Here is a 115,343-nt window from a genome sequence, read left to right on the forward strand (position 1 = left end):
TCCAGCATCATCCCGAACTCATCGACGGCTGCCTCACCGAGACCGGACTGACCCTCACCCCAGACCACCCGAAGGCAGTCCGAAAAGGTCAGTAGCCACCACAACTGGAACCTGAGAGGTGGGGCAGGTCAAGATCACCCGATCGTGCGGCAGACCCCTCCTCAGCACACTGCTGCGCACCTCCGGCGGAGAGTGCCGTGAAAGCGACCGTGAGCAGGAGGCCGAAGCGGCAGAACTCTCCGGAGAGCTGCTTATCCCCTCCGATGCCGCACTCCGCCTCGCTTACTGCAACACTCCAGACGAATGGGTCGCCGAACACTTCGGCGTCAGCCTCAAGTTCACCCAATGGCGCATGACCGCAACAGGTGCTCGCATCCGAGCGATGCGTGCGGCGGCCCGCCGCACAGCCTGACGACGGTAGGTGCGGAAACTCCCGCACGGCTGACTGCACGTGAGTGCGCGAGGATCACTCTGAGGCGTTCTCCGCCCTTCGTCACACCCGCAGCCGCGTCGTTACAACTGCCCCTGAGGTGCTGCTCGATGGGGACCGTCTCGACCAACAGCACCACCCGGGCTGCGAGACCACCGCACTGCCACCGTCCTCGACACGAGCACGCGGGTACAACCCGATACGTTTGCCCGCCCGGAGAGTGCTTCTTCCCGTGCAGCCAACAGGACCCTGGACAAGTCCCATCGTTGCGGGTCAGAAGCACTCCCCGGTTATCTGGTCATGACGTGGAGTGTCAGGCCGGGTGGCTGGGAACGGTCAGCCGGCGGTGCCGACCAGCTTCCAGGGCTCGTGGTCGGCGTCGGCCCCGGTGCCAGGGGCACTGCCCTTGGTCTCCCACTTGGCCTTCCAGACCTTGCCGTTGTACTTGACCGTGGTCTGCTCGATCGGCTGGCCGGCCGGGGAGTAGATCTTGGTCGCGTCCCAGTTCCCGGCACTGCAGCCACCGGCGGGCGGGGTCGCCGCGCCGAGTCCCTTGAGGTTGTCGGTCACCGGCGCGTACGCCGTACCGCCGATCGACAGACTCGTGTTCACCGGACCGGTGATCGGGAGGTAGTAGATGATCGGCAGGTCGAGCGACTTCCCGGCCGGGATGATCTGGCAGTAGTCCAGCGTCGTGCTGATCCGGTGGAGCGTCGCACCGGGCGACAGCTTCCACTGGCCGCCTTGGGCATCGGTCTGCCAGTTGCCGTCCTTGACCAGCCATGACGTCGAGGCCGGAATGTCGAACGACAGCTTCGTGTCCTTGCCACCGCCGAGCGTGCGCCCGGTGTTGTTGGTGATCCGGACGGTCGGCTGCAACGGCCACAGGTTCGCCGTGGAGGTCGGGTAGTTGACCATCTCGACGCTCAGGTTGGCGGTCACCGTCGGCGCGACACCACTGCTGCCGGTACGCAGACTGTTGTCATAGGCGCCGATATTGCCCAGCTTCTCGTTCAGCCGGGTGGTCAGCGTGTACCCCATCCCGCACGGGGTGTCCGGCTGGATGTCCTCCGGGCAGGAGTAGTCGCCGCCGAGCTCCCACATCATCACGCCGCCCGCACCGGTCGACTTGACCAGATCGGTGACCGCGTCGATGCCCTGCTCGTCCTCGGTCGACAGGAACACCTTCTTCTCGGCGTTCCACAGCCACGACGTCTTCGTGGTGTCGTCCCAGTACCGGGTGTACTGGCCGGTGCGCCGGTCGGTGATGTCGGTCTCCGGCCTCAGCCCGACGCTGGGCGCGTAGACCGGCGTGATGTTCTTCTCCAGGTTCTTGGTGTGCCACAGCGGGTTCGTCCCGGAGCCGAGCTCGCTGCCGTTGCTGGTCTCGTCGTGCCAGATGTTGTCGATGCCGAAGGCACCGTCACCACACGGGCGCCTGATGCCCGTACCCGGCTGGCAGCCGCTCGGCTTCTGCGACGTGCCCCACAGGCCGTTCGTACCGCCGGTGACGTTCTGCCAGCCGCGCGTGTAGTAGGGCACACCGATGTTGACGCGCCCGGCCTGCAGCGCGCCGCGCATGTACTTCATCGCCCAACTGGTGTTGAAGTACCCGATCTTCCCGTACTCCGGAGTGGCGTACTGATCGGCCAGTTCCGGGTCCTTTCCGTCGTCGAACAGCGCCGCGTTCGGACCCACGACCTCGTTCCAGGTGCCGTGGTAGTCGTAGGCCATCAGGTTGGTGAAGTCCTGGTAGTCCAGCGCGGTCTGGTTCGCCATCCCGCGGGTCAGGTAGCCGGAGGCCGTCGACGCCGAGGTGAGCAGGTAGTACTTGTTGTCCGCGGCCGAAGCCCGGTTCAGCGAGTCCCGCAGCGTCTTCATCAACGCGGCGTACGTCGTGGGCAGACCCTTGCGGCGCGGGTTCGACACCGCCCAGTCGGTCGGATTGCCGGTGTCCTCGAGGACCGTGGGGTACTCGAAGTCGATGTCGACACCGTCGAACCCGTAGGTCCGCAGGAAGTCCACGACCGAGTTCGAGAACGTGTCGATCCCGCCCTGGTTGACCGAGCCGTCGGCGTTGGTGGTCATCGCGTAGAAGCCACGGGAACCGGCCCAGCCACCGACCGAGATCAGCGTCTTCACCCGCGGGTGCAGGCGTTTGTACTTCGTCAGCAGGTTGAAGTGCCCCTTGTAGGGCAGCGAGGGATCCATCTCGGCGCCGGCCTCGCCGGGCCACTCCTTCTGGGTGGCGTTCGAGTCGACCTTGATCTTGTTGTTCTCCACCGACGCGAACGCGTAGTTGAGGTGGGTCACCTTCGACCACGGGATGTTCTTCACCAGGTAGTGCGGCGTGCCGTCGGCGCCCGTGCGGGCACCGTTGAAGTAGCCCACGACGCGGCGGCCCCGGCCCTGACCGAGCCATTCCCGGCCGTCACTCTGATAGACCTTGCAGTACGGCGTCGCCACGCCAGGGGTGGTCGCCAGACCGTCCGGCCGGCAGTCGCCGGACGCGGCCGGCCGCGAGCCGCCGTCGTCGCCACCGGGGTGCGACTCCATCGGGTCACCGACACCACCGTTGGCACCGAGATCACCGGCACCGCCGTCGCTGCGGCTGCCGTCGGCGTAGCTCGGCACCAGCCAGCCCTCGATGTCACCGGCACCACTCGCCACGGCGGTCTTGACGGCGGTCTTCGCCGTCGTACCGGAGCGGGTCATGGCGAAGTCCTCGATCCCGTCGCCGTTCAGGTCGGCGAAGGTCCCGTAGGTGCCCTGGAAAGGATCGTCGGCGCGGATCACGCCCAGCGACTTCCAGCCGGTGGTGACGCTCCACGGAGCGCCGGTGTTCTGCCAGGCCCGGACCTCACCGGTGGTGTACTCGACCCGGACCGTGTCGGCCTTGTGGTCACCGGTGATGTCGGCGAAGGCGACCTGCGCGCCGCGCGACTCACCCGGAGTGGCGAAGCCCGCGACCTTGTCCCAGCCGCCCGGAGTCGGCATTCCCTTGCCCTTGTTCTGCCAGGCGGTCGAGAAGCTCATCCGGTCCAGCGTGATCAGGTCGTCGCGGCCGTCACCGTCGAGGTCGGTGAAGTACAGCTCCGGCTCGTAGGTGAGGTTGTTCGCGACGATCGTCGCGCTGTCCCAGCTGATCTTGCCGCCACTGCTGGTGTTCCGCGACATCCGCATCGCGGGGATGCCGGTCGGCGAGTCGGCCGGCGGCAGGATCCGGATGTAGTCGTCCTTGCCGTCACCGTCCAGGTCTGCGAAGTAGACCAGCGCGGGGTTGTTCCCGCGGTCGGCCGGGCTGATGTCGCCCAGCGAGACCGCGTCCTTGCGCGGGTCGTCGTTGCGCCAGCCGGTGACCTTGCCGTCCGTACCGACCACCGCGTAGTCGGCCTTGCCGTCGCCGTTCAGGTCGGGGAAATCGATCTTCGAGCCGGTCGCGGCGGCGTCCCGGATCTTGCCGATCGGCTCCCAGACGTACGAGCGGCCGCTGATCATGTGCTGCAGGACCGCGATCCGAGCGCCTTCGCCGAAGGCGTCCGCGATCTTCTGGTAGCCGGCGTCGGTCGGGTAGATCTCGTTGGTGATGTCCTGCGGGGTGACCGAGCCCAGATCGACCAGCACCAGCCGTGCGCCGTCCTTGATCCTGGCGTCGGCGATCGTGCGGAGCGCGCTGTTGTAGGCGTCGATCCGGGCCTGGTACGTCGGGTTCGTCGACGGCGGCAGGGTCCCGAGCAGGACCGTGGTCGTCGGCGAGGCCCGGTAGATCGCGTCCAGGAAGCTCCGCATCTTCCCGGCCGTCGCCGTGCCGTCGGCACCGCCGGCCAGGTCGGCCGTGCCCGCGACCAGGGTCATCATGTTCGGCCTCAGCGTCTGCAGCGCGGGGATCGTCTGGGCCTTGATGTCGTCGATGCCCTTGCCGTCGAACCCCATGTGGTCGGGGTCGCCGCGCTTGCCGTTCTTCAGGTCACCGACGAAGTCCGTGCGCTTGAAGATGAACCCGGCCACCGTGCCACCGACCACCGCAATGGCGGTCAGGCCCTTCAGGATGGTCTTCAGGTAGTCCCGGAAGCCACCGTCGTCGGTGCTGTGCACACCGGCCGTGATCCCGTCGCCGGTCGGCATCACCCGGAGCTCGTCGATCGCCGGGTTGGCGCTGGGTGACGGGCTGGGGCTGGGCGACGGGTCGGTCCCGGCCGCGTTGAGCTGGCCGGACTGGACCGGCCGGTGGTCGGAGTTGCCCTCGGACCGGACCGAGACCGTCGGCTCCAGGTTGGTGTGGGTGCTGACGAAGTAGTCCAGCTCACCGCTGTTCTGGTGGGTCGCCTGACCCGAGCTGTTGATCCGCATGGTCGGCGGGAAGCTGTCCCGGCCCTGGAGGACCCGCGGCTCGACGTTGAAGTCGCCACCGACCGTCGCGTGGTAGGTGACGTGACGCTGGTTCCCGAGGAGCTCGATCTGGTCGTCGATGGCGTCCAGCATCGCCCCGGAGTCACCGCCACCGCCGGACAGGCCGTGCATGGTGAAGTACCACTCGTTGCCGAACCGCGCACCGAGCGCGTTCCGGCCGGCGTCGACCGGGTTGCCGACGACGATCAGCTCGTCGGGCGCCTCGGTCAGGACGAGCGCGTTGTTGACCCGGCCACCGATCCGGCGCGGGTTGGTCGCGTCGTCGTCGGTCTGCAGGAAGTAGACCTCACGGGTCGGGATGGTGTTGCGGTAACCGCTGCCGACGAGCCAGGTATGGTGCAGCACGGTGTACTGATGCCTGTTGCCCTGGCTGTCGGTCGTGGTGAAGGTCTGGCTGGGCTGTGCGGCGCTGTTCTCAGGCGGTTGCGGGCCGACCTCCTGAAGCATCAGGATCGGCGCCTGCAACGCCAGCCGATGGACCGTGTTGGTCCACTTGCTGCCGGTCACTGCCTTGTTGTCGGACCCCTGCATGTTCCAGCTGATCAAGGGCGTGGAGGCCGCAGGGAAATCGGTGGCGGCGGCCGGAACGACAACTGACGCTGTCAGCCCGGCCATCACCGCCACCGCGGCGATTAATCGGCGAAACACGAGTTCCCCGTTTCTCACATCCAACGGATCGGGAACAACCGAAATCGTTGGAAACTGATTGGTCTCCCAACCGTAAGCCGCGATCATTGATGAGGCCCCGTCAACTCGCCGACGGGGCCGCCGTGGTGAGTGTCGGGGACGATTTCGGAGTCCGGGCAGGTTGAGCGCCCGGGAAGTCGGCCGACAGCGGTGGCGTGTCAGGTGGACGCGGATTCACGGCTCCGGCGGGCTCGCTCCGCTCGCGCGGGCGCGGTGTGAACACCGGTGTGTCTGGGCCCTGTTGTGGCCCGGTTGTCTTGTTACCAAATGCGGACAGAGCCGAGTAAACAATGCTCGTCCCGGCGCCATCTCATGGGGTGCAGCGAAACAGCCGATGCGGCCGGCCGCCCTGCGAAAGCAAGGGAAGGCGCCGTGTCCCACAGATCATGGGGGAGCTTTCATCATGACCACGTACCGTGCCCGTCGTACCGCCCGTACCGCCGCTCTGGCCACCGTCACCGCCGCGCTGGCGCTGGGACTGACCGCCTGTGGCGGCGCCGACGGCGGCTCGAAGGCGGCGGGCCGCGGCCACAGCGCGGGGACCGCCCAGAGCCGGTCCGCGTCCGAGGGGGGCGCCAAGGGCAGCGCGGCGCAGGCCAACAGCGGTGGTGACACCAAGGAAGGGGCGTCCTCGGCGACCGCCGCGGGCGGGGTGCGGGAGATGGCGAGCAAGAGCACAACGGCCGGCGCCCGGCAGTGCGGCGGAGACGAGCTGCTGGTCACCGCGGTGCACCGGTTCGCCGGCGAGCAGGGCGACCACCTGCTGCTCACCGCGGTGAACGAGGGCACCAAGCCCTGCTGGGTCACCTCCTACCCGGCCGTGGTACTCAACTGGAACAACGACAACGTCGCGCTGCCGCACTCCAAGAAGGACGCCCCGGGCGGCGACAAGCACATCACGCTCCAGCCCGGAGGCAAGGTGTACAGCGCGGTGAACCTCTTCGCCTACGGTTCCAAGAACCACACGGCGCAGTCACTCGCCTTCGCGCTGCGCGGCGAGGACGGTCGCCCCGGCCCCTTCTACTCCGTCGTCAGCAAGGGGCAGAACCAGAAGTTCACCTGGACCGAGGCCGACGTGCTGAACTGGAACGCCAAGAAGCCGTACGACTTCTGACGGTCCGCCGGCCGATGACGCGTCGCCGCCTTCCCGCACGTCCACGGCCGCGACGCGCAAGGCTCCCGGGCGGCCGACGGACCAGTGACTCGGCGAGATCACCGGAGACCGCCCTGCAAGCCCACACGCTCAACCGGCTCCTGAGGTGCTTCCGCCGGCCGGGCAGGTGTGATCGCCGCGACCGCGCGCGAGCACCTGCCCCGCCTCCTGGCGCCGGAGGGCGAGCGCGCCGAGGAGGTCGGGGGCACCCTCACCATCGACACCACCCCCGAAGGCGCCACCGTCACTGCCGATCTGCCCCTCGTCATCCCCGCGGCCGAGACGCCCCGGAGCTGACCGGCGAAGCCCCTGTGCCGTCGTACGCCATGCCGCCGAGGGCAAGACGGCAGGGTTGTCGCAGACTCCCCCGCGCATGTCGCTTTCTCCCGCCGCGCGCTTCCTACGGTGAAGCCATGGCACCCACACAGCCGGCAGCGGCCGGCGAGAACAGCCCCACCGCGAAAGTGCTGGTCGAGCGGGACGGTCCCGTGCTGCGCGTCGCGCTCAACCGGCCGGAGAAGGCCAACGCCCTGGAGCGGACATGGTCGCCCAGTTGTCGTCCGCCCTGACCCTGCTCTCGGATGATCCCGGGCTGCGCGTCGCGGTCCTCCACGGGCACGGAAAACACTTCACCGGCGGGCTCGATCTCGCGTCCCTGGCCCCACGGCTGGCGACGGGTGACGACAGCATCCTTCCCGAAGAAGGGCGGGACCCCTGGGGTCTGTACCGGGCTCCCGTCGGCAGGCCCGTCGTCACGGCGGTGCACGGACGCTGCTTCACCGCGGGTCTTGAACTCGTCCTCAACAGCGAGATATGCGTCGCCGCCGCGGACACCGTCTTCGGACAGCAGGAGGTGAGCCGGGGCATCGTCGCGCTCGGCGGCGCGACGATCCGGCTGCCCGAGCGGGTCGGCTGGGGCAACGCCATGCGCTACCTCCTCACCGGTGACGAGTTCGACGCCCAGGAGGCCTGGCGCATCGGGCTGGTGCAGGAGGTGGTCCCCGCCGGTGAGCATCTGAACCGGGCCCTGGAACTGGCGCACCGGATCGCGGCCCAGGCCCCGCTCGCGGTGCAGGCCACCCTGGCCGACGCGCGCACCGTTCTGGCCGGGCACGTCGCGAGGTCGGCGGCCGCCCTGCGCGGCGACGTGGGCCCGCGGCTCTTCGCCACGGGCGACGCCGCGGAAGGCGTCGCCTCCTTGATCGAGCGCAGGGCGCCCGTCTTCCGAGGTGCCTGACCGACCCGGGAACACCCCGGGCCGCCGACGGCTCCCGCCCGCGAACGTAAGGAAGCACATGCACGCACTCATCGGTGACCAGCCACGGCACTACCGAAGGCTGGCCCTGACACCCGGTGTCGTCCAGGACTGGGAGGACGGGCTGCGGACCGACCCATCCTCCGAAACGTTCGAGTGGTGGTACTGCGACGCCCATCTCGACGACGGGACCACCCTGACGGTGGAGTTCCACACGAAACCCCCGTTCGTCTCCCCGAAGACACCGCTCACACCCTTCGTCCTGCTCACCGTGACCGGCCCCGACGGGACCCGGACCGACAAGACCTTCACCGGGGAACCCGGCGACTTCTCGGCGTCCGCCGAAGGCTGTGACGTCGTCATCGGCCGCAACACGTTCCGGGGCGGACCGGACGGCTACGCCGTCCATGTCGAGATCGAGAACGTCGAACTGGACCTCCGGCTCACCGCCCGGGTCCCGCCCTGGCGTCCGGCCACCGGGCACGCCTTCTTCGGCCCCGAGGAAGAGCACTACATCGCCTGGCTGCCCATGGTGGCCCGCGGCGACGTGCACGGCCGCCTCGACGTCGGCGGCACGGTGCGCGGTGTGAGGGGCGACGGCTACCACGACCACAACTGGGGCAACATCGCACCGCGCAAGGTGCTGGATCACTGGTACTGGGGGCGGGCTCGGATCGGCGACCACACCGTGGTCACCCTCATGTTCGTGAGCCACGAGCGGTTCGGAAAGGTTCCGCTGCCCGCGGTGCTCGTCGTGGAGGAGAACGAGGTCAAAGTCTCCGCGGTCGGCGCCGACGCGGTGTCGTTCACCGAACGGGACGTCCGTGTCCGCCCCGCGACGCGCGTTCCGGTCGGCTCGCACCTCGAATACCACGTGTCGAACGGGTCCCACCGCTACACCGTGGCCTTCGACCACGAGCAGGACGTGTTCCATCTCGACCTCGGGCAGGCGGGCGCCTACCACCGCTTCCTGGGCGCCGCGTCCTTGCACCGTGCCGGCGCCGACGGCACCCGGACGCTCCGGGCCAGGGCCCTGTGGGAGCTCCTCCACTTCGCGCCCCTGCGGCAGCCGCCCGCGCCCAAGGCCGTCCCGGTCGTCGGCCATCAGGCCTGACCTCGGACGGTACCGTGATCCGCGCCGGACGCCCCACGGCCGTCGCGGACGCGGGATCGGCACCCGCCGTCCAGGTGCGGGACACCGGGGCCGGCGCGAGGAGAGAGGGCATGCCATGCGATTCGGTGTGGTGGCGGTCGACGGATGCTGGGACTCCGGACTGACCTCGGTACTCGACGTCCTGCGGACCGCCCACGCCGCGCGTGAGCGCGTGGATGCCGGGCTTCCCGGCCTGGAGTGCGTACTCCTCACCCCGGGCGGTACCCCGATCACCACGGCAGGCGGACTCCTCGTGGCCGCGGCACGCCCCCTGGAGGACGCGGCCTCGGCGGGAATCGACCTGCTGCTCGTCCCGGCGCTCGGCGCGCAGAGCCCGGCGACCATGGTCGACGCGCTCATGCGCCCCCAGATCCGCGCCGTCCGTTCCGCTCTGCGCCGCTGGACGGCGGACGGCCATCCTGCCGCGGCCGCCTGCACGAGCACCTTCCTGCTCGCCGAGGCCGGACTGCTCGACGGCCGCTCCGCGACGACCACGTGGTGGCTGCGTGACCTGTTCGTCCAGCGCTATCCGAAGGTCACGCTGGACATGGACCGCATGGTGGTGCGGGACGGCGCCGTCGTCACCGCCGGTGCGGCGTTCGCTCATATCGACCTCGCGCTGAGCCTGGTCGCACGGATCAGTCCGCGGCTGGCCTCCGAGACCGCTCGGGCACTGCTGATCGACCAACGGCCCACGCCGAGCGTGGCCGCGTTCACCGACCATCTCCACGGCCAGGACCGGCTGGTGAGCGACTTCGAGGCATGGGCGCGCACGCATCTGCACCAACAGGTCGGGGTGGCCGACGCCGCACTCGCCCTCAAGGTGACCCGCCGCACCCTGGAACGCCACGTGAAGGAAGGGCTGGGGACCACTCCGTACGCCTTCCTGCGCGCCCTGCGCGCGGAGCGGGCGACGCATCTTCGCGCGACGACCTCACTGCCGGCCGAGGACATCGCCCACCGCGTGGGCTACCGGGACGCGGGCAGCGTCCGCAGGCTGCGCACCGGCCGGTGACCCGCGCCCGCTGAGAAGACCTTTCGAGGACGCCGGCACAGGCGCGGACGGTCCCGGCGTCCCGGCGTCCCCGCGCCACGCCCCTCCGCGCGCCGGTGAGCACTGTTTACTCACGTGCTCACCTCGCCGGTGGCCGACCGTGGAACCAGGTTCCGTGAGTCGGCCATGAGCGGTGGCCAGGGCTCCCGGTTCGTGTGACGGCCTCCCGTGGGGACGGGACCGTCGCGCCCAGGTGGCCGTGTCGCCCAGGAAGGAAACTGGGCGACCCGGCCGCCTCGCTCCGCACGAGCTCAACTCAGCTGCCCTGTACGGCAGTACGCCGCATCCGACCGCCGGATGACCTGGCGTCCCGGTCCGGCGGCGCGCGCCCCTCGGCCCACTCCTCCTTGATCCCCCGACCGTGAGGAAAATTCGCAGACATGACCACCACCGCCAGGACATCCTCTGCTCACTCCCGTACATGCCACGCCCGGCCCCACGGAGTGGCGTGCGACGTGGACGCCGCGGCGCGCCACCAGTTGTGGTGGACCGCTCAGCAGTCGGCCGGACGATCCGAGCGTCCGCCCGTCCAGGCGGATCATCTGCGGCAGTGGGCCGGTGTTCTCATCGACGCTCTCCTCGGCTTCGACGACGACATGCTGCGGCTGCCGGGTCCGCAAGCCGACGTGTGGCGGCGGCGGTTGGCCTTCTCCACCCGGCACCGGCTGTCCCCGATCACGGGGAATCTGCCGACCAGGCGATGGCTGGTCCACGCCCGGCAGCGAACGCAGATCCGTCTTGCCCTCCCCACCGACCGGCGCCTGTACCAGCTGTGGGTTCCCCATCTGGTGGACGCCGTCCGCGGCCTCGTCGTGCAGAGCGCCGCGGCGGCCGCGCAGTCGAGACAGTCCGAGGAGGATCCCGGCGTCACGGCCCATCTCCTGAACGCGCGGCACGACCTCCTCCATGCCTGCCAGGACCTGAACCGGCATACCAGGTAGGACCGTTCGCCGGCCCGGCCGCCGTCGGCTCAAGTCTTCGGGTTCAGGGCCTTCTTGAGTTCCGCGCGCGTGGACACGCCGAGTTTCCCGTAGATGTTGTACAGGTGGTTCTCCACGGTCCGGCGGGAGATGGACAGCGCGTCGGCGACTTCCTGTGCCGAGGCGCCCGAGCTGGTCAGGAGTGCGATGTCGCGCTCGCGGGGCGTCAGCGCCGCCGCCGGTTCGGGGGCTGTGGTCAGCAGGGGGGTGCGGGCGCCCTCGCACTGCGCCGCGAGCAGGCTCGTGCGGTTGGCCGCCGCGGTGGCTTTACGGGTCTCGCCGGCGCGCTTCCATCCCGCGGCGGCCGCCGCGGAGGCCTCGGCCGCCAGCAGGACCGCGCCCATCTCCTCGAAGGACCGCGACACGGATTCGAGGGCCTTGGGGTCTTTGCCGGCCAGCTCGCTCACGTAGGCGGCCCGGGCGTGGGTGAAGGGCGAGTCGCTGGTCCGGGCGAGGTGGGTGATCCGCTCCACCACCTGCCGGGGCCCGCCCAGTCGGGCGACATCGGTGAGCAGCGCGGCCTCCGAGCTGACGACTCCCGCGTCCCGGGCCAGCAGGGCCGCCTCGACGAGGACCTCGCGGGCGGCCTCGAGCCGGCCCGCGGCCGCGTGCAGCCAGGCCGTGGCGAGGTCGTCCTCGCCCACGAACAGGCCGACGCGCGGGTACTGGTGTGCCTCGGCCAGTGCCTTCTCGGCGGCGTCGTTGTCGTTGACCTGCGCGGCGGCGGCCGCGAGCCCGCACAGGGCGGGGCGCATGGCGAGGGTCTGTCCGAGCGGGCGGCCGAGTGCGATCGCTTCCGCGTACCAGTGGCGTGCGGAGCGGGGGTGGCCCGCGAGCCATTCGGCGCGGGCGAGTTGCAGTGCCGTCCAGACGTGCGGCACGTGTGCGCGTGCCGCCATGAGTTCGGTGAGGGCGAGGTTGCCGACGGTGCGTGCCTCGTCCAGCCGGCCGGCCTCGGCGAGGGCGAAGACCAGGCCGTTGCGCTGGGCCGCGGGGTGCAGGTAGAGGGCCTGGTCGTGGTGTTTGAGGTGGACGTCGTAGGCGGTCTCGGCGGTCGTGATGGCTTCGGCGGTGCGGCCGGTCATCGTCAGCCCCGGGGACTTGTACATGAGGCTGAGGAGCAGCACGTTGACGTCCGCCGGGTCGTCGGCCTCGTACCCGATCTCGCCCAGGGCGTCGAGGCCGGCCCGGGGGTCGCCGCAGGCGATGCGGATGGTCGCCTCGGCGGAGCGGATGCGGAACTTCGCGGACGGGCTGTGGGCGTGCCGGGCCGCCTGTTCGATCACTTTCAGGGCCTCGGCCTGGTGTCCCTGGACCCAGAACAGGTTCTGCACCCGGGTGAAGGCGACGTCGAGGATCTCGTCCTCGCCCGCCGCCAGTTCCTGGGCCTGTACGAGGACCGCCTCCACCTCGTCGGTGCGGCCGGCCTGCGCGAGGCAGTGGCCGAGGAGCAGCAGGCAGGCGGCGTCCCTCTCCTCCTGCGGTACCGCTTCCAGCAGTTGGACGGCCCGGTCGTAGCTGTGGGTGTCCTGGGCGATGCGGGCGGCGGCGAGCAGTTGTCCGGTCTCGGCGGTGCCGGTGGCCTCGACCTGCCAGGCGACGGAGCGGAAGAAGTCTCCGCGCCGCCGCAGGCCGTGTGCGCTCAGGGCCTGTGCCTGGTTGAGGTAGAGCCGTCGGCGTTTGAAGGCGGGCATGTTGGCCTGGAGCGCTTCGCCGTAGATCGGGTGTGTCAGGTCGATGCGGGTGCGGCGTCTGTCGAGGGACACGTGGGCCAGGTCTTCGGCTTCGAGTTCCAGCAGGGCTTCGTCCCGCTCCGTCTCGGACAGGAGGCTGCCTGGGGTGATGGTGCCGCAGAGGGAGACCGCCTCGAGGAGGGTGCGCGCGGGGGCGGAGAGGGCGGACAGTCTCGTCTCGACCAGTTCGGCCAGGTGCGGTGTGGTCGTCTCCGGCTGTGCGGCGGGCGCCAGTTCCCAGACCTCGCCGTCGTCGTGCATGGTCCGGGCGTCCAGTGCGGCGATGACGAGTTCCCGCAGGAAGAGGGGATTTCCCGCGCTCTTCAGGTATATCTCGTACGAGGTTCTGCGGCTGACGGGCCCGTCGAGCATCGACTCGAGGAGATGGTGGGTTCCCTCCTGGTCGAGGTTCTTGAGATTCACCTGACGGAATCCGGATCCGGTGGTCAGTGACCGGGTGTCCTGGGTTGCCGGTTGGCCGTCGCGTGCGGTCGACAGGAGGAATATCTTTCCGGCGTCAGAAAGGCGTTGGAGAATGATGAGGGAGGACTGGTCGAGCAGGGGAATGTCCTCGACGAGGAAGAGGGTTCCCTTCGTTCTCTTCGTTCTCCCTCCCTCGATTTCCGATGCGATGGCGGTGAACACGCTGGTGACGTCGGCGGCGGTCGTGCCTGCCGGGATGATGTGGGCGAGGGCTCCGAAGGGGACGGCCGAAGCGCCTTGTGTGGCGGTCGCCCGGACGGTGTTCCAGCCCTTCGACGCGCCGGTGTGAAGGCATTCGTCGGCGAGTCTGGACTTTCCTACGCCCTGAGGTCCGTGGATCGAGAAACCCCGCCCGCCGGGGTCGGCCAGTGCCTCGTTGTAAAGGGCCAGTTCGGTGATGCGTCCCACGAGAGGTTGTTGTCCGGCGCCGATTTTTTTCATCCTCGAACGTCCTCGCAGCAATGTGGGGTCCGCCGTCGGGGATTATCCGGTCGAACTCGGATCATTCCCGGACTCTCCATCATACGCGCGGCGTCCGGCGTCGCCCTGGTCCTGCTTTTGGGTCCGGTGGCGGTTCGGCGTCCTGTTTCGGGGTCCGGCCGGGGGTTCAGCCGGTGCAGTTGTGGAAAGGCAGAGGGGGTTTCTCGCGCAGGCGCGTGAGGAGTGCGGGGTCGATGTTCCGGCCGCTGATCACGGCCACCTGTCTGCCGGCGGCCGGGAGGTCGTGCTCGTGGTAAAGGTGTGCCGCCGCGGTGACCGCCGCGGACGGCTCGACGCTCATGTCGGCGTGCCGTGCCAGCAGGGTCACGCTGGAGGCGATCTCGTCCTCGGTGACGGTGACGATGTCGTCGACGAACGCCCGCAGGTGCTCGAAGGCGAGCTGTCCGACGGTGGTCGTGCTCAGTCGGTCGGCCATGGTGCGGCCGACGCGTTCGGCCGGCCAGGACACCCGCCGTCCGCGGTGCAGGCTCTCCTGGGCGTCCGCCGCGAGTTCGGGCTCGACGCCCACCACTTTGATGCCGGGGCGGGTGAGCTTCAGCGCGGCCGCGACCCCTGAGATCAGCCCGCCCGTGCCGACCGGCACCAGCACGGTGGCGACGTCCAGGCCCAGGGCCACGGCCTCCTCGGCGATCTCGAGGCCGATCGTCGCCTGGCCGGCGATGATGTCGAGATCGTCGAAGGGCGGGACGAGCACGTGGCCGTGTTCCTCGGCAAGCCGCTCGGCGAGGAGGGCGCAGTCCCGCGCCGGTGCCAGCCGGACCTCGGCGCCTTGTCCAGTGACGCTGTCGATCGTCGCTTCGGGTGTGGTGGAGGGCAGGACGACCGTGGCCTTCACGCCTTCTTGGCGGGCCGCGTGGGCGAGGGCTCTGCCGTGGTTTCCGCTCGAGCCCACCACGACCCCTCGTGCCCTTTGGGCATCGGGCAGCCGCAGGAGGAAATTGCAGACGCCTCGGATTTTGAACGAGCCGGTGACCTGCAGGTTCTCGGGCTTCAGGAGCAGTGAGCGGTGTCCGCAGGAGGCCCATGGCGCGGCGAGCAGCGGTGTGCGGGCGATGACGGGCTCAAGGCGTTGGCGAGCGGCGTAGATGTCGTTGAACGTCAGGACAGTCATGGCTGGGCCTCGTCCCTCCAGAACGGAAATGACCTTCGGTCGGGCTCGTCCGGGGACCTGGGCCGCGTCCGGCGTCCGGTGGGGGCGCGTGTCCGCACGGCCCGGTGGTGGCCGGTGCGGCCCGGTGGCCGGTGCGGCCCGCTACCGGGCCGAGCGGGCGGCCTGGCCGGCCGTGTCGGTCTGCCGGTGGCCGGCCACGGTGTGGCTCTTGGCGGTGCGCCGCAGCAGGAGGGCGACGACCACGGCGGCCACAAGGGCGGCGACGCCGCCGCTGACCATGGCGAGGTGCATGCCGGAGGCGAAGGCGTCCCGCGCCTGGTCCACCAGCGACAGGTTTCCAGTGCTCTGCCCCACCTGGGCGGCTGCCGCGAGGGAGGAACGGGCGGCGTCCGCGACCGGGGCGGGGACCGCGCCGACGTCGAGGTGGCTGCGGTATCCGGCGCTCAGGACACTGCCCAGCACCGCGATGCCCAGCGCGCCGCCCAGTTCCCGGGACAGGTCGTTGACGGCGGAGCCGACGTTCTGCAGGTGCGACGGCAGCGCGTCCGTGATCGCGGCGGTGGCGGGGGCCATGGCCAGTCCCATCCCCGCGCCCAGCGGCACGAGCCCGCTCACCAGCAGCCAGTACGAGCTGTCGGCGTCCAGCCGTGCCATGACGAACAGGCCGGTGGCGACCAGCAGCAGTCCCACGGTCCAGGGGCCGCGGGCGCCCCTTCGGGCGACGAGACGCGGGCTCAGGCGAGCGCTGGGGATCATCGCCGCGGACATCGGCAGCACGCTCACCGCGGCCACCAGGGCACTGTCACCCCGTACGAGCTGCAGATACTGCATGACGACGAAGATGAATCCGAAGAAGGCGAAGAACTGCAGCGTGATCGACAGCGATCCGGCCGCGAACGGCATCCGCCGGAACAGCCTCGGGTCCAGCAGGGGGTGCGGGTGCCGCAGCTCCCACGCCACGAACACGCCCAGCACCACCAGGCCGGCGGCGATGCCCACCAGGGTGCGCGCGCTCCCCCAGCCGTGCTCCGGCGCCTGGATGACCGAGAAGACCAGCACACCCAGGCCCAGCACGGTCAGGACCGCGCCGACCACGTCGATGCGCCGGCTGTCGGGCTGCGCCGACTCCGGGACGAAGCGGTAGGTGCCGATCAGCGCCACGCCCGCCAGGACGACGTTCAGCCAGAACACCGAGCGCCAGGACCACAGTTCGAGGGCGGCACCGGAGGCCAGCAGGCCCAGGACCGCGCTGGCCCCGGCCACGGCGGCCCAGATGCTGACCGCCCGTGCCTGCTGTGCGCGCGGGAAGGTGCTGGTGATGGTGGACAGCGTCGCGGGCATGATGAAGGCCGCCGCCACGCCCAGCACACCGCGCAGGGCGATCAGGACGACGGGGTCGGTGGTGAACGTGGCGGCCAGGGAGACTCCGGCGAAGGTCGCCAGGCCGCCGAGCAGCGCCTTGCGGCGGCCGAAGCGGTCGCCCAGGGTCGCCGCGAGGAGCAGCAGGGCGGCGAAGACCAGGCTGTAGGCGTCGATGATCCACGACAGCTGGGTCTGGTCGGCGTGGGTGTCGCGGGCGATGCCGGGCAGGGCCACGTTCAGCGAGGCCATCGCCGAGACGACGGTCGCCAGTGCCAGACAGGTCACGAGCAGTACCGCGCCGTGGCGCACGGCGGGCGCCGGGCCGTCGGGATGGTCTGAGGAGGTGAGACCGTTCACGAGAGTTCCTTGGACGAATGATCCGGGACGGATGATCGGCTGGACAATGCCGGATTCGTGGATTCGTGGATTCGTGCTGTTCACCAGCCTGTCCGTAGCTGTCCCGCGGGGAATGAGTAACGCGCACTCAATGCCGCGGAGCCTTGGTGGGCGGGGGCCGTGGAGGAGCCCGGCGGGCGGCGGAAAGTCCGTGGAGGAGCCGGCGGGCGGGGAGCCGGAGGATCTCGGCTCCCGCGCCGTCGCGGCATCGCGGCATCGCGGCGTCGCGGCTCACTACGCCCGGTTCACGGGCTCACGACCGCCCAGTGGCTGACCAGCCCGTCGCCGGCGGCGGCGCCGGCGTCCACGGCCAGGGCGTCCACGATGTGGGTGCCGCGGCCGTGCTCGTCGGCGGGGCGGTCGGCGCCGTACTGGTCCTCGACGGGGCGGGGGCCGCCGTCGGTGACCGAGACCAGGACGGCCTGATCGTCGCAGTGGCCCAGGTTCACCGCGATCGGCGGCTCGGCGTAGTGGACCGCGTTCGTCACGAACTCGGAGACGACCATCAGGACGTCGTCCACGGTCTCCTCGTGGACGCCCCAGGCCCGCATCACCCTGCGTGCGGCGCTGCGCGCGGACGAAGGTGCCTGCGGACCGTGCTCCAGGACCAGTCGCCAATCGCCCGACGTCTCGTCCGCCGACGACGGTCCGGCCGTCGGGGAGGCGAGGAGAGTCTGCGGCGAGTCGGCGGTGATGGTGGGGCACGTCATGGTGATCACGACCTCGGAGAGCTGCTGTGCGACTCTTCCAGGAAACGGCTGTGCGCCCCTTTTCGACTGAGAAAGCGGTACTCAAACCGCGCGGCGACGACGACGGTGGGGCCGGGCTTCTCGCCCTGCGTACGAGCTCGGACCGCGTGCTGACCTGGTTAGGCTTGCCGCGTGATCATGCCGACTCTCACCCCGATGAGGTTCACGCCGAACGAGATCGCCGAGGCCGTCGGCATCTACGCGAGCAACCCCGCGTACTGTCGCGGCTCCGGTGAGTACGACCCCGAGCGCATCGCACCCGAACAGGTCGAAGCCGATCTGCGCGAGGAGGCCGGGGGCGACGGAGGTCATGTCCTGCTCGCCCGGGACACCGAGGGCCGGGCCGTCGGACTGGTCTGTCTGCTGGACCGGCACCCCAAGGACGGGTATCCCTGGATCGGGCTGCTGATGGTGCACGGAGACCGGCGCCGCCGGGGCGTCGGCCGGCTGGTCGTGGCGGCTGTCGAGGAGCGGTTCCGTCGTCAGGGGCGGGACGGTCTGAGGATCGCGGTTCTGGAGAACAACCCCTCGGCCTCGGCCTTTTGGAGTTCACTCGGCTGGCGGGAGATCGACCGCCGCCGCGACATCCAGCTGGGCCGGCCCTGCATCGTGATGCACAAGCCGCTGACCTGAGCCGGGCATGTCGTCAACTCGGCCCGGCTTCCCGGCTCTTCGACGTGCCCCCGCCCCTCAGGGTGACTACCGCTCACCGGCTTGAGCAAGCTCTTGTGCGAGCCTGCTGGCGGCTCGGGTGAGCCGGATGTGGCGGCCATAGGGCTGGAGTACAACACCCCCAAGTGCCGTTTCCAGATCGGCCAGTCGCCGGCACACCGCGAGTGGTGTCATCCTCAGCGCACCGGCGGCCCGCGACAGCGTCCCCTCGCGTTCCAAGACATGCAGTATGGCCCGTTGTTCGTCGCTGACCACGGAAGCCCTCCGGACAGCTCGACGAGAGTGCGGGAGGATCCAGGCGCTGTTTCCGGCGGTTGCGGAGCGGACTGCGGCCGAGCGGCGAGTCTTCGACACCGGCTCATGCCGGCTCTTTGATACCGGCCGCGCCAGGGCACTCTCTTTTCCGGACAGCAGCCTGGCAGGCGGCCCTGTCGCGAGGATGAGTATCCGGTGCTCACCAGCGGACCGGCCGCACCGGCCACCGCGGGTGGCGGACGAGCTCGACAAGACCCGGGGGCTGACACCCTTGCGCGGCTCTACTCGGCGTCGGGGCGTCCCACCTTGCGCAGCAGGTCGGCGAGTTGGCCCTGCTCGCGGGCCGAGAGGCGGTCCAGGTCGTCGGCGATGGCCCGGACGTACGCGGGCATGGTCTCCTCCACCGCCGCGCGCCCGGACTCGGTGAGTTCGACCATGACCACGCGACGGTCATGGGGGGACTTCTCACGGCGGACCAGGCCTTGTTTCTCCAGGTTGGAGATGACGACGGTGAAGTTGTTCGGGCTCTTCAGGTGCTTCTCGGCCAGGCGTCCGGCCGGCAGCGGGCCGACGTAGTAGAGGGTCTCCAGGGCGCCGAACTGGCTTGTCGTGAGCCCGGAGGCGAGCAGGGGGCCGCTGGTGCGCGCCTCCACCGAGGCGGCTGCCCGGATCAGTTTGATGAAGAGGTCCAGCGACCGCTTCTCGCGGGCGCTCCCGTCGTAGTGCGTGGGCATCGCACGCCCCCTCTCCGTCACTCTCCGCGCTCGTGGCCGACCCTACCGGTCTCCGAAGCCATGCCGAAAACTCCCGGCACCGCGCCCCTGCGTGGCCGGCGAGATGAGTAGCACTTGCTCAACCGGGCGGTGGGGACGGCTGCCTAACGTCGGGGCATCCGCATCGGCGGACCTCGAAAGGAGCCTTTTCATGAAGACCGGTTCGTACAACCACAACGAGATCGTCGTGACCGTCGACCTCGACGGCGACAAGAGCCCCGAGCAGGGCTTCAAGGCCGGATCGATGAACCACAACGAGATCGTCTGGACCAACCACAACGAGATCGTCGTCGACGGCGGCGCGCAGGCCTCCGAACCGGCGCCGAAGGACGTCGAGGCGGGCGCGGCGCGTCGTGCCGGGGCGATCGGCGGCAACCACAACGAGATCGTGCTGCACGGCGTCTCGTTCGACGAGGCCGGCGAGTAGCGGGAATGGGCGGCCTCGGAACCGGGACCAGGGGAAGGACTCCGTTCGGGATCGGTGTGCCGGCGGGGGGATTCCCGCCCGTCGCCATGCTGGTGCTCCTCGGCGAGTTCCTCTCCAACGTCGGTTCCGGGGCGACGTTCCCCTATCTGGTCGTCTACCTCAACGACGTCTGCGGCCTGTCCGGCGGTCAGGTCGGAGCGGTTCTCGTGGTCCGCTCGCTGGCCGCCGTGGCCGGGGCCGTGGCGGGAGGCGCGCTCAGTGACCGGTACGGGGCGGCCCGTACGGTCACCGGGGTCGCCGCTGCGGCCGCTGCCGCCGCCGCTGTCATGGCCTGCGTACGCGGGGGCGTCGTGGCGCCCGCGGTGGTGGCGGCCGTCGCCGGTACGGGCGCGGCGACGGCACTCGCGCCGGCGCTGGACGCGCTGCTGGCCCGATCGGTGCCCGAGAGTGCCCGGGAGAAGGCGTTCTCCTGGCGCAACACCGTCGTGACCACCGGGGCGATGCTCGGTGTCGCCGGTGCGGCCGTCGTGCTCGGCGTCTTCGGAGCCGTCGGCGGACTGCGCTGGGTGTACGCGCTCGACGCGGTCTCGTTCGTCGTGCTGGCGGCGCTGGTGGGCCGGGTGGCCGGGCGCCGCCGGAGCATCGAGGCAGGCGCCCGGGCGCACGGCGCGGCCGAGCGCCTCGCGGACCGGCACGGCCCCGGGTCCGGGTCTTCGGATCAGGGTTACGCGGCGGTTGCCCGCGATCCGGCCATGCGCCGGGTGTTCGTCTTCGTGCTGCTGGTGGTGGCGGCCGGGTTCGCCCAGCTTCAGATCGGCCTGCCGGCCGTGTCGGTGCTGACGCACGATGTCGACGGCCTCGGGTGGGTGTTCACCGCGAACATGCTCGTCGTCGCGCTCGTCCAGGTTCCCGCCCAGCGCGTTCTGACGCGGTTTCCCCGGCCGGTCGTCCTCGCGGGAGGAGCGGCCTGCATGGCCGGGGCCTGGGCGATCGTCGCCGTGGACTCGGCGCCGGCCCCAGGTACCGGAAGTCTGCTCGTGGCGGCCGTGCTGTTCGCCCTCGGGGAGATCGCCTACATGCCGGTCGTCACCGCGCTGGTCAACGACCTGGCGCCCCCGGGACTGGCCGGACGCTACAACGGGGCCCACACCCTGGCGTGGACGGGCGGCTTCGCGATCGGTGCGGCGGCCACCGCAACGCTGCTGGGGGCCGGCTCCATACGGCTGTTCTTCGCCGTCTCCGCCGCCGTTCTCGGCGTAACCGCGCTGGGTGCGCTGAGCCTTGCCCGCATTCTCCCCGAAGGAGGCCCCGATGACCGGCCGTGAACACAGTCCCGCCCTGCGGAGGGCCATCGAAGCAGCCGAGTACGCGCTGGAGGCAGGCCGGGCGAAAGAGGCGGAGGAACTGCTGCGCGCCGCGCTCGACGCCGACCCCTCCTCGGCACGCGCCCTGCGTACGGGGCTCTTCGGGGTGCGGGACATCGAGGTACGCGGCATGCTGGCCACCGCCTGGCGGATGCGGGGCAGATACCGGCACGCCGAACTGCTGCTGTCGTCGACGCTCGCCGCGGCGGAGAGCGCCACCGGTCCCTCGTCGCCGACCGTGGCCTGGCTGTGCAACGAATGGGGCGTCCTGGGCAAGTACACCGGGGACTTCGAGGCCGCCAAGAGGCGCTACCTGCGGGCGCTGAAAATCTATGAAGAGGCGTACGGGCCCGATCACGACACCGTGGCCATGGTGTGCCACAACCTCGGCGGGCTCGCCCACGCGCGGGGTGACGCGGAGGGCGGGGAACCGTGGGCGGCCCGCTCGGTGGAGATCCGTACCCGGCTCCACGGGCCGGACCACGTTCTCACGGCCCTCGACGCGGCGGCCTGGGCCGCTCTGCTGGAGGGATGCGGGCGTCTCGACGACGCCGAGCTCCGGCTGCGTCAGGCCCTCGCCGTCTTCCAGGACGTCTTCGGCCCCGACAGTTACGACGTGGCCGTGTCCCTGCACAACCTCGCCGCCATTCATCATCGCCGCGGTGAACTCGACACGGCCGGTTCGTCCTACGCCGACGCCCTGCGCCTCAAGGAACAACTGCTGGGCGCGGACCATCCCGACCTGGCACCGACCCTGGTGAACCTGGCCGCGGTGAAGGCGTCCCAGGGCGACCGCGGCCTCGCCCGGTCGCTGTACGAGCGGGTCGTCGGGCTCTTGCAGCACAGGGTCCACGAGCGGCACCCCACTTTGACCGTGGCCCGGGAGGCGCTCAACAGCCTTGCTGTTCCCGGTGGTTGAGTCCGGTGTGCTTCACCTGGGCGGGCGGAGCGCTGTGGCTCCCGGGCGCCCGGGGCTCCGGTCGTGCCACCGTGATCGACGCGACGGGAATCGCGAGGAGTACACCGGCCACCGCCGCGGTGAGGCCTGCTGCCGTCAGGGTCTTGTGCATGACTTTCCCGTCCTGGAAGGGCTGGTTCACTGCCCTTCCAGGGGACATCCGGCCGGTGCGGTGGCGGCTGAGCAATCGGTACTCAACCTGTCGTTCCCGTCCGTCGTTCCCGTCCGTCGTTCCCGTCCGTCGTTCCCGTGGCGTCCGCACCGCCGTGAGGCGGACAGGCCTCCGCCTAGCGGTAGTTGAGCTCGGCGAGTTCGGTGGCGAGCTTGCCGGGCAGGGGGGTGTGGCCCATCAGGCGCATGGCGGTGTTGCGCAGCATCCGTACGGCGGGGTTGCGTGTGGTGGCGATGCGGGTCATGCGGTCGGTGAAGGCGACGACGCGTTCGGCGACCGGGCGGCGGCGGGCCTCGTAGCCGTCGAGGGCGTCCGTGGCGAAGGCGGTGCCGAGGGCGTAGCCGTCCTGGATGCCGGTGTTCATGCCCTGGCCGCCGGCGGGGCTGTGCACGTGGGCCGCGTCTCCGGCGAGGAAGAGCCGCCGGGCGCGGTAGTGGTCGGCGACGCGGTGGTGGACGCGGAAGCGGGAGGACCAGGCGACGCCGGTGACCGCGGCCTGGCCGGGGGTTCGCTGGTCCAGGAGCCGCTGCACGAGGGCGAGGTCGGGGTGTTCGGGGGCCTGATCGGTGGTGGCGACGATGCGGTAGTGGCCGCCGGGGAGCGGGGCGACGACCAGGAGGCCGGCGGCGCCGAAGGTCAGGGAGACCTCGGCCGGGCCGGGGGCCCAGTCCATGACGACGTCGGCGAGGACGAACGACTCGGCGTACGAGCTTCCGGTGAAGCCGATGCCGGAGGCTTCGCGCACGGTGCTGTGCATGCCGTCCGCGCCGACCGCGTAGGAGGCGCGCAGGGTCTGCCCGGTGCCGGTGGTGAGGGTCACGCCTTCCTCGTCCTGGACGACGGAGGTGACCTGGTGGGGCCGGTGGACGTCGCCGCCCAGGGCGCGCAGCCGGGCGAGCAGGACCGCCTCGGTCTCGTACTGCGGGACCATGAGCGTGTACGGATGCGGGGTGGGGAGCTGGTCGAAGGGGACGGTGAGCAGCCGGCGGGCGCCGTCGCGGACGGCGAACCGGTCGAGCTTGACGCCCCGTCCGATCAGTTCGCCGGAGGCGCCGAGTTCGTCGAGGACCTCGAGGGTCCGGGCGTGCACCACCGCGGCGCGTGAGGTGTTGGCCCCTTCGTCCTGCTGGTCCAGCAGGACGAAGTCGATGCCGGCGAGCGCCAGGGTCACCGCGAGCGCGAGGCCCGTGGGGCCTGCGCCCACGATCGCGACCTCGGTGCGGTCGGGCAGTGCGGGGGCGGGGCTGTTCACGGCGGGCCTCCGGGTGTCGCGCATCAGGTTGCCAACACGTGTTGGCAAACGCTTGTTGACAGAGTGCACGCACCGGCCCTGGAGAGTCAACAGCTGTTGGCCTACAGTCGTGGGCATGACGCAGGACATCGACCACAGCGCCTCGGGCGCCCGACGATCCGACCGCACCCGGGCGGTGATCCTGGACGCCGCCCGCCGCCGCTTCGCCGCGCACGGCTTCGAACGCACCACCATCCGCGCCGTCGCGGCCGACGCCGGCATCGACCCCTCGATGGTCATGCGCTACTACGGCAACAAGGCCCGTCTCTTCGACGCCGCGCTCGACATCGACCTGGACCTCCCCGACCTGTCCGCCGTACCGGCGGCCGACCGCGCCGAAGCGCTGGTCCGGCACTTCCTCCAGCGCTGGGAGCACGACGAGGCCGGCGATGCCCTGCTGCTCCTCCTGCGCTCCGCCGTCACCAACGAACACGCCGCCGAACGGATGCACGCGATCTTCGCGACCCAGGTCGCACCGGCACTCGCCGGGGCCGCCGGGCCCGAGCAGGCCGCACGGGCCGGGCTGGTCTCGGCCCAGCTCCTCGGCCTCGCCCTGACCCGCTACATCCTGCGCATCCCCACCGTCACCCACCTCTCCCCCGAACAGATCGTCGCCACCCTCGCCCCCGCCGTTCAGGCCACCCTGGAAGGCCCCGCAACCGATCGGACCACGGCCCGGGAGGGATGAACGCGGTCGCGTACGAGCCGGAACTCGGCCAGGAGCAGGCCGGGTGCCGGCCGGACGGTGCCGACACGGGTGAAGCCGAGCCGCTCGTACAGACAGACGGCCGGCCGTCTGTCGGCGCCGGTGCTGACCAGCGCCTTTTCGCCGGGGGCCAGTTGAGCCAACAGGTGGTCCAGCAGCTTCCGTGCCAACCCGCGGCGGAACCATTCCGGGTCGACGCAGACGCGGTCGATGTCGATGCCGTCCTCCCCGGCCAGCCGTCGCCAGGCCACGAACGCGGCGATCCGGCCGTCACGCGTGACCATCCCGAGCCAGCGCAACGGCTGCGCCCGCATCTCTTCCAGGGTCTCGGTGAGGGCCGGTATGCCGTCGAAGCCGATCAGGTCGGCCTCCACCGCGTACGAGCGCCGGCCGACCCGGTGCACTTCGACTGCCGTAGGTGTGTCCGTGACGTCCAGTTCGCGCAGGAAGACGCTTCGGTCGACGGCGCGTGCGGCCCGCCGTTCCGTGTGTGCCGCGAGGGCGGTCAGGAAACGCATCACGGTCGTTCTTTCGGGTCGGCGGTCTTTATATCACCGGCAAGAATGCCCCGCCGAAGGCCATAGGGGCTTGAGTAGCGGCCACTCGTCCGTCCACGGTGTCCGTCGGCGGAGTCGGTGTCAGCGGGTGATGTCCACGAAGACCGACCCTCGTTCCTACCCCACCATTGACATCCTCCCGGGCTTAAGGGCCCGGGATTCCAGTCTGCTCCCACTGCGGCGACGCGGTGGGCAGCTCCTGGCGGGTTCCTGTTTCGCTGCGCTGTGCCGGCACGGGTGCCGGTCTTACCTGCGCTCCACAGGCTGATGCCGCCAGTCCGGCGGCCTTGGCAACGTTGGCCGCCGCGTTGACGTCCCGGTCGAGGACGCTCCCGCACCCCGAGCACGTCCACTCCCGGACGTTCAGCAGTTTGGGACCGTCCTTGACGCCACAGGCGGAGCACACCTGGGAGGTCGGCTCGAACCGGCCGATCTTCACCAGGGTGCGTCCGTACCGGACGGCTTTGTACTCCAGCATGCTCACGAACGCCGACCATCCGGCGTCGTGGACAGACTTGGCCAGGCGCGTACGGGCGAGTCCTTTGACACACAGGTCCTCAACGGCGATCGCTTGGTTCTCGCGGATCAGCCGGGTGGAGAGCCGGTGGTGGAACTCGCGGCGCGCGTCGGCGACCCGCGCGTGAGCACGAGCAACCTTCGCCCTGGCCTTGCCCCGGTTGCTGGAGCCCTTCTGCTTGCGGGACAGGTCCCGCTGCATCTTCTTCAGGCGCTTCTCGGCCCGGCGCAAGAAGCGCGGGTTGTCGATCTTCCGGCCGTCGGAGAGGACGGCGAAGTGCCCGAGACCGAGGTCGATGCCGATCTCCGGTGTCGTCTCGGGCAGTACCTCGCAGACGTCCGTCTCTACGACGAAGCTCGCGAAGTACCTGCCCGCCGCGTCCTTGACCACGGTCACCGTGGACGGCGTGGACGGTAATGCGCGGGACCAGCGCACGGGAACGTCGCCGACCTTCGGCAGTCTCAGCTTCCCGCCCGGCGTGATCCGCCACGAGGCGTTGGCGGTGAAACGGATCGACTGCCGGCTGTCCCGCTTCGATTTGAAACGCGGCGCACCCATCTTCGGGCGCTTGCCCTTCAGGCCATCGAAGAAGTTCCGGTAAGCGGTGTCCAGGTCGCGCAGGGACTGCTGAAGTATCACTGCCGAGACCTCGCCGAGCCAGGCCCGTTCCGGCGTCCTCTTTGCGGCAGTGAGGCGCTTGGACAACTCCGCCGAGGTGACGAACCCCAGCCCGGCCTTGCGGGCCTCCTCGCGCACACGCAGTGCGTCGTTGAAGACGACCCGCGCACACCCGAACGCCCTCGCCAACGCCATGCGCTGACCAGCACTCGGATACACGCGGAACGAGTACCGGAGCTGCATGGCAATCAATCTAACATTGCCCTATGTCGCCACGATGGGAACCAACGGGACTCCTTCTCACCTTTTGCTGGACGCGACGGTCCGGCGCGGAGCATTTTTCCGCCGCCCGCGCCGGGCGGAATTCATTGAAGCGTGAGGCTGCCGGGCGGACGTGAGTAATTTCTGCCTATATTCGGGACAGGACGGCCCGGGCCGGGCCGGGAGAGCGGGCGTCTGGCGGCTCCGGTGCCCGCACAGCCTCTGTCCTGACGTGTTTTCAGCCGGGATTCCGTCCGCTACCGCGGCCCCGGGTCCGCCCGAGGCATGGTCAGGCCGCGCAGCAGCTCCTCCACCGCTTGGAGGAGCGGGTCGCCGTCCCTGCCGGCGGAGCGGACGAGGGCGACCTCGACATCGGGCAGCGCGGGCAGTCCCTCGACCGCGGTGCCCGGCTCCACGTTCGCGGGGAGCAGGGCGGTGACGCCGAGGCCCGCCCGTACCGCGGCCTGCACCCCGCCCATGGCGGTGCTCTCGAAGACGATGCGCCAGCGGCGGCCCGCGCTCTCCAGGGCGTCCAGGACCGGTGCCCGCCAGCGGCACGGCTGGGAGAAGAGGACGAGCGGCAGCGGGTCCTGGTCCCTGTCCAGACCGGGTGCCGCGGACCAGGTCAGCGGCAGGCGGGCCGTCCAGCGGGGTGTCTGGGCCAGGTAGAACGGGTCGCACAGGGCCAGTTGGACGCGTCCCTCGGCGAGGGACTGTTTCATCAGCGGGCCGGGACCGGTGACCAGTTCCAGCGTCGCGTCCGGGTACAGGACACTGAAGTCGCCGAGCGCCTCGACCAGGGACGGCGTGACGAAGTCCTCCATCAGCCCGATGCCGCAGTGTCCGGCCACGTCCGGGCCGGCCGCCGCGACGGCCTGGGCCGAGAGGGACAGAATGCGTTCGGCGTAGGGCAGGAACACCTCTCCGGCCTTGGTCAGCGACACGCCCGTCGTGCCGCGATCCAACAGCCGTCGGCCCACCGTACGTTCGAGCCGGCGCAGCTGGCCGCTGAGCGCGGGCTGGCTGTGGCCCAGGGCCGCGGCGGCACGGCTGATGCTTCCGGACCGTACGGAACTCACAAAAGCACGCAGCAGTGCGGTCTCGAGATCGGGGGCCATAACGGCATGCTATGCCCCCTCTGTTCATGGCGAGGGTTCCGTTCCTTTCGGCCCATCGGTAGCGTCGTCATATGCACTACTTTCATGTCGACGTCTTCAGCGGAACGCCATTCAGCGGGAACAGCCTTACCGTATTTCCCGGCGCGGCAGGTCTGACCGGCTCCCAAATGCAGCGGATCACCGAGGAAATGCGGCACTTCGAATCCATCTTCCTGGAACAGGGGGACGGCCGGGACGACGCGTGGCGGGCCCGGGTCTTCGACCTCGCCGAGGAACTGGATTTCGCCGGGCACCCCGTCATCGGGGCGGCGAGCGTCCTGCACGCCCTGGCGGGCGGCGACCGCAGCCGGACCTGGTCGCTGGAGCTGAAGGCGCGCACCGTCGAGGTGGTCACCGAGCAGCGCGGCCCCGGCCGGTACGCGAGCGTCCTCGACCAGGGCGCTCCGCAGTTCCTCGGGCGGCCCGAGCCGGACGACGTGGCCTCCTGGTTCTCCCTGGAGGAGGCGGACCTCCACACGGAACTGCGGCCCGAGATCGTCTCGACGGGACTGCGGTACCTGATCGTGCCCGTACGTCCCGGAGCACTCGCGCGGGCCCGGATCGCCTCCGACATCGGGCGGCGACTGGCCGGGCTCGGAGCGCAGTTCGCCTATCTCCTGGACGCCGACGATCTGGAAGGGCGGCACTGGAACAACGACGGCGTCGTCGAGGACGTGGCCACCGGCAGCGCCGCCGGATGCGTGGCCGCCTACCTGCGCCGACACGGGCGCCTGGAGGACGGCGAACAGCGCACGCTGCGCCAGGGGCAGTACTGCGGCCGCCCCAGCGAGATGACGATCAGCGCCCACGGCGGGACGGAGCACATCACGTCGGTACGGGTCGGCGGAGAGGTCGCCGTCGTCGCCCGCGGGCGCCTCGAAGGGCTCCCCCAGTGACGCGCGGGCCCGCGTACTTCGGCCCGCAGGAGATCCGCGCCGCGGTCGGCTACCCCGACGTCCTGGAACCCGTCGCCGCCGCGCTGCGCGACTACAGCCGCGGCCTCGGCGACTCCCCCGCCGCGGTGTTCGCGCCGGCCGGCCGTGAGGGCGATGTGCACGTGAAGTCGGCGTGGCTGCCGGGGCGGCGGATCTTCACCGTCAAGGTCGCCTCCTGGTTCCTGGAACGCGCCCGCCGCGGCGGGACGCCCGGCAGCGGGGTCATCGCGGTGTTCGACGCCGAGACGGGAGATCTCCGGGCTCTCCTGGAGGACGAACACCACCTCTCCGACGTCCGGACGGCCGCGGCCGGTGCTCTCGCCGCCCGGACCATGGCACGGCGCGACTCCCACGTCCTCGGGGTCATCGGCAGCGGCACCCAGGCCTACCTCCAGACCCTCGCCATCGCCGATGAACTCCCGCTGCGTGACGTACGCGTGTGGGGCCGGCACGCGTCCCGGGTGGAGGACCTCGCCCGGGCGCTGCACGCCAGGCGCCCCGGTCTGCGGGTCGTCGCCGTGGACGGTCCGCGGGCCGCGTGCGAGGGCGCCGACGTCCTGGTGACGGCGACCTCCAGCACCGAACCCCTGGTGCACGCGGCCTGGTTGACGCCCGGAACACACGTCAACGCCGTGGGCGCCGACGATCCGACGAAGGCGGAACTGAGTCCCGAAGCCCTGACGCGGGCGGACCGGATCGTGGTCGACAGCCGCGAACTGACCGCGACACACGGCGACTTGTCGCGACTCCCGACGACGGACCGCCGACACCACGCGGAACTCGGCGAGGTCCTCGCGGGCACGGCGCCCGGACGCGCCGGCGACGACCAGATCACCATCTGCAAACTCGTCGGCCTCGGCGTCCAGGACCTGGCGGCCGCCGAGGTCGTCCTCGACCGGCTGTCCGGGCCTCGCACCCCCGAGGGGACCACTCCCGCTCCCGCGCACGCGCGGGAGGTGCACCACCGGCCGGGCGCCTGAGGGAACGCCACCGGCACGCGGGCGGCAACGGCTCATACGCCGGAGTTCGGCGTGGCCCTGATGGTCGGCGTAGGCGTGGTCGGCCTGCTGCACCTGCTGACGGGCGAGTGACCACAGGGCCCTGGGCCCCAGCCGGGGACAGATCCGCCATCCGCGGCAGGGACCCAGGGCGCGCAGGCCTGCCGCGGCCGTCAGTGGTCGTTGACGAAGCTCACGTAGTACGAGCCGTTACCGCCCTCGCCCTCGAAGTTGAGGCCGATACGCATTCCCTCGTCCGGGTTGTACTGGATGCCGTCACTGGCCCGGCGGGTGGCGCAACTGCCCTTGCCGCCGCGGGCCGTGACCTTGTAGCCCGAGCGGTTTTGGGTGACGTCGTCGACGGTCACCCAGGCCGAGTGGCCGTTCGTAGAGGTGTCGCACACCGAGATGATGTCCCCGTGTTCCTCCACGTAGACCCTGACACCCCTGCCGGAGTACGTGTGGTCCCAGCCGCTGCTGGGCGTTTCGACGGCGCCGGCGGACGGCGCGGTGACCGTGGTCAGCCCGGTCAGGGCGGCGGCACAGAGCAGGGTGGCGGCGGTGCGGCGGCCGAGACGGGCGCGCTTGGCGACGGTGGAGCGTGCGGTGATGTGAGACATGAGCCTTCTCGGATCGGTGGCATGATGAAGTGATCACTCTATGAGCTGCACAACGTCGATAGCCACGAAGGAAGCTGACTCTGCCTCAGCAGGCCCGGCCCGCGAGACGGCGCGGCCGGGAGCCAGGTCCCCGAAGCGCCCCAAGGCCGACCCTTGCCTTTCTGAGCGACCGGCACAGGCAACACCCATGCTCCACCTGCGAATCCAAGGCGTCTCGTGCGGTAGCTCTCTCGACACATAAGCGTAACCATCGCTACCGCCAACCACGGTTCCATTCCCCGAGGCCGGTACCGACGTAGGCCCGGAGGCTGGGTGCCTCCGGGCCGGCGGGTCGGCCGGCGGTGCGGTTGAGGTGGCTGGCGAGGGCAACTGCGCCCGCGTGCACCAGGCCGGTCCGGATCTCCCCGGTCTGCGTGTCCTCGGCAGCCCAGCCGCCGCGAAGCTTGATGGTGCGGTAGCTAGCGATTGGTGTCCATGGGGTCCTCCTCGGTCGGGGCCGCTGTCCTGACGGGCGGCGGGTGGCCTGGCCGACGGCGCTGACGGGCCGCACCCTCGCGGACGGCATGCGCGGCGGTTCGGTGGGAGTGATTCCTTTCGCGCACATCCAGGAGTACGTCGACGACATCGTCACGGTGTCGGAGAGCGAGATCCGGGAGGCCGTGGCCGTCCTGGCGCGCGAGAGCCGTGTCGTAGCGGAGCCCTCGGGCGCCGTGACGACCGCGGCCTTCCTCCACCACCAAGACGATCTGCCTCCCGGCGCGCTGCACGTCGCCGTCGTCAGCGGCGGCAACGTCGACCCAGACCTCCTGTCCCGCCTGCTCGCCCGGTTCGGCCCATCTCACTGACAGGGCCGTGGCGCCGGGGTCGGCGGTCGGCACCGGACGTGCGGGCCTCTAGTCGCGCCCGGCCGCGGCCGGGCGCACCGCGCTGAGCGAGTACAGGACGGGCAGGTAGGTGTCGCTGAAGGGGAACCAGTACAGGCCGTCCGGCCCCTGGGGCAGGATGTGGCGTCCGTCGGTCTCGGTCTCGGTGTGTTCGCCGAGCCGTTCCACGACCAGCCCCGCCGAGGCGGCCGCCGTCACGATCTCGCCGACCGAGTACGGGTGCTGCGTCGCGGCCTGCGGCTCGAGCGGGGCGTCGCCGTGGGCGTACGTGCCCGTCATCGCGTCGTGCTGCGGTGCGCCACCGCCGTAGGGCCAGTCGGCCACGAAGGGGTCGAAGGTGAGCACCGTCTGGAAGACGGGGTGGAGGTCGACGAGCACGAGCCAGCCGCCCGGCCGCAGCGCTCTCGCCGCGCCACCCATCCACGCGTCCAGGTCCGCAACCCAGGGCAGAACTCCGTAGGTCGCGACGACCAGGTCGAACCTCCCGGTCAGGGCATCCGGCAGACGCTGGGAGTCGGCTTCGACGAACTCCGCGGACAGACCGGCGCGCCGGGCCAGCTCCCGTGCCCGCGCGATCGCCTTGGGCGAGAAGTCCACGCCGGTCACGCGCGCGCCCAAGCGTGCCCAGTTCAGCATGATCTAGCGCGGAAACCCCGGGCGTTCACGCCCGGGAGGAAGCGCTTCTTGACACTGCTCTGACGTGCACGGGTGCACGGGTCTGCACTGTTGGCCTCAGCTGGAACGCTTCTGGTTCTCGATGTACTCCTTGATGACGGCGAGGGGCGCGCCTCCGCATGAGGCTGCGAAGTGGGACGGCGACCAGAAGTGCTCACCCCACAGGTACTTGCGTGGCCGGGGAACTCCTGCCGCAGGCGCCGGGCAGAGACGCCCTTGAGGGAGCCTACGAGTCAGGAGATGGCGACCTTGGGGGGTAGTGCACGAGCAGGTGGACGTGATCGCGTTCGCCGTTGAACTCTCGCAGCTCCGCGCCGAAGTCGGTGCACACGTCGCGCATGACCTCTTCGCAGCGCCGAAGGATCTCGTCGGTGAACGGTCCGCGCCGGTACTTGGGGGTGAAGACCAAGTGTGCGTGCAGGGTGTAGACGACGCTACGACCCCTACGGATATCGGAGTTCGACTCCCAGCGCGGTCACATAGGGTATTGCTACGATCACGCCTGTGAAGATCGTGGCGCAGGTCAAGCTCATGCCGGACGCCGCGCAGGCCTCCGCGCTTGAGCGCACCCTGAAAATGGTCAACGACGCCGCGAACTGGGTGTCGGAGGTAGCGTTCGAGCACGGCGTGCCGCGTGAGTACGAGCTGCGCAAGCACACCTACGCCGAACTCAAAACCCGTGGGCTGGGAGCGCAGGCCGCGCAACACGTCATCAAGAAGGTGCGCGACTCGTACACCACGCTGGGGGCCAACATCCGGGCCGGCAACCTCGGCAAGGACGGTTCCAGGCGTCGCCGCAAGGCCGAGTCCAAGCCGATCACGTTCCGGCCCCAGGCCGCGCATCCGTATGACGACCGGTGTTTGAGCTGGCAATACGACCAGCGGACCGTGTCCATCTGGACCGTGGACGGCCGAATCAAGAACATCCGCTTCGCCTGCTCCGCCGACGTGCTCAAGATGCTCCAGACGCACCGGCAGGGCGAATCCGACCTGATCCAGCGCGACGGCGTGTTCTACCTCGTCGCCACCTGCGACGTGCCTGAGGCCGAGCAGTACGAGCCGGACGGCTTCATAGGCGTGGACCTTGGTATCGAGAACATCGCCACCGCCTCCACCGGCTACCTCGCCGCCGGGCGGGGGCTCAACCGGTACCGCAAGCGACAGCTCGCTCTGCGGGCCAAGCTCCAGAAGAAGCGCACCAAGTCTGCCAAGCGGCGGCTCAAGGCCCGTGCCCGCAAAGAGGCGCGGCACGCCGCCAACCAGAACCACATCATCTCCAAGACGATCGTGACCGAGGCTGAACGCACCGGACGCGGACTGTCCCTCGAAGAACTCAAGGGCATCCGCAACCGGGTACGGCTCCGCAAGCCCCAACGGGTCGCACTCCACTCCTGGGCCTTCGCCCAGCTCGCAGACTTCCTCGTCTACAAGGCCAAGCGGGCCGGTGTGCCCCTGGTCTTCATCGATCCCGCGTACACGTCACAGACGTGCGCCCAGTGCGGCCACGTCGACAGACGCAACCGCGTCGACCAGGGGCTTTTCATCTGCCGGGGGTGCGGGATCGTTGCCCACGCCGACCGGAATGCTTCCCACAACATCGCCACCCGTGGCGAGAGCGTGTGGAGTGCGGGGCGTGAGTCACGCGTCCCTGCCACCCCCTAACGGGGTGTCTCGACGGAGGAGTCCACCCCAGCAGCCAGTTGGGCACTACCTCCAAGCCCGGTGCTTCAGCGCCGGGTCAAGTTGACGGTGTCCATCCCGAAGTGGCACTGGAGGTGGAGGAGGTCCTTGCCGGCCACGTCGCCCGCGAGTTCCCGCTCGATCCCGCGCAGTGTCTGCCCGCCGACGAGAAAGGACTCCACGTCGTACGACCGGTCGCCGGGGGCCGTTCCGTGGAACTCGGCGAGGTTGTCCCACAGGGCTTGGTTGGCCACGAGCCCGTCCCCCTCCGCCGCGCCGTCCTCGCGGACCTGGGCGCCGTCGGAATTCTCGTCAGCAGTCATGGAGACCTCCCTTTTTCGGTTACGGTGCACGGTTCGAAAGCGGCGGACACCGCTCGGGTTTCTCCGGTGCGGAGTTCTCATGTATTCGTCTCGGCCTTCTCGTCTCCTCAGGCGGTGACAGCCAGAACGATCTTCCCGGTCGTTCGTCCCTGCTCGCCCAGGCGGTGGGCGTCGGCCACCCGTTCCAGCGGAAGGACCGTGTCGACGTGGACGTCGAGCAGGCCGTCCCCGGCGAGGGAGGCCAGGGACTCCAGATCGGCGCGGTCGGGTTCCACGAGCATGAAGTCGGCCCGCAGACCGTTCTCCACGGCCCACTGGACCGCGTCCGCGTCGGCGCCGTTGAGTGCCACGATCCGGCCCTCGGGCGTCAGGGTGCCCGCCAGTTCCTCGATCTGCCCCGCGACTGTGGCGAGGAGGACGTCCATGTCCGCGGCCTGTGAACTCACGTCCGTGGTCCGGTAGTCGATGACCTCGTCCGCCCCGAGTGCCCTGACGAAGTCGTGTTTGGCGGCGCTCGCGGTGCCGATCACGTACGCGCCGCGGGCCTTGGCGATCTGAACGGCCAGGTGTCCCACGCCGCCGGCCGCGGCGGGGATGAGAACGCGCCGGCCGGCGGCGATCCGGGCCACGGTGACAAGGGCCTGCCAGGCGGTGAGGCCCGCGAGGGGCAGTCCGGCGGCCTGCGCATGGCTCAGGCGGGACGGCTTGAGGGCGAGGTGCCTGGAGGGAGCGGTCACATAGTCCGCGTACGCGCCCGCTTCCGCGGGGAAGCGGGGCATGCCGAACACCTGGTCCCCCGCCCTGAAGCGGGTCACGCCCGCTCCCACGGCCGTCACCACCCCCGAGACGTCCCAGCCGACCGAGAAGGGCGGATCCCCCAGGCCTCCGGCGGTACGCATCTTCCAGTCGACGGGGTTCACCCCGGCGGCCTTCACCTCGACCAGCACCTCTGTGGGGCCCGGTTCCGGCACCTCCGCGTCAACGACCTCCAGGACGTCCGGGCCGCCGAGTCTGTTCTGCATCACTTTGCGCATCATCAAATTTCCTTCAAAATCCTTGGGACCGCCACGTTTCCCGCCGGGAGGCTGGAAGGCCGCGCCAGCACAGGGCCGTTCGCCGGGCATGGTCCGCTTGTCGGCCGACCGGTCTCAGTGCCGGTTCCGCGGCCTGGGCGACCAGGCCTTGCCCCTGCCGGCGGGGCGGGAGGTGGCGCCGGCCCGGGTGAGGAGTCCTTCCACGTCGGTGACGGAGTGGCCGGTGAGTGCGGCGTACTCGAGCGAGGTTCCGGTCCCGAGCCGGTCGGTGGCTTCGTCGAGGGAGGAGACGGCGGTCCGGCGGGTCGCGCCCGACACGGTGAGGAAGGTGTTCTCCAGGCGCTCCGGCTGGATCCAGCCGTGCAGGACGACGCGGCCGTCGGGGCCTTCCAGGATCAGGGTCGGGAAGCCGCGGGCGCCGAGTTCGTGGGTGCGGACCAGGTCGCGTTCGAACTCTGATTCGGCCTCGCCGTTGTCGATCAGACGGCGGTACGACGCCACGTCCAGGCCGAGTTCCACGACCAGCCTCTCCAGGAGTTCGGGGGCGGCGATGTTGCGGCCGTCCAGGAAGAGTTCCTCACGCAGGCGGCGCAGGTAGGTCTCCTCGTGTTCGGGGGCCAGCAGGCGGACGGCGGCGAGCGCGATGCTCGGCGGGTACGAGGAGTCGATGGGGTCGCTGTGCCAGACGGAGGAGTTGATGGGCTGGCCGGAGATCTCGGCGAACTCGTCCCAGTGGTGGGCGACGTCCTCGGGGCGGCGGATGCCGTTGCCCTCGTCGTGGAAGCCCTGCCAGCCGCGCAGGAGTCCGCCGTAGACATGGCGGACGTCGATGAGGTCGCGGTAGCGCTCCGTGAGGGACCGCCAGGCGGGTTCGAGGATCCAGCAGGCCGAGCAGATCGGGTCGGTCACGTAGGTGATGCGCGTGAGGCCCGTCCCGGGACCGGGACGGTCGGCGGCCGCGCCGGGAAGGGCCGCGCTGTCGCCGGGCAGGGCGCAGACACCCGAATCGGGATCGCACACACCTGCGGCGAGGGACTGGTCTGTCTGGCTCATGGTGTCTCCAAGGACGTGTTCGGGCTTGTCGCCGGGGAGGCGGGGACCTGGGCCGTGGCTTGGGCCGGGGGTCGGGTCGGGGCGTGGTGATGGAGGGGGCGGGTGGGTCAGTTTTCGGGGAGGAAGACCTTCTCCATGCCGTCCTGGAGGCCCTTGACGAAGGTCTCGTCGTCGTGCGAGACGGGGCCCTCGGGGTTGAACAGGGCTTCGCCGTGGAGCGGGAGGGTGTCCCACGTGGCGGCCAGCGCGCGGGCCCGGTCCTCGCCGAACAGGTGGGTGACCAGGGCGATGGTGCTGGGGTGGACGGTGGCGGCGCCGCCGGCCGTGAAGATCTTCGCGTCGGGCAGCAGCGACCAGGCGCGGCGGGGCTCGGCGACGTCGGCGCCGAGTTCCCTCAGGCGCCGGCCCAGGACGGCCGCGGCCTGGAAGCGGGTGCCGTCGAGGATCCCGGAGCGGAAGACGACGCCGACTCCGGCGCAGTTGGCGGCGACCCAGCGGCCCTCCTCGTGGTGGGCGCGGATGAAGTCGAGGATCTGCGGGTCGCGGGAGGCGGCGCCGCCGCCGATGCCGCCGGGGATGTAGAGGAGGTCGTAGCGGTCCTGGGGCGAGACCTTCTCGGTCTGCAGCTGGGCGCCCATGTGGGTGGTCACGGTGCCTCCCTCGAAGCTGCCGAGGGTGACCTCCAGGGTCTCCCCCTGCCCGCTGAGGTCGTAGGCGAGGGCCTTGAACAGTTCCCAGGGGGCGAGGAGGTCCTGCTCGCCGGCGTTGGGGAAGGCGAGGAAGAGAACCTTCTTGATGTCGCTCACGGTGTGCTCCTTGTACGGGCTGGTTCGGGTGAGTCACCCCGTTCAACATGCTCATGGTTCATGACTATTCCAGTTGGAAGGAAAAAGTTTTGGAGGATGGTGCCGGCCGTGCCCGCGGAGGCCGGACCGCGCGCCATGAGCCGGCTTCTGCGGCCGCTCCGGCGGGCGTTCAGGCCCGTCGGGACGCGGCCGCGCGGAGTGCGAAAGAGGCACCGCGTCCACCGGATCGTCTGCCCGGTGGATGCGGTGCCGCGGCGCCGGCGTCCCCACGCCGTGCCGCGTATCCGGGGCGCCGCCCGCTCCGGGCGGCGTGCCGAGCCGGCTCGCCGACCGAGCCAAGAACTCGGTGAAGTCTCAGTGGCCGGAGCCCGTCCCGGATCGGTATCCGTTACTCAAGGGCGGGCAGAGGTGGAATGCCCGCGGTCCCGGGCGTCCTGCCGCGCGGTCGCCGTGCGCCCCCGCAACACCTCCCGCACCTGCCCGCATGCGGGCACACCGCCAGGGAGAACCGGCCCGCACAGGAAGAACTCTGCTGCGTCGCCTGCGGCCACACCACGCACGCCGACACAGTCGCAGCCACCAACGGCCTACCGTCCGGGCTGGTCCGTCACCACGCCGACACGGCACAGCGAGAAGCCCCGTTCCGCAGGACGGGGAGGAGTCACGGTTCCTTCCTTCCGGGGGCCGGAGTCGTCCGAGGCCGCCGTCGCCGGCGTCCGGCCGCCCGACGGCTCTCGGGCACGGTGCGTCAGTAGCCGGTGCCGCGCTTGACCTGGGTCCGCTCGGTCCCGTGGGTCGCGCCCTTGGCGTCCAGGGTGCGGCACGCGTCGGCGATGTCCTGGCCCAGGCGGTCGATCTGCTCGCGGCTCATGGTCTCCTTGACCAGGGCGCGCATGATCTTCACCCGCTCCGCGTCGGGCGGGAGCGTGTACGCCGGCACCATCCAGCCCCGCTCGGCGGAGAGCTGCCAGGCGATGTCGGACTCGTCGTAGGCGTGCTCACCGGCGAGGCGGAAGGCGACCAGCGGCAGTTGTTCGAGGTCGCTGCCGATCACTTCGAAGCGGCCGCTGTCGCGCAGGTTGTCCGCCAGCGCGCGGGCGTTCTCCTGCATCATCTTCATGACGTAGGTGTAGCCCTGCCGGCCGAGGCGTACGAAGTTGTAGTACTGCGCGAGCACCATCGACGCGCCGGTGGAGAAGTTCAGGGTGAACGTCGCGTCGGTCTTGCCCAGGTAGTTCTCGTAGAAGACGAGGTCCTTGGCCAGGTCGGACTCCTCACGGAAGACCAGCCAGCCGATGCCGGGGTAGACCAGGCCGTACTTGTGTCCCGAGACGTTGATGGACCGGACCTGTTCGAGCCGGAAGTCCCATTTCGAGTCCGGGTAGAGGAAGGGCCACACGAAGGCGCCGCTGGCGCCGTCGACGTGGATCGGGATGTCGAGGTCCCGCTTCTTGCGGACGTCCCGCAGGAGTTCGTCGATCCCGACGACGTCGTCCTTGTGGCCGGTGAACGTGGTGCCGAGGACGGCGACGACACCGATCGTGTTCTCGTCGAGGCGGGGTTCCACGTCCTGCGGGCCGATCGTGTACTTGCCCTCGGCGAGCGGGACGATCCGCGGCTCGACGTCGAAGTAGCGGCAGAACTTCTCCCATACGACGTGGACGTCTCCCCCGAAGATCAGGTTGGGCCGGTCGGTGGACAGGCCGGCCGCCTGGCGGCGCTCGCGCCACTTCCACTTCAGCGACAGCGCGCCGAGCATGATCGCCTCGGACGAGCCCTGGGTCCGGCAGCCGGCCGTTTTGCCCGGCGCATGGAAGAGGTCGGCGAGCATGCGCACGCAACGCTGCTCGATCTCTGCGGAGATGGGGTACTCCGCGTGGTCGATGAAATTGCGGTGGAGGTTCTCGGCGATCAGCCGTTGCGCCTCCGGTTCCATCCAGGTGGTGACGAACGTGGCGAGGTTGCGCTGCGGGTCGCCCTCCATGGCGAGATCCACGTCCACGAGCCTCATCGCGTCCGTCGCCGACATGCCTTCCTCGGGGAAGGTCTCCGCGGGGGCGGGCTTGGTCAGGAACCGGTTGCCGAAAAGATCCGAATCGTCACGTTTAGTCATAAAATGATTCAAGCAGCGCCGAAGCCCGCTACGGGCGAGAGACACACCCAGAGGGCCACACCCGAAGGAGGGCGACGGCCCTCGCGGTCAGTCGTCGATCGCCCGGTAGACGGCGGTCCAGAAGTCGTTCCACATCGGCAGTCTCTGGTCCCCCGCGTGGGCCCGCTGCATGACGAAGATCGCCGTCATGTCCTCGGCGGGATCGTTGTACCAGGCGGTGCCGTACAGGCCCGGCCATCCGTAGCTCCCGACCGAGGGGCCCAGGTGCGTACGGCGGGTGCGCACCGACATCCCGAAACCCCAGCCCATCGTGTCGAAGTACCCCGGCCAGAACCCGGAGACCGCCTTCTGCGCCGGTGTCAGGTGGTCGCTCGTCATCAGCGTGACCGACGGCCGCGAGAGCACCCGCTCGCCGTGACGGCGGCCGCCCGCGAGCAGAGCCGAGGCGAAGGCGAGGTAGTCCTCGGCGGTCGACACGAGCCCGCCGCCGCCTCCTTCGAACACCGGCGGCCGGCTCCACCGCCCGTCGGGGCCGTCCTCGACCACCCGCTCACCGCCGGGGCCGTCGTCGCGCTCGTACGCCGTCGCCAGTCGGCCGATGCTCTCGCCGCCCACGCTGAAGGCGGTGTCCTTCATGCCGAGCGGACCGCAGATCCGCTCGCGCAAGGCGTCCCCGAACGACATGCCCGTCGCCCGGGCGACGAGCACGCCGGTCACGTCGGCGGCGGTGTCGTACATCCAGCGCTCACCCGGGTGATGGACGAGCGGGAGCGCGCCGAGCCGGCGCACCCATTCGTCCGCCGGCGGCCTGCCGAGTGCGTCCAGCGCGTCCGCGATCGGGACCGTTCCCGGTTCGGCGGGGACCATGCCGGTGCCGAGGGTGTAGGTCAGCAGATCCCGCAGCGTGATCGGGCGTTCCGCCGCAACGGTGTCGTCCAGTGGTCCGTCGGGATCGGCGAGCACGGTCATGTCCGCGAGCTCCGGGAGGAGGTCGTCGACCGGGTCGTCGAGGCGCAGGGTGCGGTCCTCGACGAGCGTCATGGCACACGCGGCGACGACCGGTTTCGTCATCGAGGCCATGCGGCAGATCGTGTCGCCCGCCATCGGCGTCCTCGAGCCCGCGCCCTCGAACGCGAGCGTGCCCGTCGCCTCGATGTGCACCTGGCCGTGCCGGGCGAGGACGACCACCATCCCGGGGACGAAGCCGGCGTCGACGTGACGCTCGGCCAGCTCCCGCACCCGGACCAGCCGTTTCGACGAGAAGCCACCGGCAGTCATCCGTCTCCTCCTCGGCCTCGGCCCCGTCGGCAACGTACACGTCGCGCCCCGGCCTCCGCTCCCGGAGACAAGGGGCCGCGCCGCTTCGTCCGCGGCTTACTTGCTGACGGCGAAGCGCATCAGGGCGTGCTCGTCCCCCTGCTTGATCTTCCCCGTCGTATTGATCACTTCGAGCTTCCAGCCGGTGTCGACCCGCAGCGCCTTCGCCACGGCGCAGCCGTTGTCCTGGCTGAGCAGGCTGGGCCAGATGTCGGCGACCTGCTGCGAACTCCCGCCGGTCGCGTCGTACACCTTGAAACTGATGTTGCGCGCCTTCTCGAAGGCGCTGCCCTTCTTGTACGCGGCGGCGACGAACACGATCGACGTGATGTGGGGCGGGATCCCGGCGAACTCGACGGTCACCGTCTCGTCGTCGCCGCTCCCGTGCCCGGTCTGGTTGTCGCCGCTGTGGACCAACGAGCCGTTGCCCATGGGGTCGAGGGAGTCGAGACCGGCGAGGCGCACCGGTTCGCGGCCCTGCATGGCGATGGCGATCAGGTCCAGGTCGGTGCCCGACTTGCGTCGCAGCTTGCCCAGCACCCCGCCGCTGCTGCCGGCCGTGGGGTCCCAGGACACACCGATGGACAGATGGGTCACTCCGGCCAGGTCCGCGGGGCCGTCTTCCTTGGTCAGCGTGATCATGTCTGGGCCGTTCCTCTCGATCAGGGGTACAACAGGCAGAGTTTGCCCGGACCCTGGTTGGTTCCATAGATGCGGGGTCTTCTTCGCCGGCTTCGGCGGTGAGCGCCGTGCCGTCAGTGGGGTGTGCGGGGTCGTCAGTGGGGTGTGCGGGGTCGCCCGGGGTTTCGGCGTCGCCGGCGTGGTGTCCTCTCGGACGGTGAGGCCGTCCAGGCGGCTCGCCCGTGGCCGTATTCGATCGGTGCGTGACCCGAGGCGAACGGTTCTTTCCGGAGGCATATTCGGCTGGGTGTGCTGCTCTCAGCCTTGCGCGGGCCATGTCATGCCCCTTATAACCGTCCGTGCAGGCATCGGTGGGGATGGCCGGAAATGGCAGATGCCGTCGGCCAGGGGGATCCTCAGCTCCGCCGGGATCAGCAGCAGCGTCCGCCGACCCACGGAGACCCGAGGACATGACCGACAACGCCTTTCGCGATGCCATGACCCGCCTCGCCGTCGACCCGGCCTTCAGGGCCGAACTCGACGGTGACACCGAGGAGGTGGCCCGAAGACTGGGTCTGACACCCGCGCAGGTCGGCGAGCTCCGCGCCCTGCGCGTCGAGTCCGGCACCGTCGGAGGGCCGGCCGCACTCGATCCGCGCCTGTCCAAGTCGTCCCTGTTCTTCGGCAGCGCGGCACACGCACTGGCACACCATGACGCTCCGGATGTCCCCACCGACCATGTGGCGGGGGATTCTGCCTCCGTCGACCACACGCCTGACCAGCCTTTCCCCGTTGCCGGCCACGAGAGCGCCGGCGGCTTCGACGTCTCCGCCACCGGCGCCCAGAGCCTGCTAGGCGGAGGGCTGGGCCAGGGAGCGCCGGCCGATGTGGGCGGCGGATTCGGTGAGTTCGGGGACGGCGGCCTCGGTGGCGGTGACGGCTTCGGTGACGGCGGCCTTGGTGGCGGCGACTTCGGCGGCTTCGGTGACGGTGGTGCCGGATCCGGTGGTGGCTTCGGAGACGGCGGGTTCGGGGACGGCGGCCTTGGTGGCGGTGGTGACTTCGGCGGGTTCGGGGACGGCGGCCTTGGTGGCGGTGGTGACTTCGGCGGCTTCGGTGGCGGCGGGACCGATGGCGGCTTCGGCGGCGGGTTCGGTGACGGCGGCTTGGGCGGCGGCGGTGCCGACGGCGGGTTCGGTGGCCTCGGTGACGGCGGCTTCGGCGGCGGGGACAGCGGCGGCGGTGGCGGCGACGGTGGCTTCGGCGGTGCCGGGTCAGGTGGCGGGTTCGGTGATCTCGGGGGTCACGGCGGTGGCTTCGGTGGCGAAGGCGGCGGCGGGCACTTCGGGCACGGCGGCATCTACGACCGCGGCGAGGACGGCGGTGGCGGCGGGGACAGCGGTGGTGGCGAGGGCGGCGGCGGAGACAGCGGCGGCGGTGGCGGCGGCGGCGGTGGCGGCGGCGGCGGCGACCAGGAGAACACCGGACGACGTCCCGGCGGCGGCGAGGGCGGCGGGAGCGGCGGCGGCGAGGGCGGAGGCGGAGGCGGAGAGGGTGGCGGAGGCGGCGGTGAAGGCGGCGGCGGAACCGGTGACGGTGGCTCCGGCCACGGCGGTTCCGGCGGCGGTGACGGTGGTGGCGGCGAAGAAGGTGGCGGGCACGGTCACGACGGCGGCTCCGGTGGCGGCGGTGAAGGCGGCAGCGGCGGTGGCGGTGGCGGTGGCGGTGATCAGGAGAACACCGGACGCCGGCCCGGCGGGGGCGGTGAGCCCGGTGGCGGTGACGGCAGCGGTGGCGGGGGTGGTGACCAGGAGAACACCGGGCGCCGGCCCGGCGGCGGTGAGCCCGGTGGGGGCGACGGCGGGGGTGGCGAAGGCGGCGGCGGTGGCCGTGCGGGCGTTCTCGGCGGTGCCGAGCGCGTGCGCGGTGGTGTGAGCACCCCCGGCCTCGACGGCGTCTCCACCCACCTCTCCCCCGCCGCGCCCGACACCGACGGCGGCTTCTCCGGCGGAACGTCTCTCAGCGGCTCCGGCGCGGGCTGAACCGGCGCATGCTCTGCCACGCCTGCCGCGTCCACGTGCGGCGCGACTTCCCGTACTGCCTGCGCTGCGGCACCCTGCGCCGCGGCGCGGCACCGACGTCGTACGCCGCGCCGCACCTGCGCGGCCTCGACGACCCCGCCCTGCTCGTCCCGCTCACCGGCCCGGTCACCACGCTGGGCCGGGGCGCGGACAGCGACGTCGTCCTGGCCGACGCCAGTGTGTCGCGCCGCCACGCCCGGATCGTCCGTACGGAGTCGGGCTTCCGGATCGAGGACCTGGACTCGTTCAACGGCACGGCCGTCGCGGGCGTCGACCTGCACGGCGGCGCGGCCCACCTCGCCGACGGCACCGAGTTGTCCGTGGGCGACGTACGCCTGGTGTTCGAGCAGCCCCGCGAGGCCCACATCGGCCAGCGCACCCAGGTCGTCGGCACCCAGCTCACCCAACTCCCCACCGCTACGCAGGAGGAGGCGGCGCCGGAGGCGAACGGCCCGCTCACCGCGCGCCCGCGCCGCCGCTCCGGCTGGGCGCTCAAGCAGGTGCCCGCCGACCGCGGCGAGGCCCGCTGGGTGCTGAACAACACCCGCACCGGCAGGTATCTGGAACTGGACGAGCGCGAGGTCTTCCTCTGGAACGCCGTCGACGGCGAGAACACCGTACGGGACCTGCTGTTCGCCTACGCCGACCGCTACGGCGAACTCGCCCTCCCGCGCATCGAGTCGGCGCTCGCCGCGTTCGCGGGCGCGGGACTGCTGCGCGGGCTGCCGGGCCGCCCCGAGGAGGCGGAGCGGACGGGCTGGCGGCGGGCGGGGCACGCCGTGTACCGGGCGCTGCTGAGGCTGGAGATCTCCGTCCCCGGCCTCGACCGGGTCGTCACCCGCCTCTACCAGGCTTTCGGGTGGCGGCTGTTCACCCGGACCGGGGTGACGCTGGTCTGGGTGTCGGTGGCCGGCGGGGCGGCCGCGTTCTTCGTCGCCCAGGGCCGGCAGCATCTGCTGGACTTCGGCGGGGCGGGTGTCTGGGGCCCGGTGCTCCTGGCCGCCGGATACGTGTCCGCCCTGGTCGTCCACGAGTTGACGCACGCGCTGGCCGTGGCGTCGTACGGCCGCAAGGTCCGGCGCGGCGGGTTCCTGCTCATGATGGGCATGCCGTTCGCGTTCGTGGACACGAGCGACATGTGGTTCGGCTCCCGCTGGTCACGCGTGGTCGTCGCGCTGTCCGGGCCGCTGTCGACGGCGGCGCTGGCCGGCTGGTGCGCGGCCGGCGCGGCCTTCCTGCCCGCCGGGGCGGCCTCGGCCGTCCTCTTCCACCTGGCCTTCGGCCTCTACCTGAACACGCTCTACAACTTCAACCCCCTGATGCCGCTGGACGGTTACCAGGCCCTGACCGACGCGCTGCGGGTACCGCGGCTGCGCGAGGAGGCGAGCGCGTACTTCCGCACGGGCCTGTGGCGGGACCTGCGCGCGGGCAGCCGGCCCGGCCCGCGGCAGGCGGGCATGGCCGCGTACGGCCTCGCGGTCGTCGTCGGCACGTACGGCTTCCTCGTCCTGGCCCTGCTGGCCTGGCGTTCCCGGATCGGCGACCTGCTGGAGGGGTGGCTGTCCCCGGCGTGGACCGGGGTCGTCGAGGCCGTCGTGGTCGCCCTGGTGGCCTTCCCGGTGTGGTCCGCGCCGGTGCGGTGGCTGGCCCGGCGGGTGCGGCGCCGGCGTGACGCGCGGGGGGCGGCACCGGCCCCGGCGATGGGCGCGGCCGTGGAGGGGACCGCGTGAGCAGGGATCGTATGAGTGGGGACGTCGGCGGGCCCGGATCGTGGGCCGTGTCCGGTTACGAAGAGGTGCGCACGCTCGGCGAGGGGGCCGGCGGGCGGGTCGTCCTGGCCCGGCACACCGCGACGGGGGTGCCGGTGGCGGTCAAGTACCTCGGTGAACACCTGCGCGGCGACCGGGAGTTCCTGGCCCGCTTCCGCGCGGAGGCCCGGCTGCTGGGCGAGTTGCGGCACCCGTGCGTGGTGCGGCTGTACGAGTACGTCGAGGCGCGCGGCGGGGCGGCGATCGTGATGGAGGCGGTGGACGGCGTCAGCCTGCGCCAACTGCTGCGCCGGCACGGGGTGACCGGCCCCGAGGCTGCCCTAGTGCTACTCAAGGGCTCACTGCTGGGCCTCGGCGCGGCCCACGCGGCCGGGGTGGTCCACCGCGACTACAAACCGGAGAACGTGCTGGTCCGCGCCGACGGCACGAGCGCGCTCGCCGACTTCGGGATCGCCGTACGCACCGGGCGCGAGACCGAGGCTGCCGGCACGCCCGCCTACATGGCGCCCGAGCAGTGGCAGGGCGAACCGGCGGGACCGGCCGGCGACGTGTACGCGGCGGCGGCGGTGTTCCACGAGTGTCTGACCGGGCGCCGCCCGTTCACCGGCGACGACGTGGCCGCGCTGCGTCTGCAGCACCTGCGGGCCCCCATCCCGCTGGAGGACGTGCCCGCTCCCGTACGGGGGCTGCTGCGCCGGGGGTTGGCCAAGGATCCGGCGCGACGGCCGGACATCGAGGCCTTCCTGGCCGATCTGGAGCGCTCCGCCGTCGAGGGGTACGGCGCCGGCTGGGAGGAGCGTGGACGCCGCAGGCTCGCCGAACTCACCGCGCTGCTGGCCCTGTTGTTCCCGTTCACCGCGACGGCGACGCTCGAAGCTCCGGCTCAGGCCCTGACACTGCTGGGGCGGGTGAAGCGGAACGGGTGGAAGGCCGCCGTGGGGGCGGCCGCGCTGGCGTTCGTGGCGGGCGGGGTGACGTCCGTGGCGGCCCGTCCGCACGACACCTCGACGACGGTGGCCAGTTCGGTGCCCTCGGACATCAACTCGCCGACCCCGTCTGTCTCTTCGCCATCCGTGTCCGCGACCGGCGCCTCCCCCACGGCCGACACCACCCCGACCACCACCCCCTCGGGCAGCCCGGCACTCTCCCCCACCCCCACGGTGAGCGCCGCCCCGCCGGCGGACTCCCCCACGCCGGCGACCGCGAGCCCGGCCGCGCCCACGCCCGGCACGGTCACGATCACCATCGGCTCCTGGCAGCGGGGGCAGAGCCCCGGCTCGCTGGTCGCCGCCGTCACCGTCGACACGACCGGCACCGGGCCCGTGACCGTCACGGCCGACTACTACGTGGACACGCCCGCCGACCCCTACGGCAACCAGACCCGGGTGCTGTCCGGCAGCACGCACTACCCCGTGACCTTCGTGGCCGACTTCGCCAACCACCCGTGCCGGGGCACCTGGACGGTCACGCTCACCAGCACTCCGGCGGCCGCGAACGGACCGCAGACGGCCACCTTGGACGCGCCGCCGTGCTGAGCGCCGTACCGGGCGAGGACGCCGTACCAGGCGGGAACGGATCGACATGACGACAGCCACCACCGTCGCCGGGCGCACCCTGTCGGGCTGGTCACGCGACGCCCGCCACGGCACCTGGCACACGCTGCTCCCGGGCCAGTCCGGTGAGCCAGTGCTCGGCGCGCTGCGCGTCGACCGTGCCCTGCTCGCGCCGCGGGGCACGCGCGAGCGGCTCGCGGCGGCCGTACTCGCCGTCGCGAAGCTCCGGTTGCCCGGGATGCTCGGCACCGTCGACCTCGTCGCGGAGGCCGGGGAGGTGTGGCTGGTCACCGCCCGGCCACCGGCCCCCACCCTCGCGGACCTGCTGGCCAGCGGGGGTACGGGCCCCGACGCGGGCAGCGCGGCCAGCGTCCTGAACGAGACCGCGCAGACCCTGCTCGCCCTGCACGCGGCCGGCCTCGCCCACGGGGCGCTGGCCGCGGACACCGTCGTCCTCGCCCCGGACGGCGTCGCCCTGCTCGCCGAGGCCGCGCTGGGCACGGTGCTGGGTGACGGCACGGGAGCGAGTGAGAGCACGGCGGCGGTTGACGGCACGGGGGCGAGTGACGGCCCGGTGCCGGGTGACGCGCCGGGCTCCGCGCGCCGTGCGGCGGACGTCGCGGCCTGGGCCGACCTGGCCCGTACCCTCGGCGAGGCATGGGTGGCCCCCGGCACCCCCGCGGCCGCCGTGTTCGCGCGCTGTCGCGCCACCGCCGGTTCCGAGGGGCTCGCGGCGGCGCGGGCGGCGCTGGTCGCCGGGCGCGCGGCGCTGCCAGAGGGGTTCCTGCGACGTACGGAGCTGCGCGCGGCGGTGGCCGCGGCGACGGCGGCGGACGGGGCGGGGGTGGATGCCCAGTGCATGCCCCCTCGGGAAGAGCGAGGTGAAGCCCTCGGTTCCGATGTCGCCGGTTCCGTAGCTGCCCGTTCCGACGTCGCCGGTTCCGACGTTGCCAGCCTTGAAGCCGCAGGGTCCGGGGGGATGGAGTCCAGGGGCTCAGAGTCCGGAGGTGCGGGTGCCCGGGACGCGGGTGCCCGGGGCGCGGGTGCCCGGGGCGCAGAGTCCGGGGACGCAGGGTCCGAAGGTGCTGAGGCCGGAGGTACTGAGGCCGGAGGTACTGAGGCCGGGGGTGCCGGGGCCGGGGGTGCTGTGGCCGGAGGTGCCGGGGCCGGGGGTGTGGTCCCGGAAGGGGACAGGTCCAGGCACACCGTGCCGGACGAGCAGCTCACCCTGCCCAGCCGCACCCGCTCCCGTACCCGCTCGGCCCCGCGCCAGCCCCGCTCCGCCGCCCCGGACGACCAGGCCACCCTCCTCGGCAAACGCAACCGCACCCCCGCCGGCCCCTCAGCGACACCCGCCGGACCCCCGGTACCCGTCGGCCCTCTGGCAGTGGCACCCGCCGGGGCGACGACGCCGGCCCCGACCGGCGAAGCCAAGGACGACGGCGAGATCCTCCTGCGCTTCGGTCCCGGCATCCCGCTCGATGCCCAGGACGTCCTGCGCGCCCAGTGGCGTACCGCGCCCGCAGCGTCCGGCAGCGGCCCCCGCCGTCGAAGACGGCGGGCCTGGATCGCCACGACGGCCTTCCTGGCCGTCGCGGCCGTCCTGCTCTGGCTGCTGTTGCGCCCCTCTCCCGCCCCGACGGTCACCGCCGTCGAAGTCCGCGCGCCCGCCGGGCGGTTGCACTGCGGACAGACCGCCGATCTGGTCGGCGTCGTGACCACCGACGGCCGCGGCGGCCCGGTGACGTACCGCTGGCTGCGCAGCGACGGCCACGACTCCGGCGAGCTGGTCCGCATGGCCCGCCGGGGCGAGCGCCGGGTCACCGTGCACCTGCGCTGGACGGTCCGCGGCCCCGGTAGCTTCCGGGGAACGGCCCGCCTGCGGGTCACGCACCAGCAGAGGTCGCCCGAGGCGAAGGGGACGTTCAGCTACGCCTGCTCCTGACGAACCCGGTCAGCAGGCCGGCGGCGCAGAGGTGCGTCAGTGCCTCGTCGCGGCCGGTGGCACCGGTGTCAGCAGGCCTCGTGCCTCGACGGCGGGGAGGGACAGGGTGCGGTAGCCCACGCTCTCGAACAGGACGGTGATCCTGTTCCCCTCCTCGCTCATCACCTCGCCCTCGCCCCACGTACGGTGTCCCACCCGCGTCCCGGGCGGAAAGGCGCCACCCGCCGCCACGCCCCCGGGCAGCTCAGGACCCGTACCGGACAGGATGTCCTCCGTCCGGAGGGGGGCCTCCCTCGACTCCTTCGTCCGGGCGCATGTGTCGCAGCCCGCGCAGTCGCCTTCCGCCAGGCTCTGGCCGAAGTATCCGAGCATGTGCCTGCGGCGGCAGCCGTTCGTCTCGGCGTACGCCCGCATCATCTCCACCCGGGAACGCTCCAGATCGACACGGGCGGAGGCGATCCGCACCGCCTCGCGGACGCAGTCGTCCCGCCGCGCCCCGGGCACGGCCGCGATGGCACCGCGCTTGTCCGTCGTCACGGCTCCGGCCTCCTCCAGCAGGTGCAGCATCGACGTCAGCGGGGTCGGGGACAGCCCGGTACGTTCGCGCAGACCGGTCGCCGTGAGGGGCCCCCGGTGCTCGCGCACCGCGTCGATCAGGCCGCCCAGCACCTCCGGGTCGGGGGCGGTGCCCGTCCGGAACCGCTGCACGCCGAGGTCCTCGGGCCGGTAGGCGAGGATCGCCGTCGACGGCTTTCCGTCGCGGCCCGCCCGGCCGATCTCCTGGTAGTAGGTGTCGAGGGAACCCGGCACCGACGCGTGCAGCACGAAGCGGATGTCCGGCTTGTCGATGCCCATGCCGAACGCGGAGGTGGCGACGACCACGTCGAGTCCGCCGTCCCGGAAGCGGTCGTGCGTGCGGGAGCGCTCGGCCGCCGCCAGCCCCGCGTGATAGGCGGCGCTGTCGAATCCGAGCGCCGACAGTTCCCGGGCGTACTCCTCCGCCTCGCGCCGTGTTCCCGTGTAGACGATGCCCGGTTTGGCCTCGGCGGCGGCCCGCTCCACCACCCAGCGGCGCTTGCCCGCGTTCTCCCGATGCCGTACGACCTCCAGGGTGATGTTGCGGCGGTCGAACCCCGCGACCACCTCGTGCGCCTCGCGCATGCCCAGGCGCTCCACGATGTCGGCCCGCACGGGGGCCGCCGCGCTGGCGGTGAGGGCGAGGAGCGCAGGCCGGCCGATGCGTTCGCGGACATGGCGCAGGGACAGGTAGTCGGGCCGGAAGTCGTATCCCCACGAGGACACGCAGTGCGCCTCGTCGACCACCATCAACGCGGGAGCGGCCGCGGCGATCTGCTCCACCACCTCGTCCTTGGCGAGCTGTTCGGGCGAGACGAACAGGAAGTCCAGGCGGCCTTCGCGTACGCGCTCCCACACCGCTTCGTTGTCCCGTGCGCGCTGTGCGGAGTTGACGGCCGAGGCATCGGATCCCTCGATGCGGGCGAGATGGGCGACCTGGTCCCGCTGGAGCGCGATCAGGGGCGAGACCACGACGGTCGGCCCCTTCAGCAGCACACCCGGCACCTGGTACACGGCGGACTTCCCGGCGCCCGTCGGCATCACCACGATGGTGTCGCGTCCCTGCATCACGGCTGTCATGGCATCAAGCTGGGCGGGGCGCAGTCGCTGCCAGCCGAACACCTCACGGGCGCAGCGGCGCAGGCGTCTCCGAAGTGACCTGGTCTGGAAGTATCCGACCTTGACGCGCATGGCACTCCTGACGCCGCTCTCCGGTGAGTTCGGCGCTCGTGTACCCCGAAAGGGACGAAGAAGGGTCCGCTGGGGAGGAGTTGTGTCTCCTTGGGCTCGGCCGGCGGGAGATCGGGGTCAGGGTGCCTTCGGCGGGATGTGGTTCCGGGGTGTCAGGGCGGTGGGCCGGCCTGGTTCCGGGGTGTCAGGGCGGTGGGGCGGCCGAGGCGTACCGGGACTCCGGGCGAGTACAGGACGCTGACCGGTGGTCCGTCGGGGGCCGGGAGTCCGGCCGCCGTGAGGAGGTTCTCCTCGCAGGTGATGAGCTCCGCGCGGTGGAGTGGCCAGCGCGGATGGTCGTTGGCGAGGTAGCCGGTGCCGCCGGAGAAGGCGTTGTGCATGCCCCAGCGGGCCGTGAGGAAATGCTCCAGCCCGGTCGGGTCCGGGACGGGCCGGCCGACTCTGACGACGATGCGGCTCCGCACCCGGGAGGTCGTGGGCAGGCGCCGGGAACTCTTGTACGTGACGGTGTCGCCGTCCGCTCGTACGTCCATGCGGGACCACAGGTACGGGAGCCGGAAGCCGAGGCGTCCCAGGAGCACCGGTACGAGCCGTGACGCGTCCATGGACCGGAAGACGACCCCGCGGCGGCCGTGCGCGTCGACCGAGTAGAGGCGCACGTTGGTCTCCGGGAAGGAGCCGAAGTACGGCACTGCGGGGAGCCGGAGCCAGCCCACCTTCTCCATCCGGAAGGCGACGAGGCCGACGTAGGTGAGCCCGTCGTAGGTGTCCGCGGTGAGCCCGTGCGGCAGCAGCGGGGTGACGGCCGCGGGGTGGACGGCCCAGTGGATGAAGGTGAGGTCGAGCCACCGCTGGGTGAAAAGCGGGCTGCGCACCGCGGCCGGCGCGTCGGGCGTGATGGGCGTGGGGTGCACTCCACAAGGGTGCCGGATCGGGTGCGGGAGGCGAGGGGGGCGGCCGGGTGGTGATGGTGGCGGTAGGTCGGCCGGGCGAGGGCGGTGGGGTCGCCCGGCCCCGCGTCCGCGCCGGCCGGTGACCGCGGTGGCGGGCTTCAGCCGTGCAGCGGGATCCTGTGGCGGCGGGCCGGGGAGGGCGGCCAGCGCAGGTGTACGCCGGTCATGCGGGCGATGAGGCGCAGATGGGCGCCTGTGTTGCCGACGTACCAGAGCGGGCGTTCCGCCCTGGTCCAGACGTACGCGGGCACGCCCGCGTCCAGGAGGGTCATCAGGCGGGGTTCTTCGAGCGTCGCGGCCGCGAGCGCGTACAGCGCCGGCAGTCTGGGGGCGATCACGCCGTAGTCGAGCATCCGGGCCAGGGGGTGTTCGTCGAGAATGGTGTCCTTGGTGGGCAGCGTGACGGGGTACACCGGCGGGAAGGACCGGCCGAGGTCGAGGAACCACTTCACGGTCGCGTGGCGGGGGTCCACGAGCCGGGGCCCGAGCGGGGCCAGCCGTCCCAGCATGAGCCGCGGCCGTACGAGCATGCCGTGGGTGAACAGGACGCGGAGCAGGGCGACGTTCATCATGAACCGCTCCACCTGCGATTCCGGCGCGGCCAGGTTCTCGTGGCGCAGGTAGCCGGCGACGATGCTGGCGTTGTGGGCGCGGTACCAGGCGGCGGGTGACGGCTCGCGGATGCAGTCCACCCAGTACTCGACGCTTCGGTCGCTCGCCTCCCCCGGGGCGCCGGCGCACAGCAGCCCCGCCTCCACCTTGTCCCTGAGGAGCCCCTCGTTCACGGAACGCCACCAGGCGCTGCCCGGGCGCGGGCCGGATTCCGGGGCGAGCACTCCGCGCGCGGCGGACCAGCGCAGGAAGCTCAGCTCGGCGTGACCGTAGCGGCGCAGGGGCTCGGAGGAGTGCGTGTAGAACTCCTGCGCCAGCGCGAGGCGTGCGGCCACGTCGTCCCGGACCAGCGCGATCCGCCGCTCGGCTCGGGAGGCTGCGTCTGGGTCTGGGTCGGACATGGGGATCCCATCGGGCTGCTGTCGCCTGCGGAGCCGGGGAACCCGGGCCTCGCGCGCCGCTCCCCTCTTCTCAGGATCCGTGGTGACGGCGCGTTCTGCTAGTCATCGCGGATCCGGTGGCCTGCGAGGTGCCGGTTCTGGCGCCTGAGGAGCGCGTTCTGGCGGCTGGAAGCCGGGTGGTCGTGGTGCGGCCCTTGCTCGCCCTCCGCCCGGTCCGCTCCTCCAGGGTTGTTCGGCGTGTGGATGCGCGTGGCAGCGTCCCTGACCAACCGGCCCGCGGACCGCTGACCGCCGTGGGCGACGGCCGGCCCGGGGCCGCCGGTCGGGGCGGTGCGCCGGCGACGCAGGAAGCGTGGACGGGAACCGGACACGGACGCGTGGGCGGCGTCCCGCCCCGTAGGCAGCCGTCTCTAGGGTGTTGGCCGAGGAAGTCCACTGGCCCGGTCCGGAGGTCTCATGCCCCAGCACATGAATCTGAGCGCGATAACCCTCGACTGCCCCGATCCGTTGGCTCTGGCGGCGTTCTACCAGCAGGCCACCGGCCTCGAACCCCACCCGAAGTCGGACGTGGACTTCGCGGGTCTCAACCGTGAGGACGGACTCTTCATCGGTTTCCAACGAGTGGATCGCTATCGGGCTCCGAGCTGGCCCGGCCAGAGCGTTCCCCAGCAGCTTCACCTCTGCTTCGAGGTCGAGGGGAACCTGGAGGAGGCCGAGGCCCGGCTGCTGGAACTGGGCGCGGGCAAGCCGAATCACCAGCCACACGAACCCAAGGCGCTCATTCTCACCGATCCCGCCGGGCATCCCTTCTGCATCACCAAAGGCTGAGCGGGTGGCGAAGGGACCGTGAACCGGCCGGAAGAGTCAACCCCGGGCACAAAAAAGACCCTGTCCCGGACAACCGGGACAGGGTCTTTCGCAGAGCGCCGGGCAGGCCTTGCACCTGCATTTCCCCGCAGGAAGCGGGGCGTCTTTCCTTGGACCACCAACGCATCACCAACCGGCGCGACGTCCGCCGTTCAGCTCAAGATCAATCGTAGCAGCACGGCGCGCCGGGCTCCAGACCTGCGGAAACATGCGGCGGGATCGAGGAGCGCTTGTCCGGTCGCCCCGGACGGCACCATCGCAGCGACCACGCTGGACACCGAGAACACCGGCGGCACCTCCGTCTTCCCCGGCGGAGTCGACGCCCCGACCACCGCCCCGCGCGCCAAGACCCGCACCGTCAAGGGCACCCTCACCGCCGGTCTCCTACCGCCTGCCGGGACACCGGTGAACGTTGGGCGCACCGACCTGCCGGGCGGACACGATCGGTGTCTTCCCCGGCCGGGGGCCGCCCGCGCCCACTAACCTTGCCGTACGGCAGTTACCAGACACCGAGGGGGCGCGGTGGACCCGACCGCTGTGGCAGGTCTGGCAGGATCCGCGCTGGTCGCGGCCATGGCGACGGATGCCTGGCAGCAGGCCAGGGACCAGGTGGTCGCCCTCTGGCGCCGGGGGCGTCCCGACGGAGCGCCCGCCGTGGAGGGCGAGTTGACCGAACTGCGCGCCGTCGTAGGCGACTCCCGGCACAGCGCCGAGTTCGACGCGGCCCTGGTCCGGCTGTGGCAACTGCGGCTGCGCGACCTGCTGTTGGCGGACTCGGCCCTGACCACCGAACTGACGTGTGAACTCAGCAGGCTGGCCGACGAGCTGGCGCAGCGCACGGCCGCCGACGAACCGCGCATCGGCACCGTGCACATCGAGGGCCATGCCACCGGCCAGGGGCGGATCTATCAGGCGGGTCGTGACCTGAACATCACCGAGACCTGACGCGCAGCAGATGGTCACGGCATCCCCCGCTGATCGCGAGCCGTCGCAGGCGGTACGGCTGGACGCGGTCGCGACCGGCGGCGGCCGGGTCTTCCAGGCCGCCCGGGACCTGCATCTGTCCGAGGTGCACCACCACACCGGCTCGGCGGGGCCGCTGGCGGTTGTCGAACCGGTCCTGCCCGTCGGCGACATCGTCGCGGAGGTGTTCGTCGGCCGCAGCGCCGAGTCCGCGGTGGTGCTGGCGATCCTCGATCCGGCGAACGACGTCTCCGGGATGGTCGTCGTCTCCTCCGTGGCCGGGCTCGCCGGGATCGGCAAGACCGCGCTGGCCCGGTCCTGCGCCGCCGAAGCGGTGTCACGGGGCTGGTTTCCCGGGGGCGCTGTCTTCGTCGACCTCAACGGGTACGCCCCCGATCCCGGCGACCGTGCCATGCCCCAGCACGTGTTCGCGCCCATGCTGCACGCGCTCGGCCGCCCGGGTCCCGTGGACGCGGACCCGCGGGGGCAGGCGGCCCAGTACCACCGGCTGCTGGCCGACCGTGCCGCCGAGGGCCGCCCGGTCCTGCTCGTCCTCGACAACGCGGGCAGCACGGACCAGGTGGCCGACCTGCTGCCCCGCTCCCGGGTGCACCGCAGCGTCATCACCTCTCGGCACACACTGGCCGCGCGGGGGTCGCGCACCCTGGAACTCGGCAGCCTCGCCGAGGCCGACGCGGTGGCCCTGGTCGAGGAGCAGCTCGCACTGCTGTCCCCGGGCGATCCACGCCTGCACGACGACCGGGACGCCGTGGCTCGCCTGTGCCGCCTGTGCGGCCATCTGCCTCTGGCGCTGCACATCGCCACAGCCCTGATCGCCAGAGATCCGGACCAGACGCCCCGCGACCTCGCGGACGAGCTGGCCCGGGCGCACCGCCGGCTCGACCTGCTCGACGACGGTGAGCGGGCGGTGCGCGCCGCGTTCGAGCTCTCCTACCGGCGTCTGCCCCAGGAGCAGGCCCAGCTGTTCCGGCTGCTGCCCGTCAACCCCGGCCCGCACTTCAGCGCGGATACCGCTGCCCGGCTCATCGGGCTGGTGACGTCCCGCGCCAGGCGGCTGGTACGGGAGCTGGCGCGGGCCCATGTCATCGAGCGGGCGGGCGAGGGACAGTGGCGCCAGCACGACCTCATTCGCGCCTACGCGATCGAACTTCTCGGCACCCACGGGGACAACCAGGACGAGGCCGCAAACCGCCTCCTCGACCACTACAAGGACAGGGCGACCTCCGCCGTGTGCACCCTGCGCGGAAGCGTCACCGGCCCGGCGCCGTACTTCGCCACCAGGCAGCTGGCGCTGGACTGGTTCGACCAGGAGTTCCCGAACCTCCAGGCCGCAATCTCGATGGCGGCGACCTTCGGGGACGCTGAGGGAGCACTGCGGCTCCAGGAGGCGCTGGTCTCGCTGTTCGAGCATCGCGGCCAGGTCACGGAATGGGAGGCCGCCGCCCACACGGCAGTGCGTTTCGCCGAGGAAGCCGGAGACCACCACGCGAAAAGCTGGGCCCTGCTCAACGTGGCCCGGGCGCTCCAGGCCGCCGGTCAGGAGCATGAAGCGGCCGAGAGCGCGGAGAAGTTGCTCCGTTTCCAGCGGGACGTGCTTCGTGAAGCCGTCGGGGAGCCGTCGACGATCACCGCGGTCGGGCTCCTCAGAGACGCGCTGAACTCCCTCACGTCCACCCTGGCGTTGCTGGCGGAACTCGGAGCCGCACGCGACCGGACCAGGGCGCTCGACCTCCTCCTGGAGATCGCCTCGGTCGCCGGATCCGCGTACGCGGAAACCAATGTGAAGGTCAAGGCACTGCGCGCGGCCGCCGACTGGGCCGGGCGGATCGGCGCGCGCCGCTACGAGGCCCTCGCGGATGCTCTGTTGTGGGAGGCGGAGCTCTTGCACATCGGCCCCGACGACACCGTCCGCCGCCAGGAGCGTGCCCTCGCAATGATGACCGGTGTCGATGCCGAACAGGCCGGGGAGTGGCGGGAGGTGTGCGAGGTGCTGGCCCGCCTCGCGCGGCGGATCAATGTTGGGGAGGGGCTGTGGCGCGTGGAGAAGGCCTATACCGTGGCCGCCGAGGCGTACCGGCGGATCGGCGACACCACCGCTGAGGCCGCGCTCTGGGGCGAACTCGCCTCGCTCACCTTCGACTCCGGCAATCACACGATGGCGATGCGGAGATACCGGCACGCCGTGGCCGCTCTGGAGGGCGCGGCCGACGAACGGCAACTGGGCGACGTACTGGTCCGCCTGGCCCAGACGCATCTGGCGATCGGCAACCACGTGGAGGCGGCAGAGGAAAGCCGGCGGGCTGCCGCGCTGCTCGAACGGGCCGGCTCCGAACTCGCGACAGGCCGGGCCCTCGGTACCCTCGCCAACGCCCTCTACCAGCTGGGGCAGCCGGCAGAAGCGGTCGCGGCCGCGGAGCGGGCCGAGGCGCTGGCGCTGACCTGTCAGGACGCGGACGGTCAGACGTCCGCCCTGCTCATCCTGGGCCTCGCCGAGCAGACCCGTGGCCGCGGGAGAGAGGCAGCGCGCGCCTGGAAGCAGGCCCGCAGCGTCGCCAGGACGGCCGACGACCCGTACGTGTACTACTCGGCGATGGGCTTCCTGGAGGCCATCGGCTTCGTCGACAGCTGACGCGGCTCGGCCCGTGGGGGCGCAGCAGTGGCAGGAATCAGCCCATCCTGCGGAACCGTTTCCGGATCCGCGTTTCCGTGGCCAACCGGCCGGGCCGGCGGTGTGCTCAGTGGTGTATCGCGAGTTCGGGGTGGTGGTGGCGCATCGCGTCCAGGATCGCCTCGGGTGGCACCGGCAAGGTGTTCGTGGCCATGTTGGCCGGGCCGAAGCCGAGGCGGGCGTTCATGGACGCGGTGCTGCGGACGAGTCGGGGTGCCCGGGCCAGATAGGCGTCCGGGTCGCGCAGCACCAGTTCGATGAACCGCTGTGAGGTGTTGCGTACCCGCTGCTCGCGTATCCGCACGGCGGCTATCTCGTCCCAGCCGAACCGGCCCAGGCGTACGTGGTCCACTCCCGCGTCGTCGAGCACCAGCTCCGGCCGGCCGCCGTGGAGCAGGCGCCGGCCGATGAGCACCGCGCAGAGCCCGAAGAAGGGCACGGCCAGCGCCCCCGCCACCGTCATCTTCACGGTGCTGTGGGCGGCCAGGAAGGCGATGCCCAGGGCGACGAAGACCAGGGAGCCGGCCAGCATGGCCCGGACGCGGCCCTTGGCGAGCGGGTAGACCGTCGGGGGCAGTGGAACACCGTTTCTGATCATGGGCTCAGACGATAGGACCGGAGCCCTCCCCGGCGGAAGTCTCCTTGCGGATCGTCCGGTGCGCAGGCCGAGCTCGCGTGCGGATCGGCCGCCGTCGGCTTGCGGCGGCGGCCGTGACGGCGGGGCAGGGGCCGGGGTGTCGCCCCTCCCCCGCCGTCACGGCCGGGCGACGGCCCGCGAGTCACTGCCCGGGGGGAGGGTGCGGGCGCGGCCGGTGAACTCCGGCTGGAGCGGCGGCAACCGGGCACTCCCCGCTTCCGACGTGCGCCCGCGAGGAGTCCTCGCTCAAGGCCGGGCCTGGTCGGCCGTCTCGGTGCGGCCGGCGCAGAACACTTCCTTGAGGAGCCTTTGCTGGGCGTTCTGGAACGCCGCGGCCGTGGCGGCGAAGTCGAGTTCGGCGTCCCCGGTGGTCAGGGAGGCGGTCAGGGTCCGGCTGCCGTCGGGCGTGCTGTACATCAGTGCCCCCCAGCCGAAGAAGCCGCCGTTGTGGTGGAGGACGGTGCCGCCGTCGTCCGTCTCCTCCACGAACAGGCCCAGGCCGTAGCCGAGTTTGGGGTGCGGTGTGCGCATCTCGGCCAGCAGTGCGTCCGGCAGGAGCTTGCCGCTCATCAGTGCGGAGAAGAACGTGTGGAGGTCTTCGGTGGTCGAGATCATGTCCCCGGCGGCGGAGATCCAGGAGACGTTGAAGCGGGTGACGTCGGCCAGCTTCACCTCGCCGGCGTCCTCGTACCGGTAGTAGGCGTGGGCGTGCGGCTCGGGGATCTCGGGCGAGGTGCCCGGCAGTACGGTGCCGGACATGCCGAGCGGCCGCAGGATCAGCCGCTGCACCTCCTCGGCCAGCGGGTGGCCGGTGACTTCCTCGACCAGCAGTTTGGCGAGTACGTAGTTGGTGTTGGAGTAGCTCCAGTCCGTCCCCGGTTCGAACCGTGCCGGCCGGGACAGTGCCAGCCGTACCAGTTCCTCCGGGCAGTAGGTGTGGAACTGGTTGTCCACGTACTCCTGCCCCTGCCAGGGGATTCCGGGCGCGGTCGTCCCGTCCTCGTAGTACTCGCCGGTGTGGTTGAACAGTCCGCTGGTGTGCTGGAGCAGCATCCGCACCGTGATCCGCCGGTCCAGGCCGAACCGGGGCAGGACGTCGTCCACCGGGCTGTCCAGTCCGATCCTTCCCTCGGCCACCAGTTGGAGCACCACGGTCGCGGTGAAGGTCTTGGTGGTGCTGCCGATACGGAACCGGCCGTCGACCGCGGGCTTGGCGCTCTCGCCCAGCTTGCGCACTCCGGCGCTGCCCGCCCACTCGCCCCGTTCGTCGTGCACACGCAGCTGGATACCGGCGAAACCGGAGCCGGCGATCTCCTCGATGGCCTTCTGCAGTTCCGGACGGTCCTGGCGGGTCGGGGTGAGAGACATGACGGTGCTCCTTGTGGGTGGCGTGGCGTGTGGTTGTCACGGAGGCCGTGCGGCTGCGGAGGGCGGACCGGTCCGGGATGGTGCGCCGTGCGGTGTTCGCCGCGCGGGAGGCGTTCCGAGGTGTGACCGGCCGGCCGAGGGCGCCGCTTCCGGCGGGGTGCCGGTGCGGTGGGTGGCAATCGGACGGATACTTCCGCCCCCAGCAACGCCATCATGGCACATCTATGGCGCCACATGGAGCCACAGAAGTGGCCATGCGCGTCCGGCGTGGCGTCACGACGGGCGCGGCGCAGGATTCCGCAGGTAAGAGGGCTGGGGGCGGGCATCTGCCGCGCGCGCACCACCCGTTCGGGTTCGCAGGGAATCACGTGTCCCGGCCCGCGAGTCGAAGGGCCGACCTGCGATTCGCGGGTCGCGCCGAGGGATGGCCCCTTTATGGCTCGTATGAAGCGCACGGGCGCTCGATATGGCGCCACGATTGCGCCACCGTGGGGCCGTGGAGGCGCGGCGGCACTCGGCTCCGTGAGGACGGGGTTTCCCCGCGCCCGAAGCCGGCGAGGACGCCTGCCGGTGATGTGAGGCGCGACTGGCCGGAATCGATCCGGCCGCTCGAAGTCCGCTCGAGGATCAGTCCGGGCCCATGGGGAAATCGGGCCCGCCGACGGCCGGCTGGGTCAACGTGTGTGCATGTCAGAGCCGACCGCACGGCGTTCACGCCCGGGCGGTCGGCGGCATGTTCCTCCTCCCCCACTCGATGGGAGTGCGGTTTTCCGTGGCTACCTTCCTTTACAGACTCGGCCGCTTCGCTTTCCGGCGACGCGGCCTCGTGACCCTGCTGTGGGTGCTGATCGTCGTCGGCGTCGGCGCCGCGGCCTCCTCCGCGCCCGCACCGCCGGCCGAACAGTTCTCGATGCCGGGCACCCAATCGCAGAAGGCGTTCGACCTGCTCGAGGAGAAGTTCCCGGACGCCGGCGCCGAGGGCGCCACCGCCCGTGTGGTGATCCGCGCGCCCGAGGGCAAGAAGATCGCCGACGAGAAGCCGGCCGTCGGCGATCTCGTCGGCGAGCTCGGCAAGGGACCCCAGGTGGGGGGCGTCGCCGACCCGTTCACCGCTCACTCGATCAGCGAGGACGGCCGCACCGCCTATGTGGTGGTGGCCTACAAGGTCGCCGCCACCGAGCTGACCGACGCGGCGCACGAGGCGCTCACCAAGGCGACCGACCGGGCTCGCGAGGGCGGTCTGACCGTCGAGGCGGGCGGTGACGCGGTCGCGGTCGAGCAGACCGCCTCCGGCACCGGTGAGAAGATCGGCGTGTTGATCTCGGCCGTCGTGCTGTTCCTCACCTTCGGCTCGATGATCGCCGCCGGTATGCCGCTGCTCACCGCCCTGATCGGGGTGGGCGTCGGCGTCTCCGCCATCACCGCACTCGGTTCCACGCTCGGACTGTCCGCCACGACGTCGACCCTGGCGATGATGATCGGCCTCGCGGTCGGCATCGACTACGCCCTGTTCGTCGTCTCCCGCTACCGGTCCGAGATCACCGCGGGCCGCACCCCCCAGGAGGCCGCGGGCATCGCGGCGGGCACCGCCGGTTCGGCCGTCGTCTTCGCCGGGGTCACGGTCATCATCGCGCTGGCCGGCCTCGCGGTCATCAACATCCCGATCCTCACCAAGATGGCCCTCGCCGCGGCGGGTACGGTCGCCGTCGCCGTACTGATCGCGCTCACCTTCGTACCCGCCCTGCTCGGCTTCGCGCCGCGCCGGGTGCTGCGGGTCGCGGACCGCCACCTCGTCCGTACGAAGAAGCCTCTGTCGGCACGCAGACAGCGCAAGGCCGCGAAGAGGGCCGCGAAGCTGGCCGCGCGGACCAAGCCGAACCGGTCCGCCCGCTGGGCCTCCTTCGTCGTGCGCCACCCGCTCGGTGTGCTCCTCGTCGCGGTGGCCGGCCTCGGCGCGCTGGCCCTGCCCGCCACCAGGCTGGAGCTCGGCCTGCCCGGCGAGGGCACGATGGCGACCGACACCACCCAGCGCAAGGCGTACGACCTGCTGTCGGACTCCTTCGGGCCCGGTTTCAACGGCCCGCTGACGGTGACCGTCGAAGGCAAGGACGCGGCCACCGCCGGGGGCAGGGTCGGCGAAGCCCTCAAGAAGACCGCCGGCGTCGACTCGGTCTCGAAAGCCACCGCCAACAAGGCGGGCGACACCGCCATCCTCACCATCGTCCCGAAGACCGGCCCCACCGACTCCAGGACGGAGAAGCTGGTCAAGGACATCCGGGCGAAGGCTCCTTCGCTCGCGGCGTCCGCCGGTGCCACCGAGATCCTGGTGACCGGCCAGCCCGCGGTGTTCATCGACTTCTCGCGGACCCTGTCCGAGGCGCTGCTGCCCTACCTGGGCCTGGTGGTCGGCCTGGCCTTCCTGCTGCTGCTCCTGGTGTTCCGCTCGGTCCTGGTCCCGCTGAAGGCGGCGCTCGGCTTCCTGCTCTCGGTGGGCGCGGCGCTCGGCTCACTGGTCGCCGTGTTCCAACTGGGCTGGGCCGCCGGCTTCTTCGGCGTCGAGCAGACCGGCCCGATCCTGACGACACTGCCGATCTTCATGATCGGGGTGGTCTTCGGCCTCGCCATGGACTACGAGGTCTTCCTGGTCACACGGATGCGTGAGGCGTACGTCCACGGCACCCCGGCGCGGGGGGCCATCGTCACCGGCTTCCAGCACAGCGGCCGGGTGGTCGCGGCCGCCGCCGTCATCATGATCAGCGTCTTCTCGGGCTTCATCATGGAGACCAACGACCTGGTCGCGATGATGGGCTTCGGCCTCGCCTCAGCCGTCCTGTTCGATGCCTTCGTGGTCCGGATGGCGATCGTGCCCGCGGTGCACTCGCTGCTCGGTGACGCCGCCTGGTGGCTGCCGAGGTGGCTCGACCGGCTGCTGCCGAACGTGGACGTCGAGGGCGAGAAGCTGCAGCGGCGGCTGCGGTCCGGTTCGTCGAGGGCACGGCGGGGCACCTCGGAGCACGAGCGGGACCTCGTTCACTGAAGGGTGATGCGCGGGTGACCACCGCGGCCCGGCGCGGCCTGATGCAGGCCGCGCCGGGCCGCTCGTCCGCACCCGCTCGACCGGCGCCGGGCATCCCGTTCCCTCAGGAGCGAAAGGAGTCACTGGGGCTGGTTGCCGTGCTTGCGGGAGGGCTGCGGCACGTGCTTGGTGCGCAGCACGGCGAGTGCGTCGATCAGTCTGACGCGGGTCTCCGCGGGGTCGATGACGTCGTCCACCAGGCCGCGTTCGGCCGCGTAGTACGGGTGCATGAGCCGGTCCCGGTACTCCTTGATGTACTGCTCGCGGGCGGACTCGGGGTCGGCGGCGCCCGCGATCTCGCGCCGGAAGACGACGCCCGCGGCGCCCTCCGCCCCCATCACCGCGATCTCGTTGCCGGGCCAGGCCAGCGACAGGTCCGAGCCGATGGAACGCGAGTCCATGACGATGTACGCGCCCCCGTAGGCCTTGCGCAGGATCAGCTGGACGCGGGGGACCGTCGCGTTGCAGTAGGCGTAGAGGAGTTTCGCACCGTGCCGGATGATGCCGCCGTGCTCCTGGTCGACGCCGGGCAGGAATCCCGGCACGTCCACCAGCGTGACGAGCGGGATGTTGAAGGAGTCGCACATCTGCACGAAGCGGGCCGCCTTCTCGCTGCCCTTGATGTCGAGGACTCCGGCGAGCGAGGCGGGCTGGTTGGCGACGATGCCGACCACCTGGCCGTCCAGGCGGGCCAGGGCGCACAGCACGTTGGGCGCCCAGGCCTCGTGCACCTCGAAGAAGTCGCCGCCGTCCACGAACTCCTCGACGACCCGGCGCATGTCGTACGTGTGCTTCGGGTCGGAGGGCATCAGGTCGAGCAGGGCGGGGGTGAGCCGGTCGGGCCGGTCGGCGCAGGGTTCCGGCGGCGGCAGCTCACGGTTGTTGGCGGGGAGCAGGGACAGCAGGTAGCGGACGTCGGCGAGGCAGCTCTCCTCGTCGTCGTAGGCGAAGTGGGCGGCCCCGGAGAGGCCGGCGTGGATGTCGGCGCCGCCCAGATCGTCCTGGCTGATCCGCTCTCCGGTGACGGCCTTGACCACGTCCGGCCCCGTGATGAACATCTGGGAGGTGCCGCGGACCATGAACACGAAGTCGGTCAGCGCCGGGGAGTAGGCCGCCCCGCCCGCGCAGGGGCCCATCACGACGCTGATCTGCGGGATGACTCCGGAGTTGCGGACGTTGCGCTGGAAGATCCCGCCGTATCCGGCGAGCGCGGTCACCCCTTCCTGGATGCGTGCCCCCGCGCCGTCGCACAGGCCCACGATCGGGGCCCCGGCCGTGGCGGCCATGTCCATGATCTTGTGGATCTTCTCGGCGTGCGCCTCGCCGAGGGAGCCTCCGAAGATGCGGAAGTCGTGGGCGTAGGCGAAGACGGTGCGTCCGAACACCCGGCCCCAGCCGGTGACCACACCGTCGGTGTGGGGGCGCTTGTCCTCCAGGCCGAAGCCGCTCGCCCGGTGTCTGCGCAGCCCTTCGACCTCGGTGAACCGGCCCTCGTCGAAGAGGAGTGCGAGCCTCTCCCTGGCCGTGAGCTTGCCCTTGGCGTGCTGGGCCTCGGTGGCCTTGTCGCCGGGCCCCCGGCGCACGGCGTCCCGCAGGGCCTCGAGTTCGGCGACCGTGCCGCGCCGGCCGACCGGTTTGTCCTGCACGGCGGTCATGAGCTCTCCTTCGGCCGTCGATGAACCACCGATCAGCCTCCGCCAGGCCGCTCGAAGGCGGTTAGAGCGACGGACGACGCCGGCCGCGCGGCTCTCCACCGTGCCGCGAGCGCGCCGCGAGAACGGGGCGGGACGCTCGGGCCGTGAGCTCCGATACCGAGGGCCTGGCATCCTCGCGGGGCACCGAACCACCCGCCGGTGCCCCCTCCCCCGAGGGCACCGGCGGGCTTCTTCCGTGTCCGTCGCCGGTGCGGTCCGCGGTCGGCACGGACGAAGGGGCACACCAGCGGGGACTTCGCGTTCAAGGTCTTCCCGGGCGGTCATTTCCATCTTCTCGGCCAGGCCGGCCAGGTCGCCGAGGGGCTGCTCGCCGGCACCGCCGCCTCGTGAGCGCGGGGCGCTGCGGCGGTCCTCTCGGTCCGGCGCGGTGCCCGGTCCGGGGGTCAGGCGGCGGGGCAGAGGGCCGCCGGACCGGCCGGTGCCGTGGCGCGGGCCACGGGTGCGGGCACGGCCGTGGGCAGGGTGGCGGGCAGGGGCAGGGGGGTGCGGGCGGTGGCCGTGGCCCGCGAGCGCTCCCGCGCGAAGACGACGAGGCGCAGCATCGCGAACCGCGCGACGCCGGCGAGTGCGGAGGCGGACAGGTAGACGACCTGTTCGAGCACGGTGCCGGGCGCCGCCGTCAGCAGGTGCAGGACGGACATCGCGGCGCAGGTGACGACGTACGCGGCCGCCGCGGACCCGGCCGACTGCGCGTGCTGACGCCAGGTCGCGCGCCCGCCCGCCGCGAAGGTGAAGCGGGCGTGCAGTTCGGTGGCCAGGAGCGTGGAGGCCACGGTGATCACGGCGTTGGCCAGGGCCCAGGGGATGCGGGAGGCCAGGGCCGCCACCGCGAAGCTGGAGGCGAGTCCCACGCCTCCGCCGCAGAGCACGAAGCGGGCGAAGGCGGCGAAGGCTCCTGGTGCCACCGGCTGTCGGTGCTGCGCTGTCTCCATCGTCCGGCCCCTTCGATCGCCCCGGTCCACGAAAAGGTGCGCCCGCCCGGCCTGCGAAGCCGAGCACGCCACCCGCGATGCCACTATGACACACACATGGCGCCACCCGAACCCTATTTTGTCGCCATCGACACTCGTCGCGACACCAAGGCAGGGCGGGAGGGCATCTGCGCAGGCCGGCGACTCGGCATACGCGCACCGCGCCCCCGCCTTGGCCCGACCGGCCCCGGCGCGCCCGGCACCACCCCCGGCACCCCTGACGCCATCCCGCACCACCAACGGCTTCCGGGCGCACCCGACACCACCGCGGACCGATGCGCCTCACCCCGCGTTTCCGCAGGCAGAACGCCCAGCACCCACTTCACGCCACGCAAGGCGTCACACAGGCTTGCATATGGCGCCATGGCGCCGCCATAATGGCGTCATGGACCTCACCCCGTATGTCGACACCCTCCGCCGGGAACTCGCGGTCGCCGCCGAGTCCGGCGGCGACGAAGCACGCGAGCTGGCCGAGAGACTCACCGCTCCCCTGGAGTCGGCGACCAGGCTGGCCATGCTCAACCTGCTCTCCGCCGCGATGGACGAGATCACCCGTGAACTCGCCCCCGGCTCGGTCGACGTACGGCTGCGCGGGCTGAACCCCGACTTCGTGGTGACACCGCCGCCCGCCTACAACAGCGCTCCCGAGGAGCCGGCCGCGCCCGCCGACGTGCTCGCCGCCCCGGCCGAGGGCGACGAGGGCGGCACCGCCCGCGTCAACCTGCGGCTGCCGGCCCACCTCAAGGCCCGCGCCGAGGAGGCCGCGACCCGCGAGGGCATGTCGGTCAACGCGTGGCTGGTGCGCACCGTCTCGGCCGCGGTCGGCGGCGGCACCCGGCCGCGTGCGACGGAGAAGACCCGGACCGTCGGCCAGAGCTTCACGGGCTGGGTGCGCTGACCGCGCGCCCGCCGGCACCACTTCACCCCACCACGTCCCACCAGCGGGGACGCCCCAAGGACTCAAGAGGACGGTACAGCCATGCCCGCTTTCGACACTTCCGCACCGATCTCGGTCACCGCCTACGTGTACGCCGGCTCCATCCAGTTCACCGCGGGCGACCGCCCCGACACCGTGGTCGAGGTACGGCCCCGCGACCCGAAGAAGGACCTGGACGTACGGGCGGCCGGCCAGACCGAGGTCGCCTACGCGAGCGGCACCCTGACCATCACCACGCCCAAGGCCAATCTGCTGGGGCGCGGCGGCACCGTCGACGTGACGGTGGAACTGCCCACGGGCTCGGACATCGACGTGAGCGGCGCCGCGGCAAGGGTGCTCGGCGAGGGCCGGCTCGGCGAGGTCCGGGTGGACACCTCGGCCGGCGACGTCCGCCTCGACACCACCGGCCCGCTGCGCCTGAAGGTGTCGCACGGCTCGACCCTCGTCGACCGGGTCGAGGGCACGGCCGAGATCACCAGCAGCACGGGCAACGTCCGCGTCGGCCTCGTCGACGGCCCCGCCGTCCTGAAGAACTCGCACGGCACGACGACCGTCGGCGCCGTGACCGGCGATCTGCGGGTGAACGGCGCCAACGGCGCCATCGACATCAGGCGCGCCGAGGCGTCGGTCACCGCCACCACCACCAACGGCCTCCTGCGCATCGCCGAAGTCGCCCGCGGCAACGTCCAGTTGGAGACCTCCAACGGCTCCATCGAGGTCGGCATCCGCGAGGGCGCCGCCGCCTGGCTCGACGTCAGCTCCAACCGCGGGCAGGTTCGCAACGCGCTCGCCGCGTCCGAGGCCCCGGAGCAGGCCGAGGACACCGTCAAGCTCCACGCACGGACCAACTGGGGCAACATCGACATCCGCCGCGCCACGGCCTGAGCCGCACCCCGTACCGCCGGATGCCGCGGCCGCGCTCTCGGGCGGATACCGCGGTTCCGGCCCGGCGCGTCATTCGAAGACCAGGGTCCAGGTGACGCGGCGGCGCTCGGGGGCGGTCCGCGCCACCGGTTCCACCCAGTGCCGGGCGTCCTGGGCGGGGCGCAGCAGGACGGCGGAGTTGCGCCGCGGCCGGTAGCCGAACCAGCCGCCGGCGGCGGGGTCCCAGTACTTGGTCATGCCTCCGTCGGCCGCGTGCCAGCCGTCCGTCAGGGAGATGACCATCACGAGCCGGTTCGCTCCGCCGGCGTAGTCGTTGTGCGGTGTGGTGAAGGAGCCCGGTCCCCAGTAGGCGAGGGAGGCGCTCTTGACGCGGCGCAGGGGCAGGCCGCTGACGCGGCGGAACGCCTCCAGTGCCCGGGGTGCGGCCAGCTCCTCCCCGATCCGGTCGAGTGCGGGCAGGTTCCCGTGGGGCCGCTGGTGGCGGGAGCGGACGATGTCGGTGGGTTCGGGGGTGCGGAACTCGGCCCTGACCCGGCCGGGTTCCTCGGGCCTGGAGTAGACGCAGTACGGGCGTACGTCCTGGTGCGTCCCGGCGGCCCGGCACACGGCCGCCAGTGCGGGGGCGGCGAGGACGTCCGGGGCGAGCGCGACGCCGGGCACGGGGTAGGCGGAGGCGAGCTGGGCCGCCGTGGCGTCCGCGTCCGCGAGGAGCCGCGGGTGCAGCAGGTCGGGCAGGGCCAGGGTCATGATGTTCCCGCCTGTAGGGGTGGCACGCGGGCGAGGTCCGGGCCGGGGTCCGGGTCCGCGAACCGTGCCACTCCGGGGACGAGGAGGGCGGCGAGGGTCGTGGCGGCGATGACCACCGCGCCCGTGACGAGCAGCACCGCGGGTCCCGTGACGGCGGCCACCGCCCCGGTGACGGCGAGGCCGACGGGCATCAGGACGGTGCTGGCCAGGGAGCTCAGTGCCATCACCCGGCCCAGCAGCCGGTCGGGGTAGGCGCGTTGGAGGGCTGCCGTCCACAGCACGGTGTTGTACTCGCTGCCGGCGCCCGCCACCGCGTAGACGACGAGCAGCGGCACCAGGCCGATGCCCGGGACGAGCAGGGTCAGCAGCGGACCGACGAACAGGATCTGTGCGCACAGGGCGGTGAGGCCGGGGCGGCGGGGACGGTGGCGCATGACGGCGAGTCCTCCGGCCAGGCCTCCCAGTGCGAAGGCGCCGAGCAGGAAGCCGTAGCCGCGGGGCCCGAACTCCCTGACGGAGATGGTGGGCAGCAGCACCAGCCAGGGCGCGACGGCGAGCAGCACGTGGGCGATGTCGGTGAGCAGGACGGCGAACACCCAGCGGCGCTTCACGACCACGCGGACGCCTTCCCGTGCCTGGTGGAGCACGGATGCGCGGGCCGCGACGGGATCGGCGGCCCGGCCGCGGCCGAGGACGAGGAGGGTGAGGGTGGACAGGGCGAAGGTGACGAGGTCGGCGACGAGGGCCGCGCGGTAGGTGGCGAAGGCGACGAGCAGGCCGCCGAGCGCGGGGCCGGCCAGGCCGCTGCCGGTGGTGGCGATGCTGGTCAGGGAGTTGGCCCAGGGCAGCTTGTCGGGCTCGACGAGGGAGGGGACGAGGGCACGGAACGCGGGCCGGAAGAACGCCTCCCCCGCGCCGAGCACGAACGTGCAGGCCATGAGGGCGGCGGCCGGGGTGTCGGCGGGCACGAGCACGAGGGCGCCGACCCCGAGGAAGCGGACCAGGTCGCAGGCCATCATGACGCGGGTGCGCGGGTAGCGGTCGGCGATGACGCCGCCGAGCGGTACGAACAGCGCGAGCGCCAGGGCGCGGCCGGCCAGGACCAGGCCGAGCGCGGAGGCGCTGTGGTGCGGGCTCCGCACGATCCAGGCGGCCAGCGCGATGGGGACCATCTGGTCCCCGAGCAGCCCTGCGCTCTGGCCGCCCCACAGGAACCAGAACCGTTTGCCGGCCGGTGCGGGCCCGCCCGCTCGCGCGGTGCGGGCCGAGGTGGTCTTCGATGTGCCCATCCGGTCTGCCCGGCCCTCCCTCGTGATGCCGCCCGGTCAGGCGGCCGGTGCCGGAGCGGGGGTGAACTCCCCGTTCGCGTAGAAGACCTGGCTGTTCACCAGGACGGTGACGTCGGGGGCGACGAAGTCCAGGTGGATTCGGGTGGCGAACCGGTCGATGTCGGCCGGGTCCGCGCCGAAGCCGACGTGCACGCCGGACACGGCCTCGTTGGTGGGCGATGCCCACGAGGTGATCAGCGGCAGCGCCGCGGGCGACAGGCCGATGCCCACCTCGACGACGGTGCTGTACGCCTCGTCGCGGGCGAACACCTCGGAGAAGGCGGCCGCGAGGGTGCCGGGCGAGTCGACGGCGACGAGCCGGCCCTCCTTGAGGCGCAGGTCGACGCCTTCGCCAGGCAGCCGTGCGCCGAGCTCCAGGAGCCGCCGGTAGGGGGCGTCGTCGAACTCGTTGCCCAGGGGCAGCAGGTTGAGGGCGCCGGTGCAGTGGAAGTCGCCGTCGACCTCGACGCCGTTCCAGAACAGCTCGCAGCCGGGCGCGAACCGTATGTCCCCGACGACGGCCGGACCGCACAGTTCCATCCACGGCCGCTTGCCCGACACGGTGAGCCGGCGCCGCTCGTCGGCCGGTCCGCTGAGCACCTCCACCGTGTAGTCGCCGCCGTCGCCGTGTTCGGACAGCAGCGAGAAGAAGCGGTCGGCGCTCTGCCGCTGGGCCGCAGGGTCACCGGCGAAGTGGCCCGCGAGCACCGTCTCCGCCTGCCAGGCCAGCAGGTCGCGGCGGGGGAACTCGTACGACGTGTAGTCGGCGCTCGCGCCCGGGGAACCGCGGTCCTTGGAGAGGGACTTGGCGAAGTTCTTGGCGAACCGGGACGTCGGCCTGCCCTGGGTCTCGCAGAAGCTGTGGAAGGAGAAGTGGCCCGCGTCCGGCGCGGAGAGGATCTCCTTCAGATGGTCCGAGGGCTCGGTCTCGCGCAGGTCGTAGGCGAGCAGCGTGACGCCGGGGACGGCGGAGACGCCCTGCCACAGGGCTTCCGGCAGGTCCCGGTCGTAGAGTCCGACGAAGGTGACGCGGCGGCCGTCGGTGAAGCGCGGCAGCGCCGCCCGGACGAACCGGGACACCTCCTGCGCGTGCAGCGGCCGGTGCGTGGGGTCGAGGAGCGGGGCGAGGTGCCCGGTCGTGGGGGTCGTCATGGGGGTCCCTTTCACTCGGTCCGCATGAAGGTGTGCCCGTTGATCTCGACCTCGGTGGTGGCGGCCATCAGGTCCAGGTGGACCAGCTTCGCCGCTCGGGCCCAGTCCTTGAGTTCCGGGTCGGGGTCGCCGCCGATCGCGACGTGGACGCCCGGCCGTCCTTCGTTGGACGCGGCGTTCCATCCGTGGACGAAGGGGTGGCAGGCCCGGTTGAAGGAGATGCCGACCTCGGTGATGGTGCCGTAGCGGTCCAGCGGGGTCAGGGCGATCAGTTCCTGGGCGAGGGAGCCGCGGCTGGTGACGGCGGTGACGCGGCCCGCCTCGATGTGCAGGGTGATCGGGTCCTTCGACAGCCGGCCGCCGAGCGCTGCCATGGCGGTGGCGGCCTCGGCCGCTTCGGGGCGCTGCGGTGTGGCCAGCAGGGCGCCGTCGACGGTGAACGTGCCGGAGACGGCGCCGCCGACGTAGGCGACCTCTCCGCCGGGCACGAGCCGGGCCTCCTTGGGGGTGAGCGGTCCGGCGAGCTGGTACCAGCCCGAGTCGTCGGTGATCTCCAGGCTGCCCTCGCGGGTGGTGATCCCGACGCGGTAGGGCCTGCGGGAGCTCAGCAGGCGGTAGAACCGGTCGGCCACGTCGGCCTGTTCGCGGTAGTCGCTGCGGCGGATGACGTCGATGAGGTACTCGGCGCGCTCGGGGGCGAACTCGTCGCCGAGCGGCAGGTCGATCTTGGCGAGGTCTCCGTGGGGCAGGTGCTCGAAGACCTTCCGGGCCGCCTCGGCGTTGTCGAAGGACGGTGTGAGGAGCTGGATGGAGACATAGTCGGCGGCCGGGTCGATGCCGGCCTCGCGCAGTGCGGCGAGGACGGTGCCGGCGTCGCCGTCGAGTGTCACGAAGTGGACGGTGGTGGGGGCGTCGGCGAGATCGCCGCGCAGGCTCGCCACCATGGTGTCCGACAGCGGGAAGTCGTGCAGGAACACCGTGTGATGGGGCTCGTCGCTCCGGCACATCAGAGTGGAGTATCCGGTTTCCTCGTTCAGTACGGTCACAAGCCCCACCTCACAGTGTTGGGATCCTGGCGTCAGGAAGCGATTTCGTAGATGTGGTCGCCGGTGGAGCGGACGCGAAGGTCGTCGGAGTCGGCGAGCGACTCGTTCTCGTTGGGCTCGAGGGGCTCGGTGACCTCAAGGTTCATGACGCTGTCTCCTTGTCGGATGCGTATGGCTCTCGATGCGGCCGCGGGGGCGACCGTGGAAGCCGACACAACCACCGCCGCCTGGAACAGGGCTCGAGCGGCCCCGGAAGCCTCCCTGGAGCCGCCCCGCCCCACCACGCCGGGGGCGCGATGGGGCGGGAGCAATGGGGCGGAGGCGAGGAAGAGGCGGCGCCGGTCTTCCAGGAGCGGGCCCGTGTCGGCCGGTTGCCGGCCGGGGCGCTGGTGGATGCCGTGGCCGAAGGCGAGGTGGCCGTGGGCCTTGCGGTGGATGGCGAGGTGGCCGTGGGCCTTGCGGTGGATGGCGAGGTGGCCGTGGGCCTTGCGGTGGATGGCGAGGGTGCCGGGGGCGTCGGAGTGCCGGGGGCGTGGCCGGTGGTCGGCAGGGAGGTGACGGTGGTCGGTCCTTCCGAGTTCGGGGTCGAACGCCGTTCCACGGCCGCTCGAGCGGGTGCGGACACGGTGGAGGTCGCGCAGCCGTATGCGCGACCTGGATCGTCCCGGCAGCCGGAAGGAAGTCCCCACCCATGGCTCAGCGTCCGTGGAACGCGAGGTTCGAGACCATTCTCCGGCAGGCCCTGCCCGGGCTGGGCAAGGACAGGTCACCCGCCGCCGACATGCCGATGGAGGCGTACGGGCTCGACTCCATGGCTCTCATCGGCATCGTCGTCGCCCTGGAGTCCGCCTACTGCGTCAGCCTCGCCGGCCAGGTCACCGTTCCGGTGCACACCCTGACCGCAGGCCACCTGTGGGGCATCGTCTCGGCCGCGATGCAGCCGGCCTGGGACACCGACCGGCAGTTCCCGGCGGGCAGTGCGACGCGCGGCCAGGCCCCGTGGATCATGGCCTGACAGGCTCGCCGCCCTTGCCCCGCCCGCGCCGGCCCGGTCGTGGGACCGTCGGCGCCGCGGCACGGGCCGCGGCCTCGGTCACGGGCTCCCGGCCGGCTGCGAGGCCGGCTTGAGCGGTCCGCAAGCGGAGGCGCTCAGGCTGCGCAGCGAGACCGGCCGGGCCCGCCGTGCGCCGGGACTTCGGCCGGCGCGTCCCGCGGCCCGGGAACGACCGCCCCGCCCGTTCGCCGTCCGAGGTCCGGCCCCGGCGGTGACCTCGTCCCCCTAGCCCCGGATGTCGCCTTCATGACCGAGACCAGCACCGCGAGGCCGCGCAGCGGCCGCAACGCCCCCGACCCGCACCGCGAGCGGTACGCCGCGCGCACCGCGGGCATGACGGCCTCGGAGATCCGGGCACTGTTCTCGGTCGCCGGCAGGCCGGAGGTGATCTCGCTGGCCGGCGGCATGCCGGATCTGGCCGCGCTGCCGCTGGAGACGCTGTCGGCGCAGGTCGCGCAGATCGTCGCGGAGGACGGCCTGACCGCGCTGCAGTACACGTCGGCGCACGGCCTGCCCCTGCTGCGCGAACAGATCTGCGACGTGATGGCACTGGAGGGCATAGCGGCGCGTCCGGACGACGTCGTGGTCACGGCCGGTTCGCAGATGGGCCTCGACCTGGTGGCCCGGCTGTTCTGCGACCCGGGTGACGTGGTGGTGGCCGAGGGCCCGTCGTACGTCGGCGCGCTGGGCTCGTTCGGCGCGTACCAGGCGCGGGTCGTGCACGTGGCGATGGACGAGCACGGTCTGGTGCCGGAGGGGCTGCGGGCGGCGCTGCGGGAGGCCGGGCGTACCGGGCGGCGGGTGAAGCTGCTGTACACCGTCCCGAACTTCCACAACCCGGCCGGTGTGACGCTGGCGGTCGGGCGGCGGGCGGAGGTCCTGGAGATCTGCCGCGCGTACGACGTGCTGGTGGTCGAGGACAACCCGTACGGCCTGCTGGGCTTCGACGGCCGGACCTACCCGGCGCTGCGCTCGCTGGACCCGGACAACGTGGTGTATTTGGGCTCGTTCTCCAAGACGTTCGCCCCCGGCCTGCGGGTCGGCTGGGTGCTGGCGCCGCACGAGGTGCGGGAGAAGCTGGTGCTGGCCACGGAGTCGGCGATGCTGTGCCCTCCCACGCTGAGCCAGATGATCGTGTCGCGTTACCTGCTCACGCACGACTGGAAGACCCAGATCAAGACGTTCCGGGAGAACTACCGTGAGCGCCGGGACGCGGTGCTGTCCGCGCTGGAGCGGTACCTGCCGCCGGGCTGCACCTGGACGAAGCCGGACGGCGGGTTTTACGTGTGGGTGACCGTGCCCGAGGGCGTGGACACGAAGGCGATGCTGGCGCGCGCGGTGAGCGCCGGGGTGGCGTACGCGTCGGGCACCGGGTTCCGCACGGACGGGTCCGGCGGCCGCCAGATGCGGTTGTCCTACTGCTACCCGACGCCGGAGCGGATCCGTGAGGGCGTGCGCCGGCTGGCCATGGTGCTGGAGGGCGAGATGGACCCCGCCCGCGCCGTCGGCGGGGCGGGCTCCCGCCGGATGCCGGGGCCGGACGCTGGCTGATCACCGGTGTCGCGTACGGCGCCGGGACCCGGTGCGCCGGGCGGGCGGTGACGTCTTCCCGTACCACCCGCCCGGCGTTTCCGATATCAGAAACGCTACGTTGCTTTCTCTGAAGTGAACGCTACAGTGGTGATCAGGAACCGTTGTGAGGGATCACCGAGGAGACCGCGATGCCGGGAGGCAGGCTCACCCAGCAGGAACGTCAGCAGATCGCGCTGGGCCTGGCCGACAGCCTCCCCTACGCCGAGATCGCCCGACGTCTCGACCGCCCGACCTCGACCGTCACCCGTGAGGTGATGCGCAACGGCGGCCCCACCGCCTACCGCGCCGACCTCGCCCACCGCGCCACCGAACACCGCGCCCACCGGCGCAGGCCCGCCTCCTCCCCGGGGACGGAGTCGGCGCCCCAGCCACACGGACGCGACGCCGGGGCCATGGCCGAGTACGAGGAGACGTTCACCACCGTCCTCATGGCCTCGGGCCTGCCCAGGATCCCGGCACGGGTGCTGACCTGCCTGTTCACCACCGACTCGGGCAGCCTCACCGCGTCCCTGCTCGCCCGGCGCCTCCAGGTCAGCCCGGCGTCCATCTCCAAGGCCATCACCTTCCTGGAGAGCCAGAGCCTCGTGCGCCGGGAACGCGACGAGGGCCGCCGCGACCGTTACATCGTGGACAGCGAGCTCTTCTACCAGGCGACGATCGCCAGCGCCCGGGCCAACGACGAACTCGTCAAGACCGCCCGCCAGGGCGTCGCCGTCCTCGGCCGTGACACCCCCGCCGCCGCCCGCCTGGAGAACGTCGCCCGCTTCCTCGACTTCATCAGCGAAAGCATCACCCGCGCCGCCGAACAGGCCCGCGAAGTCCTCCACACCGGTCCCAGGACGATCCCCGACGACACCGCGCCGGCGGACGCCGACCACGGCTGAAGCGCCCTGCCGAAGCCGGGAGACTCCCCCTCGCCCGGCAACGCCTTTGTGCCGCACCGCTCGAAGCCGGCCGGAGCGCCGAACGACGACGCCTCGGGCCGCGCCGGCCCTCCACCGCCCCGCGAGCATCCGCCGAGTGCGGGACGGGACGCTCAGGACCGTGAACTCCGATGCACAGGACCATGAGCCCTCTCGGAGTACCGCCCGTCGGCGCCCTCACCATCCCCGAGGGCACCGGCGGGCCCTTGTGGTTCCACCCCGGGCCACCGCCTCGACGCGGCCGCCCGGGACAGCACCGCGCAAAAGCGGTCCAACGACGTACCAGACGCAGTCCGAAGAGGGGGAACACCGTGGGACACACCGGCACGGACACGGATGTGGTGATCGCGGGCGCCGGGCCCACGGGCCTGATGCTCGCCTGCGAACTGCGACTGGCGGGCGCCAACGTGATCGTGGTCGAGCGGCTCGCACAGCGCTCGGGCGAGTCGCGGGCCGGCGGGATCCACTCGCGCACCCTGGAGGTGCTGGACCAGCGCGGCGTCCTGGAGCGTTTCCTGGCGGAGGGCGAGCCGCAGCCGGTGGGCCACTTCTCCGGCCTCTACCTCGACTTCGACGAGTCGGAGTCGAGGCACCCCTACCCGCTGATGATCCTGCAGTCCGCCATCGAGCGGCTGCTGGAGGAGTGGGCCCTCGAACTCGGCGTGCGGGTGCGCCGCGCGTGCGAGGTGAACGGCATCCGCCAGGACGAGACCGGCGTGACGGTGGAGACCTGCGGGGCGCAGGAGGCGCCCACGGCGCTGCGCGCCCGCTATCTGGTGGGCTGCGACGGCGGACGCAGTACGGTGCGCAAGCTGGCGGGCATCGCCTTCCCCGGCACCGAGGCGACGATGACGGCGCTGATCGGTGACGTCGAACTCCCCGATCTGCCCGAGGACTACGTCTGGGTGCGGCGCACCGCGGGCGGGGACTACTCGGCGATCGCGTTCGAGCCGGGCTGGCACCGGGTGATCACCTCGGAGTTCGACCGGGTCGCGGACCGCGAGGAGAGCGTGACGTTCGAGGGGCTGCGCGACTCCCTGATCCGGGTCGCGGGCACCGATTTCGGCATGCGCAACCCCCGCTGGATCTCCCGGTTCAACGACGCGGCGCGGCAGGCCGACCGGTACCGCAAGGGGCGGGTGCTGCTCGCCGGCGACGCGGCGCACATCCACTTCCCGGCCGGCGGGCAGGGACTGAACATGGGCGTGCAGGACGCGGTCAACCTCGGCTGGAAACTCGGCTCGGTGGTGCGCGGCCCGGCCCCCGAGAGCCTGCTGGACACCTACCACGCCGAGCGGCACCCGGTCGGGGAGCGGGTGCTGCACAACACCCGGGCCCAGTCGGCCCTGGTGCGTCCCGGGCCGCAGACGGACGCGCTGCGCGAGATATTCGGCTCCCTGATGGTGTTCGACGAGGTCAACCAGTACCTGCGCCATCTGCTGACGGCCCTGGACATCCGCTACCCCCTCGACGGCGACCACCCGCTGACCGGCCGCCGGGTCCCCGACGCCGACCTGAAGGCGTCCGACGGCGCGAGCCGGGTCCACGAACTGCTGCACGCCGCCCGCCCGGTCCTGCTCGACCTGTCCGGCGGCACGCGGGCGGCGGCCCTCGCCGCGGGCTGGGCCGACCGCGTGGACGTCGTCGAGGCGCGCGGCGAGGACGAGCGGTGGATCGTCCCGGCCCTCGGCGAGATCCCCGCCCCGGCCGCGGTCCTCATCCGCCCGGACGGCCATGTCGCCTGGGCGGGCGCCGCCGGCACGGTGCCCGACGCGCCCGCGCTGCGGGCCGCCCTCGACACCTGGTTCGGCCCGGCCCATGCGGGCTGAGCGGCCCCTGCCCCAGACGAACGGCCGGCCGGTCCGCTCCCCCGCGGGACCCGGCCGCGACGACCCCACGAAGGGAACACACCGACCGTGAACAGCACGTGGTTGCGACGCTTCACCACGACGGCCGCCGACGGACCGATCCTCGTGTGCTTCCCGCACGCGGGGGGCTCCGCGACGGCGTTCAAGGACCTGGCGCGCGTCCTGCACCCGGACGTCGACGTGGTGTCCGTGCAGTATCCGGGCCGCCAGGACCGCTACCGCGAGGAGCCGTTCACGGCCCTGGAGCCGCTCGCGGAGGCGGTGACCGAGGAACTGGCCCGTGAACTGGCCGCGGACGGACGGCCCTACGCCCTGTTCGGGCACAGCATGGGCTCGCTGGTGGCGTTCGAGACGGCCCGCCGGCTCGCGAAGCGTCGACTGCCCGCCCCGCAGCGGGTGTTCTTCTCCGGCCGGGGCGGTCCCGACCGGCGTGACAGCGCCTACGACCTCTACGACGACGCCGACATGCTGGCCGAGGTGCGCCGGCTGGGCGGCACCGACCAGTCCATGCTGGAGGACCCCGACATCCTGGAACTGGTGCTGCCGGCGCTGCGGGCCGACTACCGCATCCTGGGCACCTACCGCGGGCCCGTCGGCGGCGGGCCGCTCACGTCCCCGGTGACCGCCCTGATCGGCGACAGCGACCCGCTCGCGACGGTCCAGGACGCCCACACCTGGCGGGAGCACACCAGCGGCGACTTCCGGGTGGAGGTGTTCCCCGGCGGGCACTTCTACCTCTTCGACCAGCTCGAGAAGGTCGCCGCCGCCGTCACCGAGGGACTTCTCACGCGGGCCGCCGCTTCCTAGACCAGCGCCACACGGACAAGCGGCACGGACAAGCGGCACGGACAAGCGGCACGGACAAGCGGAGGGGCCCGGCTCGACGCGGGCCCCTCCGGTCGTGCGTGCCCGTCCGTGCCGCGCTCAGCGGGTGAGCCCGAGCTGGTCGGTTGCCGCGTCGACCGTCTGGGCCAGCAGGACCGCGATGGTCATGGGGCCGACCCCGCCGGGGACCGGCGTGATCAGGCGGGCACGGGTACGGGCGGTGTCGAAGTCGACGTCGCCGACGTTGCCGGGGTTGTATCCGGCGTCGATCACGACGGCCCCCGGCTTGACGTCCTCGCCGCGGATGAGCCGGGGCCGTCCCACAGCCGCCACGACCACGTCCGCCTCCCGCACCGCCGCGGCCAGATCGGCCGTCCGCGAGTGGCAGTAGGTGACGGTGGCGTCCCGGGCGAGCAGGAGCATCCCGACGGGCTTGCCGAGGATCGCGCTGCGGCCCACGACGACGGCACGCCGACCCGCGAGCTCGACGTCGTACTCGTCCAGGAGCCGCATGATCCCGCCCGGGGTGCACGACGCGAAACCGGGCCGCGCGAAGCTCATCGCCCCGAAGGAACTCATCGTGACCCCGTCGACGTCCTTCTGCGGCGCGATGGCCTCGAACGCCGCCCGCTCGTCGATGTGAGAGCCCACGGGATGCTGCAACAGGATGCCGTGCACACCGGCGTCCCGCGAGAGGGACCGAAGGGTCTCCACCAGCTCGGCGGTCGTCGTGGTGGCCGGCAGACCGACAAGCCGGGACTCGATGCCCGCCTTCGCGCAACGGGCCCGCTTCATGCGGACGTACGTCACCGAAGCCGGATCCTCACCCACCAGCACCGTCGCCAGGCAGGGCGTCACGCCGGTGCGCCGCGCGAGCTCGGCCGCCCTGTCCGCTGTCTCCTCGACGACGCGCCGGGCAAGACCGGTGCCGTCCATGAGCTGGGCTGTCGTGGACTGGGACATGGTCGCCTCCAGGCGTCGCTGACCACTCGCCCAGGCGCACGGCATCGACCGATTCGTCAGGCCGCTCCCCGGTGGTACTCCACCTCAGCGCCAGTCACGGCCCGCGCATCACCCTACTGGACGCCCTTTCGGCCGGTCATGAACGGAGGACCAACGATGCCCGCTCAGGCATAAGTGTGAAAGCCCCGGCCGGACTTCTTGCCCAGCAGGCCGCCCTCGACCATGCGCAAAAGCAGCGGCGGCGGCGCGTACAGGGGCTCCTTGAACTCCTCGTACATGGCTTGCGCGATGGAGACGGTGGTGTCCAGGCCGATGAGGTCGGCGAGCCGCAACGGGCCCATCGGGTGCGCGCAGCCCTGTTCCATGCCCTGGTCGACGACCTCGGCGCTCGCAAGTCCCGACTCGACCATCCGGATCGCGGACAGCAGGTAGGGGAACAGCAGGGCGTTGACGAGGAAGCCGGCCCGGTCCGGGGAGGCGATCGGCTTCTTGCCCAGGGTGTCGCGGACGAAGACCAGCGCCCGCTCGCCGACCCTCTCCTCGGTCAGGACCGAGGAGACGAGCTCGACCAGCGGCAGCGCGGGCACCGGGTTGAAGAAGTGGATGCCGAGGACCTGGCCGGGGCGGCGGGTCGCGGCGGCGAGCCGTACGACGGGGATGGAGGAGGTGTTGGTCGCCAGGATCGCGTCCGGGTCCTCGACGGTCTTGTCGAGGGTGGCGAACAGCTCCAGCTTGAGCTGCTCGTCCTCCTTGACCGCCTCGATCACCAGCTGCCGGTCCGCCAGATCGGCGAGGTCGCGGGTGAACGACACCCGGGCCAGGGCCGCGTCGCGTTCGGGCGCGGTCAGTTTGCCCCTGGCCACGCCCCGTTCCAGCGATGCGGCCAGCCGCCGCGGCGCGCTCACGAGCGAGGCCTCGGAGAACACCGCGACCCTCACGTCCAGTCCGCTCTTGGCGCACAGTTCGGCGATGCCGGTGCCCATGATGCCGCTGCCGGCGACGCCGACCCGCTCGATGCCGGCGCCGGTCTGATGTGTGGACAAGGTCATGTGGGGGTCCCCCAGTTCAGAAGTGTCGCTCCGATCGACATGCCGCCGCCGAACCCGGCGAGCAGGACCAGGTCGCCCGTCTTGAGGGCGCCGGTGCGGTGGGCCTCGTCGAGGGCGACCGGTACGGAGGCGCTGCCGACGTTGCCGTACCTGGTCAGCGTGCGGTGGGTGTGCGCGGCGCCGAGTCCGGTGCGCTCGACGACCTCGCCAAGCATCACGCCGTTGGCCTGGTGCGGTACGAAGTGGTCGACCGCGCCGATGTCGACGCCGGCCCGGTGGGTGAGGGCGAGGAGCGCGGGCGGGACGTGCTCGGCGACGAAGTCCCGTACCCCGCGGCCGTCCATCTTGAAGTAGTGGCCGCCCTCGGCGACGGTGGCCGCCGAGGCGGGTCGGCGGCTGCCGCCGGCCTCGACGCGGATCAGGTGGTGGGCGTCGCCGCGGCTGGCCAGGTCGGTGGCGATGATCCCGTACGGTTCGGGGACCGTGCCGACGACCGCGGCGCCGGCGCCGTCGGCGAACAGGATCGCGGTCCTGCGGTCGGTGAAGTCCAGGATCCGCGAGTAGACGTCCGCGCCGATGACCAGGACGCGGGCGGTGGGGTTCACGGTCACCAGGCTGTGGGCCAGCGCGAGGGCGTAGACGAAGCCGCTGCACACGACGTTGACGTCGAAGCAGGCCGCGCCGTAGGCGCCCAGGCCGTGCTGCACCAGGTAGGAGGTGGGCGGCTGCGGGAAGTCCCCGGTGGAGGTGGAGACGATGATGTGGTCGATCTGCCCGGGGCCCAGCCCCGCCTGCTCCAGGGCGCGTTCGGCGGCCTTGACCGCCAGGTCGGAGGTCGCCTCGTGCTCGGCGGCGTAGCGCCGGGATTTGATCTGCGTCTTGCGTTCGATCCACTCGGCGGTGACGCCGACGCGTTCGGCGACCTCCTCGTTGCCGACCTCGTGCTTGGGCAGGTAGGAGCCGGTGGAGAGTATGCCGATGCCCATGTCACGACGCTCCGGCCCGGTCGGGTGCGCCCGGGCGCAGCGGGTTGAGGCGCTGGACGCCGATCTTCTCGCGCAGGGCGGGGTCGGTGACGCCGAGTCCTTGTTCGGGGGCGAGGCAGAGCACGCCGACCTTGCCGATGTGCTTGTTCTGCTGGACCAGGCGTGCGGCCTCGCCCACGTCCGCCAGGGGGAAGACCTCGGAGAGGATCGGTGAGAGGTGCCCGAGCTGGAAGAGCCGGTTGCACTCGGCCTGTTCCTGGAGGTTCGCGGCGTGGCTGCCGATGATCCGTTTGAGGTTCATCCACAGGTAGCGGTTGTCGAAGTGGTGGTCGTAGCCGGTGCTGGAGCCGCAGGTGACGACGGTGCCGCCCTTGCGCACGACGAACACGGAGATCCCGAAGGTGGCCCGGCCGACGTAGTCGAACACGACGTGCGGGTCCTCGCCGACCTGCCGGCGGATCTCGCGTCCGAGCCGTTTGCCCAGTTCGATGGTGCGCTCGGGGGTGGGCGCGTCGTCGCCGCCCATGCCGATGTCGTTGCGGTTGATGACCACGTCGCAGCCCAGGCGGCGCAGTGCCTCGGCCTTGTGCTCGGAGCCGACCACGCCGATGGGGATTCCGCCCGCGTTCTTGACCATCTGCACCGCGAACGCGCCGAGGCCGCCGGTGGCGCCCCAGATGAGGACGATGTCGCCCTGCTTGATGCGGGCGCCGTTGTCGCCGACCAGCATCCGGTAGGAGGTAGCCGCGGTCAGCAGCACCCCGGCCGACTCCTCCCAGGTCAAGTGGGTGGGTTTGGGAAGGAGTTGGCTGGCGCGGACCACGGCGTAGTGGGCGAGGCCGCCGAAGTTGGTCTCGTAGCCCCAGATCTTCTGCCCCTGCCCGAGCATCGCGTCGGCGTGCGTGGCCGGTTCCTGCTCGTCGACCTGGACGCAGCTCACGACGACGTGGTCGCCCGTCTTCCAGTGCCGCACCCCCGCCCCGGCGCGCACGACGACGCCGGAGGCGTCCGAGCCGACCACGTGGTGGGGCAGGTCGTGCCGGGCGGCCCAACCGCCTTGGCGGGCGCCGCGCTTGAGGAACTCGAAGGTGGGCACCGGTTCGAACGTCGCCGACCATACGGTGTTGTAGTTGATGGAGCTCGCCATGACGGCGACGACCACCTCGTCCGGCGCGATGTCCGGCAGGGGGACCTGTCCGACGTGCAGCGACTTGCGGACGTCGTTGTCCGCGACGCCGTCGAACATGCCGAGGTCCGCGGCCAGGAGGTGCGCCGCCTCGTAGGTCGGGGGGAGTTCGTGCCGCCCAAGTTCGTCCGGGCCGGCCCCGGACAGCAGGGCCTGTGTCAGAGAATCCATGGCTTCCTTCGCCTTCGCCGTGCCGAACCGCTGCTGACCGGGCCGGGCCGTGCCCGGCGTCGGAGGATCCCGGCGGCTGGGGTTCCCCGGCATCGGAGGACCCCGGCCTCAAAGGACCCCCGGCGTCAGAGGACCGCGCCCTCCTTCGTCCGCCTGCGCAGGCTCGGCCTGCTGGACTGGCCGAGGTCCTTCCACATGTCCGACAGGCCGGTGATGGTGCGCGCCGCGAACAGGCGGCGGATGGACACCTCCTGCTTGAGCTCCGTCCGGATCAGGCCGACCAGGCGGATCGCGCGCAGCGAGTTGCCGCCGAGGTCGAAGAAGTCCTCGTCGATGCCGACCCGGTCCAGTTCCAGCACCTCGGCGAACGCCTTGGCGAGGATCCGTTCGGTGTCGTTGCGCGGTGCGCGGTAGGTGTCCGGCTCGGTGGCGGGGTCGGGCAGGGCCGCCCGGTCGAGGCGGCCGCCCGCCGTCACCGGCAGGTGTTCCAGCACGGTGAACAGGGTCGGGACCACGGACTCCGGGAGTCGCTTCGCGGCGAAGCCGCGCAGTTCGTCGGCGGACAGGGTCTGGCCGTTCACGGGGACGACGTAGGCCACCAGGCGCGGCTGCCCGGCCGCGTCCGCCTTGACGGCGACGACCGATCGGGCGAGGTGGGGGTGTTCGGCCAGTACTTCCTCGACCTCGGCCGGCTCGACGCCGGCACCGCGTACGTCGGCCCGGGCGCCCGCGTCGGCGACGTGTTCGATCCGGCCGTCGGCGCCCCAGCGCACCCGGTCGCCGGTGCGGTGCATCAGGGTGCCGGGCGGGCCGAAGGGGCAGGGCACGAAGTGCTCCGCGGTCGGTGCGGGGCGTCCGAGGTATCCGCGTGCCACGCCGGGGCCGGCCACGTACAGCTCGCCGGTGACGCCGGCGGGGACGGGTGCCAGGCCCGGGCCCAGGACGTGGAGGCGGGTGTTGTCCGCCGGGCGGCCGAGGGTGCCCGGCCGGTGTTCCTGCCGGTCCGGGGTCAGGCGGTCGGTGGCGGCGAACTGGGCGGCTTCCGTGGGGCCGTGGCCGGTGACGATCGTCGTCTCGGGGCAGGCCTGGCGGATACGGCGCAGCGCGGCCGTGGGTACGCGGTCGCCGCCGGTGAACACCTCGCGCAGTCCGGCGAGGGAGGCGGGGTGCTGGGCGGCGATCGCCGTGAACCGGCCGGCGGTCAGCCACACGGCGGTGATGCCGTGCTCCGCGTGTGCCCGGGTCAGTGTGTCGGCGTCGAGTTCGCCGGGGGGAGCCACGACCACGCGGCCGCCGCCCAGCAGGGGCGCCCACAGTTCGAGGGCGAGGGAGTCGGAGGTGGCCGGGGTGTGCCACAGCACGGTGCCGCGGGCGGCGCCTTGCCAGGTGCGGTCCAGGACGAGCCGCTCCATGGCGCGGTGGGTGATGCCGACCGCGGTGACGGCGCCGGTCGTCGACGTGGGGCTCACGGCCACGAGGTTGTCCGGGTGCGGGAGCGGGTGCGGGAGTGGGAGCTGGGTGGATGCCGGTGCGGCACCGGTGGCGGCCGATGCGGCATCGGCGGCGACTGCCTGTACGCCATCGGAGGCGGCCGCCAGGGCGCCATCGGAGGCGGTGGCCGGGGCGGCGGCGGGTGCGGCGTCGGTGGTGAGGTCGGTGAGTACGAGGGCCGGGATCCCCAGGCCGGCCGAGAGCGCCCGGGCGGTCGCGGCGTCGGTGAGCAGGGCGTGCGCGGCGGCGTCGCCGGTCACGAGTTTGGCCTGCGCGGCGGGCAGCGCCGGGTCGAGGGACAGGTAGGCTCCGCCCGCCTTCACCACGCCCAGCAGGGCGACGGCCAGGTCCACCGACCGCTCCAGCGCCACCGCAACGACCGTGTCGGGCCCGACGCCGTGCCGGCGCAGTACGGCGGCCAGCCGGCCGGAGCGCTCGTCCAGTTCGCGGTAGGAGAGGGTGAGGTCACCGGACCGGAGGGCGACGGCGTCGGGGGCCGATGCCGCCTGGCGGGCGAACAGTTGAGGGACCGTCAGCGCGGGAAGGGGTGCGCCGGTGTCGTTCGGCCCGGTCAGCACCCGCTCGCGTCCGGCACCGGTGAGCACGTCCAGGGCGCCGACGCTCTGTTCCCCGTCGGCCACCACGGCGCGGATGTGGTCGATCAACTCCTCGCCGATGAAGCGCAGTTCCGCCCGGTCGTAGAGGCGTGCGGGGGCGTCGAGGCGGATGTAGAGGTCGCTCTCGGCGCTGCCGTCGCTGTAGACGCCGATGGACAGTTCGTCGAAGGAGCCGGTGGTTCCGCCGAGGTAGCGGGCCGGGTGGTCGCCGAAGTGGAGTCGGCCGACGAACTCGACGACGTTCACGACGGCGCCGAAGCTGCCGCGGTCGCTCAGGGCGGTCCGGCTCGCGCGCTGGATGTCCGAGTAGTGGCAGGCGGTGTGGCCGGAGATCTCGTACGTCTCGTCGGCGATCGCGTCGGCGAGGTCGGTGAAGGTGGTGTTCAGCGGGACCTTCACGCGTACGGGGACGACGTTCACGGCGAGGCCGGGTGTCCTGCCGGCGATGCCGGCCCGGTTGCCGACGGCGAGGGAGAGCAGGACCTCGGGGCGGTCGCAGCGGTGGCGGAAGAACACGACCGCGGCGGTGGTCAGCAGCGTGGAGGTGAACACGCCCATCGTCTTGGCCGCCCGGGTCCAGGCGTCGGCCTCGGCGTGCGGGACGGTCAGGGTGCGGCTGACCATGCCGATGGGCTCGGTCAGTTCGCCCCAGCGGTCGGCGTCGCTCATCGGCTCGGACAGCGTGGCGCGTTCGGCGTCGGACAGGGCGACGCGCGGGATCTGGGCGGGGGCGGGTGCGTCGGCGAGGTAGTCGCGCCAGAACGCGGTGTCGTCGGTGAACTCGTCGGAGGCGAGGTAGTCGGCCGCCTCGGTGGCGAACGGCTCGGCGTCCCAGGGGTGGGGCAGGGCGGGGACCTGTTCGCCGCGGGCCAGTGCCGTGTAGACCTCGGCGAGACGCCTGGAGAGCAGGCCGCCGGTGCCGAAGCCGTCCGAGACGAGGTGGTGGTAGGCGATCACCACGAGGGAGCGGGCCGGCGCGAGGGTGATGACGCCCATCCGGAACAGCAGGTCGTGGCCGAGGTCGAACGGCTTGCGGATCAGGTCGGCCAGCGCGTCGCGTGCCGCCTGCTCGGGGTCCGTCTCGGCGGTCAGGTCGAGGAGGAAGGGCCGCCAGTCCCCCAGTTCGCGCGGCGCGTAGCGCAGTCCGTCGCCGTCGTCGGCGAAGGTGACGCGCAGGACCTCGGCCTCGTCCAGCACGTGCAGGAACGCGGATTCCATGACGGCCGGGTCGAGTTCACCGTCCACGTCCCACATGGTCAGTGCGTGGTTCAGTGTGTCGGCAGACATTTCCTCCGCCAGCCACAGTCCTTTATGCGCGGACGAAGCAGCGAATGCACGCACACGGATCAACCCCTTGGCAAACAGGTCCGGGAATCGGATGAATTCGCAGATCACCCCACCTTCACGGAAGGTGAATCAGCAGGTCAAGACAACTTGGTACGGGGGCGGGACAAGCCTCTTGGGGGCTTGCGGTGTCCCGCCGGCGGGACATTCGGGCGGGAGCTTCCGGCGGGACATTGCCCCGGGGGCGCCTTTCCGCGCGGGCGCGGTGGCACCCGTGACCGGGGCGGGTCGCCCGGCCGGTCAGCGTGCGCCGGGTCCGGCCAGCGAGGAGACGATGTGCCGGGCGATCAGCCGCGGTGAGGGGTGGCGCAGCACCACGTTCGGCCGCAGTTTCAGGCCGGTGGAGGCGGTCAGGCGTTTACTCAGGTCCGCCGACAGCATCGAGTCGAAGCCTATCTTCGTGAACTCGCCGTCGGGGTCGATGGATTCGGTGGAGGGGTGGCCGAGCACGACGGCGACCCGTTCGAGGACATGGTCGAGGACGAGGGCCTGGGCGTCGTCGGGGACGAGCGCCACGAGCCGTTGCGGCAGCGGAACTTGCTGGTCGTCGGCCGTCTGCGGCGCCTCTGTCGGGGATGCTTGTGCGCTCACGGCGGCGGTGGGTGCGGAGCTGAGCCAGTACCGCTGCCGCTGGAAGGCGTAGGTCGGCAGATCGACCTGCCGGCGGGTGGTGAACAGGGCGGACCAGTCGACGTCTCCGCCGCGCACGTGCAGCGCGGCCAGGGAGCCGAGGACGGCCTCCACCTCGCCCCGGCCGCGCCGCGAGGAGGACAGCACCAGCGCGTCGTCCAGGTCCTCGACCATCTCCTGCACGGGGACGGTCAGCACGGGGTGCGGGCTCATCTCGACGAACACCCGGAAGCCGTCCGCGGCCATCTGCCGTACGGAGGATTCGAAGCGGACCTTCTCGCGCAGGTTGTTGTACCAATACTCGGCGTCCAGCCGGGCGGTGTCGATGATTTCGCCGTACAGGGTGGAATAGAAAGGCAGTTCCGACGTTTTCGGGTTCACGTCGGACAGTGCGTGGAGCACCTCGTCCCGTACCCGGGTCACCTGATGCGAATGCGAGGCGTAATCGACCTTGATGCGCTGGGCCTGGCAGCCGTCGGCCTTCATCTTCTCGATGAATTCGTCGAGCGCGTCGGGTTCTCCGGACACCACGACCGCGCGGGGTCCGTTGACCACGGCGATGCTGATCCGGTCGCTCCACGGTGTCAGGTGCTGTTGCACCACCGTCTCGGACTCGGCGACGAAGGCCATGCCGCCGTGTCCGATCAGTTCCACCAGGGCCTTGCTGCGCAGTGCCACGATCTTGGTGGCGTCGCGCAGGGTCAGGGCGCCGCACACATGGGCGGCGGCGATCTCGCCCTGGCTGTGGCCCACCACCGCGGAGGGTTTCACGCCCCAGGACCGCCACAGGGCGGCCATGGACACCATCACCGAGAACAGTGCGGGCTGCACCACGTCCACCCGGTCCAGGCCCGGCGCGCCCGCACGTGCGTGGATGACGTCGAGCAGTGACCAGTCGGTCCATTCGGCCAGGGCGGTCGCGCAGGCGTCCAGGCTCCGCGCGAACACCGGGAAGGCGGCGTACAGTTCGCGGCCCATGCCGACCCACTGGGAGCCCTGTCCGGGGAACATGAAGGCGACGGAGCCGAGGTCGCCCGCCGTGCCGCCGACCACCGCGGCGGACTCCGTGCCCTCGCTCAACGCCTTGAGTGCGTCGAGGAGTTCGTCCTTGGTGCGGCCCAGGACGACCGCGCGGTGCTCGAACCGGGAGCGGTGCGCGAGCAGTGACCAGCCGGTTCCGGCGAGGTCCGGGCCGGTGCCGGCGGCGAAGTCGCGCAGCCTGGCCGCCTGCTGCCTGAGGGCCTTGGCCGTCTTGCCCGACACCGTCCACGGGATCAGGCCGCCGACGACGCCCGCGTCCGAACCGTGCTCGTCGTGCTGCTCCGGCTCCCGGGTCTGGTCCCGGTCCTGGTCCCGGTCCTGGTCCTGGGGCGGGGCCTCCTCCAGGACGACGTGGGCGTTGGTGCCGCTGACGCCGAAGGAGGACACCCCGGCCCGGCGCGGGCCGTCCGTCCTCGTCCACGCGCGGCCCTCCGTGAGGATCCGGACCGCGCCGGCGGACCAGTCCACGTGGTGCGAGGGCTCGGTCACGTGGAGGGTCTTGGGCAGGTGGCCGTGGCGCATGGCCATGACGGCCTTGATGACCCCGCCGACCCCGGCGGCGGCCTGGGCGTGTCCGAGGTTCGACTTCAGGGAGCCCAGCCACAGCGGCCGGTCCTGGTCGCGGCCTTGGCCGTAGGCGGCCAGCAGTGCGCCGGCCTCGATGGGGTCGCCGAGCACGGTTCCGGTGCCGTGGGCCTCGACGAGGTCGACCTCGGCGGGGGTGACGCCCGCGTCGGCCAGGGCTTTTCGGATCACCTTCTCCTGGGCGCGGCCGTTGGGGGCGGTCAGGCCGTTGCTGGCGCCGTCCTGGTTGACCGCGCTGCCGCGTACGAGGGCCAGCACCGGGTGGTTGTTGCGGCGGGCGTCGGACAGCCGTTCCAGGAGCAGCACGCCCACGCCCTCGGCCCAGCCGGTGCCGTCGGCGCCGTCCGCGAAGGCCTTGCAGCGGCCGTCGGGCGAGAGGGCGGCCTGGCGGGAGAACTCCACGAACATCGCGGGTGTCGCCATCACCAGGGCCCCGCCGGCCAGCGCCAGGGAGCACTCCCCCGAGCGCAGGGACCGCACCGCCATGTGGAGGGCCACCAGCGACGACGAGCACGCCGTGTCCACCGACACCGCGGGTCCCGTCAGGCCGAGTTCGTAGGCCACGCGGCCGGAGGCGACGCTCAGGGCGCTGCCGTACAGCAGGTAGCCCTCCAGGTCCTTCTGCCCGCCCTCCAGGAAGCGCCAGCCGTACTCGGAGGAGCTGACTCCGGAGAAGACGCCGACCTCGGAGCCGCGGACGTCGGCGGGGACGATGCCGGCGCGTTCAAAGGCCTCCCAGGAGGTCTCCAGCAGCAGGCGGTGGTGCGGGTCGACCGCCAGTGCCTCGCGCGGGCTGGTGCCGAAGAAGTCGGCGTCCCAGCCGGCGACGTCGTCGAGGAAGCCGCCCTGGTCGGTGTAGGCGTGGCCGGTGGCGTCTCGGTCCGGGTCGTACACGTCGCGCCATCCGCGGTCCGTGGGGAAGCCGCCGATGACGTCGCGGCCCTCGCGGATCACGTCCCACAGTTCCTCGGGACTCGTCACGCCTCCGGGGTAGCGGCAGGCCATGGCCACCACGGCGATGGGTTCGCCGCGGCCGGCCTTGAGGGCGTCGTTCTCCTGCCGGAGGCGGTCGCGTTCCTCCAGGAGCGTGCGCAGCGCCCGCTGGACCCGGTCCGCGCCGTCCGCCGTGCGTTCCGCGGAATCGGTCATGGCACTCTCCTAATTCTCTTCCAGGGCCAGGTCGACCAGTGCTTCGAGGTCCAGGTCCGACAGTCCCTCCGCGCCGGCCGTCTCGTCGGGTGCCGGGGTGGCGGTGTCCGGCGCGGGGGTGGCGGCGCAGGCCAGGACCAGTTCGAGGAGGCCCGCGCCGCGCAGGCTGTCGATGGAGACGGTCCGCAGTACGTCGCGGATCGCCGCGTCCTGGTCCGCCGGGGCCGGTTCGGGGCCGGCCTGCGGTCGCAGCAGGTCGCTGATGTGGTCGCTCAGTTCGCGTGGTGTCGGATAACTGAAGACGATGGTGGACGGCAGTCGAAGACCGGTGGAGGCGTTCAGGCGGTTGCAGAGTTCGACGGCGATCAGCGAGTCGGATCCGAGCCGGGTGAACGCCTCGTCGACGTCGACGCTCGCGCCGGAGGGGTGTCCGAAGACGACGGCGACCTGGTCGCGGACCCAGTCCAGGACGGCGGTGCGGGCCTGGTCGGCGGGCAGGCCGGCGAGCCGGGCGCTCCACCGGTCCGGGCCGCTGTCGTCGGCGGTGCTCGCCCTGGTGCGGCGCGGGCGGCCGCCCTCGACGAGGTCGCGCAGCAGCGGCGGCACGTCGCCGGTGTCCTTGGCGCGCAGGACGGTCAGGTCCAGGTGGGCGGGGACGAGGGCCGCTCTGCCGTCGGCGCGGGCGGTGTCGAACAGGGCCAGGGCCTCGGGCGTGGGCATGGCGGTGATGCCGGTGCGGCGCAGCCGGGAGAGGTCGGAGGCGTCGAGTTCGCCGGTCATGCCGCTGCTCTGTTCCCACCAGCCCCAGGCCAGTGAGGTGGCGGGCAGGCCGGTGGCTTGGCGCTGGGCGGCGAGGGCGTCCAGGAAGGCGTTGGCGGCGGCGTAGTTGGCCTGTCCCGCGTTGCCGAGTGTGCCGGCGAGGGCGGAGAACTGGATGAACGCCGACAGGTGGTGCTCGCGGGTGAGTTCGTGGAGGTTGATCGCGCCGCCGGCCTTGGCGGCGAGGACGTGGTCGATGCTGTGCGCGGTCAGTGATTCGACGGTGCCGTCCGCGAGGACGCCCGCCGCGTGCACGACGGCGGTCAGCGGGTGGTGGCCGGGCAGGGTCGTGAGCAGGTCGGCCACGGCGGTCCGGTCCCCGATGTCGACGGCGGCGACCTGGACGGCCGCTCCCGCGGCCTGGAGTTCGGCGACCAGGTCGGCGACGCCGTCGGCGGCGGGGCCGCTGCGGCTGGCCAGCAGCAGGCTGCGGACGCCGTGTTCGGTGACGAGGTGGCGGGCCAGGAGCGAGCCCACTCCCCCGGTGCCGCCGGTGACCAGGACGGTGCCGCCGCCGAGGCCGTCGCCGACGTCCAGGACGAGTTTGCCGATGTGGCGGCCCTGGCTCATCTCGCGGAACACCGCGCGCGCGTCGCGGATGTCGCGCAGGGAGAGCGGGCTCAGTCGCACGCTGCCGTCGGCGAACAGGTCCATGACGGAGCGGAACGTCTCCTGGAGGGCGTCGGGGCCCGCCTCGTAGAGGTCGAAGGGCCGGTAGTCGACTCCGGGGTGGGCGGCCGCGATCCGCTGCGGGTCGCGGATGTCGGTCTTGCCCATCTCGACGAAGTGTCCGCCGTGCGGGAGCAGGGTCAGTGAGGCGTCGACGAAGGTGTGGGCGAGGGAGTTGAGGACGACGTCGACGCCGCGGCCGCCGGAGGTGCGGCGGAACTTCTCGGCGAAGGCCAGGTCGCGGGAGGACGCCAGGTGTGCCTCGTCGATTCCGAGGGCCTTGAGGGCGGGCCACTTGGCGGGGCTGGCGGTGGCGTAGATCTCGGCGCCCGCGTGGCGGGCCAGTTGGACGGCGGCCATGCCGACGCCGCCGGCCGCGGCGTGGATGAGGACGCGCTGGCCCTTTCGGAGGTTCGCGACGTCGAAGAGGCCGTGGTGGGCGGTGAGGAAGGTGCACGGCATGGATGCCGCCTGGGCGTGGCTCCAGCCGTCGGGGACGGCCACGAGCATGCGGTGGTCGGCGACGGCGGTGCGGCCGAAGGCGCCGCTGAAGATGCCGGTGACCCGGTCGCCGGGGGTGAACGCGGTGACGTCGTCGGCTACTTCGAGGACGGTGCCGGAGCCCTCGCTGCCGAGTCCGGCGTCGATGGCGGTGCGCTCCACCAGGCCCAGCGCGATGGTGACGTCGCGGAAGTTGAGGCCGGCGGCCTGTACGGCGATGCGGACCTGACCGGGTGTCAGGGGTGCTTCCACCTCGGGGCAGGGGACCCAGGTGAGGTTCTGGAGTGTGCCCTTGACGGGGATGCCGAGGCGGTGGGCTCCGGCCGGCGGTGCCTCGATGCGGTGGTCGGCCGGCTGGGCCGCTGCCAGCCGGGGGATCAGCGGCGCGCCCTCGCGCAGGGCCAGTTGGTCCTCGGCCAGGGCGAGTGCCTGCGGCAGGCGGGTCCAGGAGGTGTCCGCGTCGTCGAGGTCGATCAGCTTGAACCGGCCGGGGTGTTCGGTCTGGGCGGAGCGGATCAGGCCCCACACGGACGCGCCGGGCAGGCTCTCGACGCGCTCGCCCCGGCCGGTGTCGACGGCCAGGCGGGTGAGGACCACCAGGGTGGAGGCGGCGAGGGTTTCTTCGGCGAGGAAGCGCTGGATCTGCTCCAGGACCCGTTTGCCGGCGTCGGCGACGGTGTCGAGCAGGCCGGCGCCGGTCGTGGCGTCGTCGTCCGGGCACAGGACGATGTGGGCGGGTGCGGGTCCGGTGAGGATCTCGTCCATCGACGCGTGGTGCACGGCGGGGCTGTCGTCGGCGGCGGTGAGGCGGGCGGCCGGGCCGCCGGGGGTGCCGAGGACGGCGATGCGCCCTGGGGAGGTGGTGCGCCCGGTGTCCTTGACCGGGCGCCACCGCACTTCGTACAGCGGCCGCGGCCGGCCGTGTGCGGAGTGGACCTGCTCGGCGCCGGCGGGGCGGAAGGCGAGGGTGGCGACGGAGGCGATCGGGCGGCCGTGCTGGTCGGCGATCGTCAGCGACACGGCGTCCTGGCCGGCGGGGGTGAGACGGACCCTGACGGTCGGCTGGCAGGGGCCGGTCAGGTCCACGCCGGACCAGGCGAAGGGCATGCGGCCCTGCTCGCCGGTCACCTGGATGACGCCTGCGGCGATGGAGGCGTGCAGGACGGTGTCGAGCAGGGCCGGGTGCAGGGCGAAGGCGCCGCCGGCGGTGGGGTCGGCGGTGTCGGGGAGGGTGGCGAGCGCGTAGAGGTCCTCGCCGTGCCGCCAGACCTCCCGCAGCCCGCGAAAGAGCGGGCCGTAGTCGAATCCGGCGTCCGCGAACGTGTCGTAGAGGCCGCTGATGTCGAGCTGCTTCGCCCCGGCCGGTGGCCATGCGGTGAGCGCCGGGGCGGGGGCCGGTGGGGTGAGCGGTGTCAGGCTGCCGCTCGCGTGGCGGGTCCAGGCGCCCCGGTCGGGGGTGTCGTCGCTTTGTGAGTACACGTCCAGGGTGCGGCGTCCGCTGTCGTCGGCGGCGCCGACGACGATGCGGATCCGTACGTCGCCGTTCTCGGGCAGGATCAGGGGGACGGCCAGGGTGAGTTCCTCGACCCTGCCGCAGCCGACGTGGGCGCCGGCCGACAGCGCCAGGTCCAGGTGGGCCGTGGCGGGGACGACGACGGCGCCGAAGACGGTGTGGTCGCCCAGCCAGCCGTGGGTGCGCAGGGACCACAGGTCGGTGAAGACCCGCTCGTCGGTGCCGGGATGGTCCACCACGGCGCCGAGCAGGGGGTGTTCGGGGGCGGTGAGGCCGGCGGAGGTGACGTCGGTGTTCTGTGTCCCGGCGAGGAAGTCCATCCAGTAGCGCTGCCGTTGGAAGGCGTAGGTCGGCAGGTCCACCGTGCGGCGGGGGCCGAACAGGGCGGGGAGGTCCACCTCGGCGCCGCTCACGTGCAGGTGGGCCAGTGCGCCGAGCAGGGCCTGCGGGGCGGGGCGGTCGCGCCGCGACGCCGATACGACCAGCGCGTCGTGGACGCCCTCGGCGGCGAGGGCCTCCTTGGTGATGCCGGTGAGCGTCGCCCCCGGTCCCACCTCCACGAAGACACCCGCGCCGGCGGCGCGGGCGCTGTCCACCGCGTCCCAGAAGCGCACGGGGTCACGGACGTGGTCGACCCAGTGGCGGGCGGAGGTGAGCTCCTGGAGCGTGGCCTCGCGGCCCAGCCGGGTGGAGACGACGGGGATCGTCATCTCGCCGTCGGGCAGGTCGCCGAGCGCTGCCGCGAACTCGTCGAGGACCGGGTCCATGAGCGGGGAGTGGAAGGCGTGGGCGACCGGGAGGAGTTTGGCGGAGACGCCGTCGGCGGCGAGCTGGTCGCGCAGGGCGTGGACCTGTTCGCGCAGGCCGGAGAGGACGACGGACTCGGGGCCGTTGACGGCGGCGACGCCGACGCGGTCGTAGGGGCCCAGCAGGGTGCTCACGTGGGGGTGGGAGGCGCGGACGGCGAGCATGGCGCCGGGTTCGGTGACCTGTTGCATGGTGCGGCCGCGGGCGGCGACGAGCCGGGTCGCGGTGTCCAGGTCGAGGACGCCGGAGACGTGGGCGGCGGCGATCTCGCCGACGGAGTGGCCGATGAGCCGGGCGGGTGCGGGGGCGTACCGGGTGAGGAGGCGGTAGAGGCTGACCTGGAGGGCGAACAGGGCGGGCTGGGCGATGTCCGTGCGGTCGCGGCCCTCGGGCTCGTCGGCGAGCAGGACGGGCTTGAGGGGGTGGGGCAGGTGGGCGTCGAAGCGGGCGCAGATCTCGTCGAGGCTCTGCGCGAAGACGGGATGGGTGTCGTACAACTGGCGCCCGACGCCTGCCCAGGGGGATCCCTGGCCGGGGAACAGGTAGACGGGGCCGCCGGGTTCGCCGGCGGCGGTGCCGCGTACGAGGGCGGCGGAGTCCTCGCCCCGGCTCAGCGCGTCGAGCGCGCCCAGCAGTTCGGTCCGGTCGTGGCCGAGGGCCACCGCCCGGTGCTCGAAGCGGGTGCGGCCGGACACCAGCGTGGCGGCGGCGTCGAGGAGGTCCAGGTCCGGGCGGGCGGCGGCGAAGTCGTGCAGGCTGCGGGCCTGGGCGCGCAGTGCCTGTTCCGAGCGGGCGGACAGCGCCCAGGGCACCGGCCCGCTCTGGCAGTAGGGCAGCTGGTCCTCGTCGTCCTCGTCGTCCTCGGGCGGCGCCTGTTCGAGGATGACGTGCGCGTTGGTGCCGCTGACGCCGAACGCGGAGACGCCCGCCCTGCGGGGCCGGCCGTCCGGGGTGGTCCAGTCCCGGGCCTCGGTGAGCAGTTCCACGGCTCCGGCGGACCAGTCGATGTGGGTGGAGGGGCGGTCGACGTGCAGGGTGCGGGGCAGTACGCCGTGCCGCATCGCCATGATCATCTTGATGATGCCGCCGACGCCGGCGGCGGCCTGGGTGTGGCCGATGTTCGACTTCAGCGATCCCAGCCACAAGGGGTCCCGGGTGTCGCGGTCCTGGCCGTAGGTGGCGAGCAGGGCGCCGGCCTCGATGGGGTCGCCGAGCGTGGTGCCGGTGCCGTGGGCCTCGACCGCGTCGATGTCGCCGCTCCCCAGGCGGGCGTTGGCGAGCGCGGCGCGGATCACGCGCTGCTGGGCGGGGCCGCTGGGCGCGGTCAGGCCGTTGGAGGCGCCGTCCTGGTTGATGGCCGAGCCGCGGATGACCGCCCAGATCCGGCGTCCGTTGCGGCGCGCGTCGGAGAGGCGTTCCAGGACGAGCATGCCGACGCCCTCGGCGAAGCCGGTGCCGTCGGCCGCGTCGGCGAACGCCTTGCACCGTCCGTCGACCGACAGGCCCCGCTGCTTGGACATCTCCCGGAACACCTGCGGCATCCCCACGACGGTGACCCCGCCGGCCAGCGCCAGTGCGCATTCGCCCTGCCGTAGGGACTGCACGGCCTGGTGCACCGCCACGAGCGAGGACGAGCACGCGGTGTCCGTCGACACCGCCGGGCCCTGCAGGCCCAGCGCGTACGACACCCGCCCGGACGCCACGCTCAGCAGGGAACCGGTCTGCGCGTAGCCGGCGATGGCCTCCGGGGTGGTGAAGTGGTTGCCGTAGCCGAAGTAGGCGAGTCCGGCGAACACTCCGGTGTCGCTGCCGTGCAGGGATTCGGGGTCGATGCCGGCCCGCTCCACAGACTCCCAGGAGGCTTCCAGCAGCAGCCGCTGCTGGGGGTCGGCGGACAGTGCCTCGCGCGGGTTGATGCCGAAGAAGTCGGCGTCGAAGTCGCCGGCGTCGTAGAGGAATCCGCCCTTGCGGGTGTAGCAGGTGCCGGGGTGGTCCGGGTCGGGGTCGTAGAGGGTGTCCAGGTCCCAGTTGCGGTCGTCGGGGAAGTCGTCCACGACGTCCGCGCCCTGTCGCACCAGCTCCCACAGGTCTTCGGGGGAGGCCACCTCGCCCGGGTAGCGGCAGGCGGCGCCCACGATCGCGATGGGCTCGGCGGCGGCGTCGGTCAGTTCCTGGAGGCGTCTGCGTGTCTCGATCAGCTCGATCGAGGTGCGCTTGAGGTAGTCGAGAACCTCGGCGTTGTTGTCGTGTGTCATCGCTTTCCCCTAGCCGAGTTCTTTGTCCAGCAGCGCGAGGAGTTCTCCCGCCGAGGCCGCACCGATCTGGTCGGCGATGGCGTCCGGTGCCCCGTCGTCACCCGCCGTCGCGCGGACTCGGCCCTGCAGCGTGCCGAGCAGCGTGGAAATCGTGGCCCGGTCCTGTTCCGCGAGGGTGCGGAACGTGTCCTCGAGCCGGGCGCCCAGGTCCTCGATCTCCTTGACCAGGTGATCGGCCGGGGACGGTTGTGCGGCGCCGGGGTCCGGGGTGATGCGTGTGCCCAGGAACCGGGCGACGGCCGCCGGGGTCGGGTGGTCGAACACGAGGGTGGCGGGCAGTTTCAGGCCGGTCGCCGCCGCGAGTTTGTTCCGCAGTTCCAGTGCGGTGAGCGAGTCGATGCCGAGGGTCTTGAACGGCACCGCGGAGGCGACCCGCCCGGTGTCGGCGTGCCCGAGGACGAGCGCGGTCTGGGTCCGTACGGCGTCCAGCAGCACCGTCTGCGCCTCCTGGGCCGGCAGCGACCTCAGGCGTTGTTCGAGGGGCACGTCGGTGCTCTGCGGGCCGGTGGGGTCTTGGGGTCCGGCCAGGGTCCGGGCGAGGGTGCGCAGCAGGGGGGAGGCCATCTGTCCGGCCTGTGCGGTGCCTGTCGCGGCCAGGTTCAGCAGCGCCGGCACGAGGACCGGCTCGTCGGCGGCGACGGCGGTGTCGAAGAGCGCGAGCCCCTGCCGTGAGGAGAGCGGCATGACGCCCTGGCGTCGCATGCGTTCGACGTCGGCTTCGCTGATGTCGGCGCTCATGTCGCTGCGTTCGGCCCAGAAGCCCCAGCACAGGGCGCTCGCGGGCAGTCCGCGGCCGCGGCGGGCTTCGGCGAGGCCGTTGAGGAAGGCGTTGGCCGCCGCGTAGTTGGCCTGGCCGGGGGTGCCGAGCACGCTCGAGACGGAGGAGAACAGCACGAACGCGGACAGTTCCAGGTGTTGGGTCAGTTCGTGCAGGTGCCAGGCGCCGCGCACCTTCGGCGCGAGGACCGCGTCGAGGCGGTCCTCGGTCAGGGCCTCGACGACACCGTCGTCCAGGACGCCCGCGCAGTGGATCACGGCCGTCAGCGGGTGTTCGGAGGGTACGGCGGCGATCAGTTCGGCGACGGCGTCGCGGCTGGTGACGTCGCAGGCCGTGACCTGGACGTGGGCGCCGGCCGCGGTCAGCTCCTCGCGCAGCGCGGTCGCCGTGGGGGCCGCCGGGCCGCGCCTGCTGGTCAGCACCAGCCGGCGTACCCCGTGCCGCTGGACCAGGTGGCGGGCCAGGAGCGCGCCGAGGCCGCTGGTGCCGCCGGTGATCAGTACGGTGCCGGAGCCGAGCGGGGCCGTCCGCGGTGCTCCGTGGCGGGACGCGGCCGGGTTGCGGGCCAGTTGGGGGGTGCTGACGCGGCCGGCCCGGATCTTGAGCTGGGCCTCGCCGGTGGCGGCGGCGGCCGGGACCAGGGCGAGGGACTCGGGGCGGCCGTCGGTGTCGACGAGCGTGAAGCGCTGCGGGTTCTCGGACTGCGCGGTGCGTACGAAGCCCCAGACGGCGGCCGCCGCGGGGTCGGGGTGGGCGACCTGGTCGTCGTGGAAGGCGTGCTGGGTCAAAAGGACCAGGCGGGAGGCGGAGAACCGCTCGTCGGCGAGCCAGTCCTTGGTCCAGCGCAGTACCTGGTGCAGGCGCTGTTCGGTGCCGGCGGGGGTGTCGCCGCCGGCGTCGGTGTCGTCGAGGCGGGCGATGACCAGGGGGGGTGTCTGCGCGCCGGACGCGGTGAGTTCGGTGAGGTCGGCGCGGGCCGGCCCGTCGGTTCCCGGCGCGGTGAGGGCGGCTCCCAGCACGGTGTGCCGGCTCGTCGGCTGCCCGGAGGGGACGGTGAGGGGGGTCCAGTCCACCTGGAACAGCGCGTCCTGGTGGTCGAGGCTCAGCGCGGTCAGCTCCTCGGCGTCCACCGGGCGCAGGCTCAGCGTGGCGACGGAGCCGAGCGGCATCCCGTGGGCGTCCGCGAGGGTCACGGACAGTGTGTTGTGTCCCGCGGGGGCGAGCCGCACGCGCAGGGCGGCGGGCCGGGCGTCGTCGAGGCGCAGTCCGGTGCAGTGGAAGGGCAGCCGGCCCTCGGGCCGGGAGGTGTCGGTGGACTTCCCCAGGCCGATGGGGAGCAGCGCGGCGGTGAGCAGTGCCGGGTGGATGCGGAAGCGGCCCTGGTCCGTGCCGTCGGCCGCGGGCAGTTCGACCTCGGCGAACAGGGTGTCGCCCTTGCGCCACACCGCGCGGGTGCCGCGCAGCAGGGGCCCGTGGCCGAAGCCGAGGGCGGCGAGCCTGGTGTATTCGCCGTCGAAGGGCACGGTGGTCGCGCCCGGGGGCGGCCACGCGGTGAGGGCGTCCGGGGCGGGGGCGGTGCCGGATCCGGCGGTGCCCGCGGCGTTGCGCGTCCAGGTGTTCTCGCCGTCGGCGCGCGAGTGCACGCCGATGGTGCCGGTGGCGTCGATGACGACGCGGATCTCGCGTTCGGCCGTGCGGGAGAGCACCAGCGGGGTTTGCAGGGTGAGTTCGTCGACGGTGTCGTAGCCCGCCTGGTGCGCCGCCCAGACGGCCAGTTCCGCCGGCACCGCCCAGGGCACCAGGACGGCGCCGTGGACGAGGTGGTCGGCGAGCCAGGGGTGGCGCTCCAGCGACAGGCGTCCGCTGCCGACCACTGTGCCGCGTCCGCCGTCGTCGTCGGGCAGGTCGATCACGGCGTCGAGCAGGGGGTGGTCGCAGGTGCTCGCGGCGGTGGTCTCGGCGGGGGTGTTCAGCCAGTAGCGCCGTCGCTGGAAGGCGTACGTGGGCAGCTCGGCCTGTGGGCCGTCGGCGTCGTCGAAGGCCGTGTCCCAGGAGACCGCGAGACCCAGGACGAAGGCTTCGGCGGCCGACCGGTAGAGGCGGGCGAGGCCGCCCTCGTCGCGGCGCAGCGAGCCCACCACGAACCCGGTGGCGCCGGGGGTGGCGTCGAACATCTCCTGGACGGTCATCACGAGCAGCGGGTGCGGGCTGAGTTCGACGACGGCGCTGTCGGGTTCCTGCTCGACCAGGCGTCCCATGGCGGCGGCGAACTGCACCGGGCTGCGCAGGTTGCGGTACCAGTAGCCGGCGTCGAGTCGGAGGGGGTCGATGGGGCCGCCGGTGACGGTGGAGTAGATCGCCACCGGGGTGGGCGTGGGGGTGATGGGGCCGAGTTCCTGCTGGAGGCGGCCGTCGAAGCGGTCCATGAGCGGTGAGTGGCCGGGGACGCTGGATTTGATCAGCCGGGCGCGGGCGCCGTCGGCCTGGCAGGCCGCGACCAGTTTCTCGACCGCCTCGCTCTCGCCGGAGACCGTCGTGGAGCCGGGGCCGTTCACGGCGGCGATGCCGATGCGGGACTCCTGGCCCGCGAGGAGCTCGCGGACGCGGTCCTCGGGCAGCAGGATGCCGGCCATGCTGCCCTGCCCGGTGACGGTGGCCAGGAGGCGGGAGCGCAGGGCCACGATCTTGGCGGCGTCCTGCAGGGTCAGGGCTCCGGCGACGTAGGCGGCGGCGATCTCGCCCTGGGAGTGGCCGATGACGACGTCGGGGCTCACTCCCAGCGAGCGCCACACTTTCGCGAGCGCGACCATCACCGCGAACAGCACCGGCTGGACGACGTCGATGTCCTCCAGGTCGGCCGAGTCCGGTCCGCCGCACACGGTGTCGATCAGCGGCCAGGACACCCACGGTTCCAGCGCCTTCGCGCAGGCGCGCAGTTCGTCGGCGAAGACCGGGGAGGTCTCCATGAGTTCGCGGCCCATGGCGATCCACTGGGCGCCCTGGCCGGGGAAGACGAAGACGGTCTTGCCGACCGGTCCGGCGAGGCCGGACACCGTGCCGGAGGAGGGTTCCTGCCCTGCGGCGACGGCGGCCAGGCGGTCCAGGAGTTCGGCCCGGTCGGCGCCGATGACGACCTGGCGGTGTTCGAACAGCGAGCGGGTCGTCACCAGTGCCCGTCCCACGTCCGCGGCCCTCGCGCCGGTGTTCGCGGCCACGCTGTCGTGCAGCCGGGCCGCCTGCGCGCGCAGTGCCTGTTCCGAGCGCGCCGACAGCACCCACGGCACCGCGTCCGGGGTGCCGGTGGCGGGCTGGGCGCCGGTACCGGCCGGGGCCGGGTCCGGCCGGGTTTCCGCGGGGGCCTGTTCGAGGATCAGGTGGGCGTTGGTGCCGCTGATGCCGAAGGAGGACACGCCCGCGCGCCGGGGCCGGTCCTCGGGCGTGGTCCAGTCCCGTGTCCCGGTCAGCAGTTCCACCGCGCCCGCCGACCAGTCGACGTGGGTGGAGGGGCGGTCGACGTGGAGCGTGCGGGGCAGTACGCCGTGCCGCATCGCCATGATCATCTTGATGGTGCCGCCGACGCCGGCGGCGGCCTGGGTGTGGCCGATGTTCGACTTCAGCGATCCCAGCCACAAGGGGTCCCGGGTGTCGCGGTCCTGGCCGTAGGTGGCGAGCAGGGCCTCCGCCTCCATGGGGTCGCCGAGCCGGGTGCCGGTGCCGTGCGCCTCGACCGCGTCCACGTCGCCGCAGGAGAGTCCGGCGTCGGCGAGGGCCGAGCGGATGACCCGCCGCTGGGCCAGGGTGTTCGGGGCGGTCAGTCCGTTGGACGCGCCGTCCTGGTTGATGGCCGAGCCGCGGATGACCGCCCAGATCCGGCGTCCGTTGCGGCGCGCGTCGGAGAGCCGTTCCAGGACCAGGACGCCCGCGCCCTCGGAGAAGCCGGTGCCGTCGGCCGCGTCGGCGAAGGCCTTGCACCGTCCGTCCGCCGACAGGCCTCGCTGCCGGGCGAGTTCCACGAACATCCCCGGGGTCGGCAGGGTCGAGACCCCGCCGGCCAGCGCCAGCGTGCACTCCCCCGAGCGCAGGGACCGTACGGCCTGGTGGATGGCGACGAGGGAGGCGGAGCAGGCGGTGTCGGTCGACACCGCCGGGCCCTGCAGGCCCAGCACGTAGGCCACCCGGCCGGAGGCCACGGACAGGTAGGTGCCGGTGAGCTGGAAGCCCTCCACCTCGCCGGCCGCGCCGCCGCCGACCCGGGGGCCGTAGTCGACGCCGTACAGGCCGGTGAACACGCCGGTCGCCGAGCCCCGCAGTGCGGCCGGGTCGATGCCCGCCCGTTCCAGGGCCTCCCACGAGGTCTCCAGCATCAGCCGCTGCTGCGGGTCCATCGCCAGTGCCTCGCGCGGGCTGATGCCGAAGAACTCCGCGTCGAAGTCGGGGAGTTCGGGCAGGAAGCCGCCGGTGCGGGTGTAGGTCTTGCCGTGTGCCCCGGGGTCGGGGTCGTAGAGGGCGTCCGTGTCCCAGCCGCGGTCCTGGGGGAAGTCGCCCATGGCGTCCACTTCGCCGGACACCAGTGCCCACAGCTCTTCGGGGGATGTCACCCCGCCCGGGAAGCGACACCCCACTCCCACGACGGCGATGGGCTCGCGCGCGGACTCCTCCAGCTCACGCACCCGCTCGCGCAGCTCCTGCGCGTCGCCGACGGCACGTCGCAAGTAGGAACGGAGCTTGTCGACTTCCTCCACCAGGGGCCTCCCTCAACGGTTTCTTAGAAGAACGGGTGCGGTTACAGGTATCCGCGGTCGATCAGGGCGTAGAGATCGTCGTCGCTGCGGGCTTGGGGATCCCTCTCCTGCGCCGGCCGCGCGGCCGGCGGTTCCGCGGCGTGGGGGGCCGGCGGCTCCAGGAGGCCGAAGAGGTGGTCGGCGAGCGCCTGCGGGGTGGGGTAGCTGAACGCGACGGTGGCCGGGAGCCGTACCGCGGCCGCCGTGTTGAGCCGGTTGCGCAGCTCCACCGCCAGCGAGGAGTCGAAGCCCAGGGCCTTGAACGTCTCGGCCGCCCGCGCCTGGAGATCGGCGGGCGTCAGTTCCACGCCCTTGGTGGCGAGGAGGGCCGCCGTCTCGGCGCACACGAGGGCGCGGGCCGCCGCCGGGGAGTCCGGGCCCGCCGGGCGCGCGCCCCGGCCGTCCGCCCGCCGCGCCTCGGTGTCCGTGTCGGCGGGTGCGGTCAGCCAGTGGCGCCGGCGCTGGAAGGCGTAGGTCGGCAGGCCGGTGCCGCGCGGCGGTGTGCCGGTGAACACCGCCGTCCAGTCCACCGGCACACCGCGCACGTGCAGTTCGGCCAGCGACGCCAGGATCTTGCCCGCGCTCCCGTCGTGCCTGCTGAGGGTGCCCACCACCGGGGGCGGTGCGGCCAGCGCGTCGGCGGCCTCCTCCATCGCCACCTGGAGCACGGGGTGTGGGCTGATCTCCACGTACACGCCGCCGCGGTCGCGCATCAGGTTCTCGACGACCTCGCCGAAGCGCACCGTCGAGCGCAGGTTGTCGTACCAGTACGAGGCGTCGAGTGCGCGGGTGTCGAGCGGTCGGGCGGTGACGGTGGAGTGGAACTCCACCGCCGTCTGTCGCGGGGTGACGCCGGCGGCGGCCTTCAGGACCTGGTCGCGGATGGCTTCGACCTGGTGGGAGTGGGACGCGTACTCGATCTTGACGCGGCGGACCCGGACGCCGTCCCCGGCGGCCCGGGCGGCGAACTCCGCGAGGGCCGGGAGGTCTCCGGCGATCACCACGGAGGCCGGTCCGTTGACGGCGGCCACCGACAGCCGCCCGGCCCAGCGCTCCAGCCGTTCCTCGACCCAGGCCAGGGGCGCGGCGACCGCGTTCAGTCCGCCCAGGCCGGCCAGCGCGGTCAGTGCCCGGCTGCGCAGGGCCACGATCCGCGCCGCGTCCTCCAGGCGGAGCGCTCCGGCCGCGCAGGCCGCCGCGATCTCTCCCTGGGAGTGCCCCACCACCACGTCGGGGACCACGCCAAGGGAGCGCCACAGTTCGGCGAGGGAGACCATCATCGCGAACAGCGCGGGCTGGACGACGGCGTCGCCGCGCTCCAGCGACGGTGCCGACTCGGCCCCGCTCACCAGGTCCAGCAGGGACCAGTCGAGCCATGGCTCCAGCGCTTTCGCGCAGGCGTCGACGGCGCGGGCGAAGACCTCGGACTCGGCGTAGAGCTGGCGGCCCATGCCCAGCCACTGCGAGCCCTGGCCGGGGAAGACGAAGACGACCGGGCCCGTGGGCATCGTGGCGGTGCCGCGCACGGCCCGTGCCGCCGCGCCGCCGGACGCCACCAGGCCGAGGCCGGCCAGCGCCTCGTCGCGGTCGTCGGCGAGGACGACGGCCCGGTGTTCGAACGACGACCGCGTCGCGACGAGCGCGTGCCCGATCTCGGCCGCCGGCAAGGACGCGTCGGCGGTCACGAGGTCGCGCAGCCGTGCGGCCTGCTGTTGCAGGGCCTGCTCCGAGCGGGCCGACAGCACCCAGGGCACCGCTTGGGCGGCGACCGCGCGGGGCAGGTCGGCGCGGGTGGCGGCGGGTTCGGTGTGCGGGGTGGGGGCCTGTTCGAGGAGGACGTGGGCGTTGGTGCCGCCCATTCCGATCGAGGACACCCCGGCCCGGCGCGGCCGGCCGGGTGTGTCCGGCCAGGGCCGCGCGGCGCGCGGGACCTCGAAGTCGTCGTCGAAGCCGGGGACGGCGGGGGTGGGGGTGGTGAAGTTCGGGGTGGGCACCAGGTGGGCGCGCTCCAGGCACAGCGCGGCCTTCACGAAGCCGACGATGCCCGCGGCCGGCTCCAGGTGGCCGACGTTCGCCTTCACCGAGCCGACGGCGAGCCGGCGGCTGCGGCCGCTCGCGCGGAACACCTCCCGCAGGCCGCTCAGTTCGGCCGGGTCGCCGAGCCGGGTGCCGGTGCCGTGGGCCTCGACGTAGTCGACGTCCTCGAACGCGACGCCCGCGCGGCGGACGGCGGACAGCACGGCCGACGCCTGTCCGGTGGGGCTGGGGTCCGGCATCCGGGAGGAGGCGCCGGCGCTGTTCACGCCCCAGCCGCGCACCACCGCGTAGATGTGGTCGCCGTCGGCGACGGCGAGGTCGAGCCGCTTGAGGACGACGAACGCGCCGCCCTCGCCGCGGATGAAGCCGTTGGCCCGTGCGTCGAAGGGGAAGCATCGGCCGTCGGGCGAGAGCGCGCCCAGGTTCGCCAGTCCGGCTCCCGCCTCGGGATCGACGATCAGGTGCACGCCGCCGGCGATCGCCGTGTCCACCGCGCCGCCGCGGATCCGCTCGCACGTCAGCGCCAGCGACACCAGGGAGGAGGACTGGCCCGAGTCCGCGCAAAAACTCATGCCGCGGACGTCGAACAGGTGCGAGATCCGGTTCGCTATCAGCGCGCCGCTGGAGCCGAGCGCGGCGTGGTGGTCGTCCCGGTCGCTGCCGGACAGCTTGCGCAGCAGCTCGTAGCCGGAGGGCCCGGCGCCGACCACGACGTCGACCTCGCGGCCCGCCAGGGCGGCGGCGGGCAGGCGGGCGTCCTCGACGGCTTCCCAGGCGAGTTCGAGGCCGAGCCGCTGCACGGGGTCCATGGCGGCGGCTTCCCCGGGCGCGGTGTCGAAGAAGGCGGCGTCGAAACCGTCGACCGAGTCGAGGAACGAGCCCGAGTCCAAGGTGGCGGCGTCGGGGTGGGACAGGTACGTCGACCGTGCGTCGGCTGCCCGCCGTGCGGGGAACGTGCCGATGGTCGACCGCCCCTCGCGCAGCAGGTCCCAGAACTCGGCCACGCCGTGGACACCGGGGAAGCGGCACGACATCCCGATCACGGCAATATCGGTGGCTGCGCCAGGCATGAGTGTTCCTTCCGGTTCCTTCGGTGTACGGCGGGCACGCGCGGCGCTACGGCGCCGACCGCCGCGGGTGAGGGCGGGGCGTTCCGGGCCCGGGGGCGGGGTGCTCACGGCCGGCGGGTCAGCAGCTTCGACAGTTCGTCCGGCGCGTTCATGAAGTCGTAGTGGCCGCCGCCGACCACCTGGAACTCGACGCAGTCGGCGTACTGGCGCCAGCCCTGGAGATCGTCCAGGGTCACGTCCTCGTCGTCGCGCCAGTGCACGACGACGATGGGGCAGTCGACCGCGGCCGGCGTCTGGCGCCGGTATTTCTTGGCGGCCGCGTGGTCACGCAGCAGAACCATGAGGCCCAGGTCGAGCATGTCGGGGCGTGGTTCGATGCCCCGGCCGCGGACGAACGCCTCCACCTCGTCGCGCAGTTCGGACTCGGTCATGGTGAGCATCGGGTCGCGGGAGGCGTCGTGCGGGGCGGGCTGGCCGGAGACGAACAGGCAGCGCGGTGTGGGCAGTTCGGCCTCGGCGAGTCTGAGGACGGTCTCGTAGGCGGGCAGCGCGCCCGCGCAGTGCGCGAAGAACGCGAACGGCCGGTCGAGCAGCGGTGTCAGGGGTTCGACCAGGTCGGCGGCGAGGTTCTCGTAGGTGCCGTAGTGGGGGTGGCCGAGCCGGTTCTCGCGGCCGGGGAACTGCACCGGGCAGACCTCGATGTCCTCCAGCGCGGCCGGCCAGGCGCTGAAGGCGGAGGCGCCCGATCCGGAGAAGGGGAAGCAGAAGAGCCGGGCCGGGTGGTCGGCGGGCGGCCGGACGAACCACGGCGACAGGGCGACGGCGGAGCCGGTTGTCATGGCGTCCTATCGTTTCTGCGCGACGATGGGGAGGTGGGTCATCCCGGCGATGAAGTACGACCGCAGGTGCTGCGGTTCACCGGCGAGCTCGATCGGTCCGAACCGCTCCAGCAGCTCCTCGAAGAAGATCCGCAGGGTCAGCCGGGCCAGCGGCGCGCCGATGCAGAAGTGCGGCCCGAACCCGAACGCGACCTGCCGCTTGGCGTTGGGCCGGGTGATGTCGAAGGTGTGCGGGTCGGGGAAGAGGGACTCGTCCCGGTTGGCCGAGCCGATCCACGCGACGACCGCCGCGCGGGCCGGGATCGTGCCCCCGGCGATGTGGACGTCGTCGACGGCGTAGCGCATGAAGTTGCAGGCGGCCGAGGTCCAGCGCAGCCCTTCCTCGACCAGGTTCGGGATCAGTGTCGGGTCGGCCTGCGCCTTGTCGAACTGCTCGGGCCGCTCGATGAGGGCCTGCACGGTGCCCGAGACGGTGTGCGGTGTGGTGACGTTGGCGCCCAGCAGGATGCTGTAGCCGTCGAGGGCGATCTCCTCGTCGCTCAGCGGTGCGCCGCCCGCGCTGACGCTCATGAGGTGGGCGAGCAGGGTGTCGTCCTCGCCGCCGGCCGCGCGGCGCCGTTTGACCCACGCGGTGACGTAGTTGACCAGCTCGTGGTGGGAGATGGCCAGGGTGGCGGCCTCGTGGCCGACCATGAAGTGCGGGTCCGAGGGAGCGGTCACCATCGCGGTGAGCTGGACGAGTTCCTCCCAGTCCTCGGCGGGGATGCCGAGGAGCGGGCCGGTGACCATCGCCGGCAGGAGCAGTGCCCGTTCGGCGAGGTCGAAGGGCTCGCCGTCGAGCGCCGGCTGGAGGAAGCGCCGGATCGTGCCGCGGATCGAGTCCTGCCAGGACTTCACCGCCCGGGCGGTGAGTTTGGAGCCGAGCGGCCGGCGGACCTCGGTGTGCCGGGGCGGGTCGGTGGAGGTCAGCAGCGTGCCCGCGGCGGGGTCGTCGATCCCGACGTGGGTGGGTGTCGTGCCGCGTTCGGAGGTGAACTCGCGGTGGTCGCCGAGCACGCGGCACACGTCCTCGTGGCGGGTCACCGACCAGAACTCGCGCCCGTCGGGCAGGACTTGGTGGTGCAGCGGCGCCTTCGCCCGCATCACGTCCCAGACCGGGTGCGGGTCGCCCGCGGTGTACAGGTCCAGGTCGAACAGGTCGAGGGTGTCGAGGTCGACGTCGCGAGCGGGACCCGGCGTCAGCCTCACGTCGCGGCCCTCCCCTGCTCGATCAGTTCGGCGACCCGGGTGGGGGTCTGCGCCAGGTAGAAGTCGCGCACGGAGAGCTGGACGCCGTAGTCCTGCGACACCCGGTCGATGATCTTTATTCCGATCAGGGAATTGCCGCCGAGTGCGAAGAAGTCGTCCTCCGGCCCGACTTCGCGGTCGCCGAGGCATTCACCCCACAGCGCCGCGATTTCCCGTGCCAGTGACACCGGCGCGTCCGAGGACGCGGCGTGCCGTTCCGGTTCCGGGGTCTCGTCCTGTCCATCTCGCTGGTGGACCACCTGCGGTGACGAATTCATTGCCAGTCTTTCCTTCCTCCGCCGACCGGGATTCCCGTTCGCGTCCTTTTCGGCCCGTCTTCGGGCCGTCACCGCCGTGGCGGCCGCCAAGGCTCTTCGCGCTGTCCCGCCGGCGAGACACATTCTCCGAATGGCCGAATCGAGTGTCGCGTGAATGCGCTGCCGCTCCCACCGTGTCGGCGGGTGCCCGGTGTTCGCCGGCCGGTGGGCTGGAAATGGGGCGGCGAATCTGCATGCCCCAAAACATCCGCTCCCCCGCCGTAGCCGCGTCCGCCCTGTCTCGCCGGCGGGACGGGCGGGTCCGGCAGCGGCTCGTCCCTGGCTCGTCCCGGCACCGGCACGGACACGGACACGGACACGGGGCGATGCTCGGCGATGCGCGCGGAACGTGTCGCCCGGAGGGGCCCGGAACGCGCCGACCCGCCCCGGCGGCGTGGGGTGCGCCGGGGCGGGTCGGGAGGGGACACCGGGCGGTTGCTCCGAGTCGGCCGGTGTCACGCCCGCTTCTTGAAGGTGGAGATCGCCCACGCGTATCCGAGGACGGCGAAGCCGACGCACCAGGCGAGGGCCGCGATCGCGTCGCCGCTCGACACCTCGCCCACCAGCAGCCCGCGCAGCGTCTCGATGATCGGGGTGAAGGGCTGGTACTGGGCGAACTGCTTCACGCCGACGCCCATCGTGTCCGCGGGCACGAACGCGCTGCTCAGGAACGGCAGCATGATCAGCGGCACGGCGGCCAGGCCCGCCGACTCCGTGGTCTTCGCGGCCAGGCCCATGGCGACGGTGAGCCAGCCGGCCCCGACGGCGAGGAGCACGAAGAGGCCGAGGACGCCGAGCCAGTCCAGGGCGCTCGCCTTGGGGTCGAAGCCCATGGCGAAGGCCACCCCGATGATGGCGGCGGCGGCCACCAGGCAGCGCACGGCGGTGACGACGACGTGCCCGGTGAGCATGGCTCCGCGGGAGACGTCCATGGTCTTGAACCGGTTGATGATGCCCTTGGTCATGTCGTCGTTCACGGCCGTCGCGGTGGCCCCGAGGCCGTAGCTGACGGCCATCACGAGCAGGCCCGGCGTCGCGTAGTCGATGTAGTGCCCGCCGACGCTGAAGGCGCCGCCGAACACCTTGACGAACATCAGCATGATGACGATCGGGAACAGGACCGCGTTGAACATCGTGGTGGGGTTGCGCAGGGTGTGCTTCACGTTGCGGCGCAACATGATGCTCGAGTCGGCGAACGCCGTCGCGACCGTGCTCATCGCGCGATCGCCTCCTTCTTCCGGCTCGTGCCCTCGGCCGCCCCGGCGTCCTTGCCGGTGTGCTCGGTCAGGGCGAGGAAGACGTCGTCGAGGTCGGGGGTGTGCACGGCGAATTCCTGTGCGTCGAGGGCGTGTTCGTCGAGGCGGTCCAGCAGGGCCCGCAGCGACCTCGACCGGCCGTCGCTGGGCACCCGCAGGGTCAGTTCCTCGTCGTCCCGCGTGGAGTCGGTGAAGATCCGTGCGGCGGAGCCGAGCTGGAAGGCGTCGGCGAACCGGAGCCGTACGTGGGTGCCGGGGAGTCGGCCCTTGAGCTCGGCGGCGGTGCCCTGGGCGACCAGGCGGCCCTGGTTGAGGACGGCGATGCGGTCGGCGAGCTGGTCGGCCTCCTCGAGGTACTGGGTGGTGAGGAAGATGGTGGTGCCCTCGGCGACCAGCTCGCGGACGATCCCCCACAGGGTGCGCCGGCTGCGCGGGTCCAGACCCGTCGTCGGCTCGTCGAGGAAGATGATCTGCGGGCTGCCGACCAGCGTCATCGCCAGGTCCAGCTTGCGGCGCATACCGCCGGAGTAGGTCGCCGTCAGCTTGTCCGCCGACTCCCCCAGGTCGAACCGCTCCAGCAGCCGGTCGACCATCTGCCCGCCGTTGCGCACGCGCTTGAGGTCCGCCATCAGCTGCAGGTTCTCGCGGCCCGACAGCAGATCGTCCACCGCGGCGAACTGGCCGGTCACGCCGATGGCGGCGCGCACCTCCTTGGTCGCGCTCGCCACGTCGTGCCCGGCGACGTGCACCGTCCCGGCGTCGGCGGTGAGCAGTGTGGTGAGGACGTTCACCGTGGTCGTCTTGCCCGCCCCGTTGGGGCCGAGCAGGGAGAAGACCGAGCCTGCGGCGACTTCGAAGTCGATGCCGTCGAGCACGGCCTTGTCGCCATATGCCTTGCGCAGCCCTGTCACTGCGATAGCGGAACTCTTCATGCCCCCACTGTCGGGCCGGGCGCCGACACGGCCCTGTCAGAGTCCTGACACGGCGCTCGGGTCCGCCTCGACGGCGCGGGCGCCGGGAGCGGAAACGGAATCCGGGACGGGAGCGAAGCGCGAGGGGCGTCCGCAGGAACGGACGCCCCTCGCGCACCGCGGCCCGCGGGCCGGGCCGCACCGCGTGTCACCTGTCGGCCGGGTCCCGGGCGCACTCCGTCTCGATCACGTCCAGGATCTCCCGGCCCTGGTCGACCAGGTACATGTGGTCGCCCGGGAACTCGACGTAGCGGAACGCGGCCGTGGTCGCGTCCCGCCACTGGCGGCCCTCCTCGGCGGAGACCAGCCCGTCGACCGCGCCGCGCAGTGAGGTGATCGGCACCGGCACCGGGTCGTCGGTGCTGGGGACGTAGGCCTCGTGCATCTCGCAGTCGGCCTGGAGGGTCGGAAGGATCAGCTCCCGCATCTCCGGGTGGTCCAGCGCCTCGTGCCGGAACCCCGCGAACTCCTCGACCCTGGCGAGGAACTCCTCGTCCTGGAGGCCGGCCGCCCGCCGCTCGCGCTGGGTCCACGGACCCGGCGAGCCGCTGACGACGAGACGCTCGACGCGCACACCGCGCTCGATGAGCAGGTGCACGAGCTCGTACGCGAGCACCGCGCCCAGGCTGTGCCCGAACAGTACGGTCCGGGCGCCTTCGCCGAGGTCGTCGACGACGTCGTCGACGACGCCCTTGGCCGCCTCGAAGACGTTCCGGTACGGCTCCTCCAGGATCCGGCGCTCCCGGCCCGGGAGCTCGACCGAGGTCACGCGCCACCGGTCGGCGGCCGGCTCCCGCCACGGGTGGAAGAACGAAGATCCTGCCCCCGCGAACGGCACGCACAGCAGTGTGCGCTGCCCCGTGTGTTCCGCGGTCCTGCCGGGTTCCGTCACCCCGACCAACCCCAATCATCCAGTCGATGGTCCGTTGACATGGCTCCGGGAATCCGGAACCGGTCAGGCCAGGTCCGCCAGTTTGCGGTTGAGCACCTCGAAGACCTCGGCCACGGGGCCGGGCAGGTTCATCTCGTGGTGCGTCGAGGCCACGTCGTACTCCTCGATGGTCCCGAGGACGTAGGGCTTCCACAGGTGCGCGTACATGTCGTCCTTGTGCGTCGCGTGGAAGAACACGACATCGCCGTCGTAGACCGGCGACTGCCAATCCATCATCAGGTTCGTGTTGTTGGCCAGGACCTTGGCCATGCTGTCGAGGAAGTCCTGCTGGTTGCCGGTCCCGATGTACTGGCCGAAGTACTCCTCGAGCTCGTCGCGGTAGTCGTCGACGGTCTTGTTGCGGTGGATCTCCGTCCATCCCTGGCCGCCCGGCTGGGAGTCCAGGATGGCCGTGAGGGTGACCTCGTGGCCGCGCCGGACGAGGCCTTCGGCGATGGCCTGCACGAGGGTGCCGCCGTAGGACCAGCCGATGAGGTTGAAGGGGCCTTCCGGCTGGATCTCCAGGATCTCCCCGATGAAGTGGTCGACCATCTCCTCGATGGACGCCACCAGCGGCTGCTTGCCGTCGGCGCCGCGGGACTGCAGGGCGTAGGCCTGCCGGTCCTTCACGTTCGTCACGAAGCTGAAGTACGCCCAGCCCAGGCCGCCGCCGCCGTGGAAGAACCACAGGGGCTTCTTGCCCGTGCCGGGGTCGCTGTTCAGCGGCAGCACGACGCCGAAGGGGTTGACGGCCTCGTCGGGGACGGCGCCGGAGAGCAGCAGGGCGGCGAGTTCGGCCACCGTCGGGAACTTGATGATCGTCCGCAGTGGCAGGTCCACGTCGAACTGCTTGCGGATGCGGACGCTGAGCCGGGTGGCCAGCAGCGAGTGGCCGCCGAGCGCGAAGAAGTCGTCGTCTATGCCGACGCTCTCCTTGTCGAGCAACTCGCGGAAGATGGTGACCAGTTTCTCCTCGTGGGAGTTGCGCGGCTCCTTGCCGATCACGGCGGGCGTGTGGTCCGAGGGCAGGGCCTGCCGGTCGAGCTTGCCGTTCGCCGTCAGCGGGATCTCCGCGAGCGGGATCAGCGTGGAGGGCACCATGTAGTCCGGCAGCCGCCCGCGCAGGTAGGCGGTCAGCTCGGGGAGCAGCGCGTCCACGTCGGCGGCGGCGTCCGCCGCGGGCACCACGTAGCCGACGATGCGCTTGTCGCCCTGCTGGTTCTCGCGCACCACGACCGCGGCCCGCGAAACGGCGTCGTGTCCGGCCAGTACGTGCTCGATCTCGCCCAGCTCGATCCGGAATCCGCGGACCTTCACCTGGTGGTCGGTGCGCGCGATGTACTCCAGCTGACCGGTCTTGTTCCACCGCACCAGGTCACCGGTGCGGTACATGCGGGTGCCGGCGGGGCCGAACGGGGAGGGGACGAACCGCTCGGCGGTCAGCTCCGGACGGTCCTGGTAGCCGCGGGCGAGTCCGGCGCCGGCGATGTACAGCTCGCCCTGCACGCCGCGCGGGACCGGGCGCAGCCGCGCGTCGAGGACGTACACCTGGGTGTTGCCGATCGGCGTGCCGATGGCCACGCCCGCCCCGGCCTTGACGGGCGCCATGGTCGACCACGTCGTCGTCTCGGACGGGCCGTACCAGTTGCCCACCTCGGCGGCCTGCTCGGCCAGCGTCTCGGCGAGGCGGACCGGGACGGCCTCGGCGCCGGTGATGATCCGCAGGCCGGTCGCGGCCTGCGGCTCGTGGGTGAGCAGCATCTGCCAGAAGCCGGGCGTGGCCTGCACCACGGTGATCTCGTGGCGGCGCAGCAGGGCCACCATCGCCGACGGGTCGGTGACGGTGTCCTTCCTCGCCAGGACCATGGTCGCGCCGCAGACGAAGGGGAGGTACAGCTCGGTGTTCGCCATGTCGAACGACACCGTCGTGCTGAACAGCATCCGGTCGGCCGCGGTCAGCGGGAACCGGCGCTGCGTCGCGGCCAGGAAGTTCGCGACCGCGCCGCGCGGAATGGTCACGCCCTTGGGGGTGCCCGTCGAGCCCGAGGTGTAGATGACGTACTGGGTGTTCTCCGGGCGGACGGTCACCTCGGGCGCCGAGTCCGGGTACCGCGTCCAGTCCGCGGCGGCCAGGGTGTCGGCGTCGAGGACGAGCGCCGGCCTGGCCTGGCGGAGGACGAAGTCGGTGCGGGAGCGCGGGTGGTCCGGGTCGATGGGCACGTAGGCGCCGCCGGTCTTCAGCACGGCGAGCAGGGCGACCAGCAGGTTCGCGGTCCGGGGCAGGCACACGGCGACCAGCGACTCGGCGCGCACTCCTCGGTCGATCAGCCAGTGGGCCAGGCGGTTGGAACGGATGTCCAGATCGCGGTAGGTGAGCGACTCCTCCTCGGTGATGAGGGCGACGGCCTCCGGGGCCGCCTCGACCTGCCGGCGCACGGCCTCCACCAGGCCGCCCTCCAGGGTCGGCTCGGCGGTGTCGTTCACCTCCGTCAGGAGCCGCTCCCGCTCTCCGCCGATCAGCGCGTCGACGTCGCCGATGCGTGCCTGCGGGTCGGCGGCGAGCTGCTCCAGGACGCGGGCGTAGCGGGCGGCCATGTCCTCGACCGTGTCCCGGTCGAACAGGTGGGTGGAGTACGCGATGTCGCCGCGCAGGGCGCCCGTCTCGTCCGTGGTCATGCTGAAGAAGACGTCGACCTGGGTGGTCGTGGGGAGGGCCTGCCGGTACTCGACCTGGAGGCCGGCGAGTTCGAGGGACCACTTCTGGGTGTTCTGCCAGCCGCACATGACCTGGAAGAACGGCCGGTAGGCCGCGGAGCGGTCGGGGTTGAGCTGCTCGACGATCACCTCGAAGGGGACGTCCTGGTGCTCGTAGGCCGTCAGCGCCTTGTCGCGGACCTGCGCGAGCAGGTCCGCGAACGACGGGTCGCCGGAGAGGTCCATGCGGATGACCAGGTTGTTGACGAAGCAGCCGATCAGGTCGGCCAGCGCCTCGTCGGTGCGGCCGGCGATCGGGGTGCCGATCGGGATGTCCTCGCCGCCGCCGAGCTTGCTCAGCAGCACGCCGAGCGCGGCCTGCATGAGCATCGACATGGTCAGCCCGCGCTCGTCGGCCACCTTCTGCAGGCCGGCCATGACCTCGGCGCCCACCGGGATGGCGACCGCGTCTCCCTGCGTGCCCGCCTCCACGGACCGCGGGCGGTCCAGCGGAAGGTTCAGCGGCTCCGGCACACCGGCCAGTTCCTTGCGCCAGTACTCGATCTGCCGCGCGCCGAGGCCGGCGGGGTCCGCCAGGTCGCCGAGCACCTCGCGCTGCCACATCGTGTAGTCCTTGTACTGCACGGGCAGCGGCTCGAACTCCGGTGCCCGGCCGGCCCGGCGCGCGTTGTAGGCCGTGGCCAGGTCACGTGCCAGCGGCGCGCCCGAGCTGCCGTCCGAGGCGATGTGGTGGATCACCAGGACCAGGACGTGCTCCTCGGGGCCGGAGCGCAGCAGGGTGGCCCGCAGGGGGATCTCGGCCGCCAGGTCGAACCAGTGCGCGACGGCCTCGTCGATCGCGGCGGACACGTCCTCGGGCGTCACGTCGGCCACCGGGAGCCGCACCTGCTCGAACGCCTTCGCCGGCGGCAGGATCTGCTGGTGGGGGTCGCCGTCGGCGTCCGTCGGGTAGGTGGTGCGCAGGACCTCGTGCCGCTCGACCACGTCGCGGAGCGCCGCGACGAGGGCGTCCTCGTCCAGTTGTCCGGTCAGCCGGAACGCCGAGGACATGTTCCAGGTCTGCGCGCCCTCGAGCTGGTGCAGGAACCATGTACGGCGTTGCACAAAGGACAGCGGAATCATTGCTTCACTCCTCAAACGAACATCTGGCGGAGACTGGGGCGACGGGGCACGGCGGATTCCTCGTGCCACGCGCCGAGCGCGGCCACCGTCGGCAGGTCGAAGATCTTGCGGATGGGGATCTCGGTTCCCATCTCGGTACGGGCCCGGCTGATCAGCCGGGTGGCGAGCAGGGAGTGCCCTCCGAGTTCGAAGAAGCTGTCGTCGATGCCGACCCGCTCCAGGCCCAGGACCTCGGCGAAGAGCTCGGCCAGGGTCTCCTCGCGGGGGTTGCGGGGCGCCCGGTAGGGGGCGCCGGTGAACTCCGGCTCGGGCAGCGCGGCCCGGTCGAGCTTGCCGTTGGGCATCAGCGGCAGTTCGTCCAGGAGCACGACGGCGGACGGCACCATGAACTCGGGCAGCCGCTCGGCGGTGAACCGGCGGATCTTCTCGGGTTCGGTCTCGCCGGACGGCACCACGTAGGCGACGAGCTGCTTGCTGTTGCCGGCCCCCTGCCGGGCGATGACGACGGCCTGGCCGACCTCGGGGTGGGCGGTGAGCGTGGCCTCGACCTCTCCGGGCTCGATGCGGAAGCCGCGCACCTTGACCTGCGCGTCGCCTCGGCCCAGGTACTCCAGTTGGCCCTCGTCGTTCCAGCGGGCCAGGTCACCGGTGCGGTACATGCGGGAGCCGGGCGGGCCGAACGGGTCGGCGACGAAACGCTCGGCGGTCAGCGCTGCGCGGCCGTGATAGCCGCGGGCCACGTTCCCGCCGACGTAGAGCTCACCGGCCGCGCCCGGTGGCACCGGGTTCAGACCGGGGCCAAGGACGTAGGCCCGCATGTTGCCGAGCGGGGTGCCGACGGGCGCGCTGCCTGTGTGGTCCGGCGTCCGGGCGGAGACGGTGAAGGTGGTGGCGTAGAACGACTCGCTCTGCCCGTAGGCGTTGACGATCCGCACGTCCGGGAAGGCGTCCCGTACCTTCTCGACGAGTGTGGAGGGCAGGGCCTCGCCCGCGAAGACGACCGTCTCCACACGGGTGCGGCCGCGGATGTCGTCGACGATTTCGGCGAAGGCGGACGGCACGGTGGAGATGACTGCGCCGCTCCAGCCCTCCCGGCGGCCCAGGGCCAGGACGTCCGGGACCAGTTCGACGACGCCGCCGGTGGCGAGGGCGGTGAAGATCTCGAACACCGAGACGTCGAAGTTGACCGACGTGCCCGCCAGGAGCCGCTTGCCCGGCTCCATGCCCACCCGGGAGGCGAGCTGCAGCACGCCGTTGACCACGCATGTGTGGGTGACGGCGACACCCTTGGGCTTTCCCGTGGAGCCGGAGGTGTACATCACGTATGCCAACTGCGCTGTCTGGAGCGGCAGTTCGAGGCCGGGGCCGTCTCCGGACAGGTCGAGCGTGTCGAGGAGGACGTCCGGGGCGTCGTGCTCGGGCAGCACCGCGACCGTCGCGGAGTCCGTCAGGACGAGGCGCGGCCGTGCCTCGTCGAGGATGCCCTGGAGGCGGTGGCTGGGGTATTTGGGGTCCACCGGCAGATACGCTCCGCCCGCCTTCAGGACCGCGAGCAGGGCGACGACCAGGTCGGCCGACCGCGGCAGCGACACCGCGACCAGCGACTCCGGGCCCACTCCGCGTGCGGCCAGTTCGCGCGCCAGGCGGTCGGCCCTGGCGTTCACCTCGCGGTAGGTGAGCGATGTGTCCTCGGCGATCACGGCGGTCTCGTCCGGGGTCCGCGCCGCCTGTGCCTCGACGAGTTTGGCGACCGTGACGTCGGGGGTCGGGACGTGGGTGTCGTTGAACTCGACGAGGAGTCGGTCGTGTTCGGCCGGCTCCAGGACGTCGAGCTGCGCGGTCTTCAGGTGGGGGGTGGCCGCCATCTGTTCCAGGATGCGTACGAACCGGGCCGCGTACGCCGCCGTCGTGTCCCGGTCGAGGGCGCCGGGCGTGTACTGGAGGAGGAACGTGAGGTTGGACTCGACCGCCGCCATCAGGGCCAGCGGGTAGTGCGTGCCGTTGGAGGGGCGCAGGCCGGTGATGGCGATTCCGCCGGCGGCCTCGGTGGCGGCGCCGATGCCCTCCTGGTCGACCGGGTAGGACTCGAAGACGACCAGCGTGTCGAAGAGGGACTGCAGGCCGGTGGACTGCTGGATCTGCGTGAGGCTGTAGTGGTGGTGCTCCAGGAGGCCGGCCTGCCGGCTCTGGAGCCGGGTGAGGACCTCGGCGATGGTGTCGCCGGGCCCGTACTTCACCCGTACGGGAAGGGTGTTGATGAACATCCCGACCATCGACTCGACACCCGTCACCGCGGCGGGGCGTCCGGAGACGGTGGCTCCGAAGACCAGGTCCTGGCGGCCGGTGAGCCGGCCGAGCAGCAGCGCCCAGGCGCCCTGGATCAGGGTGTTGATGGTGACGCCGAGCTCGGAGGCGCGCTGGTGGAGTTCGCCGGACACATCGTGCGGGAGGGCGAACTCGATCTGGTCGAGGCCGTCGTCGCCCGCGGCTCCCGGGGCGAGCAGGGTGGGCTCCTCGACCCCGTCGAGCTCGGCCGCCCAGGCCCGTGCGGCCGCGTCCTGGTCCTGCTTCGCGAGCCAGGTCAGGTACTCGCCGTAGCTGCGGGTGCGGGGCAGGCCGGTCCCGTCGCCGTGCGACGCGTAGAACAGCAGCAGGTCCTGCAGCAGCAAGGGCGTGGACCAGCCGTCGTACAGCGAGTGGTGGACGGTCATCACGAGTTCGGACCGGCCGGGTTCGAGAACGACGAGGGCCAGCCGCATCAGCGGCGGGGTGTCCACGTCGAAGTGGTCGGCGCGGTCCTGGGTGAGGAACCGTTCGAGCCGCTCGCTCCGCTCCGCCTCGTCGTACCCGGTCAGGTCGAGGTGCTGCCAGGGCAGGGTCACCCCGTCCGCCGGCACCACCTGGACGAAGTCGCCGTCGGGCCGGTTGACGAACGCCGCGCGGAGGTTGGCGTAGCGGCCCAGCAGCGCCTGTCCGGAGAGGCGCATCCGCTCCGGGTCCACCTCTCCGGAGAGGTGGAAGACGAGCTGCACGTGGTAGGCGTCGAACGAGGATCCGGCCAGCATCGAGTGGAAGAGGATCCCGGACTGGGCGGGGGTCACCGGCCACACCTCGGCCAGGTGGCCGAGCCTGGACTCCCAGGCGTCGATCTCCTCCTGGCTCACGTCGACCAGCGGCGCGTCCGTCGGGGTCATTCCGCCGGCGTCGGACGTCGCCGTGTGCCGGGCCAGGGCGGTCAGCGCCGTGACCCACAGTCCGGCCAGTTCGGTCACCTCGTCCCGGGAGAGCACACCGGTGGGGAAGGCGAAGTAGGCGGTCAGCTCCTCGCCGTCCGGGGTGGCGGCGGCCACCGCGTTGATCTCCAGCGCCGACAGCACCGGCATGTCCGCGTCCAGCGCGGCGATCAGGTCCTGCCGTGTGGTGTCCGGTGCCCA

82 protein-coding genes, 2 pseudogenes and 1 riboswitch (1 of these 85 running past the window's edge) are annotated in these 115,343 nt (G+C 71.9%); of the genes and pseudogenes, 33 read left to right on the plus strand and 51 right to left on the minus strand.

The window, feature by feature from the left end; translation table 11 throughout:
- Positions 1–118: 118 nt before the first annotated feature.
- The gene (locus ACIQ7M_RS33055; RefSeq protein WP_403651138.1) at positions 119–412 is read left to right on the plus strand and encodes an ImmA/IrrE family metallo-endopeptidase; all 294 of its coding nucleotides are present in this window, start codon (positions 119–121) and stop codon (positions 410–412) included.
- Between the two features lie 354 nt (positions 413–766).
- Here ACIQ7M_RS33055 and ACIQ7M_RS33060 read toward each other — a convergent pair whose 3' ends face one another.
- The gene (locus ACIQ7M_RS33060) at positions 767–5,347 is read right to left on the minus strand and encodes a glycosyl hydrolase family 18 protein (protein WP_403651140.1); all 4,581 of its coding nucleotides are present in this window, start codon (positions 5,345–5,347) and stop codon (positions 767–769) included.
- Positions 5,348–5,369: 22 nt separating this feature from the next.
- Here ACIQ7M_RS33060 and ACIQ7M_RS33065 point away from each other — a divergent pair, with 22 nt between their 5' ends.
- From ACIQ7M_RS33065 to ACIQ7M_RS33100, 8 genes are all read left to right on the plus strand, one after another.
- Positions 5,370–5,546, plus strand: coding sequence for a hypothetical protein (locus ACIQ7M_RS33065; protein WP_403651142.1), 177 nt, complete (start codon positions 5,370–5,372; stop codon positions 5,544–5,546).
- A gap of 384 nt (positions 5,547–5,930) precedes the next feature.
- Positions 5,931–6,641: a DUF4232 domain-containing protein gene (locus ACIQ7M_RS33070; RefSeq protein WP_403651144.1), complete on the plus strand. Its 711-nt coding sequence runs from the start codon at positions 5,931–5,933 to the stop codon at positions 6,639–6,641.
- A 168-nt stretch (positions 6,642–6,809) separates the two neighbouring features.
- Positions 6,810–6,977: a hypothetical protein gene (locus ACIQ7M_RS33075; protein WP_403651146.1), complete on the plus strand. Its 168-nt coding sequence runs from the start codon at positions 6,810–6,812 to the stop codon at positions 6,975–6,977.
- 116 nt (positions 6,978–7,093) lie between these two features.
- Complete coding sequence (locus ACIQ7M_RS33080; protein WP_403651148.1) at positions 7,094–7,249, plus strand: hypothetical protein; 156 nt, start codon at positions 7,094–7,096, stop codon at positions 7,247–7,249.
- On the plus strand, positions 7,222–7,917 hold the full coding sequence (locus tag ACIQ7M_RS33085) for a crotonase/enoyl-CoA hydratase family protein (RefSeq protein WP_403651150.1): 696 nt from the start codon (positions 7,222–7,224) through the stop codon (positions 7,915–7,917). The genes ACIQ7M_RS33080 and ACIQ7M_RS33085 overlap by 28 nt, the downstream gene beginning before the upstream one ends.
- 58 nt (positions 7,918–7,975) lie before the next feature.
- A complete protein-coding gene (locus ACIQ7M_RS33090; RefSeq protein WP_403651152.1) occupies positions 7,976–9,049 on the plus strand; it encodes a lipocalin-like domain-containing protein in 1,074 nt (357 codons plus the stop codon).
- A gap of 115 nt (positions 9,050–9,164) precedes the next feature.
- The gene (locus ACIQ7M_RS33095; protein ID WP_403651154.1) at positions 9,165–10,103 is read left to right on the plus strand and encodes a GlxA family transcriptional regulator; all 939 of its coding nucleotides are present in this window, start codon (positions 9,165–9,167) and stop codon (positions 10,101–10,103) included.
- Between the two features lie 494 nt (positions 10,104–10,597).
- Positions 10,598–11,083 carry a hypothetical protein gene (locus ACIQ7M_RS33100; protein ID WP_403651156.1) on the plus strand — a complete coding sequence of 162 codons (486 nt, stop codon included), beginning with the start codon at positions 10,598–10,600 and terminating at the stop codon, positions 11,081–11,083.
- 29 nt (positions 11,084–11,112) lie between these two features.
- Here ACIQ7M_RS33100 and ACIQ7M_RS33105 read toward each other — a convergent pair whose 3' ends face one another.
- The 4 genes from ACIQ7M_RS33105 to ACIQ7M_RS33120 all read right to left on the minus strand — a co-directional run bounded on the left by ACIQ7M_RS33105 (position 11,113) and on the right by ACIQ7M_RS33120 (position 17,418).
- On the minus strand, positions 11,113–13,746 hold the full coding sequence (locus tag ACIQ7M_RS33105) for a LuxR C-terminal-related transcriptional regulator (protein WP_403651158.1): 2,634 nt from the start codon (positions 13,744–13,746) through the stop codon (positions 11,113–11,115).
- A gap of 199 nt (positions 13,747–13,945) precedes the next feature.
- On the minus strand, positions 13,946–14,950 hold the full coding sequence (locus ACIQ7M_RS33110) for a threonine/serine dehydratase (protein ID WP_403651160.1): 1,005 nt from the start codon (positions 14,948–14,950) through the stop codon (positions 13,946–13,948).
- Between the two features lie 141 nt (positions 14,951–15,091).
- A complete protein-coding gene (locus ACIQ7M_RS33115; RefSeq protein WP_403651162.1) occupies positions 15,092–16,669 on the minus strand; it encodes an MFS transporter in 1,578 nt (525 codons plus the stop codon).
- A 284-nt stretch (positions 16,670–16,953) separates the two neighbouring features.
- Positions 16,954–17,418 carry an ATP-binding protein gene (locus tag ACIQ7M_RS33120; protein WP_403651164.1) on the minus strand — a complete coding sequence of 155 codons (465 nt, stop codon included), beginning with the start codon at positions 17,416–17,418 and terminating at the stop codon, positions 16,954–16,956.
- A gap of 177 nt (positions 17,419–17,595) precedes the next feature.
- Here ACIQ7M_RS33120 and ACIQ7M_RS33125 point away from each other — a divergent pair, with 177 nt between their 5' ends.
- On the plus strand, positions 17,596–18,090 hold the full coding sequence (locus ACIQ7M_RS33125; RefSeq protein WP_403651397.1) for a GNAT family N-acetyltransferase: 495 nt from the start codon (positions 17,596–17,598) through the stop codon (positions 18,088–18,090).
- Positions 18,091–18,156: 66 nt separating this feature from the next.
- On the opposite strand, the gene ACIQ7M_RS33130 is transcribed toward ACIQ7M_RS33125, so the two are convergent.
- Together ACIQ7M_RS33130 and ACIQ7M_RS33135 are read right to left on the minus strand one after the other, a co-directional pair.
- Complete coding sequence (locus tag ACIQ7M_RS33130; RefSeq protein WP_403651166.1) at positions 18,157–18,483, minus strand: LysR family transcriptional regulator; 327 nt, start codon at positions 18,481–18,483, stop codon at positions 18,157–18,159.
- Positions 18,484–18,665: 182 nt separating this feature from the next.
- Entirely contained in the window at positions 18,666–19,118 is a 453-nt protein-coding gene (locus ACIQ7M_RS33135) for a MarR family transcriptional regulator (protein ID WP_355776013.1), read from the minus strand.
- A gap of 190 nt (positions 19,119–19,308) precedes the next feature.
- Here ACIQ7M_RS33135 and ACIQ7M_RS33140 point away from each other — a divergent pair, with 190 nt between their 5' ends.
- From ACIQ7M_RS33140 to ACIQ7M_RS33150, 3 genes are all read left to right on the plus strand, one after another.
- Positions 19,309–19,584, plus strand: coding sequence for a hypothetical protein (locus ACIQ7M_RS33140; protein ID WP_403651168.1), 276 nt, complete (start codon positions 19,309–19,311; stop codon positions 19,582–19,584).
- Positions 19,585–19,670: 86 nt separating this feature from the next.
- Positions 19,671–20,909, plus strand: a complete 1,239-nt coding sequence (locus ACIQ7M_RS33145) for an MFS transporter (RefSeq protein WP_403651170.1) — start codon at positions 19,671–19,673, stop codon at positions 20,907–20,909.
- Entirely contained in the window at positions 20,896–21,867 is a 972-nt protein-coding gene (locus ACIQ7M_RS33150) for a tetratricopeptide repeat protein (RefSeq protein WP_403651172.1), read from the plus strand. Before ACIQ7M_RS33145 ends, ACIQ7M_RS33150 begins: the two co-directional genes overlap by 14 nt.
- 326 nt (positions 21,868–22,193) lie before the next feature.
- On the opposite strand, the gene ACIQ7M_RS33155 is transcribed toward ACIQ7M_RS33150, so the two are convergent.
- Positions 22,194–23,330, minus strand: a complete 1,137-nt coding sequence (locus tag ACIQ7M_RS33155) for an FAD-dependent oxidoreductase (RefSeq protein WP_403651174.1) — start codon at positions 23,328–23,330, stop codon at positions 22,194–22,196.
- 115 nt (positions 23,331–23,445) lie between these two features.
- Between ACIQ7M_RS33155 and ACIQ7M_RS33160 the strand changes: the two genes are divergently transcribed.
- The gene (locus tag ACIQ7M_RS33160) at positions 23,446–24,057 is read left to right on the plus strand and encodes a TetR family transcriptional regulator (protein WP_403651176.1); all 612 of its coding nucleotides are present in this window, start codon (positions 23,446–23,448) and stop codon (positions 24,055–24,057) included.
- Here ACIQ7M_RS33160 and ACIQ7M_RS33165 read toward each other — a convergent pair.
- The 3 genes from ACIQ7M_RS33165 to ACIQ7M_RS33175 form a co-directional block, all read right to left on the minus strand.
- On the minus strand, positions 24,003–24,593 hold the full coding sequence (locus ACIQ7M_RS33165) for a GNAT family N-acetyltransferase (protein WP_403651178.1): 591 nt from the start codon (positions 24,591–24,593) through the stop codon (positions 24,003–24,005). The two genes, ACIQ7M_RS33160 and ACIQ7M_RS33165, sit on opposite strands and share 55 nt — an antisense overlap.
- 184 nt (positions 24,594–24,777) lie before the next feature.
- Positions 24,778–26,010 carry an RNA-guided endonuclease InsQ/TnpB family protein gene (locus tag ACIQ7M_RS33170; protein ID WP_403651180.1) on the minus strand — a complete coding sequence of 411 codons (1,233 nt, stop codon included), beginning with the start codon at positions 26,008–26,010 and terminating at the stop codon, positions 24,778–24,780.
- 275 nt (positions 26,011–26,285) lie between these two features.
- A complete protein-coding gene (locus tag ACIQ7M_RS33175) occupies positions 26,286–27,146 on the minus strand; it encodes a LysR family transcriptional regulator (protein ID WP_403651182.1) in 861 nt (286 codons plus the stop codon).
- Positions 27,147–27,217: 71 nt separating this feature from the next.
- Here ACIQ7M_RS33175 and ACIQ7M_RS33180 point away from each other — a divergent pair, with 71 nt between their 5' ends.
- Together ACIQ7M_RS33180 and ACIQ7M_RS33185 are read left to right on the plus strand one after the other, a co-directional pair.
- Positions 27,218–28,081 (plus strand): PhzF family phenazine biosynthesis protein, encoded by an 864-nt coding sequence (locus ACIQ7M_RS33180; RefSeq protein WP_403651184.1) that lies wholly within the window; start codon positions 27,218–27,220, stop codon positions 28,079–28,081.
- A complete protein-coding gene (locus tag ACIQ7M_RS33185; RefSeq protein ID WP_403651186.1) occupies positions 28,078–29,100 on the plus strand; it encodes an ornithine cyclodeaminase family protein in 1,023 nt (340 codons plus the stop codon). Before ACIQ7M_RS33180 ends, ACIQ7M_RS33185 begins: the two co-directional genes overlap by 4 nt.
- Positions 29,101–29,291: 191 nt before the next feature.
- Here ACIQ7M_RS33185 and ACIQ7M_RS33190 read toward each other — a convergent pair whose 3' ends face one another.
- On the minus strand, positions 29,292–29,738 hold the full coding sequence (locus tag ACIQ7M_RS33190; RefSeq protein ID WP_403651188.1) for a hypothetical protein: 447 nt from the start codon (positions 29,736–29,738) through the stop codon (positions 29,292–29,294).
- Between the two features lie 518 nt (positions 29,739–30,256).
- Between ACIQ7M_RS33190 and ACIQ7M_RS33195 the strand changes: the two genes are divergently transcribed.
- Positions 30,257–30,583: a pyridoxal-phosphate dependent enzyme gene (locus ACIQ7M_RS33195; protein WP_403651190.1), complete on the plus strand. Its 327-nt coding sequence runs from the start codon at positions 30,257–30,259 to the stop codon at positions 30,581–30,583.
- Positions 30,584–30,631: 48 nt separating this feature from the next.
- On the opposite strand, the gene ACIQ7M_RS33200 is transcribed toward ACIQ7M_RS33195, so the two are convergent.
- A complete protein-coding gene (locus ACIQ7M_RS33200) occupies positions 30,632–31,240 on the minus strand; it encodes a class I SAM-dependent methyltransferase (protein ID WP_403651192.1) in 609 nt (202 codons plus the stop codon).
- Between the two features lie 114 nt (positions 31,241–31,354).
- Positions 31,355–31,748, minus strand: a pseudogene (gene tnpA, locus ACIQ7M_RS33205) (IS200/IS605 family transposase).
- Between the two features lie 80 nt (positions 31,749–31,828).
- Here tnpA and ACIQ7M_RS33210 point away from each other — a divergent pair.
- Positions 31,829–32,959: an RNA-guided endonuclease InsQ/TnpB family protein gene (locus ACIQ7M_RS33210; protein WP_403651399.1), complete on the plus strand. Its 1,131-nt coding sequence runs from the start codon at positions 31,829–31,831 to the stop codon at positions 32,957–32,959.
- Positions 32,960–33,024: 65 nt separating this feature from the next.
- On the opposite strand, the gene ACIQ7M_RS33215 is transcribed toward ACIQ7M_RS33210, so the two are convergent.
- The 8 genes from ACIQ7M_RS33215 to ACIQ7M_RS33250 form a co-directional block, all read right to left on the minus strand.
- Complete coding sequence (locus ACIQ7M_RS33215; protein WP_403651194.1) at positions 33,025–33,300, minus strand: hypothetical protein; 276 nt, start codon at positions 33,298–33,300, stop codon at positions 33,025–33,027.
- A 107-nt stretch (positions 33,301–33,407) separates the two neighbouring features.
- Complete coding sequence (locus ACIQ7M_RS33220) at positions 33,408–34,334, minus strand: NADP-dependent oxidoreductase (protein WP_403651401.1); 927 nt, start codon at positions 34,332–34,334, stop codon at positions 33,408–33,410.
- 114 nt (positions 34,335–34,448) lie between these two features.
- Complete coding sequence (locus ACIQ7M_RS33225) at positions 34,449–35,387, minus strand: DsbA family protein (RefSeq protein ID WP_403651196.1); 939 nt, start codon at positions 35,385–35,387, stop codon at positions 34,449–34,451.
- A 107-nt stretch (positions 35,388–35,494) separates the two neighbouring features.
- Positions 35,495–36,193, minus strand: a complete 699-nt coding sequence (locus ACIQ7M_RS33230) for a DJ-1/PfpI family protein (protein ID WP_403651198.1) — start codon at positions 36,191–36,193, stop codon at positions 35,495–35,497.
- A gap of 748 nt (positions 36,194–36,941) precedes the next feature.
- Entirely contained in the window at positions 36,942–38,306 is a 1,365-nt protein-coding gene (locus ACIQ7M_RS33235; RefSeq protein WP_403651200.1) for a glutamate decarboxylase, read from the minus strand.
- An 87-nt stretch (positions 38,307–38,393) separates the two neighbouring features.
- Entirely contained in the window at positions 38,394–39,584 is a 1,191-nt protein-coding gene (locus ACIQ7M_RS33240; RefSeq protein WP_403651202.1) for a serine hydrolase domain-containing protein, read from the minus strand.
- Between the two features lie 96 nt (positions 39,585–39,680).
- On the minus strand, positions 39,681–40,265 hold the full coding sequence (locus ACIQ7M_RS33245) for a TerD family protein (protein ID WP_403651204.1): 585 nt from the start codon (positions 40,263–40,265) through the stop codon (positions 39,681–39,683).
- A 1,253-nt stretch (positions 40,266–41,518) separates the two neighbouring features.
- The gene (locus ACIQ7M_RS33250; protein WP_403651206.1) at positions 41,519–42,211 is read right to left on the minus strand and encodes a hypothetical protein; all 693 of its coding nucleotides are present in this window, start codon (positions 42,209–42,211) and stop codon (positions 41,519–41,521) included.
- A gap of 83 nt (positions 42,212–42,294) precedes the next feature.
- Here ACIQ7M_RS33250 and ACIQ7M_RS33255 point away from each other — a divergent pair, with 83 nt between their 5' ends.
- The 3 genes from ACIQ7M_RS33255 to ACIQ7M_RS33265 are packed head-to-tail and all read left to right on the plus strand — an operon-like array spanning position 42,295 to position 47,592.
- Entirely contained in the window at positions 42,295–44,055 is a 1,761-nt protein-coding gene (locus tag ACIQ7M_RS33255) for an FHA domain-containing protein (protein WP_403651208.1), read from the plus strand.
- A gap of 11 nt (positions 44,056–44,066) precedes the next feature.
- On the plus strand, positions 44,067–45,629 hold the full coding sequence (locus tag ACIQ7M_RS33260; RefSeq protein WP_403651210.1) for a serine/threonine-protein kinase: 1,563 nt from the start codon (positions 44,067–44,069) through the stop codon (positions 45,627–45,629).
- 46 nt (positions 45,630–45,675) lie between these two features.
- A complete protein-coding gene (locus tag ACIQ7M_RS33265; RefSeq protein ID WP_403651212.1) occupies positions 45,676–47,592 on the plus strand; it encodes a hypothetical protein in 1,917 nt (638 codons plus the stop codon).
- Between the two features lie 36 nt (positions 47,593–47,628).
- Here ACIQ7M_RS33265 and ACIQ7M_RS33270 read toward each other — a convergent pair whose 3' ends face one another.
- The 3 genes from ACIQ7M_RS33270 to ACIQ7M_RS33280 form a co-directional block, all read right to left on the minus strand.
- The gene (locus ACIQ7M_RS33270; protein WP_403651214.1) at positions 47,629–49,359 is read right to left on the minus strand and encodes a RecQ family ATP-dependent DNA helicase; all 1,731 of its coding nucleotides are present in this window, start codon (positions 49,357–49,359) and stop codon (positions 47,629–47,631) included.
- A gap of 152 nt (positions 49,360–49,511) precedes the next feature.
- A complete protein-coding gene (locus tag ACIQ7M_RS33275; RefSeq protein WP_403651216.1) occupies positions 49,512–50,273 on the minus strand; it encodes a YqjF family protein in 762 nt (253 codons plus the stop codon).
- A gap of 137 nt (positions 50,274–50,410) precedes the next feature.
- Entirely contained in the window at positions 50,411–51,325 is a 915-nt protein-coding gene (locus ACIQ7M_RS33280; protein WP_403651218.1) for a hypothetical protein, read from the minus strand.
- 456 nt (positions 51,326–51,781) lie between these two features.
- Between ACIQ7M_RS33280 and ACIQ7M_RS33285 the strand changes: the two genes are divergently transcribed.
- From ACIQ7M_RS33285 to ACIQ7M_RS33295, 3 genes are all read left to right on the plus strand, one after another.
- On the plus strand, positions 51,782–52,153 hold the full coding sequence (locus tag ACIQ7M_RS33285; RefSeq protein ID WP_386979448.1) for a VOC family protein: 372 nt from the start codon (positions 51,782–51,784) through the stop codon (positions 52,151–52,153).
- Between the two features lie 561 nt (positions 52,154–52,714).
- Entirely contained in the window at positions 52,715–53,137 is a 423-nt protein-coding gene (locus ACIQ7M_RS33290; RefSeq protein ID WP_403651220.1) for a hypothetical protein, read from the plus strand.
- A 10-nt stretch (positions 53,138–53,147) separates the two neighbouring features.
- Positions 53,148–55,805: an ATP-binding protein gene (locus ACIQ7M_RS33295; protein WP_403651222.1), complete on the plus strand. Its 2,658-nt coding sequence runs from the start codon at positions 53,148–53,150 to the stop codon at positions 55,803–55,805.
- Between the two features lie 106 nt (positions 55,806–55,911).
- On the opposite strand, the gene ACIQ7M_RS33300 is transcribed toward ACIQ7M_RS33295, so the two are convergent.
- The gene (locus ACIQ7M_RS33300) at positions 55,912–56,442 is read right to left on the minus strand and encodes an STM3941 family protein (protein ID WP_403651224.1); all 531 of its coding nucleotides are present in this window, start codon (positions 56,440–56,442) and stop codon (positions 55,912–55,914) included.
- A gap of 285 nt (positions 56,443–56,727) precedes the next feature.
- On the minus strand, positions 56,728–57,849 hold the full coding sequence (locus ACIQ7M_RS33305; protein WP_403651226.1) for a serine hydrolase domain-containing protein: 1,122 nt from the start codon (positions 57,847–57,849) through the stop codon (positions 56,728–56,730).
- A gap of 772 nt (positions 57,850–58,621) precedes the next feature.
- Between ACIQ7M_RS33305 and ACIQ7M_RS33310 the strand changes: the two genes are divergently transcribed.
- The gene (locus tag ACIQ7M_RS33310) at positions 58,622–60,886 is read left to right on the plus strand and encodes an MMPL family transporter (protein WP_403651228.1); all 2,265 of its coding nucleotides are present in this window, start codon (positions 58,622–58,624) and stop codon (positions 60,884–60,886) included.
- Positions 60,887–61,005: 119 nt separating this feature from the next.
- Here ACIQ7M_RS33310 and ACIQ7M_RS33315 read toward each other — a convergent pair whose 3' ends face one another.
- Complete coding sequence (locus tag ACIQ7M_RS33315; protein WP_403651230.1) at positions 61,006–62,580, minus strand: acyl-CoA carboxylase subunit beta; 1,575 nt, start codon at positions 62,578–62,580, stop codon at positions 61,006–61,008.
- A 198-nt stretch (positions 62,581–62,778) separates the two neighbouring features.
- On the opposite strand from ACIQ7M_RS33315, the gene ACIQ7M_RS33320 reads away from it, so the two are divergent.
- A complete protein-coding gene (locus tag ACIQ7M_RS33320) occupies positions 62,779–62,970 on the plus strand; it encodes a hypothetical protein (RefSeq protein WP_403651232.1) in 192 nt (63 codons plus the stop codon).
- 53 nt (positions 62,971–63,023) lie between these two features.
- Here ACIQ7M_RS33320 and ACIQ7M_RS33325 read toward each other — a convergent pair whose 3' ends face one another.
- On the minus strand, positions 63,024–63,572 hold the full coding sequence (locus ACIQ7M_RS33325) for a hypothetical protein (RefSeq protein WP_403651234.1): 549 nt from the start codon (positions 63,570–63,572) through the stop codon (positions 63,024–63,026).
- Between the two features lie 424 nt (positions 63,573–63,996).
- Here ACIQ7M_RS33325 and ACIQ7M_RS33330 point away from each other — a divergent pair, with 424 nt between their 5' ends.
- Together ACIQ7M_RS33330 and ACIQ7M_RS33335 are read left to right on the plus strand one after the other, a co-directional pair.
- Positions 63,997–64,509: a toxin-antitoxin system HicB family antitoxin gene (locus ACIQ7M_RS33330; RefSeq protein ID WP_403651236.1), complete on the plus strand. Its 513-nt coding sequence runs from the start codon at positions 63,997–63,999 to the stop codon at positions 64,507–64,509.
- Positions 64,510–64,590: 81 nt separating this feature from the next.
- Positions 64,591–65,433, plus strand: a complete 843-nt coding sequence (locus tag ACIQ7M_RS33335; RefSeq protein ID WP_403651238.1) for a DUF4097 family beta strand repeat-containing protein — start codon at positions 64,591–64,593, stop codon at positions 65,431–65,433.
- Between the two features lie 69 nt (positions 65,434–65,502).
- Here the strand turns inward: ACIQ7M_RS33335 and ACIQ7M_RS33340 are convergent, their stop codons facing one another.
- Genes ACIQ7M_RS33340 through ACIQ7M_RS33360 form a run of 5 tightly spaced genes read right to left on the minus strand, consistent with a single transcriptional unit; the run spans position 65,503 to position 70,395 of the window.
- Positions 65,503–66,180, minus strand: a complete 678-nt coding sequence (locus ACIQ7M_RS33340) for a 2OG-Fe(II) oxygenase (protein ID WP_403651240.1) — start codon at positions 66,178–66,180, stop codon at positions 65,503–65,505.
- Positions 66,177–67,469, minus strand: coding sequence for an MFS transporter (locus tag ACIQ7M_RS33345; protein WP_403651242.1), 1,293 nt, complete (start codon positions 67,467–67,469; stop codon positions 66,177–66,179). The genes ACIQ7M_RS33340 and ACIQ7M_RS33345 overlap by 4 nt, the downstream gene beginning before the upstream one ends.
- A 36-nt stretch (positions 67,470–67,505) precedes the next feature.
- Entirely contained in the window at positions 67,506–68,660 is a 1,155-nt protein-coding gene (locus tag ACIQ7M_RS33350; RefSeq protein ID WP_403651244.1) for a hypothetical protein, read from the minus strand.
- 11 nt (positions 68,661–68,671) lie between these two features.
- Positions 68,672–69,706: a hypothetical protein gene (locus ACIQ7M_RS33355; protein WP_403651246.1), complete on the minus strand. Its 1,035-nt coding sequence runs from the start codon at positions 69,704–69,706 to the stop codon at positions 68,672–68,674.
- A gap of 32 nt (positions 69,707–69,738) precedes the next feature.
- Entirely contained in the window at positions 69,739–70,395 is a 657-nt protein-coding gene (locus ACIQ7M_RS33360) for a hypothetical protein (protein ID WP_403651248.1), read from the minus strand.
- Positions 70,396–70,397: 2 nt separating this feature from the next.
- Between ACIQ7M_RS33360 and ACIQ7M_RS33365 the strand changes: the two genes are divergently transcribed.
- The 5 genes from ACIQ7M_RS33365 (at position 70,398) to ACIQ7M_RS33385 (ending at position 75,951) form a co-directional block, all read left to right on the plus strand.
- The gene (locus ACIQ7M_RS33365; RefSeq protein WP_355774230.1) at positions 70,398–70,721 is read left to right on the plus strand and encodes an acyl carrier protein; all 324 of its coding nucleotides are present in this window, start codon (positions 70,398–70,400) and stop codon (positions 70,719–70,721) included.
- 285 nt (positions 70,722–71,006) lie between these two features.
- Positions 71,007–72,311, plus strand: coding sequence for a PLP-dependent aminotransferase family protein (locus tag ACIQ7M_RS33370; protein WP_403651250.1), 1,305 nt, complete (start codon positions 71,007–71,009; stop codon positions 72,309–72,311).
- Between the two features lie 170 nt (positions 72,312–72,481).
- A complete protein-coding gene (locus tag ACIQ7M_RS33375; RefSeq protein WP_403651252.1) occupies positions 72,482–73,237 on the plus strand; it encodes a helix-turn-helix domain-containing protein in 756 nt (251 codons plus the stop codon).
- Between the two features lie 350 nt (positions 73,238–73,587).
- Entirely contained in the window at positions 73,588–75,105 is a 1,518-nt protein-coding gene (locus tag ACIQ7M_RS33380; RefSeq protein WP_403651254.1) for an FAD-dependent monooxygenase, read from the plus strand.
- 87 nt (positions 75,106–75,192) lie between these two features.
- Positions 75,193–75,951: a thioesterase II family protein gene (locus ACIQ7M_RS33385; protein ID WP_403651256.1), complete on the plus strand. Its 759-nt coding sequence runs from the start codon at positions 75,193–75,195 to the stop codon at positions 75,949–75,951.
- Between the two features lie 117 nt (positions 75,952–76,068).
- On the opposite strand, the gene ACIQ7M_RS33390 is transcribed toward ACIQ7M_RS33385, so the two are convergent.
- The 17 genes and pseudogenes from ACIQ7M_RS33390 to ACIQ7M_RS33470 form a co-directional block, all read right to left on the minus strand.
- Positions 76,069–76,932 carry a bifunctional 5,10-methylenetetrahydrofolate dehydrogenase/5,10-methenyltetrahydrofolate cyclohydrolase gene (locus tag ACIQ7M_RS33390; RefSeq protein ID WP_403651258.1) on the minus strand — a complete coding sequence of 288 codons (864 nt, stop codon included), beginning with the start codon at positions 76,930–76,932 and terminating at the stop codon, positions 76,069–76,071.
- A gap of 21 nt (positions 76,933–76,953) precedes the next feature.
- Positions 76,954–77,040, minus strand: a riboswitch (ZMP/ZTP riboswitch).
- A 56-nt stretch (positions 77,041–77,096) separates the two neighbouring features.
- The gene (locus ACIQ7M_RS33395) at positions 77,097–77,981 is read right to left on the minus strand and encodes a 3-hydroxybutyryl-CoA dehydrogenase (RefSeq protein WP_403651260.1); all 885 of its coding nucleotides are present in this window, start codon (positions 77,979–77,981) and stop codon (positions 77,097–77,099) included.
- The gene (locus ACIQ7M_RS33400) at positions 77,978–78,967 is read right to left on the minus strand and encodes a 3-oxoacyl-ACP synthase III family protein (RefSeq protein ID WP_403651262.1); all 990 of its coding nucleotides are present in this window, start codon (positions 78,965–78,967) and stop codon (positions 77,978–77,980) included. The genes ACIQ7M_RS33395 and ACIQ7M_RS33400 overlap by 4 nt, the downstream gene beginning before the upstream one ends.
- A 1-nt stretch (position 78,968) precedes the next feature.
- Positions 78,969–80,324, minus strand: coding sequence for a crotonyl-CoA carboxylase/reductase (gene ccrA, locus ACIQ7M_RS33405; protein WP_403651264.1), 1,356 nt, complete (start codon positions 80,322–80,324; stop codon positions 78,969–78,971).
- Positions 80,325–80,449: 125 nt separating this feature from the next.
- Positions 80,450–83,827, minus strand: coding sequence for an AMP-binding protein (locus ACIQ7M_RS33410; protein ID WP_403651266.1), 3,378 nt, complete (start codon positions 83,825–83,827; stop codon positions 80,450–80,452).
- A gap of 189 nt (positions 83,828–84,016) precedes the next feature.
- The gene (locus tag ACIQ7M_RS33415) at positions 84,017–87,181 is read right to left on the minus strand and encodes a type I polyketide synthase (RefSeq protein ID WP_403651268.1); all 3,165 of its coding nucleotides are present in this window, start codon (positions 87,179–87,181) and stop codon (positions 84,017–84,019) included.
- Between the two features lie 9 nt (positions 87,182–87,190).
- Positions 87,191–93,745 (minus strand): annotated as a pseudogene (locus ACIQ7M_RS33420) (SDR family NAD(P)-dependent oxidoreductase); the annotation flags it as partial.
- Positions 93,746–93,754: 9 nt separating this feature from the next.
- The gene (locus ACIQ7M_RS33425) at positions 93,755–99,325 is read right to left on the minus strand and encodes an SDR family NAD(P)-dependent oxidoreductase (protein WP_403651270.1); all 5,571 of its coding nucleotides are present in this window, start codon (positions 99,323–99,325) and stop codon (positions 93,755–93,757) included.
- Between the two features lie 41 nt (positions 99,326–99,366).
- On the minus strand, positions 99,367–102,471 hold the full coding sequence (locus tag ACIQ7M_RS33430; RefSeq protein ID WP_403651272.1) for a type I polyketide synthase: 3,105 nt from the start codon (positions 102,469–102,471) through the stop codon (positions 99,367–99,369).
- Between the two features lie 104 nt (positions 102,472–102,575).
- Complete coding sequence (locus ACIQ7M_RS33435) at positions 102,576–103,310, minus strand: thioesterase domain-containing protein (protein ID WP_355775635.1); 735 nt, start codon at positions 103,308–103,310, stop codon at positions 102,576–102,578.
- A gap of 6 nt (positions 103,311–103,316) precedes the next feature.
- Positions 103,317–104,558, minus strand: coding sequence for a cytochrome P450 (locus ACIQ7M_RS33440; RefSeq protein WP_403651274.1), 1,242 nt, complete (start codon positions 104,556–104,558; stop codon positions 103,317–103,319).
- Positions 104,555–104,875 (minus strand): phosphopantetheine-binding protein, encoded by a 321-nt coding sequence (locus tag ACIQ7M_RS33445; RefSeq protein ID WP_403651276.1) that lies wholly within the window; start codon positions 104,873–104,875, stop codon positions 104,555–104,557. The genes ACIQ7M_RS33440 and ACIQ7M_RS33445 overlap by 4 nt, the downstream gene beginning before the upstream one ends.
- A gap of 494 nt (positions 104,876–105,369) precedes the next feature.
- Complete coding sequence (locus ACIQ7M_RS33450; RefSeq protein WP_403651278.1) at positions 105,370–106,131, minus strand: ABC transporter permease; 762 nt, start codon at positions 106,129–106,131, stop codon at positions 105,370–105,372.
- Positions 106,128–107,102 carry an ATP-binding cassette domain-containing protein gene (locus ACIQ7M_RS33455; RefSeq protein ID WP_403651280.1) on the minus strand — a complete coding sequence of 325 codons (975 nt, stop codon included), beginning with the start codon at positions 107,100–107,102 and terminating at the stop codon, positions 106,128–106,130. Before ACIQ7M_RS33455 ends, ACIQ7M_RS33450 begins: the two co-directional genes overlap by 4 nt.
- 187 nt (positions 107,103–107,289) lie before the next feature.
- Entirely contained in the window at positions 107,290–107,988 is a 699-nt protein-coding gene (locus tag ACIQ7M_RS33460) for a thioesterase II family protein (RefSeq protein WP_403651403.1), read from the minus strand.
- Between the two features lie 108 nt (positions 107,989–108,096).
- Positions 108,097–111,909 carry an amino acid adenylation domain-containing protein gene (locus tag ACIQ7M_RS33465; protein ID WP_403651282.1) on the minus strand — a complete coding sequence of 1,271 codons (3,813 nt, stop codon included), beginning with the start codon at positions 111,907–111,909 and terminating at the stop codon, positions 108,097–108,099.
- Between the two features lie 11 nt (positions 111,910–111,920).
- Positions 111,921–115,343 carry the 3' portion of an amino acid adenylation domain-containing protein gene (locus ACIQ7M_RS33470; protein WP_403651284.1) on the minus strand. Its footprint extends 5,391 nt past the window's final position, so 3,423 of the gene's 8,814 nt are visible here — the last part of the coding sequence; the start codon falls outside the window, past its right edge — the gene reads right to left on this strand; the stop codon is at positions 111,921–111,923.

The sequence above is a fragment of the Streptomyces sp. NPDC096324 genome, assembly GCF_044763015.1.
GTDB lineage: Bacteria > Actinomycetota > Actinomycetes > Streptomycetales > Streptomycetaceae > Streptomyces.

What these genes read in the sequence shown, in the direction of transcription:
- ACIQ7M_RS33065 (WP_403651142.1), top strand. Translation starts at nt 5,370, where the DNA reads ATGTTCCAGCTGATCAAGGGCGTGGAGGCCGCAGGGAAATCGGTGGCG.
- ACIQ7M_RS33070 (WP_403651144.1), top strand. Translation starts at nt 5,931, where the DNA reads ATGACCACGTACCGTGCCCGTCGTACCGCCCGTACCGCCGCTCTGGCC.
- ACIQ7M_RS33080 (WP_403651148.1), top strand. Translation starts at nt 7,094, where the DNA reads ATGGCACCCACACAGCCGGCAGCGGCCGGCGAGAACAGCCCCACCGCG.
- ACIQ7M_RS33085 (WP_403651150.1), top strand. Translation starts at nt 7,222, where the DNA reads ATGGTCGCCCAGTTGTCGTCCGCCCTGACCCTGCTCTCGGATGATCCC.
- ACIQ7M_RS33090 (WP_403651152.1), top strand. Translation starts at nt 7,976, where the DNA reads ATGCACGCACTCATCGGTGACCAGCCACGGCACTACCGAAGGCTGGCC.
- ACIQ7M_RS33095 (WP_403651154.1), top strand. Translation starts at nt 9,165, where the DNA reads ATGCGATTCGGTGTGGTGGCGGTCGACGGATGCTGGGACTCCGGACTG.
- ACIQ7M_RS33110 (WP_403651160.1), bottom strand. Translation starts at nt 14,950, where the DNA reads ATGACTGTCCTGACGTTCAACGACATCTACGCCGCTCGCCAACGCCTT.
- ACIQ7M_RS33120 (WP_403651164.1), bottom strand. Translation starts at nt 17,418, where the DNA reads ATGACGTGCCCCACCATCACCGCCGACTCGCCGCAGACTCTCCTCGCC.
- ACIQ7M_RS33125 (WP_403651397.1), top strand. Translation starts at nt 17,596, where the DNA reads ATGCCGACTCTCACCCCGATGAGGTTCACGCCGAACGAGATCGCCGAG.
- ACIQ7M_RS33135 (WP_355776013.1), bottom strand. Translation starts at nt 19,118, where the DNA reads ATGCCCACGCACTACGACGGGAGCGCCCGCGAGAAGCGGTCGCTGGAC.
- ACIQ7M_RS33140 (WP_403651168.1), top strand. Translation starts at nt 19,309, where the DNA reads ATGAAGACCGGTTCGTACAACCACAACGAGATCGTCGTGACCGTCGAC.
- ACIQ7M_RS33145 (WP_403651170.1), top strand. Translation starts at nt 19,671, where the DNA reads ATGCTGGTGCTCCTCGGCGAGTTCCTCTCCAACGTCGGTTCCGGGGCG.
- ACIQ7M_RS33150 (WP_403651172.1), top strand. Translation starts at nt 20,896, where the DNA reads ATGACCGGCCGTGAACACAGTCCCGCCCTGCGGAGGGCCATCGAAGCA.
- ACIQ7M_RS33160 (WP_403651176.1), top strand. Translation starts at nt 23,446, where the DNA reads ATGACGCAGGACATCGACCACAGCGCCTCGGGCGCCCGACGATCCGAC.
- ACIQ7M_RS33165 (WP_403651178.1), bottom strand. Translation starts at nt 24,593, where the DNA reads ATGCGTTTCCTGACCGCCCTCGCGGCACACACGGAACGGCGGGCCGCA.
- ACIQ7M_RS33170 (WP_403651180.1), bottom strand. Translation starts at nt 26,010, where the DNA reads ATGCAGCTCCGGTACTCGTTCCGCGTGTATCCGAGTGCTGGTCAGCGC.
- ACIQ7M_RS33175 (WP_403651182.1), bottom strand. Translation starts at nt 27,146, where the DNA reads ATGGCCCCCGATCTCGAGACCGCACTGCTGCGTGCTTTTGTGAGTTCC.
- ACIQ7M_RS33180 (WP_403651184.1), top strand. Translation starts at nt 27,218, where the DNA reads ATGCACTACTTTCATGTCGACGTCTTCAGCGGAACGCCATTCAGCGGG.
- ACIQ7M_RS33190 (WP_403651188.1), bottom strand. Translation starts at nt 29,738, where the DNA reads ATGTCTCACATCACCGCACGCTCCACCGTCGCCAAGCGCGCCCGTCTC.
- ACIQ7M_RS33210 (WP_403651399.1), top strand. Translation starts at nt 31,829, where the DNA reads ATGCCGGACGCCGCGCAGGCCTCCGCGCTTGAGCGCACCCTGAAAATG.
- ACIQ7M_RS33215 (WP_403651194.1), bottom strand. Translation starts at nt 33,300, where the DNA reads ATGACTGCTGACGAGAATTCCGACGGCGCCCAGGTCCGCGAGGACGGC.
- ACIQ7M_RS33220 (WP_403651401.1), bottom strand. Translation starts at nt 34,334, where the DNA reads ATGCGCAAAGTGATGCAGAACAGACTCGGCGGCCCGGACGTCCTGGAG.
- ACIQ7M_RS33225 (WP_403651196.1), bottom strand. Translation starts at nt 35,387, where the DNA reads ATGAGCCAGACAGACCAGTCCCTCGCCGCAGGTGTGTGCGATCCCGAT.
- ACIQ7M_RS33235 (WP_403651200.1), bottom strand. Translation starts at nt 38,306, where the DNA reads ATGACTAAACGTGACGATTCGGATCTTTTCGGCAACCGGTTCCTGACC.
- ACIQ7M_RS33240 (WP_403651202.1), bottom strand. Translation starts at nt 39,584, where the DNA reads ATGACTGCCGGTGGCTTCTCGTCGAAACGGCTGGTCCGGGTGCGGGAG.
- ACIQ7M_RS33245 (WP_403651204.1), bottom strand. Translation starts at nt 40,265, where the DNA reads ATGATCACGCTGACCAAGGAAGACGGCCCCGCGGACCTGGCCGGAGTG.
- ACIQ7M_RS33255 (WP_403651208.1), top strand. Translation starts at nt 42,295, where the DNA reads ATGCTCTGCCACGCCTGCCGCGTCCACGTGCGGCGCGACTTCCCGTAC.
- ACIQ7M_RS33260 (WP_403651210.1), top strand. Translation starts at nt 44,067, where the DNA reads ATGAGTGGGGACGTCGGCGGGCCCGGATCGTGGGCCGTGTCCGGTTAC.
- ACIQ7M_RS33265 (WP_403651212.1), top strand. Translation starts at nt 45,676, where the DNA reads ATGACGACAGCCACCACCGTCGCCGGGCGCACCCTGTCGGGCTGGTCA.
- ACIQ7M_RS33270 (WP_403651214.1), bottom strand. Translation starts at nt 49,359, where the DNA reads ATGCGCGTCAAGGTCGGATACTTCCAGACCAGGTCACTTCGGAGACGC.
- ACIQ7M_RS33280 (WP_403651218.1), bottom strand. Translation starts at nt 51,325, where the DNA reads ATGTCCGACCCAGACCCAGACGCAGCCTCCCGAGCCGAGCGGCGGATC.
- ACIQ7M_RS33285 (WP_386979448.1), top strand. Translation starts at nt 51,782, where the DNA reads ATGCCCCAGCACATGAATCTGAGCGCGATAACCCTCGACTGCCCCGAT.
- ACIQ7M_RS33295 (WP_403651222.1), top strand. Translation starts at nt 53,148, where the DNA reads ATGGTCACGGCATCCCCCGCTGATCGCGAGCCGTCGCAGGCGGTACGG.
- ACIQ7M_RS33300 (WP_403651224.1), bottom strand. Translation starts at nt 56,442, where the DNA reads ATGATCAGAAACGGTGTTCCACTGCCCCCGACGGTCTACCCGCTCGCC.
- ACIQ7M_RS33305 (WP_403651226.1), bottom strand. Translation starts at nt 57,849, where the DNA reads ATGTCTCTCACCCCGACCCGCCAGGACCGTCCGGAACTGCAGAAGGCC.
- ACIQ7M_RS33315 (WP_403651230.1), bottom strand. Translation starts at nt 62,580, where the DNA reads ATGACCGCCGTGCAGGACAAACCGGTCGGCCGGCGCGGCACGGTCGCC.
- ACIQ7M_RS33325 (WP_403651234.1), bottom strand. Translation starts at nt 63,572, where the DNA reads ATGGAGACAGCGCAGCACCGACAGCCGGTGGCACCAGGAGCCTTCGCC.
- ACIQ7M_RS33330 (WP_403651236.1), top strand. Translation starts at nt 63,997, where the DNA reads ATGGACCTCACCCCGTATGTCGACACCCTCCGCCGGGAACTCGCGGTC.
- ACIQ7M_RS33335 (WP_403651238.1), top strand. Translation starts at nt 64,591, where the DNA reads ATGCCCGCTTTCGACACTTCCGCACCGATCTCGGTCACCGCCTACGTG.
- ACIQ7M_RS33340 (WP_403651240.1), bottom strand. Translation starts at nt 66,180, where the DNA reads ATGACCCTGGCCCTGCCCGACCTGCTGCACCCGCGGCTCCTCGCGGAC.
- ACIQ7M_RS33345 (WP_403651242.1), bottom strand. Translation starts at nt 67,469, where the DNA reads ATGGGCACATCGAAGACCACCTCGGCCCGCACCGCGCGAGCGGGCGGG.
- ACIQ7M_RS33350 (WP_403651244.1), bottom strand. Translation starts at nt 68,660, where the DNA reads ATGACGACCCCCACGACCGGGCACCTCGCCCCGCTCCTCGACCCCACG.
- ACIQ7M_RS33365 (WP_355774230.1), top strand. Translation starts at nt 70,398, where the DNA reads ATGGCTCAGCGTCCGTGGAACGCGAGGTTCGAGACCATTCTCCGGCAG.
- ACIQ7M_RS33370 (WP_403651250.1), top strand. Translation starts at nt 71,007, where the DNA reads ATGACCGAGACCAGCACCGCGAGGCCGCGCAGCGGCCGCAACGCCCCC.
- ACIQ7M_RS33375 (WP_403651252.1), top strand. Translation starts at nt 72,482, where the DNA reads ATGCCGGGAGGCAGGCTCACCCAGCAGGAACGTCAGCAGATCGCGCTG.
- ACIQ7M_RS33390 (WP_403651258.1), bottom strand. Translation starts at nt 76,932, where the DNA reads ATGTCCCAGTCCACGACAGCCCAGCTCATGGACGGCACCGGTCTTGCC.
- ACIQ7M_RS33395 (WP_403651260.1), bottom strand. Translation starts at nt 77,981, where the DNA reads ATGACCTTGTCCACACATCAGACCGGCGCCGGCATCGAGCGGGTCGGC.
- ACIQ7M_RS33400 (WP_403651262.1), bottom strand. Translation starts at nt 78,967, where the DNA reads ATGGGCATCGGCATACTCTCCACCGGCTCCTACCTGCCCAAGCACGAG.
- ccrA (WP_403651264.1), bottom strand. Translation starts at nt 80,324, where the DNA reads ATGGATTCTCTGACACAGGCCCTGCTGTCCGGGGCCGGCCCGGACGAA.
- ACIQ7M_RS33415 (WP_403651268.1), bottom strand. Translation starts at nt 87,181, where the DNA reads ATGACCGATTCCGCGGAACGCACGGCGGACGGCGCGGACCGGGTCCAG.
- ACIQ7M_RS33430 (WP_403651272.1), bottom strand. Translation starts at nt 102,471, where the DNA reads ATGCCTGGCGCAGCCACCGATATTGCCGTGATCGGGATGTCGTGCCGC.
- ACIQ7M_RS33435 (WP_355775635.1), bottom strand. Translation starts at nt 103,310, where the DNA reads ATGACAACCGGCTCCGCCGTCGCCCTGTCGCCGTGGTTCGTCCGGCCG.
- ACIQ7M_RS33445 (WP_403651276.1), bottom strand. Translation starts at nt 104,875, where the DNA reads ATGAATTCGTCACCGCAGGTGGTCCACCAGCGAGATGGACAGGACGAG.
- ACIQ7M_RS33450 (WP_403651278.1), bottom strand. Translation starts at nt 106,131, where the DNA reads ATGAGCACGGTCGCGACGGCGTTCGCCGACTCGAGCATCATGTTGCGC.
- ACIQ7M_RS33455 (WP_403651280.1), bottom strand. Translation starts at nt 107,102, where the DNA reads ATGAAGAGTTCCGCTATCGCAGTGACAGGGCTGCGCAAGGCATATGGC.
- ACIQ7M_RS33465 (WP_403651282.1), bottom strand. Translation starts at nt 111,909, where the DNA reads ATGATTCCGCTGTCCTTTGTGCAACGCCGTACATGGTTCCTGCACCAG.